The organism is Oxyplasma meridianum, from assembly GCF_038024865.1.
GTDB classification, from domain to species: domain Archaea; phylum Thermoplasmatota; class Thermoplasmata; order Thermoplasmatales; family Thermoplasmataceae; genus Oxyplasma; species Oxyplasma meridianum.
This window is the reverse complement of record NZ_CP133772.1, coordinates 1,379,492-1,494,834: the sequence shown is the minus strand read 5'-3', so window position 1 is coordinate 1,494,834 and position 115,343 is coordinate 1,379,492. Positions and strand designations below refer to the sequence as shown.

Sequence of the window (115,343 nt, the reverse complement as noted above, 5' to 3'; positions counted from 1 at the left end):
AGCCACCAGCAACTTTTCTGCCCTCAGATAACCTGGAAAAACTTATTACTTCAAGGTTTATTTATAACTGATAAAATGGATTTTTTGGAGGAACTTAAAAAAATTTCCGGAAATAATGTTTTCACGTCAAAAGAGGATATGATACCCTACCTAAACGATGCATCCTATTTTGAAGGTGTATTGCCATTAGCGGTAGTGGTTCCTGTGGATACACAGGAGGTATCCAGAATCATGAAACTGTGCTATGATAACAATATGCCTGTAACAGTAAGAGGAGGGGGTAGCTCCCTGACAGGTTCCTCTATCCTTTCAGAAAAGGGAATAGTGCTGAGTCTGGCTGGATTTGACAGAATAGAGGAGATAAGCACAGGGGACAATCTCGCTGTAGTCCAGCCAGGAGTAAGGCTTGACGCCCTGAACCAAGCCCTGGCCAGATCAGGATATTTCTATCCACCAGATCCTGCAAGCTCTATGGCAGCAACAGTTGGAGGAAGCATTTCCACAAATGCAGGAGGGCTCAGGGCTTCATTATATGGAACAACAAAGAACTGGATTCTGGGACTGGATGTTGTTCTGGCAGATGGAAACATTGTGAAATTTGGAGGGAGAACACTCAAGAGAAGTTCAGGTTATGATCTTACTGCTCTTATGGTGGGCAGTGAAGGGACCCTTGGTGTCATTACGAGGGCTTATCTTAAAATATGGCCTCTGCCGGAAGAGAAGGGAAGGGTATCAGCATATTTTTCAGAGATCGAAAAGGTGGGACAATCCATCTCAGAAATCAAGAAAATAGGAATAATGCCCATGATCGCTGAGTTCCTGGATAGAATAACAATGGATTCACTGGAAAGCACAACGTCACTGAAATTTCCAAAAGATGCAAAGTACCTGCTCATAATGGACGTGACCTCTACAGCCCAGTCAATTGATATAATGCTGGAAAGTGTTTACAGGAAGATAAGCGAACTAAATCCTATCAGCATTTCAAAAACCAGAGATCCTAAGGTAATGGATGAAATGTATGCTGCAAGGAAGGGGGCTTATTCATCTCTCCTGAAGCAGAGGGAGACATCCACCCAGAAAGTTGTCATAGGGGATGTGGTTGTTCCGGCATCAAAACTTCCTGAAGCACTGAAATCCATAGAGAAGAAAGGTTATGATCATGGCCTTAAGGTGGCACTTTTCGGACATATAGGTGATGGGAACATACATTGCAATATATATGCAGATGTGGCAAAACAGGAGATCATGAAGGAAGTGGATGCATTCCAGATGGAGATAGGGGAGATAGCTGTCAACCTTGGAGGATCAGTTTCAGCAGAGCATGGAATAGGCATTGAAAAGAAGGAACTTCTCTCCAGGGAATTCAGGATGAGAAATTCAGAATATACCATTGAAATGATGAAGCAGATAAAGAAAATTATTGACCCAAAAGGCATATTGAATCGGGGGAAGATACTTGAGTGAAGATCTTGTTGCAGACTTGCAGAAAGAGGTTGAGAACTGCATAAACTGTGGCTTCTGCGAATCGGTCTGCCCAACATATCCGGCATCCGGATATACCATGTCAAAGGGTGCGAGAGGAAGGGTGGATCTGGGTAAGTCTCTTCTTAGTGATCTGATTCAGAACGGCAGAACCACAATGGATCTTTCCGATTCATTCTATTCATGCCTTGACTGTTTCGCATGTGTGCAGGTATGCCCTGCGGGAGTCAATGCAGGAAAAGTGAGCCATATCTCCAGAGAGATAATAGTTTCACAGAAATATACTGAAATGGATAACAGAAAAGAGACAGCAAACATGATTGTAAGCACCACCAGGAAATATCATGATCCCCTTGGGCTTAACAGGAAAATCTCGGGATGGGCTGAAGGTTTGACATTTTCTCAGAGAAGCACTTCCCTTCTTTACACAGGCAATATGTATCAGATCATGCCCTACAGCAAGAAACTGTCAGAAATGAGCATGCGCATGGGATCAAGATATACCGCCATCCTTGGAAGGGCAATTTCAAGAAGACCATCACTCATAAAGGCTACAGGTTTATTTTACAACAGGGAAATGGCAATAACCATGAATTCATACCTGAAATATATTGCTGACCTTCTTGGAAAGGCTGGTATTGAATTTAGGTACATGGGGGAGGACGAGCCATACCCCGGGACATTTTTGTATGATCTTGGATACGAGGAGGAGTTCAGGGAATATGCAAACCAGGTAGCTGACATGTTCAGGAAGATGGGGACAGAGGAGATTATCACTGTTGATCCACATACTTACGATCTACTGAAGAATCAGTACCCGGTTTACGTTAAAAATTTTGATTTCAAGGTGACACACTATCTGGACTACATGAAAAAATTGAAATTCAGGAAAGTTGGGGGGCAGGTTACAATGCATGAGGCATGCCATTTCTCACTGCGTGAAGATCCATACAACGTCCCGGTTGATCTTGTAAGATCATTTTCCAACCTTGTACTTCCAAGCAGGAGCGGGAAACGCACCATGTGCTGCGGTGGCCCAAATGATCTTATCTACCCCAATCTATCGGAGAAGATAAGCAGGGAAAGGATACAAAATCTCATGGAGACCGGTTCAGAGAGAATAATCACGGCATGTCCAATATGCTATGCAAACCTGGGGTCAGAAAAAAGTGTGGTGGATATTTCCCAGTTTCTTCATGAAAATGTTGTGAGGTAGGTTTTGAAAAATTCCTACCTTCCAGGATATTCAGGTTTTCTCTTCTGAAGAAAAGCAGAGATTCCCTCTTTGAGATCTTCAGTTCCATAAAGCAGCCCCATGGCTATGGATTCCATCTCAAGTCCAGCATCCATGGGCACTTCAGATCCCTTGTTTATCAGTCTCTTAGCAAGTGCCGCAGCTGTTGGCGCTGCTTTCTGGGCAAGTTCTTCGGCAAACTTACTGGTCTCTTCATCCACATGTTCCTTGGGGAAAAGGCGGTTAACAATACCCATGTCAAATGCCTCCTTCCCGCTGAACCTGGTTCCTGTAAGTATCAGGTAAGAGGCGCGGGATGTTCCAATAAGCCTGGGAAGTCTCTGTGTCCCACCCCATCCGGGAACAAGGCCAAGGGTAACTTCCGGAAAACCTATCTGAACATCCTCTGTGCCAACCCTAAGGTCACATGCAAGGGAGAGTTCAAATCCACCTCCCAGTGTGTACCCCTTCATCTCCGCGATGGTTATCTTTGGTATTTCGGAAAGGAGCCTGAATATCCGCTCTCCCTTCCTGGAATGTTCCATAAAGTCCATTGATCCCGGGAAGAACTGAGAAAGTTGTGCTCCGGCTGAAAATACAGGACCCTTTCCTGTCACTATGATGACATTTACATCGTGGTCGTTCCATAATGCCAGTATATTCCTCTCAAGGTCTGATAGTACCTCCGAACTCAGCAGGTTATTCTTTGTATTGTTTATTGAAAGCCTTGCAACCTTTCCAGGAAGTTTTTCCATTATTACTAAATGATCCTGGGACCCCGTTGAAGACCCTGTGGAGACCTCATGTTCGGCTGAAGTTTTTTTGCCATCGTCAAATGATTTTATCGAAATGATCTCCTTCAGCCTTCCATTCTTTATACTCTCAGCAGGTTGGAAAACAGATGTCCCATAATTTGCGGCAAGGGTTTCAAGCTTCTTTTTCACCTCGGCGTTTGTCAGCCCTTCTGCTACAGAGATAGGCCCGAAAGGACGGTTCATTCCAAGCTTTACACCAATCTCAATATCAGCCGGAAGAGCTACCTTTTCCTCTATTAACTTTACAGCCTCATTGAGTTCCACAGCAAGTACATCCATAAGTTCAAGTTTCTCTGATGGGGAAACCTTTGGAATCTCAGCATGACCGTCTTTCCAGTTGTAAAAACCTTTTCCTGTCTTCAGCCCAAGGTTCTTGCTCTCATACATGGTTTTGAACGATTTACATTTTCCATATTCAGGACTAAGTTCCTGGGCATAGTAATCAAGAGAATGGACAACCGTGTCAATTCCCACATAGTCCATGAGTTCATATGGACCCATGGGGAGTCCCTGCCCCCTTGCGAATGTATCCACCTCTTCAGGTTTTGCAACTTTCTGGTCAAGCAGAAGGCAGAAGAAGAGACTCTCAGGTGCATTTATACGATTCACAACAAACCCTGGGGAATCTTTCAGAACCTTTATTGGCGTTTTTCCTATCTTTTTGGAAAGTTGGAATGTCTCATCAAAAACTTTCTTGGATGTCTTCTCTCCCATTATGACCTCAACCAGCTTCAGGACAACAGGGGGGTTGAAGAAATGCATGCCAACTACATTTTCAGGGTGCTTCATGTTTTCGGCCAGAGTTGAAATCTTGAAGTTGGACGTGTTGGATGCAACTATGGCATCAGGCCTTGCAAATTTATCTATTTCGGAGAAAACTTCCTTCTTGAGTTCCAGAATTTCCGGAACTGCTTCAATGATGAAATCAGCATCCTTAACCGCCGGTTCCATCTGGGAAAAGTAGGTTATTCTGGTCAGTGTGGATTTTCCATTTTCCTCATCTATCCTGCCTGACCTGACCAGTTTCTCAATGCTGTTCCCAATCGAGGCTTTAGCTTTCTCCAGCGCTTCTGGAAAAGCATCCTCAATTCTCACATCAAAACCTGAAAGTGCAAAAACCTCAGCAATTCCATGTCCCATAAGGCCGGATCCGATAACTGCTATTTTTTTGATTTCCAAAGAGATCACGCTCTCAGCTTGGAGATCACTCCTGTAAGCTTCTGAGCGCTGAACACATCCCCGGAAACCTTTATCTGCCCTGACATGAAGGCTTTGATTGAATCAAGTTTTCCAGAAAACATATCAGAGAGCACTGCATCAGTTCCGCTAATGGTTGTGGAAGGCGAAGGGGTTTCTCCATCTTTAAGTGACACAGATCCATTTTCTATTGCCACATAAAAGGGAGAGGAATCCGATACCTTGAACTGGAACACCTTATTGAATCCAGTCAAATCCTTCTTAACGGCCTCATTTCCGTTTGCTTTGCCCACAATCTGTTCCAAAAGTTCTTTTGCTGACATGGTTGGATATGCAGAGTAAAAATAAATGAGTTGTGTTTAATTAAATAATTGTTAACAGATAAATTATGCCTGGTTATATGCTTCCATTACATATTCGGCAAACTGGTCGTCAGGGTATGCACCAACAAACTGTACATCGCCGTTAATGACTATGTGAGGTACACTTGAAACCCCTGCCTCCTCAGCCTCGTTCTCAAATTCAAGGGACTCAACCATTTCACCGGTAATGTTCTTGTTCAGGAGAGCGAACTTGTGGGCGGTTCCAACTGCTTTAGGGCAGTATGGGCATGTGGGCGTGACAAACACCTTGATTGTTATTGGCTTATCTATCTTGGAGATTATCTCTATGGCCTTTGATGAAACTTCTGGCTCCCCACTGGAAACAGTCTTGAGATCTTCAATAAGTGAACCGAATTCGTACCCTGAGGGAAGTCCTGAATATTTTATTCTTCCGTCCTTTTCCCCTGATCTGGCAACTATTGTTGTTGGGAATTTGTTGACACCATACTCATTTGCTATTTCCTTATCCTTGTCTATGTTGTATACTGTAAACTTTATCTTGTCATTTATTCCTGCTACTTCAGTGGCAAGTTCAATGGTCTCTTTGCAGTACTTGCAGTCTGCACTGTCAGATGTGAAGACTATCAGGTCAACATTGTCCTTCAAATACTTGTTAAATTCATCAGAAAGAAATTTTCTGTCTTCTTCTTTTATAAGTGACATATCTCCATAATTTACCAATATTATTTAAACTTTATTCATCAAATCTGTTCATTCAACATAATTAGAACCATATAAAATACCTGCATTTTAAACATTCAGTTGAGACTTTTAGAGAGACTCACCTTAAAGCATGTCCCAATAAATTATATATTCAATGCCGGATTCAATGTCCATTGACTGACAAGGTTTTTTTGAGAGAGATGTACCAGAAGGATATTGACTGTACCGTTACAGGGGCGAGTGAGAATGGAATTTTCCTGGACAGGACAGTCTTCTATGCCACAGGAGGGGGCCAGCCCAACGATACCGGTAAACTGATTTCTCCGTCGGGAAAAATATTCAGGGTGGCCGATGTGAAGAAAGAGGGATCCGACATTCTCCATGTAGTTGAAGATGCATCTGAAATCAGAGAGGGAGACAAATTTCATGGAGTCATAGACTGGGATAGAAGATATGCACATATGAGGCATCATTCTGCAATACATGTTCTCGACGGAATAGTTTCATCAGGATTCTCTCAGGAGGGTATGCTCACCGGAGGCCAGATATATGAGGACAGGGCCAGAATAGACCTTGATCTGAATAATTTTAGCAGGGAACTGGTTGAAGATATAATTGAAAAATCCAACAAATTCATAAGAGAAGGGCACCGAATCTACCAGAGGGAAGTACCACGGGAAGAGGCACTCCAGATGGCAAACCTGGCAAGGACAGAGCCGGGGAGAAGGCTCATAGAGAATCTTGATGTTGTGAGAATAATCGTCATCGACGGGTTGGATGAACAGGCAGATGGTGGAACACATGTCTCAGATTCAAGGGAGATCGGAAAGATAGTATTGAAAAAGATTGAAAGCAAGGGGAAGAGAAACAAAAGAGTTGAATTCTCCCTGGAAAATCTTTAATCCCAGTCATAGAACCATGTCACTTGCCGGAGGTTCAATCAGGACCTGCCCTGTTAATTTCTCCGACTGTGATACCTTGCAATACCAGATGGTGAAACTCCAGAATAAAGTGGATGAATCCAATGGCTTGTAATTGATGTGAAATATCCACTTGTAATTTCCCATAACATGGTCATATTTAGTGATAAGACAGAAATATGGCAAAAAGTGATATGGAAATTAAGATCAGGGGGGACAGGAATACAGAATTTTACATTCCAGTTCTTTGTTCTCCTCTTAGTTTATAATGGCGAACAACCAAATTCCCAAAAACCATAAGCCTATGGTATGAATCAGGAGATTCAAAGCCCAAAGTGAGGGATTACCAATGCGGCAATCATCTCTTTGAGTCAGGAGAAAATGAAGAGTAACGCCCTCTCTTTTCAGGAAGGGATGATGATTCTTCCAGTGATTTCCCTCTGGTCTCCCTTATGGTCAGCATGGTAACAATTGATCCCATCATTGCGATTCCGAAGAGGATATAAAGGACTCCGGATACATCCATTGTAACCAGAAGCACAGGAACAAGGAATGTGAATATTCCAGCACCCAGCTTTCCGGTTGAAGCTGCAATTCCATGCCCTGTTGTTCTTATACGGGTTGGAAAGAGTTCCGTGGGAAGTATGAAAGTAGTCGTGTTAGGTCCCAGGTTCCCGAAGAGAAACGCAATCCCGTAAAATGCCAAGAAAAGGATAAAACTGTGAATCAGTGTGGTATATTTCAGGGCAAGTATCAGGTACATAAGTGCCATGACGCTGAAGCCTATCCACTGCAACCTCTTCCTTCCAACCCTGTCGATGGTGGCAACTGCAACCCAGTATCCCGGTACTTCGAACAAAGAAGCAATAAGGGCGTTTCCAACTGCAAGGTTAAATACAGTCTGGTGAATCGTGGAGGCTCTGCCGTAACCAATGTGCTGGAGGACGAAACCGTTATTAATGGATGTACCGTAAAATGCCATGTCAAGAAGTAGCCAGCTCAAGGAGGTCCCAATTATGGTTACCCAGTATTTTCTAAGAAGGCCTTTTCCCTGATCTTCCTTATAGTTTTTAGTGACACCCCCTGATACTATGGCATCTCCATAATTTTTGCCGATTATGGATGTCACTGCCGCCGCCTCTGCGGAATCATTTCTAGTCTGAAGAGCAAAGCGCGGTGATTCTTTCATCTTTCTTCTCAGGTATATGACAGATGCTGCAGGTATGGCGCCAAAGCCAAGCATGAATCTCCAGGCAATATCTGTTGGAAGGAAAAAGATGGACACAACACCTATGAAGGCTCCAAGCAGCAGGCCAAAACCCTGCATTGCAAACACTGATGAGACCATCTTTCCCCTATTCTTAACATTGGCATATTCACTCATCATTGTGGAACTTATGGGGTAATCCCCTCCTATGCCTATACCAAGAATAAATCTTGATATTATCAGCATTGTAACATTAACCGAGAGAGCTGATACAATGGCGAAAACCACAAGAATGCTCATTTCCAGGCCGTATATGTATCTCCTTCCCTTTTTATCGGCAATTCTTCCAAATACCAGTGCCCCAATAAATGCGCCGAATAGTGCCATAGATCCAATGAGTCCAGTTTCCACTGATACTGCATTTATGCCTATTCCGAAAATGCTGACAGTTGTCCTTCCGAAAATATTGTCTGATCCTGTGAGGCCAAAGACAGCCACAATAATGGGCAGGGCCGCTGAAATAACAAATAGATCATATGCATCTGAAAAAAACCCCATTCCTGTTATAAATATTGTTTTGAAATGGAATTTCCCAGTCTTTGCATTATCAAGATCCTCTAGGATTTTTTCCCGACTTTCCTGAATATCGCCCATTATATTTCCATTGGCAATTTCTTCCATAACGATTAAAATAACCTATATATTTTACCATGGTCTATATAGTCATAGTTATTCTAAAAATATGATGTGAAATCAGGCTTTTCTTGCCAGTCTCAGCGCTTGGGCATTATAGGGTGCGAGTTTTATCTCTCCGTTACTTCCCTGAATCACTATATTGTCATCCCTGAATATTCTGACACTATCACCGGGCAGTATTGATACGGAGGCAAGGGTTTTCAAAAGGTCACGGTCCTCAAACGAAATTCTCTGTACTCTATAGGTCCCTTCGTTCACTAGCGAGGATGGCACGTCGCCCATACGCTGGTCCGGATTTGTCGGGTTTCCATGTGGGCAGGTAAGGGGGCTTCCAAGTTTCCTGAAGAGGGTTTCAGCCCTATCGTCCTTGAATATATGTTCCAGTTCCATAACCGAGGAATGCGTCTCTTCCCATGGCACTTCCAGCATATTATATGCGAATACCTCAGATATCCTGTGTGTTCTTACAAGCCGTATGGCAGCCTTTCTTCCAGCTGGAGTGAAATCAATTTTTTTTCCAATTTTTCTTACCATTCCGTCATCCATTATCTTCTGTATATACTCATGGGCAGTGGGGGGAGATATCTTCAGCCTTCTGGAAATGTCTATTTCGCTTACAGAATCAAAGGATTCAAGAAATTCCCAGACCACAAGCAGATAATCCTCCCTGTTTAGAGTCACGGATAATAATGTTTGCCTCATAGATAAGTATTATCGGTTTTCTTTTCCTGCATCTCCTCCATCTTCAAACCTGCCGAATTATGAAATCCTGTTTTATGGATGATGGTGGCAGAACAGCCATATATTTTATACGGAATCCAATTAGGTGTGTTGAGGTATTATGTTCACAAGAAGAGGCGACAGCGGAAGCACTGATACAGGGGACAGAAGAAGAGTTTCAAAGTCATCTGCACTTGTTGAGGTGGAAGGAACCCTTGATGAGGCTATCTCCAGCATAGGAAATGCAATTGCTTTTTCCAAATGGGACGACATCCGATCCGATCTCAGAATTGCCCAGGAGGATCTTTTTACCCTTGGAGAAGAGATTACTGCATCCGGACATGCAAGGAAACTTGATCCAGCCAGGATAGACTGGCTGGAAAAGAGGGTAATCAGCTACCGCACTGAGGTCGGCCCCACAAGGCTTTTTGTTGTTCCTGACGGGACGGTCCAGTCAACATCCATGCATCTTGGCAGAACTGTTGTGCGAAGGCTTGAGAGAAAAATAGTAAATGCAAAGGAGGAACTCTCAATCCCGGACCATATTCTGGCCTATGTGAACAGGCTGTCATCCCTCCTTTTCATGGTGGCATTACTTTCCAACAAAAGGCAGGGGATTCAAGAAAGAATATGGGATATCAGGGGGAAAAAGGCGGAACAGCACTGAATCAGCTTGTCATGTTTCCTGAAGATATTCATGGCTCTTCATGTCAAACCTTCCAAAAACATTTGAAAATTCTGATACAAGGACAGAAATTAAATCCATCCTGTTTATGTCTACATAACCCATCACAGATGGGTCCAACCCGCATGGATTTATTCTGGAAAAACCTTCCAAAACCTCCTTTCCAGTATTTATTGAAATGCCATGGTATGAGACACCCTTTTCTATGGCTAGGCCCATGGATGCAACTTTTTTCTTTTTCCCCCCATAACTAACCCATATCCCGGGCTCGTCTCCTACAAAGGCTTGGAAACCAAATCTTTCCAATGACCTGATCACTATCTCTTCCAGTTTCACAACAAAGCTTCTAACGTCTATCTTCCCATCCTTTTCCCACAATTTCAGTATGGGATATACAACAAGCTGTCCGGGGCCATGATATGTGACATCACCCCCCCTTTCAGTTTTAATGACAGAGATTCCACTGTAATTCGAGGGTTCGTCCTTTCTCCCGGTAGTATATACGGGATGATGTTCAAGAAAAAGGATGGTGTCCGGTATGGTACCTTTCTGCCTTCTGGATAGGAGATTTTTCTGAATTTTTAAACACTCATCATACCCAATGGTACCTAGATCAATCGCGAGGTTTGAAGTGTAAAGGTTTTCCATAAATCATCTCCGCGGCCTCCTTCACTCCTTCCGAAACGGTGGGGTGGGGGTGTATTGTCAATCCAATGTCCATGGCCATGAGTCCCGATTCAACTGCAAGGCTGATCTCACTGATAAGTTCAGAGGCGTGGGGAGCAACCACCGCACCCCCTGTGACTATGCCTTTTGAATCTGCATAAATATGCACGCTTCCAAGTGTATTGTTCATCGTAAGTGATCTTCCATTGGCTGCAGTGGGGAAAGAGCTCTCGGAAACTGATTTCTTTCCGGTATAGGCAACTTCAGGATCAGTGTAGATCACAAAAGGCATTGCCCTGTAATCCACAACGCTATCCATTCCGCATATATTGTCAGACGCAACCTCGGCATCATAGTAGGCTTTGTGTGCAAGCATTGGCTGTCCAGCTACATCTCCTATGGCATATACATTGGGGAGGCTTGTTCTCATATGTCTGTCCGTTTTTATGAATGGACCATCCATCTGCAGGTTGAGTCTCTCAAGGCCGAAACCTGTCACATTGGGTCTCCTGCCTACGGTGAGAAGAACCTGGTCTGCTTTCAATATCTCTCCGTTTTCAAGCTCAACAGAGTATTCTCCGCTTTTTTCCACCTTCCTGACCCTGTTGGAGGTAAGTATGCCTACATTAAGTTCCTTGAGCCTCCTTTCAATAGGCCTTACAAGATCAGGATCAGCGCCTGTAAGTATTTTATCCAGCATCTCAACAACAGTTACCTGCGATCCCAGTTTTGCGAAGGCCATTCCAAGCTCTATCCCTATGTACCCTCCTCCAATTATAACAAGCCTTCTGGGAACTTCCTGCAGGTCAAGAATTTCCCTGTTGTAGAGCGGACTGTCAATACCATTTATCTTCACAGGAGATGATCCGGTGGCCACGATAAGATTTTCAAATTCATAAGTGGCCTCACTGACAGAAAGGTGATGTTCATCAAGGATCAATCCTGTGCCTTTCACAATCTCAACACCATATGACTTGCAGAGTGTTTCAACCCCTGAAGTAAGGCGGTTTATCATGGTCCATTTCCATGTTTGCCACTCCTTCAGGTTCAGGTTGAACGATGGATTGGCACCCGGCATGCCCTTCAGGTAGTGCATTGAATTTGCCAGTTCTATAAGTGCCTTCGAAGGTATACAGCCGTAGTTCAGGCATTCTCCGCCAATTCTGTCTTTTTCAATCAACAGTACTTTCCTGCCATGCTGGCCCAGCCTTATTGCTGCTGCATATCCACCTGGTCCTGAACCTATTATTGCTGCGTCGTACCTCATGTTATCATCTCATACCAGAATCAGAAGTGGATTCTCAATGAGTTCCTTGATCCTCATTATGAACCTTGTTGCCATTGCGCCGTCAATGAGTCTGTGATCACAGGAGAGGGACAGATACATCACACTTCTCTGTTTTCCGGTTGAATCCATCTGTTTGAATGTCCTGTGCACACCAAGTATTGCCACCTCGGGGAAGTTTATAATCGGTGTGGAGACAACCCCCCCTATTGTTCCGATGTTGGTAACAGTGAATGTTCCATTCTGGACATCCCCGAGACCAAGAGATGACGACCTGGCTCTGGTTGCAAGGTCTCTGACCTTATCGGCTATGCCGGAAAGACTCAATCTATCTGCATTATGCACAACAGCAACAGTAAGTCCATCCTGTGTGTCAATGGCCATTCCTATGTTATACTCCTTCCTGAGTATGTATCTTCTGTTCTCCTCATCGTAGATTGCATTAAGATATGGATACTCCTTCAGGGCAACAGTTGCAGCCTTAATGAAGAATGATGTGAGTGTGATCTTTGAACCCTTCTCCTTAAGGGCATCAACTGCATGCAGTATCTCAGAAACATCGGCGCTCTCCATTACTGTAAAATGTGGGATTATGGCCTTTGATTTTGTCATCTTCTCAAAAATCAGTCTTCTGAGGCCTCTTGGTTCCAGGATCTCATCTTGCTCAGAAACAGGAGCAATAGGGACTTCAAGTGGAATGCTCCTTTTATCTTCCCTTCCTGCTTTGGTTTGTTTCTTATACGCATCAAGATCTTCAAGCGTGATCCTCCCATTCTCTCCACTCCCTTTAACATTTGAAAGTTCTATGCCCGATTCCATGGCAATCCTTCTAACCGCAGGAGAAGCCAGTGGTCTTTCTGCTGATCTGTCCCTTGGTTCTGAAGCATGAACTGGTACCTTGGGGGATGGTGCAGACTCCACAACCTTTTCAGAATTATCCTCTGCCCCACCCTCTGCAGTTGCAATTTCAATAAGGCCTTCTCCAACCTTTACTACCTCTCCTTCAGGGAATATTATTTTTGTTATTCTACCGGCAACAGGGGAAGGAATCCTGACGGTTACCTTGTCCGTCATTATTTCAACCATATCCTGTTCCTTCCTTATCTCATCCCCTTCCTTCACATGCCACTTTACTATTTCCCCTTCGCTAACTCCCTCTCCGATATCCGGTAATTTAAAAGTATACATATTTTCACCTGAAATTTAGTATTTTTCTGGCAGCTGCAACTATCCTCTTCTCATTGGGAAGATAGTATTCCTCAAGCCTGTACGGGAACGGAGTGTCCGGTCCCGTAACTCTAACTATGGGGGCATAGAGATATTCTATAGCCCTCTCCACAATTGCTGCAGAGATCTCCGATCCCATGCCCAAAGTCCTGGGTGCCTCATGAACTATCATGACTCTGCCTGTCTTTTTCACTGATTTTATAATGGCATCAATATCATAGGGCACAAGTGTTCTGAGATCAAGCACATCTGCATTGAGAGAGTTTTTCTCTACAGCCTGAAGTACTGTAGGGACCATGGAACCGTAGGTTATTATGGTGAGATCATCACCGCTTCTCACGAGGTTAGCTTTCCTAAGTGGAACTTTATAGTCCTCGTCGGGCACATCTGCTTTCTGGGCCCTGTAGAGACGTTTTGGTTCCAAAAAAATTACAGGATCATGAAGATCTATGGAGGAGGAGAGAAGGCCCTTTGCATCATAGGGATTGGAAGGTGTAACTACAGTAAGACCCGCTGTATGTGCAAAATAGGCCTCGCCGCTCTGTGAATGGTATAATCCTCCCTTTATTCCTCCGCCGTATGGAGTCCTGAGCACCATGGGCACAGTTATTCTCCCGGCAGTCCTGTATCTCATCTTTGCCATCTGGTTAACAATCTGGTCAAAGGCGGTGTAAATAAAATCCTGGAACTGAATTTCTGGAATAGGCTTCAATCCCATGGTCGCCATTCCAATCGCCATCCCTACAATTCCAAGCTCTTCCAGAGGGGTGTCAAGAACTCTTTCTGCTCCATACTTTGCCTGGAGTCCGTCAGTGACCCTGAAAACTCCACCATCAACTCCTATATCTTCCCCAAGAAGTATTATGGAATCATCCTGACCCATCTTTAGGTCAAGTTGAGAATTGAGGGCCTGAACCATGTTCATGGGCTTTGAACTCAAAGAATCTCACCTCTCTCCTCCTTGACAGTCCAAGACATCTCTTCATAAACGTCATCAAACATGGTTGATGGTTCAGGTGGAGGTATCTTCTCCCTTTCCTCGAATTTTTCAGTTACAATCCTTTCAGCCTCTGATCTTATCTTCTCTATCATGGCATCGTTAAGTATTCCCATGCCCTTCAGGGTATTTTCGGTAATTATTATGGGGTCCATATCGCTTCCTTCCTGTACACTGTTGCTTCTGTATTTATTGGGGTCATCAGATGTGGAATGTGGTCCCATCCTGAAACTCACAGCTTCAATGAGTGTTGGCCCTTTTCCATCCCTGGCTCTTTTAACGGCATCAGATGTTGCTTTAAATGTAGCAAACAGATCGTTGCCATCCACCTTTACCCCCTCCATTCCATAGCCTTCCGCCTTTTTCCATATCTCGGCTCTGGTCTGCTTTTCAATGGGAAGTGAAATTGCCCACTGGTTGTTTTCACAGAGGAAGATAACAGGTAGATCATAAACTGCAGCCATATTCATTGCAGCGTGGAAATCAGGAGTTGATGTTGATCCATCCCCGAATGTGGTCAGAACAACTGAATTCTTTTTTCTGTATTTCAGGGCATAGCCTGCCCCAGTTGCAAGTGGAAGATTGCTTGCCACAGGACTCTGTATTGACATGAAGTTGTTGTCTCTTGCAATAAAATGGCTGGGCATCTGCCTCCCCTTGGCATAGTCTTCACCATTTCCCATGATCTGATCAAGAAGTTTTTCCATTGGGACCCCTCTGTGAATCATCATTGGAACATCTCTGTAATATTGGAAAATCAGGTCATCCTTATCCAGCGCCAGTGAAGCTCCAATCTGCGTGGCCTCCTGCCCCATAGTTGGAGTGTAGAACCCCACTCTTCCTTGTCTCTGGGCGGTAACAATCTTCTTGTCAAAGGTTCTTGAAAGAACCATTGCGCCATACGCCCTAACAAACTTTTCCTTATCCACCTGTTCATTCACGTTTTCAGTCATTTAAAAACCTCCCTTTAGCCCACGCCTCTGCTGCCCTGTAAGATGTCCTGACCAGAGGACCAGAAGCAACAAAGGAAAAACCCATCTTGATTCCAGTTTTTTCAAAGCTGGCAAACCTTTCTGAGGAGCAATATTCAATAACCTCCATCTGCTTCCTGGAGGGTCTCAGGTATTGTCCTATGGTAAGTATATCAACACCTGCATTCCTGAGATCCATCATGGTTTGAATAACTTCATCATCTTTCTCCCCAAGGCCCATCATTATTGAAGATTTAGTGATCTGGTCAGGATTTTTCTCCTTAACGTATCTTAAAAGATCAAGCGACTGCCCATATCCTGCTCTTCCGTCCCGTACTGAAGGAGTGAGTCTCTCTACAGTCTCAACGTTATGAGCAATTACAGCCGGTTTTTCATTAATTATGTTATCAATCAGACTTTTTTCCCCTCTGAAGTCTGGTATCAAAACCTCAACAAGGACTCCGGACCCTTTTATTTTCCTTATCACCGAGGCAAAATGGCTGGATCCCTGATCGGGAAGATCATCTCTATCCACCGACGTAATGACAACGTAATCAAGGCCCATTACCTTTACAGACTGAAGAACCTTTTCAGGCTCATCCGGATCCAGTGGGATGGGATTCCCATGGGTCACTGCGCAGAATCTGCATCCTCTTGTGCAGTTGCTGCCAAGAATCATGAAAGTTGCGGTCCCGTTCCCCCAGCACTCCGCCACATTGGGGCATCTCGCCTCCTCGCAGACTGTGAAAAGGGTGCGTTCACGTAGTGTCTGCTTGATCTTTGTGTAATTTTCCCCAGACGGTAGAGGAACCTTGACATATTCCGGACGCACTGACTTGGATCACTAATTATTATCTTAAGTTTGTGATTGCAATGAATTAGTGATACCTTATGCCGGCATTCATATCAGCTGACAATGTCACTCATGGCATTTTCATGGAAAATAATTATATACATGAGCAGATCTGAACTTTTTGAATCAATCCATTTCTTGATAATTCTCGTGGCTGTTCCTACTCCAGGAAAGGTTTGGATATCTAAGGTTTCTGGAAGATTTTCACAACTTCCAAGATCAAAATATACGAGTGAATCCTTGTCAATAACCTTATGATCTGGGTCTTTCTTTTTCCTTATCCTCACATTTTTGAAATTTTCCTTCATGATATCCGCAAAGCCACTTATGATAGGAATTTTATTATCCCACTGGAAGTCCAGGTTCAGATGGACTTCCGCCTCAATCTGAATGAGATAAAGCAGCTTTTGAATTACGGAAAAATCTATTTTCGAAACTCCGGACTCCAATGCCACTTTGAATATGTAGCTTATCCATTTCAGGACTATGGCCTGATCTTTATCCTGAGTGTCTGCACTATTAATTGGCAAAAAGCCACCCGATTCATACGGAATAAATTCGGCATATACTCTTTTCAATGATCTGCATGAAAAATTTCACTGTGCTGTGTAAATGATTCATCGATTGGAATAGTGTAACTTTTTCTCAGAATCGAAAAAAAACATATTAAGCTTGTGCCGATTGGGTTCTATGTATTTGTTCTCAGCAATTCTTCTTGCAGGGCTTATATTCTCTCTTGGGGCTTTTATATACTCTATTTATGAGTATGCATGGGACATGTTCACAATTCCTCTTAAGCAAAAAAAGATGAAGTTGATGTTCTGGACCAGGATTTATCTGGTTATAAAGAACGTGTTTCTCCAGAGAAAACTATTCAAGGATCTCAGCGGAGGAATAATGCATGCAATTATGTTTTGGGGATTCATTGCATTCGGCTTCTATTCAATAGATGTTATCATTACGGGAATAATACCCTCGTACCACTACTTCATCACAGGACTGGCAGCAAACATAGTGTTTTTCACAGTTGATATCTTTGCATTCATAGTAATTCTTGATGTAATATATGCAGTTATAAGAAGATGGGTAATCAAAATTCCCAGATACAGAGGATATAATGGGTTTGAGGCATATTTCATACTTATACTGATTGCAGGGCTTATGATAACCTACTTTGGTCTGGGGGTATTGAGGCTTGACGGAGTGACAAAGGGCATACCCGGGTCTATAATGGAGGGACTGGCTCCGAAGGTTACGCCCATAACTTATGCGTTTTATTCAATACTTCCTAGGGCATCAGTTTCCACAGGTTACTACCTATACTGGGTTCTATGGAGTATTCATGTATTCACTTTTCTGGCATTTCTGGTATATATCCCAAGGTCCAAGCATCTGCATCTGGTGGCGGCACCACTCAATGTCCTTCTTGCTGACGACAAGCCAATGGGACAGCTTGAACCCATAGATTTTGAAAAGGACACAAGATTCGGTGCAACAGATATAAGGGACTTCAGCTGGAAAGATTACGTGGATTTCTACGCCTGTACTGAGTGTGGGCGATGTACTGCCAACTGCCCTGCAAACCTCACCGGTAAAACACTCTCACCCAGGGATATAATCTGGGACCTTCGTGAGGTGGTGATAGCACAGGGGAAGGATCTGAGAAAGAGTGGAGATAACCCGTCAGAGAGCCAGATTTTAAAACCAGTTATAGGCGAAACCATCTTGGAAGAAGACCTCTGGTCATGCACTACATGCGGGGCATGCGTTGAGCAGTGTCCGGTTATGATAGATCACGTGGATAAGATTGTAGACATGAGGAGATCGCTTGTCCTCAACCAGGGAAAAGCACCCAAAGAGGTTCTCGATCTGTATAATAATCTTCAGTCTTATAGCAGCCCATGGGCAGTTGACCCCTCCACAAGGGCAAAGTGGTCTGAGGGCATAGATATAGTGGACCTTTCAAAAACACCGGATGCGAAGTACGACATTCTTTACTGGGTGGGATGCGTGGCAAGCTATGATCCAAGGAACCAGGAGATAGCGAAATCTGTAGTAAAGATACTGAAGCAGGCGGGAATTTCATTTGCCATTTTAGGTTCAGAAGAGAAATGTACAGGAGATCCTGCAAGAAGGACGGGTAACGAGTACCTTGCCCAGGATTTCATAAAGCAGAACGTGGAGACACTTAAAAACCTCAGAGTTCAGAAGGTACTGGCCAGCTGCCCTCACTGCTTCAACTCTCTTAAAAACGATTATCGAAAGTTTGGCATAGATCTGGAAGTGCATCATCATACGGAATTCATAAACAACCTGATAAAAGAGAAGAAACTTAACATAAAGCCTCTGGAATCAGATAAAGAAGAGAAATTCACCTACCATGACTCATGCTATCTGGGAAGATACAACAAGATATACGATCAGCCCCGGGATGTCATAGGTACCTTTGCCGCAAAATATGAGGAAATGGAGATGAATAAGACAAAGGCACTCTGCTGTGGTGCTGGTGGGGGAAGACTCTGGATGAATGAGACAGTTGGGCAGAAAATTTCCCATAAACGTATAGAGATGGCAGACAAGGTAAATGCAACAACGCTGGTCACTGCATGCCCCTACTGTATGACCATGCTTGACGATGCAAGGAAGGTAACAAACAAAGAAGAAAAGATGGATATAAAAGACCTATCAGAACTGGTTGCTGCAAGGATAAACTGAAAAAATTTATCCTTAACAGTCCGGCACTTAATCTTCTTTTTTCTTTTGAGTTTTAGATATCAGGTTTAGATATCAGGCCCATAAGTATCTGTGAACACAAATAGATGATCTATGCAACTTCTTTCTGACTTCAAGCCTGTGCTGAAATCTTCATTATGGCATTTCCAGCATACGGGCACCTATATGAATTAACGAGGGATATGGAAGAGGAAACAACTAGATTTTGACACCATCTATTTTTACAAGGATCATGCCGCATAATTTATGGCATTATGTTGCTGGAACTCAAGAGTTAAGTAAAATTATAAAAATAAACTGTTATAAAAATAATGAGGAACCGAAGCCAGTAATCACTTCAGTGCTTCAGTAAGCTTGGGAACAATCTGGAAGATATCTCCAACTATGCCGTAATCGCACTCCTCAAAGATGGGTGCGCTCTTATCCTTGTTTATTGCAACCACTGTCTTGGATCCTCTCATTCCGGCTATATGCTGGATCTGTCCTGATATTCCAAGTGCGATGTATACTTTCGGTTTCACCTTCTTTCCAGAGAGACCTACCTGCCTATCCTCTGAAAGCCAGTGGTAATCAAGGCATATGGGCCTTGATCCTGCAAGTTCTGCATGGGCAGCTTTTACCAGAGGTTCTATTAAGGCTATTTTGTCCTGGCTTCCTATCCCGCGGCCTATGCTTACAATTATTCCCGCCTTCTCAAGATCAACAGTTCCAGCTTTTTTCTCCTTTCTCTCAATAAGCTTCACTTTGGATTCCGATACCAGTAACTCTTCAACCTGACTCTTTTCCTCTACCTTTTCCGGGTCTGTTATTCCTGGCATAACTGTCAGTACTGTAGCATCTGACTTTTCCTCAAGTACGGTTTTTCCTCCATAGAAGAATCTTTTGGTTATGGCCTTTCCCCCGTCAATCCTGAATTCGGAGATCTCTGTCATGGTCTCTCTTCCAAGTTTCTGGGAAAGAATTCCAGCAACACCGCGTCCCATCGCTGTGGAACCGACAAATATATAATCATAATCTGTTGAAGATACAAGTTTTTCCAGCCCTTTTGCGATATCTCCCGGGAAAACAGCATCCTTAAGATGGAATATTTTCTTTGCGCCATATGCTTCCAAGGCAGATGGATCTTTCACCGTAGTTGCAAGATCTGCATCCATGGACTTCCTGAAATATGTGATCATCTGTCCAGCAAGATCTGAATTGTCTGAAAAGACCAAGCACTTCATTTAATCGCCTCCTTTATGACTTTGGCAACCTCAGGGATACCTTTTTCCGGGTCCTCAAACACAACTTTCCTTCTCTCACTCTTCGGGGCAGTATTGCTCAGGATTTCCACAGTGTTTTTTCCCGTGCCTTGAGCCGCCTCAATATTTATTTTCTTTTTTCCAGCTGCCATCAGCTGCATTACAGGCGGGAACCTGGGTTCGTTAATCTCCTGAGTAACCGATATCACTACAGGCATCTGTGCCTGAGCCACTATATTTTCATTTTCCAGTGCCATAGTTACAGAAGCATTCCCCTCGGTTATCTCAACTTTAACAGCGTCCGAAAGAAGTGGTTCATCAAGTATTGCTGAAAGTTTCCCCTGAAGCATGCCGGTATAGGATTCGGCTGATTGGTTGCCGAGAATTATCAGGTCATGTGGAATCTCCTTTATCTTCCGTGAAATGACCTCAGCTGTAAGTGAGGGATTGTTTCCCGTATATCCAGTCAGTATGTATCCTTCGTCAACTCCCATAGCGTATGCCTCCTTCATGGCAGATGTGGATTTGTCTGTTCCGAAACATATGGCGGTCACCTTCCCTCCATGTTTCTCCTTTAGCCTTACAGCTTCCTCCACCGCGTTCTTGCTCAGTGTTTCCAGTCTTAATGGAAGCCCCTGGACCTGAGGGGCACCGGAACTGTCAACCTTCAGCAGATCTATGTCAACTATCTGCTTTATCAATACTATAATGTTGTATGGCATTAAATCAACTCATTTCCATGAGTCAAGATTAGTTTTTAGAGTTTTGCAGTGTCCATATTTGTTAATTATTAACAAGTTAATGGAAAAGTAAATTAAAACTAAGTGCATAGGGTTTGGTTAAAAGGATTCATGGGAAGCATTGAATATGCAATCCGCGATCTACAACAAAGGCGATTTGAATGAATAGGAATGATGTATATCTGGTATATTTTAAAAGAACTGCATTTTCAAGGTCAAGGCCAAAGGATCCTCAGAGGGATGTCTTCAACAGCATAAGGATGGACGAGGCCCTTGGAAGACTCATTAAAAAATCTGTGGAAGAGACCGGAATAAAGGCTGAAGAGATCAGTGATGTCATAACAGGCTGTGCAATACAGGCAGATGAGAACTGGACTTACGGCGGAAGGCATCCAGTTTTTCTTGCCGGTCTTCCTTTCGGGGTTCCAGCCATGTCTCTTGACAGGGCATGTGCATCATCGTTGAACGCGTTGACTATAGGTTCTATGGAAATTTCAACAGGAAATGCGGATATTGTTCTGGCCGGCGGAATGGAACACATGACTCATGTGCCTCTGGGGGACAATCCTCACATAAAACCTAATATAAAACTCCTCGTAAGGCCAGAATACAAGAAATATGACATGAATACGTCCTATTCCATGGGATTGACCGCAGAGAAGCTTTCCCAATTGAAAAATATCAACAGGGAAGACATGGACATGTATTCTATGGAAAGCCACAAGTTGGCGGCCAGGGCACAGGATGAGGATTTTTTCAAAGGAGAGATTATGCCGGTGGATGTTGAAAAGGATGGGGAAACCATAACCGTCGACAGGGATCAGAGCATAAGGGGTGACACAACCATGGAAAGCCTCCAGAAACTTCAGCCGGCATTCAAGAAGGATGGTGTTATCACTGCAGGAAACTCGTCGCCGCTTAACGCAGGCGCCTCACTTGTAATGCTGATGTCAGGTAGAAAAGTCATGGAATACGGCATTAAGCCCCTTGCAAAGTTAAGCAGTTTCGCATGGGCGGCTGTCGACCCATCCATAATGGGTGAAGGTCCAGTGCCTGCTTCGAAAAAGCTCCTGGAGAAAGCGGGGCTTAAAGCTGACGATATCGATTTCTGGGAGATAAATGAGGCATTCGCCACAGTAGCAATTAATGCTATGAGGGAAATTGGCATTCCGAGAGAAAAGGTTAACGTGAAAGGTGGTGCCATAGCTATAGGACATCCGCTGGGCGCAACTGGCGCAAGGCTTGCTGGTACAGTTTCACGTATACTCAATGAGAAAAAGAAGGATAGGGGTATTGCAACCCTTTGTGTAGGTGGCGGACAGGGTTATTCAGTTCTTCTGGAGAGGGAGTGATATCATGGATTTTGATCTACCTGAGGATCTTATTGCAGCAAGAGAAAAAATAAGGGAATTTGCAAAGAGGGAGATAACACAGGATCTGGCATTCAAATACGACAAAGATGAGAAGTATCCATTTGAAATAAGAGAGAAAGCATTCAAAGAAGGGATAATCAACTATCAGAATCCATGGCAGATGCTCATAGCCATCGAGGAGCTATGCAGGCAGGATCCTGGAATGGGGATAGCTGCAACCGTGTCCCTATTCGGTGTGGAGGTCATAATGCTGTTCGGATCGGACAGACAGAAGGAGAAATACCTTCCTCTGGTTAATTCCGGAAAGGCGATAATGGGTTTGGCGGTCACAGAGCCGGGAGGAGGTAGCGACGTTGCCGGTCTTAAGACAACTGCAACAAAAAAGGGGGACAGATATATAATAAACGGTTCAAAGATGTTCATAACAAATGGGCAGATTGCAGATTTTGTGGTAATGCTCACCCGGACTTCAACACCAGACAGTAAGCGCCACCATGGTTTGAGCACATTTATTGTGGAGACAAATCGTGAAGGTTTCAAAGCAAACAAGCTTGAGGGGAAGCTTGGTGTCAGGGCTACAAATACCGCAGAGCTGATTCTTACCAACGTTGAGGTACCTGCTGAAAATATGGTGGGAGAAGAAGGCAAAGGCTTCTACTACATAATGACTTTCTTCAACATAAGTAGAATATATGTAGCTGCACAGGCACTTGGTATAGCACAGGGAACACTGGACAGGGTAATTGAACATGTCCATAGGATGAAAGATTCCGGGGAGTATGTGGATGAAAATATCCAGTTTGCAATAGCAGAAGTGGCAACTAGGATAGAAGCATCCAGGATGCTTACCTATAAGGCTGCATCTTATCTGTTCCAGTTCAAGCCGGATCCAAAGATAACAAGCATGGCAAAGGCGTATGCGGCCGAAACTGCTGTCTTTGCAGCTGAAAAGGCACTTGAAATCACAGGAGTATCAGGACTGAATTCCGATCTTGAAAGATTCTTTAGGGATGCAAAGATCATGGAAATATGGGAAGGTACCAGTGAGATCGAGAAACTGATAATAACAAGAATGATCACAAAACAGGACGGGGAGGGGAACTAAATGGAAAATGAGGAATACGACATACTGAGATCGTCCATAAGGGAATTTATTGGCAAGGAGATCGAAGGAAAGGCACTTGATATTGAGAAGAGGGGGATAACAGATGAAATAACAAAATCCATGGCAGCGCAGGGGTTTCTGGGATCGAGATTTCCGGAAAACCTTGGGGGATCAAATCTTGACCGTGGGGCATATTCAATAATTCTCCAGGAGACTGCAAGGGTTTCACCTTCTCTGGCTGTAAAAATATTGTTGATCAACTCCGTCGCTGGTGAACTTCTAAAGGACAGTGAGGCAAAAAACATCATTCCGTCACTTCTCTCAGGAGAGGAGGAGATAGGAATTGCATTTTCTGAAGTTCTAAACGGACTTCATGGGGAAAAACTTCCAGTAATAAAAGATGGGAAAATCCAGGGATTCAGGGAAACTGTCATGAACAGCGGGGGAAAGTATCTTCTAACGGCAGCAGAAGGAGAAAAAAGCCCCTTGGTTCTGGTAAAGAGCGGCCTGAATGCGACGGAGGTTAGGCATCAGCTTGGTTTCAGGGGATTAAAAATATCTCAGGTAAATATTGACTCAGGGGAATATACGGAGTTGTGCCCGGAAGGGTCCAAAAAATTCACTGAGGTTATTGACGGCCTTGGAATTGAGGTGTCAGCCATTGCTCTGGGAATATGCTACGGAGCCGTCACAAAAGCAGTTGATTACGCAAAGGTCCGGACAACTTTCCAGAAACCCCTGAAGGATTATGGCCCGGTAGCCTCATCCCTTTCAGATATAATTTCAGAGTTAGAGATACTCCAGATCTATCTTGATAAATCAACTGAATTGGATGCAAAACATGTGATGATGATCAAGAATAGGTCTCTAGACCTTATGAAAAGGGCCACAAAACTTTCTCTCCAGGTTCATGGAGGATATGGTTACATACAGGACTTTGGGGTAGAAAAATTCTACAGGGATTCAATGGCACTTTCAAATCTTCTTGTTAACGGGCGCAGGGATTCATTAAAACTTGCCGGGTTTGTGTTTGAGAGCCCATCAGGCACAATCTGATCACTCGGGTGATTTCTGGATGACTTCATCCATTTCTTCACCCTCTTCACTATAATCATAGCCCTGGGAAAGTATTGCTCCACCTATGAAGGCACCGATTGCAGGTAACACGGTCCCGTCTATGATCAATTGGCGTATTAGGCTGTTTGATGGCTGTGATCCAAGGAATCTCAGGGTGGCTGTAATAGGTACGGTCAGGAGGTTGTTTCCAAGAAATGTATTTATCATTTTAATTCCGTAATCCGGAAGGAAAAGAACAAATATCATAGACAGGAGTGAAATAATGACGCCTGCAAGAAGCCCTGAAAGAAGGCCTCTCATTGCTCCTCTTGCTATGAGACCTATTGCAAAACCTGCCAGTATGAACCCTACCAGTTGCATATGGTTGAGTAAAGCTATTAATATTATCCCCGCAACTATGGCTTCTGGGATGTTTCCATAAACCTTTTCCCCTTTCGACATGATTGAGGTAAAAGCGTCTCACTGATATATCATTATTCCCAGGTGTTGCATGTAGAACTTCTTATTTCGCAAAGTGGGATTTTAAAAGGAAGGCTTTTCCTCATCATTTTTATCTCTTTTCTTAACCTTCTCACCGCTTGTTATGGATACCCATGTTAGAAAACAGACATCGAGGATTCCTGTCTCTTTATCTGCCATTCACTCACCTAGGTTATGGTGGAAAAACTGGACTGTCCTAGGCCAGACATCCTTTGAAGCATTTTCATCATAGGCAAGCCCTGTGTGGTTGAAGAATGCATGCTGTGTATTGGGGTATATTTTCATCTCAAAGCTTTTCTTATGTTTAAGGATTGCTGGGATAAGATCTGGAAGTCCAGCGTTTATTGGTCCATCTTCCCCGGCATAAATACCAAAAACAGGTCCCTTCAGTTTGGAAAGATCGTCAAGGTTTTTCGGATTTGCCCCGTAGAAGATAACGCTTGCATCAAATGGGACCATGGTGGAGATCTGGAAAGCCAGTCCTCCTCCCATACAGAATCCAACCACCCCCATTTTTCCGTTGGAAAAGGGCTTTTCTTTAAGGTATTTGTATCCCTCAACAAGATCCTTTGACATTGTAATCTCAAAAGACTGCCTGTTAAACATGAGTTCATTGACAATTTTTCTGCTTGATTCACTGGATTTTGAGAGCATTTCCTGTATTGCAGCTTGGTCCCTTCTCTTCTCCGGGGGTAGAGACCACATTGGTCTCATTGCATCCATAATATTCTCCTGAGTATACAGTTCGTAATGTTCTTTACGGGAATAGAGGTGAGGGGCCAATGCCACAAAACCTTCTTCTGCCAGTCTTTTCGCAACACTCTTAAGAAAATCTGTCAGTCCCCAGATTTCCTGTATAACAATTATTGCCGGATGTTTCCCTTTATCATCAGGCCTTGCCATGAAGGATCGAACCTCAGAACCATCGAAGGTCTTGTAACTTATGTTCTCCTCTTTTATGATCATAAAACCACTAAACTTAAAATGCGTTTAGTTTTAAAACCTTATCTGTAATTCAGGTAAAAAAAATACTCAATGGAATCAATCGCCTTATACATTAAAATTTCATGTCAATAAACAATGTGCTTACTCCCCTTTAGGTTAATTCATTTTGAATATTGTGTTTTATATATAGTAACATGCAAATGCTTTGTTGTATTTATCATTTAACAACTAAAAACGCTGCTTTCAAAACAGATGAAAAAGTTGTCATTGAGGAATGGAAGAGAAAGCATGATTATGAGATGATTGATGCCTGTGACATTTGCAATAGGGAATGATTCCGAACATGTGAAGAAGTGGATTGAAAGCCAATATCCCCAATACGTGAAAAAAGAAAAAGATCATAATGCAACAATACTCTTCCAGTATGAATCCGGCATGCAATCCTCTTTAGACAGAAGGAGGACATGGTCTCCCCGTGGAAGAAGGTCTGCTATTGAGATCAGGGAGCATAGGGACAAGATATCAATATCCTCTGCCGTGACAGACGGTGGAGATCTTTACTTCATGATTGTGAATGTCATGAATTATGATTTCATCATAAAGTTCCTTGACCAGATCCTCTCTGAGATCCATGGATTCCTATACATATTCTGGGACAACATCATTCATGATCCAAAGGATCAATAAGGTCAAACAATTCTTCAGAATTCATAATTATGGAATGGTAACAAGAGGTATTACATCATACTCCCAAGAATTTGATCAATTTGATCATAATGATAATCATGATTATAATCATGATGAATAAGCATGGAATGCCCTGAAGTATCAGGAACTTCCAGATTTCTGCCCTATGATCTATGAGGATCTCTAGGGCAGAGCAGAGGAGAAATTACTGAAGATGAAAAATAATCTGGAAAGGATAAAGAAAATAATAAGAAGAAAAAACTTCCAATGCCTTAAGAGGTGAGAATTCATTAAGGCAAAGTAGAATAAACACTTTCGTTATTTCTATTGAGATAAATGAAAATTAATGGAGTGGAAAATTGAGACCTGAAATAGTGGAATTTGGTGACATGAGTTTTCTTGACTGCGTAAAAGACCGTTCTGTTCTGGCAATATCTGGCTTTAACATGGCCACAACACCAGAGTACCTGATAAAATCACTCTATGAGAAATACACATCAACCGGACATCCAAAGTCACTTTTTATCGAGACTGATGCCCTTCCAGCATCGTCAGGAAGAGCACTTGACGCGATACTGAAGGATGCATATGAGAATGGCAATGAGGATTTTATAAGAGGCATGCTGGTTCCTTTCATGGGATTTTCTCCATGGTTACAGAGAATGACTGTTGAAAACAGTTTTCAGGTATATGGATGGCCCATCGGGATAACTGCTTACTGGTTTAGGGAAATTGCATCCGGAAGACCGGGGCTTCTCACAAAAATCGGGCTGGGTACATACCTAGACCCTGATGTGGACTCAGGATCCTTGAATGAAAAGGCAGACGAGGCTAAAGAATGCACAATTTCTAAATTTAGCATTTCTAAAGAGAGTTATCTCCTCTACAGATCTCCCAAACCAGAAATTGCATTTGTGAGAACCAGCTTCTCAGATCGGTATGGGAACCTTACCATGGATGATGAACCAATAAGGGGAACTGTCATGGCAATTACACAGGCAACAAAAGCCAGGCCAAATCCGGGTGTGGTCATTGCACAGGTTAAGAAATATCTCGGAGACATGTCGGTTCCACCGAGGAATGTTGAAATTCCATATCCACTGGTAGATTTCGTAGTCAGTTCACCGGAAAAATACAACTGGCAGGCCAGTTCCTTCTACTACGATCCCAGAGCGTCGTTCAAGTCCAATCCATGGAATTCAAGAGAATTACCAGTAGAAGGTGGAGAAAGAAATGTACCGCAGTCTCAGCAAGTAATTGCAAGAAGAGTTGCAATGGAGCTAATTTCCGTTATAAATTCAAAAGGACCGCCAATACTGATAAACCTCGGCGTGGGAATCCCCTCCCTGATTTCAGGCATAATATCAAGTGAAGAATTATCAAGGAATATAGTTTCTGTTGTTGAATCAGGACCATGGGGTGGTCTGGCTCTTACAGGCCCTGACTTTGGAGTGTCACTTGGGGCATTTGCAGTATCCACAATACCGGATATGTTTTCCAACTATGAGGGCGGAATCATAGATGTAGCATCATTAGGATTTCTCCAAGTGGACCGGTTTGGAAATGTAAACCCTTCATATATTCCTGGAAAACTTACAGGTCCCGGAGGTTTCCCGGTTATTGCTGAAGGAACCCCCAGGGCATATTTTGCCGGTAGTTTCACCGCTGGAAAAACAGATATATCCTTTGATAAGGATGGAATTCATATCAAAAAGGATGGCGACCTTGTAAAATTCGTTAATGATGTTTATAAGATATTCTTCAGCGGGAAAGAAGCGGTGAAGTATTCAAAAGAGATAAAATTCTTCACTGAACGCTGTGTATTTAGTCTTGACAGCAGAGGACTGGTTCTGACAGAGATCGCAAAGGGAGTAGATATCGACAAAGATATCCTGAATAAGATGGAGTTTAAACCTGTTATTGCCAGTGATCTTAAGGAGACACCGGCTGTTGTTTATGAAGATGGAAAGATGAATCTGAAATATGCAATAAAAAAGTAATTATCATGATATTTTTATAAAGATCAACTCAGCAACAATGTGGGGAGATAAGGAAAGTCTATTTCATTCGGATCAAAAAGATAAGGGTTAAAAAATTAAAACTTCAAAGAATCATGTTTTTCCGGTTGGAATTATGAGTTCAAGGTCAGAATAATATATCTTACCGTCAGAAACAGGACTTATTCAGGCAAAATAAACCAAATCCTTTTAAAATTCTAATCAATATTTGAAAACAAGTGTTTTGCATAAATCCCTGACATAGAAGTATCAGAATTGATTGCTGTGTTATGTGCTACACACCAATCTTGATGTCTTGCAATAGAATTACAAGAAGATACTTTGTTCGCTAGAACGAAAGAAGGGAAAATATAATTATTCACTTGTAAACAGGCTTGAAGATCTGATTGTTCCGTCATTCCTCATGGATGGGAATACTCTTCTTTATGAGAACAACAAGGGGAAGAGAGGATCTCTTCAGGACACCAAATTGATCGCATTCATAACATTCCTTTCAGATCACTGGAAGGGATTGCAAAAATATTCTTCAAAATTGTCTGCATAAAATCAATACGCTACAAGAATACTTTCATCTGGATCAAAAATATTGTCCCAAGCTTCCTGATACATAAGAAAAGTTGGCTGATTGTGCAATCGATTCAACAGGCCTCAAGATCACAATACGCGTTGATATCCTAGATCAAAATGGAAGAAGAGGATATGGTACAAACTACATGCTGTCATTTTTATACATAATTTTTCCGTCCTGTCGTTTAGTATAACATATGATCATGTTTACGATTCCAAAGAGGGCAGGAAGATACTAGAATTCATCAGTGATGGGATGAAAAGAATAATGGGAGACGGGGATATGATTCAAAGTCAATATTCAATTTATTAGGATGGAATGCAATAATACCTCACGGGAAGAATGCTTTCTCGCAGATCAGAGGATAGCCTGCAAGGTCTAAGGTTGTCAGGATTATAAGAAAGTCACCTGAAAATCATTGGAAGGAATCCGGGGAATATAAAAAACGCAGGAATGTGGGGATATATCTCTCAGGCTTCAAAGGGATAACGGGTGAAACAATTAAAGCGCTCAAAATTAAATAAATTGTTAAGGAGATTGTACTGAAGGTTCAGTATTACAAAAGTATGAGGGGAATGACAAATGCATATTGATCATTGCAAAACACTTTCAATTTAATTAACTTTTAAGCAAGTGCCGTGAGCCGGGATTGAACCAGCGACCTCCAGATCTTCAGTCTGGCGCTCTCCCAACTGAGCTATCACGGCTTGAATGCTTATATGTTTGCTTTATTAATATCTTTGCCACCTTTCTTTTGTATTCGCCTGTTGCAATGTTATACTAAATTCACGAAAGATAGAAATAAAACACATCCAGTGAAAATGAAAAATTTCGTCCAGCAAATGATAAAAATAAATATCACTTACAAAATAAGGTCCCATTAGAACTTTAAGAATTTCAGAGTTACTAGATATCAGTTCCGGGAAATTGAGCCGGGAACAGATTTCGATTATAGGCCTTTATGCAGTCAGCGGTGCTTTTATCTCTATCATATGGGTGGCTCTGCCTTTTCTTTTTTTCGATCTGAATATTTCTCTATATCTGCTGGGAGTCATTATGGGAATTTCAATTCTGGTTGGATATTTGGCAAGAATTCCTTCAAAATTCTATGTAGACATGGCCGGGCCTGACAATGCAATTGTTATAGGGATAATGGCAATGGGAATCTCTACCTCGCTTGTATTTCTTGCCAAGTCCTTTAATATAGTTCTTTATTCATTTATTCTTATTTTCATTTTTAATTCCCTTTTCAGTGTTGCCATAAAAGAAAAAACAGCGGCAAAATTTGATGGACAGGATTCACTGTCAAAGTTAAGCAATATATCTTTAGTAGGTTCATTTGCAGGATTTTTTATTTTTTCTGTATTTACCACCAAGGAAGCGCCTTATATATACGGTATTATCTCTCTCATAATGATTTTTTCAGCTGTAGCTTCAATGATGATACTCTCACCATTCAAAAAGACGGTTGTCAGGAAACAACTGCATTTTGACATAAAAGATTTGGTAAGAAAGCCTCTAGAGGTGGTGGAAAGCCTCAGTCGCATGAAAAACCGGGAATTTCTTATTGTAGTAATTGTTGTAGAGATACTGATCATACTTTCAATGAGTTCCGTAAACGTTTTCATCCCTGCACTTGCCATCAAGGACGGATTAACTCTCAGACCGGTCTTCATTCTTTTCGGAATACTGGGAACAGCATCATTTTTCCTGAAATATGTGGGAAGAATGTTCGGGTCAGGATCATTTTTTAAGATGTTTTACGTTCTCAGGCCGGGAATTATAATGGTAGCCATGGTCTTCTTCTCCATAGCCATTTCAAGTTACCTCTTTGTGGTAGGATTTGCATTTATGGCTCTTGTAACCCTTACAGAAAGAGGTTTCAATAGCTATCAATGGAATAAATTCAGTCTTACTGATGCAGATAAAATAAGGGCTGCAATGGCATTCTTTTCAGTACCAATGTTGATAATCGCTCCGTTGCTGGGTTCTCTTCTCTGGTTCGCGTCACCAAGGCTTCTTTTTGGGTTTGCAATACTACCGGCAATATTTGCATTAATGATAACCATGTTTGCTCAGGGCTACAGATCAACAGTTGATTCTCCAAAGCCCATGAATCAGTGATCCGTAATTCAGGTTAAATTTAATTAGCATCTTTATATTCGAGAAAACATGATACCTGGAAAATTCAATTCAAGAGAAGTAAAGAGAATGATGGCCCAGATGGGCATTAAATCAAATGAAATGACAGATGTCAAAAAAGTTATTCTCTATGGAGATACAAAAAATTATGTCATAGAAAATGCAGCCGTCACAATGATAGAGGCGCAAGGTCAGAAATCCTTTCAGATTGTTGGAAACATAAAAGAGGCCCCAAAGAGTGCCGGGGAGGTAAAACAGGAAGAGATCTCACCTTATAATAATGAGGACATCAAACTGGTAATGGATCAGACGGGTGTTGGAAGAGAAAAGGCTATCGAGGCTCTGAAAGGAGCTGACGGTGAGCCTGCACAGGCAATTTTAAACCTTCTGAGCAAATGAAAGATATAAATGATCTCCTTTCTCTTTTCAGGCCGGATTCAGCTGAAGAGGAAAGTATAAGGAAAACGGTTGATTTTGTATTCGAAAAGATAGTATACTACTGCAGAGAGAATAATATTGACGCGGAACCTGTTCTAGTTGGTTCTGTAGCAAAGGGTACTAATCTTAGGGATGGCGACATAGACATATTTGTTAGATTCGAAAAAAAATATCCCAGGGCAAAAATGGAGAAACTGGGGCTTTCAATAGGTCATTTTGTTCTTGAGAATGGTAAGGAAAAGTACGCAGAACACCCTTATGTTACCGGTTTTATTGATGGGAAGAAAGTAGATATTGTGCCCTCATACAGGATGCTTCCGGGAGAAAATATACTAAGTTCAGTGGACAGAACACCACTTCACACAGAATATGTGAAGTCAAAATTGAGTCTTGAAGGGAAAGATGAAGTCAGGAAGCTGAAACTGTTCATGAAACATATTGGTGTATACGGATCTGATGCCCGTACGTTGGGGTTTTCAGGGTATATATGTGAACTTCTAATTATTAATACTGGAAATTTCATCAAGACAATAGAGATGTTCGCAACTATGAGAGGGAAGCTCATTATAGGCGATCCTCAATACACTGAAGTTTTCCAATCGCCTGCAATAGTTATTGATCCCACAGACAGTACCAGAAATGCTGCGGCGGCAATCAGTTTGGAAAACCTTTCAAGAATGAAATTCTGCAGTCGACTGTACCTGAATGGAAAACTGCCGGAATACAATCAATCCAGAGGGGGGAGGAAGAAAGATAAAAAAGAGAGAGGAACAACTTTACGTGTTTTCCGCGTTAAGAAACCTGACATACTGGACGATATACTATACCCCCAGGCGTTGAGATTCAAGAATGCCATATGGGGAATAATGGAAAGGAACGATCTAAGGCCCATATCATGGGAAATATGCATGCAGGATCATATTGATGTTATAATAGAATCGGAAAATAAAGTGGTTCCGGCACTGAAGACTCATCGGGGACCGCCTGTGGACGAGCCCAGCTCAATTGACTTTTACAACAAATGGATGAATATGGAAATATCGAGGGGCCCTTACATATTGGGAGATAGAATCTATGTAGATCTGCTAAGGCAACAGAAATCCATAAGTGATGTGGTCAGAGAGGGATTGAAAAAAATCAACATAGGGAAAAATATAGATGATCAGAAGGAGACGATGGAAATATTCGATCCCTACGATCCGGGAAGGGATTCCTGTGCGCTTGATCTGTTTTATTCAAAATTTATTTTCCAGGTTCATCCGCCGGAAAAAACCTCGAGGAATACAAGATCATCCTGAGGTGAGGCAACCTCATCAGAGGTTGCTGGATTTCCGTTAAGAAGGATTACATAAGAATTAACATTCAACCCCAGTTCAGAAACAACACTGGAAATTGTGGTTGGTGTTCTTATATCTCTTTTAATACTTGTTTTTCCCACTATCCTTATCATAATTCTTCACAATTCGAGTTCGTTGATCCAATATGAAGCTAAAAAGATTACTGTTCAGGCCAGTACCTTCCCATGTTTTTGGTTTTTGCGATTGTTCAAGACCACGTGCTATAAGAATTTAGAAGGATATGCGGGAAGTTTCTATACTTTTGATTATTAGTCTCTCCAATTATGGACTTTGTCAATTCGATTCCTTAAAGATTGTATATGGGATAGCTTATATCCAGGTTGTTTTCAATTCAGGCTGGCATGGAAAGGATCATAGCCCCGGGCAGATTCGAACTGCCGTCGACGGATCCAAAGTCCGATATGCTTGTCCACTACACCACGGGGCTTTATCTCCGAAGAATTTAAATGATGTTAAAAAGGTTTTGCAGTTAGATTTCTGCAGTTTTTGATATTTGCGGATATAAATAATGTAAGTACATGGGTTTCACTGAAGTCCGATTGATAACAATATTTAAAAATTTGAACACAATACTTAAGCAATGCCTTCAAGGTCAGGGGAATCAATTGATGCACTTATTGAAGTTACAAGATCGGACTGTAAAGTAACAAATGAGATATACTCCAAAAATTACTCAGCCGAAATACTTCGATTGAAGGTTGGTGAAGATAGCACCATACACAAAGTGATATGCCTTAACAACAGAGATGAAGTTTATCATGATCTGAAGCTTATCGCAAAAAGTGCATCAAAAATAGGCAAAAATACTGTGTGGGTTGAAAGTTTAAGTTGCAGCTCATGCCATTTTTTTGCAAGCCAGGACATCATAGTATCCGGGACAAAATCCATCAACAGAAATCATCTGATATACCGCATTATTCTACCTTCCAAATTCCATCTCAAAGAATTAATGGAAAAATTGGAAAAACTCAACCTCAATCCAGTACTTATTGAGTCACACGAGAACCTGCACTCTGATCTTACGCCAAGGGAAAAAGAAATCATCGAATTGGCCTATAAAAGAGGCTATTATGACACTGAAAGAAAGATGTCAATGAAGGATCTTGCAAACGAACTTCATGTTTCTGCATCCTCTCTTTCAGACGTACTCAGGAGAGGTACAAAAAAAATTGTAAAGTCTTTCGTGGACAACAATTTCTAAAAAGGTCACGGCTTACCTTTAATGAACCTGGAAAATTTTATACGAAATCTTCTCAGATACATCATAATTGCATTGTAAACCATTATAAGAATAAGGCCCACGATAACCTTGGGGAAACTTCTGCTATCTTCTGTTTCAGGTGTAACCGACAAGGAGCAGTCTATTGAGGGCATCAGACGAAGACCTCCGTAAAATCATATCTCTTATGCAAAGCATCAAAATCGCACATGGGATCGTTTCCAAATGGGTCTCCATTCAGGTTGTAGGATCTTGCCCTTGATCCAGGGCAGTATCCATTGTATGCACAAATTGCACATTTACTACTGAATTTTGATGGGTCTCTCAACAGTTTCATAACCCCACTTGTGCGGTAAATTTCAACAATGGATTTTTCCCTTATATTGCCCACCTCAACTGGCAGGAAACCGGATGGGTAAACCTTCCCGTCATGAGAAACAAACACTATCCCATTTCCATCCCAGGTAGTTCCTACAGGGCTAGTTTTTGTAGAGTCAGGTTTTCCTTCATTATCAATTGTAATTTTCTTCAGCTGTTCAAATATTTTACCTCCGGAAAGTTCACCGGAAGCCATGTAGTCTATCTGTATCCGTCTGAATATTGGTGACTCGACAGTCCTTATATTCATCCCATAGAAAGAAGCGAAGACAAGCCACTTGTTAACATCATTGACTTTTACTGAATCCAGAGTTTTAAGTTCACTGGCTTTTCCGGTATTTACGAGGAAAAATACCTCCCAGGTGCTGATGTGCTTATTTCTCAGAATGCTGAACACACGAGGGAGTTCTGAAATATTTTCACGCATAACCGTGGTGTTAATCTGAACCTTTATGCCCAGCTTGGAAAGAAGGTCAATAATATCCATGGTTTTTTGAAACGCCCCCTTAACTCCTCTTATTTTATCATGAATCTCCGGGCTGCCCCCATCAAGGCTCAGAGATACTGAAACCATTCCATTATCCTTTAGATACTGCATTTTTTCCTCTGTTACAAGATTAGTTGCGGAGGGACTTATAGAATATCGGATACCTTCTGAGTGGAGTTCCCGTGCAATCTCTTCCAGATTGGACTTTTTCATTACATCTCCGCCTGAAAGAATCACTACAGGATACGGCTTTCCAAAATCCTTCAAACTTCTTACGAAGTTCAGGGATTCCTCTGGATCAAGTTCCCCAGGCTGGGGGTCCTTCATGGCTAAAGCCCTGCACTGGATGCAGGAGAGATCACAGGCTTTTGTTGTCTCCCAGAAAATAAGGATGGGTCTTTCTTCCCATTTGTGGTAATCTCCAACACTTTCCATAGTATGTATCATGAGAGATCTATATTTAACCGGAACCCCTTATATTTAAGGAGGTGAAAGAAAAAAATTTAGAGCCCGGTTATGTTTCCTTTTTCATCAACATCCATGCCATTCGCCGCAGGCACTTTGGGAAGTCCAGGCATGGTCATTATCTCTCCAAGCATGGGAACAAGGAATCCTGCCCCTGATGCTATTCTTATGTCTCTAACATTCACCTTGAAATTTTCAGGTGCATTGAGTTTAGAAGCATCGTCACTGAAAGAATACTGGTTCTTGGCCATACAAATAGGAAGACCCTCAAGTCCTAACTGTTTGATTTTCTTTATAGCAAGTTTAGCCTGCTTACTGTATTCTACTGAAGTGCCCCCGTAAACCTGTGTGACTATGCTTTCTATCTTTTCCTGGAGAGGCTGTGTAAATTCGTATGTTCTCTTAATCATGGGATGGTCCTGGAGATTTTCAAGTATCTTACTGGCAAGTTCAAGTCCACCTTTTCCCCCTTTTTCAAATACCTCAGATCTGGCCCATTTGATCTTTTTAGAATCCATTATTGATCCTATGAGTTTGATCTCCTTTTCAGAATCTGAGGCAAAGATGTTAAGCGAAACTACAGGATCAAAACCGAATCTCCTTATGTTTTCCACATGCCTCAGGAGATTTCTGCTTCCATCTTTCAGTGCGTCCAGATCCTCAATGTTATAATCCCTGGCCCCGCCGTGGTGTTTCAGAGCCCTGATGGTACACACAAGAACTACCCCATTTATGGGCAGTTTTCCCACCCGTGATACCAGGTTGAAGAATTTCTCTGCCCCAAGTTCAGATCCGAAACCAGCCTCAGTGACAACATAATCTGCAAGCTTAAGTGCAATCCTGTCAGCAAGTATGCTGGATGTTCCATGGGCTATGTTTCCAAATGGCCCAGTATGTATAAATGCAGGATTTCCCTCAGCAGTCTGCACAATATTGGGTTTGATCGCGTCCCTCAAAAGAACTGCCATCGATCCCTGGGCATTCAGATCACCCGCGTATATGGGTCTGTTATCAGTACTGTATGCCACAAGGATACGGGAGAGCCTTTCCTTGAGATCTGAATAACCCTCAGCCAGCCCAACTATCGCCATTATTTCTGAAGCCGGGGTTATAACGTACTTATCCTCAACCATTGATCCATTCTCATGCCCACCCGTTCCAACTATAACTTCTCTCAGTGACCTGTCGTTCATATCAATTGTTCTTGGGAAGAGAATCTTCTTCGGGTCTATTCTAAGATCATTTCCATAATGAATGTGGTTATTTATGAGTGCAGAAAGTAAATTGTGAGCTGCAGTAACTGCTGGAAAATCAGATGTAAAAAACAGGTTTATGCGGTCGCTTGGTTCGACTGTTGCTTTTCCTCCTCCAGTCGCTCCACCTTTGATACCGAAGCATGGCCCAAGAGATGGTTCCCTGATAGCCACAATGACCTTTTTTCCCATTGAACCAAGGGCTTCAGTAAGTCCTATGGAGGTTGTTGTTTTACCCTCTCCTGCAGGGGTGGGGTTTATTGAGGTTACAAGTATAAGTTTCCCATCGTCCTTGTTTCTCAGTCTTTCAAGAATACCAAGCGATACCTTGGCCATATAATTTCCATAGGTTTCAAGCTCCTCATCCCTTATGCCAATTGGATCTACAACATCTTTTATGTTCTTTAAATTAAAATTCTCCATAACATCACCTATGGATGTTATGTCTTGAAATTATATTTATTATGCGTAAACACAAGAATTTGTTAGGAATACTAAAATCACTTGGAGAAAAAAGGGTTGTTAATTGGACTGATCAAGTTCTTTCTTTACAGTCTTATTAACATATTCGCCAACATCTTGACCTCTATTTACAATCTTATCATACAGATTCTTTTTCAGATATATCACCGGCATATTTCATTACCTCTTTAACAGGGATCATCCTGCTTAAGGTTGTTATTAACATCAAAAAGATAAAGAAGACACCTGAAATTTAAAGATAATTATTTAAATAATATGAAATACTGCGAAAAAAATTTTATTGGATTATGGTGTTATTTTAATTGCTCTTGTCGGGCACACACTTTCGCAGGCCATGCAGAATATACAATCGCTTTCCCTTACCGGGTCACATTTATCAGTTCTGTATTTTGCATATAAATCCTTGTCTCCTGTGATGTCCTTGTCATTTCCGGTCCCCATCTGACCAGGATTCAGGAGCCATTCGTAAAGTGTCACAGGGCACACATCCATGCAGGCCCCATCAGCTATACATGTTTCAAAATCTATTGCAACTTTGCTCCCATGTATACCATTCTTAGTGGGGTAAGGCTTTCCATCCGCATCCATTCTCTGCATTCCCTCTGCTCTAACTTCATGATCAAAATGCTTCCCGGTTACTGGGTAGTGTTCTACATCATCCAAGAAATTCTCATCTATAGGCTTTGGCTTGTAATCCAGTGATTCTAATTTTACCATCTTATCACCTATTCCAGATATCTTGATAATTATTTAAATTATATGTTGTTTTTCTTCAAAAATCAAAAAATCATAAACTTACTGCCATGATAAGATTTTATTTGATGTTGTAATATCAATCCATGCCCAGAAGTTCATCCAAATTTGTAGATCGCAAGCAACAGGGCGATTTTGTTAGTCAGTTCATAAGGCAACTGAAATTCAAAAGGGAAGATTTCAGGACCATAGGAAGCTTTGGAGGGTTTACCTCACTAATTGATCTAGGTAATTTTGCAGTATCGTTGAACACAGATGGAGTTGGAACTAAAGTGATCATCGCCAACGAAGCTGAAAGGTGGGATTCAATAGGAATAGACTGCATTGCAATGAATGTTAACGATGCCCTCACCGCGGGAGCGGAACCAATTGCAATGGTGGACTATATTGCTCTCAGAGAGACAAACCAGGAAGTTTCCAGACAGCTGGGAATGGGTTTTAACGTCGGCGCGCAGATTTCCAATATTACTATTGTTGGGGGGGAAACTTCAATAATACCGGAACTGGTAAAGGATATGGACGTCTCAGGTACAACTCTTGGCATTGTACAGAAAAGTCAAATAGTTAATGGAGAAAAGATAAGAGACGGGGACGTTATATTTGCACTTCAGAGCAGTGGTCTTCATTCAAATGGTTTCACAACTGTTAGAAGCATAATCAAGGATAATGAGATCTCACTTGACTCTAAATTCCCAGGAGATACCAAGAAGGCAGTAGATGTGCTCCTTGAGCCGACCAGGATTTATGTCAGGGAGATACTGGACATTCTTAACATCGTTAATATAAAGGGAATGGCCAACATAACCGGCGGCGGTCTCAAAAACATGAGCCGTATGAAAGACATGAAATATGTTATTGAAGATCCATTTGAACCACAGAATGTATTCAAGCAATTAATGAGTATGGGGGGGCTTGAATATAAACAGATGTATGAAACATTCAACATGGGTATAGGGTATGTGGTGGTAATCGACGAGGAAAGCCGTATAGATTTCATCAACACGCTTAGAAACAGGGTTCAGTTCAAAGAGATAGGTCATGTGGAGAATGGGTCAGGGATCGTTATTCCAAAATACGAGACCGAACTTACAGGTTATTATTGAAGCCTCTCCATGGCATTTTAAATATTTTATAATCTTTGTAGTTATTAAAGTTACATTGAGATTAAATCTTCTTTCAAACTTTACCAAACCATGAAAATCGTTGCAGTAGTAGACGAGGAGAATTATGTGACACCTCTAGAATATGGCAATTCCATCATGGTGATAGATGATGAGACAAAGCAGATAAAGGAATATGAAAACCCTGGTTTTGGTTCGCCATACGGGGGCAAAGAGAGGTGCATGCAGGGAATTCTTTCACTGAAACCAGACGCAATAGTTGTGAAGGAAGGTGTTTTGTGTCCCGGTTCATACCACATGTCTTTGGGAAAGATGAAGTATGTGCCTGTGGAAGAAGAAAAGTTGGATGATATCCTGAAAAACCTTCCTAAGGTCAAAGAAAATATGGTAGACGAATTGGACATGAACATGTACAGGGAATAATCCTTCCCTAGATTTTTTAAATATTCATATATTATTAAGCTTAAAAAAGCCTACTTCCCATAAATGTCTTGAGCAATATTCTACAATGCCAGGTATTCAAAAGTAACAATGAGAAATTGTCATTTCTTCATGCGGGAATGGGATAAACAGGCGAAGAAGTTACCGCAAAAAGACAAGGCGTTTCAATTGAGACCGGGTAAATTCATACAATTTCTGATATCATTCTTCCTATCCTTAAAGGTTCTGGCGTCTTTCCAAAAATTGTACTTTTTCTTACAAGTAATTCTGCCTCTCTGGCATTTATTCCAGCAAGGTTTGCATAGATCTTGTAACCATTACGCATTGTAAGATCAATAATTTCTGTTTTTTCAAGGATTGCAATTCTCTTCCGTGCATCCTGAGTATGTTTCTCAACTGCATGTTTTATGGAATCAAGATCCGGTTTGTGTTTGATAAGGGATAATATAGGTAGCCCCGTTGAAGCATTTATTTCAGCTATATCACAAAAATTGAACCCTCCAAATGTTATCCCGGGCAACATAACATAATTGCTTCTTTCGATGTATCTGCTGAGAATCTCAGCTTTAATTGCATTGGTTGAATCAGTGCCGTCAATCTCAATACTTGTCCTGCTAACCCCTTCCAAACGTCCGTCCATGCGAACGAGAGTGAACAATAGCGTCTCATTTCCATTTTGGTCACGATTGAAAGGTGAACCGCATACTCCGACAATTCTTGGAAATCTCTTCACAGAAATCTATCATTTCTTATTATATCTTTATTTTCAAACAAATTTAATGTGATTTTTCTTCTTTCAAAGGAAGGAAGAAGGTTGTAAAATCCATTAACCATTTTAGCAGACTCCTCTGGAGGTGAATATCTAACTCATGCGCAAACTTCTTGGCTTCAATACCAAAGCCTAAGTCTCCCCTTTCGGGTTTGGGGTTGCCTTTAAAGCCGGACTTGTTCTGCATGTGTTTTTACTAGGGTAAGTCACCAACCATATACGCACATCAGAACCCTCATTGCAGAGGGACTTCTTTGTGTTCAGAGCATCCATGCATCCGGTGTAGGGAACTTATGCAGGTATACCCGAGAACTTACAATTATAAAATACAGCTTCATATGTAGAATCATCTACAGAACCCTAAATATGGTATACGTATGGTTATGACAATATCATCATCAGTAAAGTTAACTGCATTGAATCCGACATTCCGGTAACAGGGTGAGTTCAGCCATTTTATGTGGGATCTATTAAAATTAATTACTGTCAAACTGTATTCGGATGCAGTAAAATTCATAAAATTACAAACCTTAAAGTATTTTTTCATCAATTGCAATAAAAAAAAGGTTTAGATATGATGAAAAATCTGTAATTTATTGGTGATTTCAGAATAAAACGTTGACATGAAAACCCTTATATTGTCAAAGGATATATCCTGCCTACGCACTAAAATGCACCTTCTAAGCTAATAACTTTCGAAGGGAAGGGTAAGAGGTCTTATGACCGATGACGCCAGTCAATGTTTAATCGCAGCAAAATGGATTGTGTAATCTGCAAAGCTGCTTGGGGGATGGTTTGGTTTGGGAGCCGATGAAGGACGTGCCAAGCTGCGAAAAGCTTCGGGGAGGTGCATGGAGCCCGAGATCCGAAGATATCCGAATGGGACTTCCTGTCTTTTAGACACTCCGAAAGGAGAGGGAACCCGGGGAATTGAAACATCTTAGTACCCGGAGGAAAAGAAATCAATCGAGATACCGTTAATAAAGGCGATCGAAAGCGGTATAAGGCAAACCGAATTTCCCTTTGAAAAGAGGGATAGATGTGGAGTTTGGACCACCTTTAATGCCTCGTTGTCGAATTATAATCTGCTGGAAAGCAGAGCCAGAGAGGGTGATAGCCCCGTTTGAGTAAGACTTCAAGCTACAAGGGGTGGTATCCAGAGTACCGTGCGTCATTTTTCGCGCGGGAATATGGGTGGCACTAACATCCAACCTTAAATACTTCCCAAATCCGATAGCGAACAAGTACCGTGAGGGAAAACTGAAAAGTAACCCGAAAGGGTGGTGAAAAGAGCCTGAAACCAAGCAGCGATAAACTTATAGGGCACTCAAGGAGTGATACCGTTAACTACGGTAGACCGGTGTTCTATTATCCGTGTTGAAGAACGGGCCAGGGAGTTTTGATGAGTGGCAAGGTTAATCCTTTAAGGAGTAGCCGTAGCGAAAGCAATTATCCGCACAGCAATGGAGGGATAGCGTAATTAATGCGTTTAGTCACTTGTGGAAGACCCGAATCCGGTCGATCTACGCCTGAGCAGGTTGAAGCTTGGCGAAAGCCAGGTGGAGGACCGAACCAGTTCTGATGTGCAAATCGTTTGGATGACTTGGGTGTAGGGGTTAAAGGCTAATCTAGGCCGGTAATAGCGGGTTCCCCCCGATACTACCCGCAGGTAGACTTCAGCTGAGATGCTTGGCGAGGTAGAGCGACCGAATAGTCGGTAAGCAGTCGAAAGACTGCGCCAACTTATCAAACTCCGAACTTGTCAAGATCGTAGAAGCTGGATGCTAGGGCACAGGGATAAGCTCTGTGCCCGTGAAGGGAACATCCTAGACGAGGGTTAAGGTCCCTAATGCTGACTAAGTGCAAATCAAAGGGGTTTGTGGCCAAAGACAGTGTGGAGGTTGGCTTAGAAGCAGCCATCCTTTAAAGAGTGCGTAACAGCTCACTCACCGAGGCTACATGTCCCGAAGATGGAAGGGGCTAAAGTCAGCAACCGAGACCTTCGAGCACCGAAAGGTGATCTGGTAGGGGGGCGTGCCATATGGGAAGAAGTTTCTTCGAAAGGAGGGATGGACCGTATGAGCATCGCGGATCCTGGTAAAAGTAGCAGAAAAGAATTGTGAGAATCAATTCCGCCGAAAGGGCTAAGGGTTCCTTGGCAATGTTCGTCAGCCGAGGGTTAGTCGATCCTAAGGTCATCCTTAATAAGAGTTGACCGAATGGGAAGCTGGTTAATATTCCAGCACCTCTGGTGTTTTGCCATGCTATATGCTTTAAGATAGGGGGAGTACAGGTGTCAATGTATTCTTGTGTATAAGTGGATGGAGAGTTGTAATGACGAGAAGTTCACGAATGCAAGAGAGACCCTTTATAGGGTTTCCTTTAATTCTTGGAGCCTGTGAAGAAGTAGTATGGGTCAAGCCAGAGTTCGTACCAAGAACCGACACAGGTGCCCCTGGATGAGAAGTCCAAGGCGTTTGGGCCTAATGGGCGCGAGGGAACTCGGCCAAATAGCTCCGTATCTTAGGTAGAAGGAGTGCCTATTCTGAGAGAGAATAGGTCGCAGTGGCAAGGGGACCCCGACTGTTTACCAAAAACACAGATCGCTGCTAGTCCGTAAGGATGTGTATAGCGGTCGAAACCTGCCCAGTGTCGGTACCTGAAAGTCCCGTTCAAGGGAAAGAAGGGCCGATAAACGGCGGGGGTAACTATGACCCTCTTAAGGTAGCGTAATACCTAGCCGCTTAATTGGCGGCTTGCATGAAGGTTCAACGAGAGTCCCACTGTCCCCGCGCTCAGCCCCGTGAAATTGATGCACTGGTGCACAATCCAGTATCTCCCACTTGAAAGCGAAGTCCCCGTGGAGCTTTACTGCAGCCTGTGGCTGTAATACGGTTCTTAATGCGTAGTGTAGGAAGGAGCTGTCGATGCCTGGATTTTGGTTCAGGTGGAGGCAACAATGAAACACTTCCCTTTAGGAATTGCGTTACTAACCTCGAAAGAGGGACAACTATTGGTGGGCAGTTTGGGTGGGGCGCCACGCCCCTGAGAATCAAACAGGGGCCCCCAAAGGTCAGCTCAGGAGGGTCAGTAATCCTCCGTAGAGTGTAAGAGCAAAAGCTGGCTTGACTGTGTTGCAGACAATAGGCAACGCAGATACGAAAGTAGGGTCTAACGAACCACCCTGTACCTCCTTAGTGGGGGCGGGTGATAAGAGAGAAGTTACCCCAGGGATAACTGAGTTGTCCTCGGCAAGAGTTCATATCGACCCGAGGGTTTGCTACTTCGATGTCGTCTGTTCCTATCCTGGTGCTGAACAAGGTGCCAAGGGTGGGGCTGTTCGCCCATTAAAAGGGATCCTGAGATGGGTTCACTACGTCGCGAGACAGTAGGGTTGCTTCTCAGTGGGAGTGTTCGATGTCTGAAGGGCAGGAGCCTTTAGTACGAGAGGAACGGGGGTTCGTGACTTCTGGTTTACCGGTTGTCTGGCAAGGCATTTGCCGGGTAGCCACGTCATTCGCGAATAAAAGCTGAAAGCATCTAAGCTTGAAGTCGCCCCTGAAAATAGACATCGTTATAGGTCTCTCCTAAAAGAGGAGTTTGATAGAACTGGGATGTGAGTATCGAGCTTCGGCGAGATATTAAGTCCACAGTCACTAACCGACCGAATACACAATCTATGCTAATGTGATTTTGACTGGCGTTTACATAATTTTATGTGCGTTACTTTTTATTTTTTTTCTTTATTGAATTTTCAACTTGATTCTTATTAAAGTTTGGATAGAACATTTTTTCATATTGAAGTTGTTTGAATATTAAATTGATTGACAAAAATTAAAAAGTCGAATGGAATTATTGTTTTCCATCCTTTATTTTATCTACTATGGATAAGAAAATCTCTTTCAGTTTTTCGTTGTTGTCCACAGCCGCAACACCGTTATCTGAATCAGTTACTATCTGAGGTACCAGAGGAATTCTTCCAAGGAATCTTACATTGTATTTCTTTGCAGCTTCCTCTCCTCCTCCTGTTTTGAATACGTCTATTGTTTCACCACAGTGGGGACACACAAGTCCACTCATGTTTTCAATCAGACCTATGACTGGTAGCTTTAGCTGGCTTGCAAAATTAATTGCCTTCTTTGCATCAATAAGGGCAACCTCCTGTGGAGTAATAACAATAACAATTCCGTCAGCATCCGGCACAAGTTGGGCAATTGTCAAAGCCTCATCACCGGTTCCGGGAGGCATGTCAAGTATGACATAGTCCTTATTGTCCCAGAACACCTCTTCCAGAAACTGCTGCAGTGCTTTATGTCTCAGAGCCCCGCGCCATATTACTGCTGTATCTTCTGATGGAAGCAGAAATCCCATGGATATTACATCAACGCCATACCTTGTTTTTACAGGAATTATACCTCTGTCATCCGCATCAACCTTCTCGTTGCTCACCCCCAGCATCTTGGGGTCATCTGGCCCATTTATGTCTGCATCTATGAGTCCAACCCTGAGGCCGTGCGATGCCATTGTAACGGCCAAATTGACAGCTACAGTTGATTTACCCACTCCACCTTTTCCGCTCATAACAAGTATTGTATGCTTCACGCCCTTGTATTTTGTGGATTTTCCAGGTGGGGGTGTAATAGTCGGCGCAGGTGGTGGTTTATTCATTTTTATTGTTCCTTGTGGCATGCATCCAGATTGTACAGGGGTATTTTATGTTTGATAAGTAGTGGTTAAACATGGGCGCCTTGTCCTTCTTCTCTTAAATTCTCTATCTAATATAGGCTGTATTGCAATTTTTTAATGAAAAAAATGAGTTTAAAAAGCCAGGCAATCAAGCTTCATTTTTTATATTCCAATTATATTTATGTACCATGAACCAGAAATCTTGCGTTTTCTGCACTGAGATAGTGACAAAAAGAAACGCTGCTATAATATATGAAGACGATCTTACAATGGCATTCATGGACAACGCGCCAGTAGAGCAGGGTCATGTACTGGTTATTCCTAAGAGTCATTATTCAAACATCCTTGACATCCCTGTGGATATTTATTCGGCAGTACACCTTGTGGCAAGAAAGCTGGCGCCTGCCATCCTTCTCGCTATTAATGCCGAGGCACTTAATATAGGACAGAATAACGGGAGATGCGCCAATCAGAGAGTCATGCACTATCATCTGCATATGATCCCAAGAAAATGTGGCAGGGAGATAGAGTGGATCAGAAAAATCCTCACAACAGAGGAACTGAAACAAACTTCACAGAAAATAAAGAAAACGCTGGATGGTGAAATCGATACAACCAAAATTAAAATAGTTTGACCAATGCACTAGAGGTGTCGCTTACATTTGGAATCCAGGATAGTTTAGAAGACAAGGTTATAATAGTTAATGCTGATTTTCTCTACGATATAAAATAGAATGAGGTTATCATTATGAAAAGCCTTGAAGAATTGTACAAAAGAGCACTTGATCTTAAGAACAAGGGCATGGGAGACAAAGAAATTTCGACCGAACTTCACCTTTCAGTCAATACTGTTACATGGTTATTAAGCAAAGATTTTCTGAAGGAATCAAAAGTACAGGATGTAAAGATAGGGTGGAGAACTGCAGGCGTATACGGCAGCAGGATAAGCAGCATTTCAGAAATAATTGCAGATATAATAGATGAGGAATCACAGATTGGAGAATACCAGGTCTCTTCAATACTTGGGATAACTATTAATGGAATTCCATTTGCAACAATGGTCTCTTATCTTATGGATAAGGAACTTGTGGTTTACAGACCTCACCCAAGCAGAAAAGAGGGGCTTTTCAGCAGCAATTTTGCCAGTGTAAGAGGTAAGAATATTGTCATAATAGACGATGTTGCCAGCACTGGTGAAACCCTGAAAAGAACAATAATGGATGTCAAATCTGAAGGAGGGAATGTGGTTCTCGTTGTTGTTCTGGCATCCAAGATACACGGAGACGAAATTATGGGTGTCAGGCTAAGGTCCATAATCAGAACAAGCCTCATAGGAAGCAGTTAGGTTTCTTATATGCACTGGGCAGACAATCTTGTAAAAGATCTGGAAGGCAAACAGCTGGTATCCACCGGCATATCTCCTTCCGGACCAATTCACGTAGGCAATATGAGGGAGATTCTTACAGGGGATATGATATATAAGGCCGCCTTGAAGAAAGGGCTGGATTCAAGATTCATATACCTATGCGATGACATAGATCCACTCAGGAAAGTATACCCATTCCTTGACCAGACCTATTCAGCATATGTGGGCTACCCACTAAGCAGCATACCTGCACCCGATGGAGGGCCTTCATATTCAGAGTATTTCTTGAAGCCATTTTTAGAGGCGCTCTCCAAAATAGACGTTAACGTGGAGGTTATAAGAACCACAGGTCTCTACAGAGAAGGAAGGTTTGAAAGATCCATAAGGATTGTAGTGGAAAAACGCGAAAAAATAAGGGAAATTCTTCAGGACCTCTCCGGAAGGGAAATTGAGGAAAACTGGTTCCCCTACAATCCGAGATGCCGCAGATGCGGAAGAATCAACTCTACTGTGGTCACATCATTTGATCTCCCTCTCATTCATTACAGGTGTTCCTGCGGGAACGAAGGTTCTTCAGATATAAGGAAGGATGAAGGAAAGATGCCATGGAGAGTCGAATGGCCTGCCAAATGGTTCGAGCTTGGTGTAACTATAGAGCCTTTTGGAAAGGATCACGGCGCAGCAGGCGGATCATACGACACTGGAAAGAGAATTGCTGAGGAAGTTTTTGGCATAAAAGCCCCTGTTCCATTGATCTATGAGAGAATATTCCTAAAGGGAGTAGGTGTTATGCACTCCTCAACGGGCATATCAATCCCAGCATCTGATATGGTCAACTACGCTCCACCACAGATACTGAGATTCATAATAGCCAGAACAAATCCAGGCAGGCACATAAACTTTGATCCTGGTGCCGGTCTTCTAAATCTGGTGGACGAATTCGAAAAATATCAGAAAGCATACGATGGGCTTGAGGAGGTTAAGGATGATGATTACAGAGAAGTCTACGAATACTCAAGAATTCAAGGGAGGGAGAGCAGGAGCGGCATAAGCTTCCGGCATCTTGTTACACTGGTTCAGATATATACTACCCCCCATGATCTCCTAAGAATTATGAAAAAATCAGGCTATGAAGGGGATAAGCTGGATGATGAGATGGCATGGGAAATACAGATTGCAAGGAACTGGATCTCGAAGTATGCTCCAGATATTGTGAAATTTAGGGTTATGCCAGAGGATTATAGGGCCAATCTTAACCAGGATGAAAAAGATATTTTAAGGGAATTTGTGCAACAGGCTATAAATATAAAATGGACGCCTGAGGATATACATAATGCTGTACATGAAATTCTGAAGAAAAGAAATGTCCCTCCAAAAGAAGGATTTGGTTCATTCTATAAAGCAATAATTGGAAAAGAACAGGGACCGAGGCTTGGATATTTCCTCTCCAACATGGACAGAAACTTTGTCATAAAGAGGCTGGAATACAATATATCTGCCTGATGGGATTCAAATTCCTGGATCTTTTTTTAATTTCCGACAATTATATCAAGCATAGAGTTCTCTACATTTATGATAAAACATGGTTTTGTTGAAAGGGACATAGACCCTTCTGAAGTACACGATCTAGTGAAGGAACTGCTTGCAAAGGAAGACTTCAAGATTACCTCTGATGATGAGAGCAATTCTATTTATGAAATACATGCAAAAAAATCAAACGCGGAGAGAATAGTTCTTGGAAGAGTCAGGGATGTTGACGTAGTTATAGCTGGCGACAAAGGCAAATTCCAAGTTCAGCTGCATGCGGGCATATGGGGGAGAGACATGGCAATACCTGCAATAGAAGGAATAGCCACATTGGGTATGGCGACAGCAGCAGAATTGCATTCAGGTCACGAGTTTGAGAAGAGAATGTGGGAACAGATCGTGAAGAAGATTGATCCAACCCTGAAAATATGTGAATATGACGGCATGCTTTTCAAAACCCAGCAGGAACTGGATCAGCACATGAAAGCACACCAACAGCAGATGGCAGGATCAGGTTCTATGATGGGGATGGGCATGATGGGCATGGGAATGATGGGAATGGGTATGATGGGATTTGGAGGTCCGGGTCTATTCATCTGATCCTTTTACCAAAACAGAACTTAAATGCAGCCGGGCAAGATCATTTTTCCCGGTTGTCTTGTAAATAATTGGCTCCAGGAATTCTCAAGAATTATTACCAAGTAATTTATTACAGCATCGGAATCCAAACTTAGTTAATTTTGGAGGTGTAATATTATAAAAATATTAGTTAATGCGGCTCTGCCTTATGCAAACGGTTCGCTTCACCTGGGCCATATAGCCGGAGCGTATCTCTCGCCCGATATATTTGTGAGATTCAACAGGATGATGGGGAACGAAGTTATGTTCATTTCGGGAAGCGATGAATACGGAACTCCTATAACAATCTCTGCTGAAAAACAGCAGACAACTCCTGAGGAAATAGCTGACAAGTTTCACAGGGAATTCCTGGAGACCTTTAGTTCTATGGACATAAAGTTTGATTTTTTTACCAGAACCTCATATAAGGATCACTGGAAAACTGCGCAGGAGATTTTTCTAGACCTTCTTGGGAAGGGGGTTCTTGCTGAAAAGCCCATGATTTCTCCTTATTGCGCAAAATGTGGGCGATTCATGCCTGACAGGTATATAGAGGGCACATGTCCTTACTGTGGTTTCAAAAAGGCCAGAGGAGATCAGTGTGATGAATGTGGCAGGACTCTTGATCCACAGGAACTTATAGATCCCCGGTGTGTTCTTTGCGACGAGATTCCAGAGTTCAGGGAAACATCCCACTTCTTTCTGAGACTGGATCTGTTCCAGGAGAAACTCATGGAGTGGCTTGGGAGTAAGGATTTCTGGAGAACAAATGTACTGGCCTTCACCAGGAATTTTATATCTGCAGGGCTTAAGGAAAGGCCAATAACCAGGGACCTTGACTGGGGTGTCCCCATACCTCTTGAGGGTTACGATCACAAAAGGATCTATGTTTGGTTTGAAGCTCTGATTGGATACATATCAGGATCGAAGATGTATTCAGAGAAAATAGGAAAACCTGACTACTGGAAGGAATTCTATTACGGAAAAGGCGTAAAGACATACTATTTCATCGGGAAGGACAATATTCCTTTTCATACGGTAATCTGGCCGGCAATTCTAATGGGAATAGGGGATATAAATCTCCCGTATGATGTTCCAGCGAATGAATACCTCAGGTTCAAAGGGGAGCAGTTTTCCAAGAGCAGGGGTATCGGACTGACTGTCCATGAAGCTTTGAAGATAGTTCCCAAGGATTATCTGCGCTTCTATATGGCAATGAATCTCCCGGAAACAGGGGATTCTGATTTCACTCTCTCAGATCTCCAGGAAAAAGTAAATAGTGAGCTTATTGATAAATTTGGCAATCTTATACACAGGGTTGTAAGTTTCATAACCAAAAACAAGATGGAACCATTGCCCGGTGTCCCTGACCCTATTGATTTGAAGGCAGTGGAAGAGGCAGAAAGAAGATTTGAGAACTATTCCTCATTAATTTCAAAGGTGCAAATTAAAAAGGCATTCTACGAGTGGCTGGAGCTGGTGAAATTTTCCAATGTTTATTTCAACGATGCCGCTCCCTGGAAACTTGTTAAAACTGACAGAGAGAAATGTGCAGCAAAACTTCACACAGCTCTTGTTCTGATTGAATATCTTGACTACATGTTATACCCATACTGCCCATCCTCAGCAGAAAAGATAGTACACATAATCGGTCCGGAAGGGTTTTCATCTTTCACATACTTGGATCTTAAGAGGACAAAAAAGTCCTATTATCCTGTTTCAACTGAAGTGCCCTTCGAGAAGATTGATCTTCAGTCCAATAATGGAAACAGGCTTGACCTGAGGGTAGCCCTCATCGAGGAAGCCATAATGCATCCAAATTCAGACCACCTGGTCATTCTGAAGATTTCTCTTGGAACGGAAAAACGCCAGATAGTTGCAGGCCTGAGGAAACACTATGAACTCAGTGAACTCCTGGGTAAGAAAATTGTTCTTGTGGCAAATCTGAAAAAGGCAAAGATCAGAGGAGAGGTATCTGAAGGCATGCTCCTTGCAGCTGCAGACGGTGAAAAAGTGGTACTGCTTAAACCAGATGACAACAGCCTTCCCGGAGAAAGGTTAAGCCTCGATGATCTGCCATTTAACATGTCAGGGCAGATTACAATTGAGGAATTGCGTGATTTCAACCTGAAAATTGAAAATCTCAATGACGAAAATGTTGCCACTGCAACCATTTCCGGAAAGCAGATGATTATTAACAGAAACGGCATTGCAGTAACTGCCTACGGTGAGGTCGCTCCAGGTTCAACCGTCAGGTAGTTGAAAACACCAATAAAAAATTTATTATAGTTCTTTTAATTACCTATAGATTCCGTTGATTTCTATGAATTATACCAAGTTTGAAAAAGCAAGGATTATCGGTGCAAGGGCATTACAGGTCTCCATGGGGGCACCAGTTATAATAGATGTGCCGGCAACAATGTTCGACCCTGTGGATATAGCCATCCTTGAATTCAACAATGATCTTATTCCAATTACCATTAAAAGATAAACCAAACTATTTTTTTTACTTAGTTAAGAAAAAAAGCCATTTTTAGACGATATCCTGACTGAATAATTTTGTGATTTACGCTGTTTTAACAGCCGGAGTACTGATAGTTTTTAATATATGTAGTAGAATTCTCGAAATGGTTATATAGAGATTAACTATAGAGGAGACTACGCACATATCTAGGGAAGAACCTAGTATTAGCCAACCATAAGGCGAGTGGGGGATCAATGCCTGAGGCAAGAGATGAACCTTAACTGTTCCAAGGTTGGGAAAGATGGGGATATGAGTGAAAGATCTCATTTCTGACGTGTGAAATGGTGCAAACTGTGGCTCGCCAATTTTCAAATTTATTAGACAGGAATTAACTCCGGTTGATCCTGCCGGCGGCCACTGCTATCAGGTTTCGACTAAGCCATGCAAGTTAAGGGGTCGTAAGACACCAGCGAACCGCTCAGTAACACGCGGATAATCTAACCCCAAGTGGAGTATAGCCTCGGGAAACTGAGGGTAATTCTCCATAGCCATTATATGCTGGAATGCTTTGATGGTGAAAGCTTCGGCGCTTGAGGATGAGTCTGCGGCCTATCAGGTAGTATGTGGTGTAAAGGACCACATAGCCGAGGACGGGTACGGGCCTTGAAAGAGGGAGCCCGGAGATGGACTCTGAGACATTAGTCCAGGCCCTACGGGGCGCAGCAGGCGCGAAAACTGTGCAATGCGCGAAAGCGCGACACGGGGAACCTGAGTGCCTTGACACAGTCAAGGCTTTTATCAAGCCTAAAAAGCTTGGTGAATAAGAGCTGGGTAAGACGGGTGCCAGCCGCCGCGGTAACACCCGCAGCTCTAGTGGTGGTCACTTTTATTGAGCCTAAAGCGTTTGTAGCCGGTTCTGTAAATCTTCAGATAAATTCATTCGCTCAACGGATGATCTTCTGAAGAGACTGTAGAACTTGGGACCGGGTGAGGTTGAATGTACTTCCGGGGTAGGGGTAAAATCCTGTAATCCTGGAAGGACAACCGGTGGCGAAGGCGTTCAACTAGAACGGATCCGACGGTGAGGAACGAGGGCTAGGGGAGCAAACCGGATTAGATACCCGGGTAGTCCTAGCTGTAAACACTGCCCACTTGGTGTTGCCTCTCTGTTGAAGGGGGGCAGTGCCGGAGCGAAGGTGTTAAGTGGGCCGCTTGGGGAGTATGGTCGCAAGGCTGAAACTTAAAGGAATTGGCGGGGGAGCACCGCAACGGGAGGAGCGTGCGGTTTAATTGGATTCAACGCCGGAAAACTCACCGGGAGCGACCTTTGGATGAGAGTCAACCTGATGAGTTTACTCGATAGAAGGAGAGGTGGTGCATGGCCGTCGTCAGCTCGTACCGTAGGGCGTTCACTTAAGTGTGATAACGAGCGAGACCCCCATCTCTAATTGCAAGTATGTCTTTGCGGACATGCGCACTTTAGAGGGACCGCCAGCGCTAAGCTGGAGGAAGGAGGGGTCGACGGCAGGTCAGTACGCCCCGAATCTCCCGGGCTACACGCGCGCTACAAAGGACAGGACAATGAGTTGCAACCTCGAAAGGGGGAGCTAACCTCGAAACCTGTTCATAGTTAGGATTGAGGGCTGTAACTCGCCCTCATGAATGTGGATTCCGTAGTAATCGCGGGTCAACAGCCCGCGGTGAATATGCCCCTGCTCCTTGCACACACCGCCCGTCAAACCATCCGAGCTGGTGTTGGATGAGGGTATGCCCGAGAGGACAAACTCGAATCTGATGTCAGTGAGGAGGGTTAAGTCGTAACAAGGTATCCGTAGGGGAACCTGCGGATGGATCACCTCCTAAGTAAGGGCGAGCCACAGGCACAATTATTTCACACACACCATTATTTTTTTTAAACGCTTTAGACTTTATCCCAGGATTAATTAAGCAATTTTATATTAAATATTTATGTTTAATTAAAATCAGGATATTGGCCATATATTTTCGATATGTATATTCAGCATTATGGATTATTTTGGGCAATTTTCTTATGATTTTTAATTTTTTTTTAAATTTTTTATGTCATTTTTATTAATTATTAGATAGAAAAGGATGAGACTAAATCAACTAGAAATTGATGGTAGAAATTAGAAAAAGATTTTAAGTATAGTTTCTCTAATGTATAAAGGGTACTAAGCATGGCCATGGATGATAAACTGAATGATATTCAGGACAAAATAGAGAGAAGAGTGGGAGGATTCGGGAAGGGAAAGTATGCCAGAATTCTTAGAATGGCCAAAAAACCAAACAAAGAGGAATATGTGAAGGTTGTACTTATAACGGGAGTTGGAATCACTTTGTTGGGTTTACTGGGCTTCTTCATATATCTAATGATGGGAGTTTTCTTCCATATACCGTAGGTGTTTAAAATGGAAAATGTTAAAAGTCAGTATGAGTGGATCAATTTTGATCCTAAAGACATGGACGTGGGTTCAGGATATTCTCTGGAAATACCTGTAACTATCAGGAATATTCAATCCACAAAGAGGAGATTCAACATCAGGATCACGGCAGAATTCAGTCAGAGAGATGATCTTGTAGAGTGGTTCATAGAATCTTCATTGATCAAGGCCAAATCAGTTTCGATGTCACCAAAGGACAACCATCCCATAGAAGAGGAAATGGACATAGAGCCTAGAGGTGTAAGGTCGTCACTCATTACCTTAATCACACCAAAAGGGGGTTACATGGGTGATAGAGTTACACTTTCATTTTCAATAACTTCGGAGGATGGAATTAACAGTTTTCAGAAGGATATAGTGCTTAAGCTTGTTCCAACAATAGTAGCAATAAAAACAACAGTTGGAAACGAGTTCGCGGTATCAAGGGACCTTGAACGAAAGAGCGAAAGGGACAAAGAAGAGAGATCAGCAATTAATAAGGATGCTTCCAATGAGGTTCTGGCCATTATGTCTCCCTTCGAGGTCAAAGGATACTTATTCGCTGAGACCATGCATCCCGACAGGGTTTCATTTATAGCCAAGGGAATCAGGGGTTACAAAGGCATGGTTGAAGGCGCCATAAATCTTACAGAAATAGAACATTATCTTACGCCTAAATCTGTAGTAAGCGGTCTTGAGCTTGGGGCATTTGTAGAACTCATTGATGGGCCATTCAAAGGGGAAAAAGCCAAGATAATGTCCATAGATACTCCTAAGGAAGAGGTAACAGTGCAACTGGTTGAATCTATGGTTCCAATTCCTGTCACCGTAAGGGCTGAAGCTATCAGGATGCTTGAAAAAAAATCGTAATTCCATGAGGCTTAAAGCTCATTCTAAGGAAAGTCAGGAGGGGTTCCTAAAGCACCTGGAACTGTTCTTTCAGGATCCGTCCCAGGTTTTGCCGCAGTGCCTGGAAAGTGGGTTTCTCTGTCCTTTTTCTTCATATTCAAAAAAACTGGGTAAGAGATCTACTGACCAGATGGACAGCTTTTCAAGGTCAAGCGATCAGTTTTTAAGCGGAATAAGTGAGACCTACAAGATTTACGAATCCAACAGTGCACCTCTGCTGGGCATGCTTAAAACACCATACGGGTCGGTAGAATATGCAAAGAGAGGAAACACTGACGAAGCAGTTCTGGCAGGAATTCAGCACTTCGATGACAAGAAATGGAGGATGCTGGCGTTCACCTCTCTTGTGAAAGCCAAGAATGTACGCATTTATTCGTCAAAAAATCTCTATCTTGCGTCATGTAAAGGTAGTTCGCCAGGAAAAAAATTTTTTGCAGATGTTCTTTTGGAGGAACAGATAGCGTTCCATGAGGATGGAGAAATTCTTGTTATAGGAAACGAAGGCACATCCATCAACATTTCAAATCTCGGAACATCCATAATAGAAGTGCATGAAGACTCAAGACATCACACCATGGGGGCAATACTCAAGCACGTACTGGTTAAGGATATTTCAGCGGATTTTTCATTAACATCGGATTTCCTGTCCAAATATTCAGATGATTTTCCTGATACATCCAGATATCTCTCAGGTATTGAGGATGATCGGCATCTTATAAGGGAAATGAAGGAGATGAGGATACGGAAATCAATATCCAAAGGTTATTTTATCAAGGGAGAAGAACTGTTCCTGGACGCTGAATCATTTGTCTCATCATTTGATGATCTTCCACTGGAAAGGGATATTGTGACAGAAGCTGTTAAAAAATATGGAAAAGGAATCTACATTGACAACTCGTCTTCCAGGAAACTGCTGGAGATAATATGGGATGTAAGTGGAGATGAAATACTGTCAAAAAGTTTCCCGGATGTGGAAAAATCAAAGTTTAAATCTCTCAAGGGGAGCCCGGTGGAAAAGATTGAATCCATGAGGCGAATGGGAGAAACCAAGGAAGTTGAGGAGAGAATAAACATAGAACCGTGGTCACAGGAATCAGCATTCCTGATAGATTTCCTTAAGGCAACGTTCAGGTCCGGAAGGCAGGCAGCCATAAGGGATGCTGAAAAAATGACCTTTACAGGCCCAGTCTCAAAGGCAGTTTTCTATGCATTCCTTACAATATTCCAGGAAACAGGTAACAGGGAGTGGATGTTCACTCAGAACGAGAAGGATCTTGGGCATATCATAGCGGAAATACTAATGCCGATAATAGATTCAAAGGGAAAGAGATTGGGTGATAGTGTTCCAGAATTGAAAAAATACATTCCGTGATAATATGGCAAGGCATTTTATTTCAAGAAAAGATTCCAAAAATCTGATTCAACTGTGCGAAAAAATCAATATAGATGCAAAATCTTGGGACAAGGTGGAAATAGATGAGCACAGGGATGAGAAACTGTACTATGTCAAATCCAGACCTTACATCTATATAAAGGGAGACACAATTATTCCAACCCTGTTTCTTTTAAACGATACTAAACCTGAGAATTTCTCCATAACCGTAGATGACGGGGCTGTTCCACATGTAATGAACGGAGCCAGTGTGTTTGCACAAGGAATAGTTTCAATGGACAAGAATATAAAAAAGGATTCAATGGTATTCATAAGAGACCTGAAGAACAGGTATATCGCAGTAGGAATTGCCGAAAGAAGTGCCGAAGAGGTACTCAATGACAGGAAAGGTTCCGCGGCAAGGGTTATCCATCATCCTGGAGATAAAATTCTCGTACTTGCTTAGATCCCTTGTTTCGGATTTTTACCCTAACCCATCCTCTTGGGAACCTAAAATATTTTCATGAGTACATAACAATATTCTGTGGAATCAGGAAACAATCATGAGGCATATGAAAATTATATCCTTGTTGATCTGGAGAGGCATATATAATTAGATCTTTCAGAGAATGTTGAACTGAAAGCGAAGCTTTTAAAATTTTTATTGAAAACAAAGAACTGAAGAAGCGACTCCTCATATATGATAATCCTCACACACCACCATGGAGGCAGATCATCAAGCCTGCAAATACTGTTATGCATGCAGAATCCATTCCAAAGAAGAGAGGTGCACCTTTATGGCACAAAGGTGCAACCAGAGTACTCAACAAACCCGATGAGATCATTCGTGTGACGAAGGATAAATGCCCTGAATGCCACCATTCACTGGGAACTCCAACCAGGGTAAGTTATTGGTATGACTTTACTTTCAGCCCCTAAATTGCTGTATGGAAAATATAGCATGAGAGAAGATTTATCCATACTGTCAAAAATAAGATGTACTGGTTGAATGAGAGAGACAATTAATACAGCATCTGAAAAACAGAAGATCTGGCTTCTCAATTCCTGCATTTTATGCAAGAAAAGCCCGAGTTAGGGGGTGATGCAAAAGATTTAACAGATGGGTAATGATATCTTAGCATGGAAATTCTTAAAGAAGGAGATACTGCGCCGGACTTTACTTCGGTTGATCAGAATGGCAAGCCTGTCAGGCTGAGTGATTTCAGGGGGAAACCTGTGGTTGTATATTTTTACCCAAAGGATGATACACCCGGATGCACAAAGGAGGCATGTAACTTCAGAGACAATTTTTCGGAGTACCAGAAGGCAGGCGTGAAGGTCCTTGGCATAAGTGTCGATGATACTAATTCACATAAGAAATTTGAAGAAAAGTATCAATTGAACTTCACCCTGGTTGCCGACCACGAAAAGAAGATAGCTGAAAAATACGGTGTTCTAGGGGATAGAAATGCAAAGCGGGTGACATACCTTATGGACAGGGATGGTAAAATAATGTATGTTTACCCTAAGGTCTCTCCTGATGAACACGCAGTTGAAGTGATGAAAAAATTGAAAGAACTTAAAATGGTACAATAACCATTTTCATATTTTTAAAAATTAATTTGTGTAGTTTCTTTTTCCATTTCCTGAATCTTCCACGAATACGGTAAGAAGTATTGAACTCAGTATCCAGATTATGGACAGCAGGAGCAAAAACGCATTTGGCGAGACCCACACCGCTATGATAAAAATCATTGCGGGGAGAAGATATTTTATAACCCCCCAGAAATATGCGTAAAAGTCCATATGTTAGCCTTATCCGAATAGTGAGCTGAGACCGGCCATTGCATCCTCTTCAGTTGCCTCTGGCTTTTCCTCTTCCTTCTTCTTCTCCTCTTTCTTTCCCTCGTGCTTCTTGGAAGCGTCTGCAGGAGCGGCTTGAGCTGGTGCAGCTACTGTTGCTGCCGCATTTTTCAAAACCTCATCGATTTTTACATCTTTGAGGCTTGTTACCAGAGACTTAAGTCTAGCCTCATCGGTCTTAACACCCGCTTCCTTCAGAACTTTTCCCAATTTCTCCTCGTCTATTTCTTTTCCTGCTGCGTGGAGCAATAGAGCCCCATATACATATTCCATTTTTTTCCCTCCTTAATTTATCCGAAGAGTGAACCCAGTCCCTCAGACACCTTATCTTCCTCAGATTCAGCATCCTCAGTTTTTTCCTCTGTTTTCTCTTCTTTTGCCTTTTCAGGCTTCTTCTCTTCCTGCTGGTTTCCCATAGCACTATTGAGAGCTGATGCCTCCCTAATTGCTTTGAGTATAAATAATTGCACGTTGCTCTCGTCAACGAACCCACTTTCAAGAGCAAGGTATTCCGCGTTGATCTTGGCCTTAACGATCAACTGGGGTACTATTTCAGGAACAAGGAACATAGCATTTACTGCCAGTTCCTTAGCCTGCGAGAACGCCCTGGCCATATCCAGCATAATCTGTTCTTCAGTTATTGATATGGCTTCCCTGGTGAAAAGTATGCCGTCACTATAGGCACCCAGAATGTCCAGACCAACAGTGAGTGGGTGTATCTCAAGTTTTTCCAGTATCTTAGCCTTGTCTTTTGGAATCGGTTCCCCTTTCTTTACGTACAGTATCTCTTTTTTGATGGCTATCTTTCCCTTGTCTATTGCGGTCTGAATTCCCGCTTTCTGAAATTCACTTATCATAGGTCCTGGAGGAAAGTTTGTTGCCATCTCTGGTATTATGATGTCATCAGGTGCAGTCTCTCCACCTCTGGCGGCTGCCTTTTCTTTTGTCCCCTCAAAGAGTTTATAGAGTTTGGAAGGTGGGAGTTTTGTGGTCACTAATCCTATCTGCCCTTCTGCTAACTGCTCAAGTGATTTAATATTCTTCCTGTCCGTTTTGTCCAGAGCTTTAATAAGAAGCCTTATTCTGACAACTCTGAGCTTCATGTCAGAAGAGAGGTTTCTCCTTATAGACTGAAGCTGTTTGTTCCTAAGTCCTTTAATGCTGACTATGGCTGAAACAGGACTCTCCGAAATTTCCTTTGAAAGATCATTTACTAATTTTACTTTCCATTGCGCGGGATTTCTTTGGTAGCTCATCTTATTCCCTCCAACTTAACCTGCACAGCTTTGCCCATTGTGGTCTTAAGATAAGCGGATTCTATATTTCCATAACCTTTCTCAAGTTTACCGACGAGCCTTTTTACAACTGCTGTAATGTTGTCTGCCAGATCCTGATCAGGCATCTCCTTTGTACCAACTGGTACATGAAATGTTCTTCTGTCCCTGCTTCTGGCTCTGACAGTTCTCTTTAAAGCGTTTATCATGGCCGACGGGTCTTGCCCAGGTGGAACAGGTTTTGGTATCTTGCCCCTTGGACCAAGAACCGGACCTAGTGTTTTACCAATTGTAGCCATAAGTGTTGATTCTGCTACAAAATAGTCAATTGTCTCCACTACTTTCTTGAAAGATTTCTTATTCTCACTGAATTTTGCCAGATCTTCCGGCCCGTATATAACATCGGCAACCTCTTTTACTTTGGCCTGCATTTCCTGTGATCCGAAGAAGCCAACTCTTATCTCCTTCCCCCTTCCCTTTGGAAGTATGATCTCTTCATTTATCCTGTTCTTTGGATCACTGAGATCAACATCCTTCAGGTTGAAAGACATATCTATACTTTCCTTAAATTTCCTTTCCACCGAAGATTTCTTTGCCTCTCCGATGAAGGACAGTAAATTACTTTCTGCCAATAATATCACCATTCTGTAGTAAGCGAGTTTCCTCTTCTACAGTTAAACCTCGATCTTACCTTCCTTTATAAGTTTTTGGACTTCTCTGGGATCCTTGCCATCCACAGTAACTCCAAGGGAAACGCATGATCCAATGACCTCCAGTACTGCTGACTTAAGGCTGTTTGATAGCATGCTCTCCATTTTCATCTTTGCAACATTCTTTACATTCTCAAGTGTTGCGTTTCCTGCAACGGCCTCCTTTCTCTTCGCAGCTCCCTTTTCAATACCAATTTCTTTCTTGAGAAGTGCAGAAGTGGGCGGAATACCCACCTTTATCTCATATTTTTTTGCCTGTGCATCGGTTACAATTACGGTAACCGGGACCTGCATACCCTGGAATGCTTTCGTTTTCTCATTTATATCCTTTATAACCTGCCCAAGGTTAAGACCTAGCGGACCTAGCGCAGGACCAATAGGTGGTCCCGTAGTAGCCTTTCCGCCTTCAACCATGGTACTTACTGATTGTGCCATTGAATTTCACCTGAATGTCGTGGGACATAACGTCAAGACTTTTTAATTTTTGTATGGAGTTTTTGGAATTCCATTCACATTTTCAGATCTGTTTATGCTCAGAGGTTTCTGGAATCCATATAGTGGAAGCCTTATGCAATGTTTTTATTGCATCCGTTATATATACGCTATGATAACAGGATCTGATGAAACTTGGAAATAAGCATAATAGATGGAAGAAAGGAGAAGGAGTTCAGGGAATCAACAAAGGTTCTTGTTGATGTTTTCCGTTCAACAACTACAATACCGTATATACTCAAAGGTGGATGCAGCAAAATAATCCCAACTGCATCAATAAAAGAGGCAAGATCAATAAAGCGGGACATCCCGGACGCTTTGCTCATTGGTGAGAGGTACGGAATAAGGATCCGTGGGTTTGATTACAATAATTCTCCATATGAGGTGGCTAATGCAAATTTAAATGGCAAAACCGTGATCTTTACATCTACAAATGGAACAAAGGTTTTAGAAAGGATAAAGGGAAAAGGAGATATATTTATTGCATCATTTGTAAATGCAGGTGCCACTCTTGGAATACTCCAAGGGAGAGACAGAGTAGATATAGTACTGTCAAACAGGCCGGACGGACCAGCAGATGAGGATATATTTTTTGGTGAGTATCTTAGAGAATTGCTTGAAGGCAAAACACCTGACAGGGAAGCTTACAGAAGAATGATAATATCTTCGAAAGGTGCAAAAAGGCTGGGCCTTATGGGATCAAAGCATGATATCTATTATACGATGAAATATGACGAAATCGACTTTCCGGTATACTTTGACGGCAGATATATTATCAGATACGGATAACTGGCCCGGGTTTCAGAGAAGTTCCACGCATAAGTGCAAGCCTGGATAGCAGAATCTCTGCCCATTTCAGTTTTTTTGCCTTACGGTAATAGTCTGACCCTTCTTTTATGGAGGGGGTGGAGAAATCAAAACCCACAAGAATAATCTCCGGAGCACCGAAATAGTGGGCAAAAAAAGCTGCCCTGTCACCATCAGTGAATCCACCAAAATTCCTGATAACTCCCATTGGCTGATTCTGGGTCGTTCCCATATGCACCTTCAGTGATGGCAGGTAATCCTCAATCCTTTTCCGATTGTCCCCATGGGCATGAACCACGATTCTGACATTTTCGTAAGAGCATTTTCTGATGAACTTTAAGGGCCCGTCAAGGTCCGTGAATAAATAATCCGGATATCCTTTTATTTCCATGTATTTCTCAATGGCAGAATCAGCAACAAAAATAGTACCATCCATCTTTATATCTTTCAATATATGATCCACTCCAGGTCCATTTCCAACTATGTACACCGGGTCTGTTAGGTTCTCCTGGGCGGAAACAGGTTTTCTTTTTTCCATGAGGCTGTTTAGAAGGAACGCTGAATTATAATCCGTCTGTGGGTCAATGCAAAGATCGGAACATATACTCCTGTAATACACATCCCAAATGTCAAATTCCATGGGGCACCTTATCTATTTATTGTCAGCAATGATCAGGTCGTCGCCCTTATTCATTTTCCTGCTTATAATTTCATTGAAGTAGCGGTGAACCATGGAAGAAAGCATTGCTACAACCAGTCCCAGTATGAGGAAGAATACACTTACTATGGCGTACTGGAATGTTATGAAGCCTAGTATGTATCTCATGTAATTTATCATTCCGTATATTATGAAGGCAATGGAAAGTGAAAACATCAATCCATAAAGGATCCTGAAGATATCGCTGCTTCCGTTCATGTAACCCTCTACAACTTTTCCAACCTCTCTCGCGAAGAAAGCACCGTAAATCCACCATGTAAAGAGTGAAAGAAATACCAGGACGGCATCAACCCCACCTTTAGAAGTACTCCTCGTAATAACATAACTTGAGGCTATTCCAACCAGTACCAGCATTCCGGCTATAACGTATGAAAGAAAAAGAATGCGTGTTTCCTGCGCATACTCCCTTACAGAGCGCATTAGCGACAACACCACATTCTGCAGTTCGAATCCCTTCTCCACAAAATACGCCCCCAGTACTATTGCCACAATTGTGACAGCTCCCATGCTTGGATCAATTATATCAGTCTTAGTGGCTATGGCCTGATAAACTATGAATCCCAGCGAAACTATTCCGTAAGTAAGAAAAATAAGGCCAAGTGGTATGATAAATTTGTTGATGAGTTTTTTATCCTTAAGCGCTTTTACAATATAGTAGTATATAGATTCAATATTCTGGTTGTGCCTTACCATAACGTGTTTTACGTATCTTATCTTTATTCTTGATATGATAAGTGGAACAATATAATCATCTTCTGCCCCGTCTGTAACCAGAACAACATCTTCGAATTTGCCCATAGATAGAACCTTATCCAGCTGTATTCCAAGTTTTTCATCGGATATTTCCCCAACGTCAATATCACCAGTGATCATGGCAACCTCGACATCTAGGTTCTTTTCCTTCAGTTCATTGTAGTGTTTCACAGCTCCAAATAAGGCGTTTGCATCAGAATCCTCCGGATCTATTGAAATTAGTTTGAGTGCAGCATCATAGCAGTTCTGATAACCAAGTAGAGGTCCGGCTATACCTGCCTTCTCCCCGAAATCGTTATCTCTGTCTATGTTGAGAATCAAAGTTGTCATTTTTATTGCGCCTCAGAGCATAATTAAAGAGAAATATCTCCTATTTATGCTTTCCCAGAAGACAAATTACATACATCATCACTTGTTCGTCTTCACAGGTAAATATCGAAAATAAATTTATAAACTTATCTTATAGTTGCAAGGTTATGATTTCTGTTAACATTGTTAACATCCACCTTTGGAAGTTATGATCTGACTGATCCTTAAACTTCTTGGGTGTAACCCAACACCCTCTATCCCATCCTCAAATGATTCTGGGATTGCTTTTCTCATGATATTGTATGATCCATTTACATCTGCGTTAATTATTGTTCCATTTGCCGATTTGAATAATCCCCTGAGTATTCTCTTCCCCTTATAGATGTCATGATGTTCTATTGTCTCTTGATCTAAAAATGATGTTTTAGAAGTGTGTGATTCATCTATTACAACAACATTTATTCCCTTCTCTTCTGCTTTGTATCTCATCTGCTGTATAAGTGTATTGAATGGTATCTGTACAAACTTCTGGTTGTTTATCTTCCCTATATTTGTTTTTTGTTTCCACCCTTCATTATGGCCTATGGCAATTGTGTTTATATGGTTGTTTTCTGCGTAGTTAATGATAAATTTACTGATCTTATGCATAACATCCTTAATTTTCCTGTTTCTCCTCATGAACAATCTCTTTTCTCTCTTTGTCATGTATCTGTCTTCTAACTGCCTATCACTTACTGATTTTAGTCTGGAATACTCTTTATTGAAATACTGATTAATGGAACTCACAGCACCACCCTTGATAGCAATTGGTCTATTACCAATACTATCTACAATAGTTACAATGTTCCTTACACCAATATCTATACCTATGATTCCTTTATTTTGTTCCTTTTGTCCCCTTACATTCTCTATCTCCTTCTCCATCTCCTTCCAATATGCTATCTCTATTTTGTATCCTACACCCTGAGGTATTATCCTCACTTCCCTCAAATCTACATTATCATCTAATCTGGTTTTCACCTCCAGATTCATTATCTTTGGGAATTTTAATATTCCATTCTTTATCTTACATTGCTGGTTTGTGAATATTAGAATGAACTCTCCATCTTTGCCTCTGTATTTTGGCGGTTTTGGTCTTCCAAAAAAGGTTTTAAGATGTTTTCTATATTCTTTTCTATATTCTTTTTCTGCTTTGAAAAAAGAGATCCAAGCTAAAAAAGATTTCTTTATTGTCCATTGTGCTGTCTGTGCTGGTAGTTTTCTATAATTATTATTATCGCTTTCATTTTCATTCTGAAACAATTTTACTAAATGGTTGTAATCTAAAAGCTTCTCTTTATTGAAAAATTGTTGTCTAAGCACATAATTTGCTTGATTGTATAGATTATTTGAATAATGGCACATCTTTGATATTATATCAGTGGATTTGATGTATATCTCTTCCGTTCTAATGATCTTCATAACCAACCTTAATAGAGTGATTCTCTCTTTTTGAATACATCTTTATTTAATAACAGGGAAGCGCTTTCATTGATAATATTATAATATATAATAAGTATATATATAGTTATTTGAATAACCGACTATATAGAAAAATTTAATAATGACATCTATGACATTTTTTGAAAAGAACTACTGGGGAAACTATTTAAGAATGTAATAGCCGGCGCTTTTGGATCTTGCAACTCTCTTTGCCATACCCTTATTCGACAATTCCTGAAGTGCAGCCGCCACAATTGCTTTTCCTAATCCTGAGGCTTTCATTATATCGTCTGCCGACTTTAATTTATCCTCTGATGTGGCTCCTAGCTTCTTTATAGCTTCATATACTTTTTTAGCATTTGGTGATACTTCATCCATCTGGTGCACCGATATGGTTAAAGCGCAATTTTATATTTATACTATTCTCTATGGATATTATACAGACCAGATATTTCTTCTCCTAAAAAAATGCATTGAAAGAGTGTTTAATGAAAAATAATCGTCGATTGATAAACTTGAATTCGTGAATTTTTATATAGTTCCTCCTGCTATTCGGCAGGAAGTTCAAATGTCAGGAATAGTCAGCTACGGTTCTTACATACCCAGATTCAGGATAAAACCGGAGGAAATAGCCAGAATATGGGGCGAAGATGCCGAAAATATAAAAAATGGTATTTATGTACTGAGCAAATCAGTACCTGCACCGGATGAGGATGTGGCCACAATTTCAGTTGAGGCAGCAAGAAATTCTTTAAGGAGATGCAAAGTGGAACCAGAGAACGTAGGTGCCATATTTGTAGGATCAGAATCACATCCATATGCAGTAAAGCCAACGGCAACAATAGTTGCTGCTGCCATCGGAGTCAGTTTCAACCTCTTCTCAGCAGATTATGAATTTGCCTGTAAGGCTGGAACGGCTGCAATGCAGAACGTCAAGGCCATGGTGGATGCTGGTTTCATTAAATATGGAATGGCAATAGGGGCAGATACATCTCAGGGCGCTCCGGGGGATGTTCTTGAATATACTGCCTCTGCCGGCGGAACTTCCATGCTTCTGGGGAAAGAGAACGTGATTGCAGAGATAAACTCCACTCTCTCGGTAACATCGGACACCCCAGATTTCTGGAGAAGGGAGGGGCAGCCATATCCCAGCCATGGAGAGAGATTTACTGGAGAACCAGCATATTTCAGACATGTAGTCTCAGCTTCAAAGGAGATGATGGAAAGGCAGGGGACAAAGCCAAAAGATTACAAATATGCTGTATTCCACCAGCCCAATGGCAAATTCCCTACAAGGGCTGCAAAACTTCTGGGATTCACAGAGGAACAGTACAAAGACGGTCTTCTTACTCCTTTTATTGGAAACACATATTCTGCGTCAATGATGACAGGGCTTTCTGCAATACTTGATCTGGCAAACCCGGGAGATAGAATACTTGCAGTATCCTTTGGTTCAGGTGCAGGATCAGATGCCTTCGACATAACTGTCACCGAACATATAGAAAACCTGGAAAGAAAAGCTGCTCCTACAATAAAGGAGATGATAAGCAGGGTAAAATGGCTTGATTATGGTTTGTATGCAAAATTCAAGAGGAAGATCATAGTGGGTGAGGACATTGAATAAGGTTTATATAATCGGAGCGGGAGAGACAAAGTACGGTGAACTTTGGGAAAAGTCTCTGAGGGGACTTGCAGTTGAAGCAGGACTGAAAGCGGTTGAGAACGCAGGGATATTTTCCAAGGAGATAGAGGTTCTTTATGGAAGTAACAGTCTGGCTGGAACAATAAACGGTCAGGAGAACATAGGATCACTTATATCAGATTTTTCGGGAATTGCGGAAAACAACATTCCGGCAATAAGGATTGAGGCGTCCACAGCTTCAGGTGGTGCAGCAGTGAGGCAGGCTTACCTTGCAGTGAAGTCAGGTGAATACGATGTAGTTATGGTGGGAGGGGTTGAAAAAATGACAGATATCTACGGTTCAGAGATGATTGATCTCACAAGCTCCGTTCTGGACAGGGAATGGGAGGCATTTCTTGGCGCAACTCCAGCAGCACTGGCTGCCATGAGTGCCAGAAAATACATGAAAGACTTCAATGTGCCCAAGGAGGCACTTTCAATGATGTCTGTGAATGATCATCTGAATGCATCAAAGAATCCTCATGCACAGTACAGGAATAAGATAACACTCGAGCAGGCATCAAACGCGACTCCAGTTGCTGAACCACTCAATCTTATGGACTGCAGCCCTATATCTGACGGTGCAGCTGCAGTTATCGTGGCATCTGAAGAATATGTGAAAAAGAATGGAATAGAGGGCGTTGAAATCCTAAGTTCTGCGGCTTCTCAGGACTATCTGGCTGTACATAGCAGGAAAAGCATATACAGACTTGACTCCACTGTTCTTGCAGCAAGAGCAGCGCTTGGAAAAGCAAAACTTAAACTGGATAAAATATCCTTCTCTGAAATTCACGACTCATACAGCATATACGGTATGATAGAACTGGAAGATCTGGGTTTCGCAGAGAAAGGTAAGGCTAAGGATCTTGTTTACGAGGAAATTAAGCTTAACGGCAGTATTCCAATAAACCCCTCTGGTGGCCTTAAAGCCAAGGGAAATCCTTTCGGTGCAACTGGAGTGGGCCAATTTGTTGAGGCATACACGCAGCTGAAGGGTAAAGCAGGTGAGAGGCAGGTTAAATCTCCTGAATACGCACTTCTGCAAAACATGGGTGGAACCGGTTCTACATCTGTTGTCCATATACTGGGGGGTGTTGCCTGATGGGGGAGCTATCAAGGTTCTGGAGAGAATCTGAGCACAGATACAGGCTTATAGGGACGAAATGCGGTAACTGCAACGTTACATATTTCCCGCCAAGGGATATATGCCCTAAATGCCACAGGGAATCCATCGGCAAGATGAAACCGGTTCAGCTTCAGGGCAAGGGGGAGGTCATATCCTTCACGATTGTTCACGATGCTCCTCCGAGATTCATACGGCAGAGGCCATATTGCATGGCACTGGTAAAGCTGGACGAGGGTCCAACCATCACGGCACAGATTGTTGACTGTGATGCAGATGAGGTTGACATAGGGAAACGTGTCAGGACTGTTTTCAGAAAGGTTGCTGAAGAAGGAAAGAGTGGAATCATTGAGTACGGCTATAAATTCGTTATTGACCAGTAATCTGCAAATGGATTATGCAATGGGCCATTCTATTTCATAATATAATTATTTTTTCAGCCTGACCCGGTTTCCATGAATTTCTATTTTATCTTCAATTATAACCTTTATTGATTCAACTATAATTCTGTGTTCCAGACGATGAACTTTCTCTGCCAGTGTTTCAGGCGTATCAGCATCATCAACTGTGCATATGTCCTGCATTATTATGGGCCCTCCATCAATATTTTCAGTAACAAAATGAACAGTTGCTCCAGAATACTTTGATCCACTCATTATAACAGCTTCATGCACCTTTGCCCCATACAGACCAGGTCCTCCGAAACATGGAAGTAGGGAAGGATGCAGGTTTATAATCCTGTTTGGAAACTGATCTATTAATGTTGAATCCAGTATCTTAAGAAAACCTGCCAGAACGATAAGGTCAGGATTATATTTCTGAAGCAGTTCCATTACCCTTCCAAAAAATATCCATGGATCTGTTTTTGAATAGGGTATGTATATGCTGTCAATCCCAGAAGATTTTGATCTTTCAAGCACACCTGCATTCTTTCTTTCACAGATCACCGCTGAGATCCTGCAGTTCAATCTTCCATCCATTACTGCGTCTGCGATTGCCTGGAAGTTAGTGCCATTCCCTGAGGCAAAGACAACAATGCTCTTCACACCTCATGAATGCAACTTATAATAAATAAGATGATCACACTCACCTTCTGGGGAAATAATATATAAAACAGGGCACCATGATGAACCAAACAGGTAGATAAATGTCAGAGATCTGGATTGAGAAATACAGGCCCCACAGTCTTTCAGATATAGTGGGGCAGGATGAAATAATCAGCAAACTGAAGTCATTTGTTAAGGTGAAAGACCTCCCCCATCTCATATTTGCCGGTCCTCCTGGAACAGGAAAGACATCTGCTGCAATGGCACTTGCAATAGAGCTGTACGGTGAGAATTGGAAACAGAATTTTCTTGAACTTAACGCATCAAATGAAAGGGGAATTAACGTAATAAGGGAGAATGTGAAGGATTTTGCAAGGATTGTGGCCTCCAATGACCTGGGAATAAAGATAATTTTCCTGGACGAGGCGGATCAGCTCACACCAGAAGCACAGGCTGCATTAAGGAGGACCATGGAAATGTACTCATCCACCACAAGATTCATATTTTCCTGCAACTACTCATCACAGATTATACCGCCAATACAGTCCAGGACTGTGGTGATGAGATTCAAACCACTGAAGCCTGATGATATGACCAGGAGGCTGCAGTACATTGCAGAGAAGGAGAATTTCAAGATAGACGGTGCATCCATAGAGGCAATTACAGAAATTTCCGAAGGTGATATGAGGAAAGCCCTGAACATAATACAGGCAATAGAAACATCAGGGGATGTCAGCCCTGCAAGAATATACGAGATTACCGGGATGGCAAATCAGGAGGAGTTCAAGCTGCTTCTTACAAGCGCCGTTGCCGGTGTTTTCGAAAAGGCAAAGGAGATCCTGGACAGGATGCTGATCGAGGAAGGCATGTCTGGAATGGACATAATCAGGGGAATGCACAGTGCAACTAGGAGAGAGACAATGCTTCCTCCCTTACAGCGAATGGGCATACTGATGGCACTGGGTGAAACTGAATTCAGGATAGTGGAAGGGGCAAGCGATAACATTCAGCTGGATGCACTTCTGGCAAAACTGGTTCATGTAGGCAGGGAGATCAACTAGAAAAAATCCTCCAGGCTTGAAAGCATCTTATCCTTTTTAATACTGGCAGATTCTTCTCTGACATCACTTCTTGAATTTTCTGTTTCGAAGCGGCTGATGTTCTTCCGCATTGCGCTTTCTTTTCTCAGGCTGGAATAGTAATATGCACTGTCTCTGCTGTCCTTATAAATGAGTATTATGACCTTTCCTGAGTGATGCCTTCCTGTTCTTCCTCTGCGCTGGATGGTTCTGATATCAGAAGGGACCGGTTCATAGAATATTACAAGATCAGTTGAAGGTATATCCAGTCCCTCCTCCGCAACACTGGTGGCAACAAGAACATTATATTCCCCCTCTCTAAATCCTCGTATTATTTCTTCCTGTTTTTTCTGGTTTATCCCCTCATCTTCTCCTTTTGAGCTTTGCCCTACAAACCTCACCGGTTTTGCAAGCTTCGAGTTTTCGGAAAGATATTTTGTCAGTATGACGGCAGTTTTGCGGAAATGAGTAAAGACTATGATTCGGGAATCCTTATTTTCAGAAAGCGTATTGTCACAAAGTTCCAGGATAGCCTTCAATTTGGGATTGGAATGGAATTTATCGGCTGACTTCTGGAGTTCATCCATCAACTGTCCGAATGCTGGTGATTTCTTAATCATCGCTGCAGTTCTCCTGAGGGTTTTCTCATCACTTGTCATTATTTCATTTATGTAGTCCAGAGCTATTTCGGTTCCCTGGCTTTCAAGGTACTCCACCGCATAATCTAATCTTATTGCAGCTGAAAGGTATGGTATTAATCCGAACAGGCTGCTCTCTCCATTCCTGGCCTTGCTTACGAGTTCTGGAATCTTTGCCGCCATTGTCCTTCTGTTTATTGGTTCATTCTTGAAAATCCCGCTTTCCCTGATCTTCGATAGTATCTCAGAATAAATCTCAAGAAGAAAGGGTCTTGCAGCCTTCACTGAGTCTGGAAGATCAAGAATTTTAGCATCTATCCGGACTTGATTCACGTATTTCACTACATCAGGGTCGTTTTCGCTCTTTATTATGACGTTCTCTATTGAGAGATTTTCAGTCACTTCGTCAAGTTTTTCCCTTTTGCTCCCAGGGCTGGCCGTCAGAGCAAGTATCAGTCTTTTTTTGTACTGGACAAACTCTTTTGCAATATTCACATAGGCATAATTTCCTGAAGCCCTGTGGGCTTCGTCGAATATGATGAGTCCATACTTTGAGAAGTTCAGCATACCAGATCTCATATCGTTTACAACCACTTGGGGAGTTGATATGACAACTTTTGATGTTGACCACTCAAGAATCCTGTCTTGATTATCAACCTCGCCAGTGAACTTTGCTATATCTGGGGGCTTCAGATCAAGGAGCTTCTTAAAAGTTTCAAAATGCTGGGAAACAAGCGGTTTGGTTGGAGCAAGAAACAATACTCTTCCCAATCTCTCAGTAAGTATGTAGTTAGCAACCATGGCTGCAATTACGGTTTTTCCCATACCGGTTGGAAGAACAACAAGAGTATTTTCCAGCACAGCCTTCCTGAATACATTGATCTGGTAGTCTCTTGGCTCAATTTTACCTCCAAGGGTTTGGTCCATGATAACCAGTATGTATGCAACCTAAATATAAATGAGTATTATTCCTATAATAAAGCTGCTTCACTTTAAAAAGCAGTTTTGTGAAGAGGGCCGGTAGATCAGCGGTAGATCGCCTGCTTCGCAAGCAGGAGGCCTCGGGTTCAAATCCCGACCGGTCCATAAGTATTAGAATATCATATCGATCATGAAGATTTTTAATAAAGCTCAATCTAGTGATGTAATTGATCTTGCATTGTGTGGGCTTACAATCTTCTTGAGTTGATCTATCTCCTTCTGGCACTGGTTTCCTTTTGAAAATTTTCCAGACCCTTCCTCCCACTTTCAGGAAAAGTTCCTTGCACATGTGGAACTGTGCAACAGATACTCCATGCCTGCGGCACAGATCTGCTATGTTTGTTGCTGTTCATGATTCTATGAACATATGTTCCTTCTCCTCAATTATGAATTTTTCAGGCATCTGTTTCACCTTTCGTCCAGGATATGGATGAGGTCAGCATAGCCACAATATATATAAGAATAGGAATTCCCATACCCATGCGAAAATATTGGCTGATTTATTACCATAGAATCGAGGAATAGTGAAATTTTGTCTGGGTAAACATGAAGTTTTACCTCATAGTTGCTGTTAAGGTTACTACAGAACCACTCATTTATCCGAATGATGTTATTGGTGCTGTACTTTGCTCTGCAAACATTGCCGTCGATTCCCCAGGCGGATAAAGAACAGAGGGCACTTAACCTTTCAATCGGATTTGATCTGGGTAAATTATTAAGGGATAAAGAGAATGAGGATCAATGATCCTTAACGATCTAATTGACCGGAAAGTTGAAGTGATGATATTGAACCAGGGACAGGAGAACCTCTCTCCAAGGCTGAGGTTTGAGGGGGTTCTAAAGGGCGTGGACCAGGGGACATACATTTTGGAACGAACACTGGAAGGTGGGAAGGAGTTTGTTGTTCTTCCCATTGCTTTATGCAGGATCAACACCAGAGAATGAATGATCAGTTAACTGACTTCATTGGTTCAACCAAACGCATTAAGCGCAGAAAAATTTCTCCCCTCTTTTCATCCACATCCAGCACGTTAAACTTCGCCACCACCATAAGTATGTAGGTGTTGAGTGTAGTCTCGTCCACAGTGATTGAAATGCTACCCATGTAATCTGGTATGCTTTCAATCTCTTTCCTTATAAGGGGCTCAACTCTCTCAAATTCAATGAATTTTGGAATCTCGTAACGTGCCTTGACCAGAACTCCCGGTTTCCTTATTATTATGGCTCCCTGAACAAGTATTCCATTGGGTATTTTCACTCGGTCCCCGTTTGCCATGTCCAGTATTGTATAGTTTATGGTAATATCCACAACCTGACCCGTGTAGGCAGTTGCTTCAATTCTGTCCACTGAGAAATACTTGGGGAACAGCGTGGGGAAAACGCCCCCATACTGCCACATGTTCATTGTGACTAGGTCTCCTATGTTGAATGGCCTTACAACCACAAATAGTATCCCTGCGAACTGGTTGGAAAGAACTGTGTTAGCCGCCAATCCCAGTACAACAGATATAAGCGAACCTCCAAGTATCAGCGATGATACGTCGATTCCCAGGGAAGATAGGACAACAACACCGAGTATGAAATATGCCAGAATGGATAAAAGGAACATTATGGGGTGGATTTTCCTCTTATCCATGTATTTCGAGAGGTATCTGTTAAGGAAACTAAGTATGATTCGTAAGATTACATAGACTATTATTCCAATGAAAATGGCATTAACATAGATCGTGAAATTAACTGGTAAAACATGGAAAACTGTGAGCAGGTAAATTAGAAAGAGTACGGCTGCCATGAGTAATATCAGGCCAAGGATTTTTAGTGCAAGATTGCCTTTCTTTCTGTGAGCCATTGTGAACTGTTAATACGTATAAGTTGTAAATACTTTTTATTACTTTTTATTCCGATGGTATTATCATCCCTGGTCGTTGCGTCCAGAATCAACATAATGCTTTTGTGCAAGCTGAATCCTTTAACCCTGGACACAATAAGATGAGATAAATATAAACAAGAATATAATAAATTGCAATCGCTCTACCTCGTTCTTGAAAGTTGAAAGCACCTTATATTGATCTCCTTATTCCAAGCTTAAGTATGCATATCGAGGAAAGCATAAAGTGTCAATTGACCAGATGTTTTTTCTGAAATGAATCTTTTTTACATTATGAGGCAGATTTTATTGTGTCTGTAACTGGAAATATAATCATGAAAAGTATCTGAAATTTTAGGGATCACAGGATCACATAACTATTGTTATAGTTTAAAACTGTTTGAAAAACTTTAGACCATAGTCCGTGAAAGCTTCAAAATGTTCATCCAGAATGTAAAGAGAACGCCCACTATTTATAGCGATTTAATCAACAATCACATCCTTTTCTGGGAACAGCTTTTCCCTTGATCATGGAATCTATTAGTACAATCTTTAGAATTCTCTCAATTGAAACGATTCAGTTCTTGGCAGTCAGAGAGGGAGTTTGTTCCAGTCAATAAGGTCCTTGCCACTTAGGGATCTTATTTCCAGTTTTTCAAGAAGATCAACAAAGAGATCATCTCTGATCGAATCTTCATATACTTTGTCCAAAGAGTGCTTGAATAGGGTTGACTCTAATGCATGCTTAGCCATGGCAGATTGAAGTTGTGTTGCAATAATGCTTCCCTTTTTGATCTGCTTTGAATAGTCTTTGGAAATCCCGTCTTTTTGAAGGTCCTTTAGAAAATCATCAACCGTGCTTTCCAGTTTTTTGTTATGTTCTTCTTTCATTACAACTCTAACTTTGTATGTTGGTACAAAATCTATTTTGTCGTCATTGACCTTGAACCAGTTTATTGCATCTTTTTCAAAAAATACATCTGACAGGGCTTTTGCCACAGCTTTTGGATTTGAGAAATCGATTCCTGACGTAAGGTCGTAGGTAACTAATGTCCCATCCTGGGATATTTTTCTTGAACTCTCAATAATTGATTTCAGTTCTTCTTCTGCAGACATACTCAAGTATTGCAATTTAGTGATATAAAGTTTTGATTGATCAGGAACAGAAAACTCCATTTTGAATTTAAAATTAAACCTTCTCCAAGCTGTTAAATTAAAGAATTTAATGACTGATCAACTTAGTAAAAAGTTAAAATCAGGATGTAGTCTTTTTAAAATATGGTAATTTCATAGATTATATTTTCGATCATAATGGTAGTGGATCAGTGATCAGGTTCCAATGAAAAAAGATTTTCCCTGAACGATCTTAATAAATCAGACAATAAGGGTCTTGCTTGATCATTCCGCTACAGATTTAAATTCAAGGGGTTTGACAAAACTTTGATTCCTATTGTATAATAACATCGTCTTTCTTCTATTCATGCTACGATTAGTCAGATTTACCTTTCATTTCTCAACTGTTAATGGTATGTTACTTTCTTTTTTTCGGCCCTAATCTGGAAAGGTTAAGTTTTAAAGCCCCGTTTATCAGTGACCAAAGGGCAGCATGATCAATTTTACTTTCCTCGAAATAATCAACTGTAAGAAATGTTCTGCTGTCAAGTCTTGTGTTAAATATTCCATGAGCATCATCAATCGCTGACCCCTTTGTGAAGGTCAGTCGAACCGATTTCTTAAGTATATTCCCTATGCAAATTATTTTATTTCTGGACCATTCGGATACTCCATGGGGATTGCTGGGTTTTCTTTACTTCACTTCTTCAATAGTTTCCGGATCAGTCTCCATAAATATGCAACGGACCTGTGACATCTTATTGCTACGGCAGTCTTCTATTTTCTTAATTATGTCATCCATTTCTTTATCAATTGTGGGTTAGTTGATTTCATCATAAGATTTCTTTTTTCCAGAACTCGCATATATTAAGGTTATATTTTAGGCAATTTATGCTTTTTAAATTTGGTCAAGTGTCATGTCTTATTAACATATATTTCAGTAAAGTATGAATAATGGATGCTCATGAATAATTGTGTCTCTAGTCAGTTCAGTTATAGGGAGAGGGGTGGTCAGAACTATAAAAAGTCTGCCAAACAAGAAGTTCCCTCTCATAGCTGGCCATAAACTACAGTATTCCTGCAATCTGAAATGCAAAATGTGTCCGTTCTGGAGGAGAGAAGACGAAACTCTCCTTGACATAGACGATGAGATCAGGATGATGGATTCTCTGAAAAAGGCGGGTGTCTCCTTCCTGGGGTTTGAAGGCGGTGAACCACTTCTCAGGAAAGATATAGGAGAAATACTTTATGAATCCAAGAGAAGATTTCACACCTCTATGGTAACAAATGGGTGGTTGCTCAAGGCAAAAATAGAAGACATAAAGGACAGCTTGAATTACCTGTTTGTCTCTCTCGACGGAATAGGAGAGGTCCATGACAGGCTGAGAGGAATGGCGGGATCATTCAGGCATGCGGTTGAAGGAATTGAATCAGCCCGGGATGAAGTACCTTTGGCTATAAGCTCAACAATAACAAACGAAAACATGGATCAGGCTCAGGGGATTGTAGATCTCGCTGTGAAGCTTGGTGTTAGTGTAAATTTTCAGATTGCCTATGATTACACCACTGCAGAGAAGATGTCTCCAGAAAAATTAAAACTCAGGGACACAATAAAAATGCTGGAGAGTTACAAGTTAAGTGGGTTTCCAATAGTCAATTCTAAGGAATATTTCTCCTCTATTCTTAATTCATGGTACGGTGACCATCCATGGAGGTGCAAACCATGGCTCACCATAAACATAGATCCGCTTGGGAATATCGTTCAGCCTTGCTATGTTATCAATGAGTACAATGGCAGTGTTAAGGTATGGGATACCGACATACTTGATCTCTGGAATACATATGACTGGGCTCCTTATGAAAGCTGCAACAAATGTGCTCTTGCATGTTACCTGGAACCATCTCTCTTCAACTGGCACAATCCATCCATGGTAAAAGAGAGAATACTCGATTCCATGGTTTCCCTTGTTCGTGGGGAACTTTCATGGTAAAGTGACATCAACCCCCAGCTAACGCAGTTCGTTTCCCTTATCTATGATTGAAGTTGCCCTTTTTGGCATATCTCCAATATCTACGAACATATATTCGGAATTGTCTCTACCTATCTTTATTAATTTGACATTCTTGATTTTGATATCTGCATTGAGATTTCCTGCCCATTGAGATAAAATACACATTGCATTGGCATGTCCAGTCTGAAAGCCTCAGGTCATGTTTTATATTTCCAAAGATTGAAGATTTTTGTTATGTTTATCTGCGATCTCTTTTGCTTTCATCTTTAGGAAATGCACAATGGAATCCTTTGTGAATACTCTCTTCCTGTATTTTATCACCTAAATAAAGTGGTAATATAATGAATACAAAGAATGAGATCCCTTGTCCAGGTCATAGGGCATAGAGATTTTATGATCTATACACCAATAAATGCTTTAATCTCTTTTATCCCCTACCTATAAGAAGGGGACTTCACGATAAGAAGTTAAAATATTTTCCTGTCCAATTGGGAATTGGAAAAGAAAATCCAGAGAAACTAACCCGTATAACTTACATTTTTACATTTTTCAAAATAAATATTTATCACTGCAAATAGTAAATTATTTTAATATCTAACTATTTTTACATTATGTGCGCTAAGGTTGTGCTTACAGCAGATCAAAGCTCCTTTACAAGCTATTCTGGGGTGTCAACGCTTGGATATGTTGCCTGCATGCCAGCAAGGCTGGTTCCGAGAATACTAATGGATAGAGTTTTTACACCTCCTCAGCAGTCAAACAGGAAGGGTGAAGCATTAAGGGCTCCATATGCATTAAGGAAGATCGAAGCCGCACTTCACTATAACGGCATCGACGATGTTATTGTATCTCCTCCGGATGACCTTGAGAAGGTTGTTGGAGAGGACACGAAGATACTGGGCATATCAGTTCACGATCCATATGGGTTGAGCCCGGTAAGTACAAAGTTAACAATGATTTTCGGTGGAGGTCCAAGCTGGACTGCTGAATTTTTTTCAGAACTGTCTGAAAAAGTTTCCCAATTGAAGAAGAGATTCGGGTTCAAGGTATTCATTGGTGGGCCAGCGGCATGGCAGATGGGCATGAAAAGACCGGATTGGGTAGATCTCATATTTAACGGTGAAGCAGAAGAGGATCTTCCCGGTCTGGTATCCAGGGGAATTGAAGATCTGGATCTTCCCAGGAACTTTACAGGCAAAAACCCTCCGGTTTCAAAAATCTCCAGGATAATAAAACCTGCACGCTTTGGTGAAGTGCAGGTAACAAGGGGCTGTCCAAGAGGTTGTCAGTTCTGTACCATCACCCCCGAAACATTCAGGTCCATACCGATTGAGGATATCATGGAAGAGGTGAAGCTTAATCTGGATAGTGGGGAGAAAAGCATTGAACTAATCACCGACGACATATTGCTATATGGTTCCAAAAGGCTGGCCACAAATCATAATTCAGTTGTCAATCTGTTCTCCTCGGTAAAAAAGGCAGGTGCAGAACAGATATACTTCCCCCATATATCATCTCCGGCTGTCCTGGACAGTCCGAAGACAGTTATGGATATATCCGAGATAACCGAATACCATAAGTACAGGGCCGAGGCACCAGTGGTTGGACTTGAATCAGGAAGTGAGCGCATTCTTCGTAAATACATGAATGGAAAACCTTTTCCATGGAGACCTGCAGACTGGAAAAACATAATACTTGATTCAACCCCTATACTCAATGATGCCTACATAACTCCATGCTATACCATGACAGTAGGTTTCGAGGACGAAACGGATGAGGATGTTGATCAGAGCATAAATTTGGTAGAATCCATTATAGACAACAGATACAGGGCATGGATCTTTCCTCTTGCAGTAATCCCGATGACAAGTTCAAGGCTTAAGGGAAAATCTTTCCCCATTATTGACAAACTTCCGGGAAAATACTGGGAACTTCTTTACATCGCATGGTCTTACGATCTCAAAATGTCAAAACAGATGCTTCCGGAAATGACAAAACGTATGGGAAACTCTGTAAGCAGGCATATTGTAAACCTGATGACGGACAAAATATTTTCAAGGATTGATAAGATATTCAAAGATCTGGCAGAGACCCACGGGCATAAGGCGTATGAATTTTCAGACATAAACCTGAACACAACAATTGGATTTTTGAAAAGCATCTACTGGCTTGGGGTTGCTTCATTCTCAAGTTCCTGAGTAATCTCATGAAGTTGAGAATATTATCTAAAAAACACTACTCACCATAACAATTTTTAGTGTCCATTTCATTAACCCAATGTATTATGGGGTGTTTCATATTATAAAAGCGGTTATATTTGATATGGATGGAACACTTCTTGACAGTGAGGGGATGTCAGCAGTTGCCACCGATTACGGATTCAGGAGGGTTCTGGGGCGGGGCATAACTGAAGAAGAGAATGCTGATCTAATAGGAAGGCCTGTTAAGAAAATACTGTCCCAGTGGTTTCCTGAAAAGGGAGATGAAATATATGAAACCGGAAGAAAATACTATAATGATAACATTTCATCCATCAGAGTATATCCAGGTATTAGGGAAATGCTTGAAAAACTTTCTGGCATGAATCTCAGGATGGCTGTTGTAACCTCCAGCCATAGAACAGATGCTGAAACCCTTCTGAACATTTTCGGAATCATGAAATATTTCCAGTTTTACGTGGGACAGGAAGATACTATCTATCAGAAACCTGATCCTGATCCACTGATTCTGGCTCTGAAAAAACTCCATGTCAAGAACACTGATTGTATATATGTGGGCGATCAGCCATACGACATCATTGCTGCCCATGGGGCAGGAATAAGACCACTGGGGGCAGTCTGGGGTTCCGGCAAAGTCGAAAGAATGGAACAGTACCATCCGGAAGCAATTCTTAAGGCGCCAGAGGAAGTCGTTAAATTGATATCCGAAATGCAATAGATCTGTAAAGGTAAATTATTGTGATGGAATATTTCCACCATGGAAAACATATCAATAAAAACGGATTAAATCCATTCAAAATCTCTTGAAAATAATTTTCTAGGAGACCTCAACCATCGGTATGTCACAATTTTGGAATATAACAGTAATGATGAAACACCTGTTCTTATAGGGCTTGCGGGATTTTACGTTACATCCTTTTCTTTAGTGAAAAGGAGTTTTTCCGGCATTGACTTCCTGAAAGTTCTTGAAAGAATTGCGGAGAAAAAGTTTGTTGAATCTTTTAAAATAGTTCTGCTTGACACAATGACCTCACAGGGAGGGAATCTGTATCTGAATTCCTGATCAGTTGGAAACTATGAGGATTTCATTTCAATTGATATTTCGAACTTTATCAGAAACAGCTTGGAAAAGAGAAAAATTGGGCTTTTCGGTAAGTCTTCCGGTTGATTCAGGTCCTACACACTTTCTGTGAGGCATCAGGATACTTTCAGTGGTTTCATAGATGTTTCTGGGGATTCAGGATTTGAGTACTGCTATCTTAGAGATTTTCCTTTATCCATAGATGTCCTTGGGAAACTGGGTGTGAAAGGCTTCCTAAAGAAGTTCAGATCATCAAACTTCCATGAAAATCAGGATCTTACAGTTAATGATCTTCTGTCAATGTCCGCTTTTTATTCACCTGATCCGGGAGAAGAATTGCGCATAAAACTCCCATTTGATCTAAGCACGGGAAAGGTTCATGACCATGTGTGGGGTCAATTGAAAGAATGGACCCACTGCGCAATGTCGTCAATCATATCCCTAGTTTTAAAAAAAATAAAAATAATTTTGCAGAAAGGCAGCCACGATGAATTCTCCATAAACACTGGAATAAATGGCATCAGTCAAATTATGAAGGAAAAGGAAATAGACCACTGTTCTGTCCATTATGATGCAGGGCATTTTGGAATATATTACATGTATAAAGACTCAGTATAAAGACTCAATATCAGATCTGCTAAACGGCATCATGCATTGAAACCGTAAATTCCCCATTTCAGAAGAGATCATTCTTTATGACAACTTCCCTCCATTCCGCGGGTGGAATGCTGAATTTTGCGCATATTTCCGGAACATCCACCCCCTGCTTCAGAAGTTTTCGGATCTGCTTTACCTCTTTTTTCGTGAGTTCCCTCATTGAGAATCACCTGCACTATTTCATAAATATGCTGAACTTGAATATTAGTTTTCCCAGCCTAACCGTTAAAATGGCATGAACTCTAAAGGTTAAATAATATCATATTATAGCAATTAATGGAAATATTCAAAAAAGATAGGGTCCTAAAAAGCAGTAAAAGCCTGAAAGAAGTAGCTAACAGTTTTGCAGACTACCTTAAGAATAACAACTGGAAGGTGCAGAGCAACATACAGGATGACAAGGCAATTATACAGGCTCAGAAGCCTGGCATTCTCAGAGACATCATCGCCGCAGACAGGGCACTGACATTTTCATTTGAGAATATCAATGATGAGATCAATGTTCATGTGGGAGTAGGGAAGCTCATAAAAAATTTAGCAATAACAGCCATGGAGGTTCTTTTTCTCTCAGAAATTTTCATTGTTATTGACATACCAGAAATTGCATGGACAGATCACGTTGAGAAAGGATTGCTGGAACAGCTTAATACACTGGCCCAGTAATATTCTATTTTTTTCTTTCTCTGTGCCCCTGGAATTGTGCAGGAGACCATGACCCATCAGCATTTCTGTGATAAGATACGTCATAGTTCTCCCGGAAGTCTCTGGTATCTGAGGCAGTTATCCATGGTATTATGGACCCCCATCCAGACCCTCTCATGAAGAGTTCACCGTGTTCTGGGTAACTCACCAGATCCTTTGCGGTGTAATAACTGTCGGGCCATATTTCCATGTCAAGGACCTCTATTTCCTCACCCCGATCTGCAAGCAACTGGCTGACCAGATCTGGTCCAGTAGGTTTCCCAATAAGTGTACCTGGTTCAATGTGAATACTTTTTGTTCCAATCATCAGTGTGGCCCTTCCGTTCAATAGAAGGTAGTATTCATCAACTGCAGAATGACTGTGTAGTCTTGCTGAAGAATTGCCAGGGCTTATCTTTTCCAGCCGGAAAAAAGATCTGGATGGACCTATCAGAGGCATGAAGAATCTTTGGTATCCGTCATCATCTTTTAGAGTCATGCGTTTCTCGGCATTATCCATGTCGCTTTCATGGAAGAGGTTAACCATGGGGGGAATCCATAAATTATTCTCCTCTTTTTCATATATATAAATTTCATCAGCCCACATTGAACAGAGTCGAAGGACAAATTCTCTGCCGGAGTCTGATAGTTGAGGTGTTGCAATAAATATTACCTTTCCGGAATTTTTGTTAAGGTAACCTCCAACCATTCCAAGTTCATCCCACAGCCAGTTTGAGAAAGGATATGCCCTTCTGCCATGTCCCTGGGGTAAATCTCCCGGATATCCAGGAAAAAATAGATCCCATGCAATATCCGATCTTATAAGTGGTACCATATTATCTTTAATCTCTTCTCTATCTACCAGTAATATTTTCATGATCATGAAACATTACTGTATATAATAATCCGCCTTTGATCTGGAAAGTATCATATGCTATATATTTATTCACCATTCAATGCAGGGCATAGGCTTCAATATTGTTGCAAGCGGAAGTGCTGGCAACTGCAGCCTGATCTGGGACAACGACGATCTTATCATAATAGATATGGGTATTTCAAGGAAGAGGCTGAATAAAAGGATTGAAGAATTGAATATTAATACATCACAAAAGTCACTTTTCATATCTCATGAACATTCAGACCACTGCAGCGGTGTAAGAAACCTGAAGACAAATCCTGGATTCGATATTTATACAAGGGAAATGACAGGTTACGCAGCAGGATTCAGGGATTTTTACAGAATTAATGGTGAAGCAGTCATCGGAAATTTCCGAATAAAAGCTATAAATATCTCTCACGACGCTTCAGATCCTGTGGGATATGTGGTAGAAAGCTCCAGAATGAAAATAAGCGTTGTATCAGACCTGGGCATTGCAACGCATGATCTGCTGGAAAATATAAAGGGGTCTCATATACTGGCACTGGAATCAAACCATGACGAGGAAATGCTCAGGAACGGCCCCTACCCTATAGCCCTTAAAAACAGGATTTCTGGTAGATTTGGTCATCTTTCAAACCACCAGACTGCAGATGTGCTTGAAAAGGTTGTTACGCAGGATACACGAATCGTCCTGACTCACCTGAGCCAGAAAAATAATATGCCGGATCTTGCACTGGAAAAAGCCAGGACAAGACTGGAAGACAAACACATATTATACAAAAGCCTGGAGTGTGCCACCCAGGAAAACGGCAGTTCTTTATATTTTCTTGAAATTTGAATCAAGGTGGAGAATGACGTCTGATATAGGTTTCATAGGTCTGGGAAAGATGGGGAGGCCCATACTTTACAACATACTGAAGAAATACAAAGTAACCGGCATATATAACCGGACAAAGCAGAAGGCTGATGAATTTGGGGCTCTTGGGCTTAAGGTTTTTCAATACCCTTTCCAGGTTTCATCCAACTGCAACATAATATTTGTTATAGTTACCGATTCTCAGGCTTCTCAGGAAATAATCTCAGGCAAGAACGGGCTTCTCAGTCACATAATACCGGGTACAATCATAGTGGATATGAGCACAATTTCACTGAAAGCCTCAAATGAAAACAGGGCAAATGTCATGGAAAAGTCATGTACATATGTGGACTGCCCTGTGATTGGGAGTGTGTCATTCGCACAGAATGCTGAACTAACCGCACTTTTCGGAGGCGAAAAGAAAGCCTTTGACACAGTAAAACCTTTCCTTGAAGCATTCTCAAAAAATATATTCTATATGGGTGACGGCGGGAACGGCATTAAAATGAAACTGATCCACAACATGCTTCTTGGTGAAAATCTTGCAGCATTGAGCGAAGCACTTGTTTTCGGTGACCGGCTGGGCATGAACAGAGAACAGATGTTGGATATCCTGTCAGTCAGCTCAGCCGGGTCAACTGTATTGGGCATAAAGCGGGAACCCCTTCTTAAGGAGGATTTTATCCCTGCCTTTCTTCTCAACCATGAGATCAAGGATATAAACTACGCACTGGAGATGGCAAAGGATTCAAGAATATCCCTGCCTCTGGGAGGTCTAACGTCACAGATGTATGCCTCCGCTTCATCTATTGGTTACGGAAACCTTGACATGTCCGCCGTGATAAAGGCATTCAAGAGAATTAACGGTGAAAAGTAATTATATGCATTACGTGTTTGAGTGAACAGATGCTTCAATTAATTCTCCTTATACTGGTTGCAGTTGCAGTTCTTCTTGCAGGTTCTGTGACCGATGTCATGAGGCGTACTGTCAGTTCCTATCTTTTCATTCCACTCTTTGCTGCTGGTATTGTTTTCCTGGCCCTATATATCAACCCTCCATACTGGTTTTACCTTGTTGGAATCCTTATTTTCGTGGCTTCTTTCATGAAAACTGACCTGGTGATATACCCAGTTGCCGGTGTTATATTTCTGGTTATCTCCCTATTCCTAGCCTTTCAGGTATTCATATTTGGTTTTGATCTTCTGGTAATGTCAGCCATTTTCCTCATGGGTTTCCAGGAGAGATTCTTTGGCATTGGCGACATCAAGGCTCTAATTGCTATATCATTCTCATTCATAACAATCCCCATGCTTACCCCCCTGACATCAAGACAGAGAGTTATTTCGTCATTTGTCCCTTTTTCCATGGCGCTTCTCATCAATGTTGCCATTTTTTCCATTGTTTTCGTTCCCTACATGGTTTACCTCAACAAAAAGGCAGGGAATAAGCCTGGGAATTCTTCAATATTTGCACTCAGGTATAACCAGGAAATGTACGAGAAAAACAGCAGGAAATTCTCAATTCATGAATACAGGGGCAAAAAATACATGCAGTATCGTACGCCATTCATGATCTCAATTACGGGCGGCTTCATACTGACACTTCTCCTTGGTTTCTGGATTATGTTTCTCTGAATTTTGAAATCCTCTTACAAATATATAAATTATTGCAGAAACAATACATTTTTAAATCTATGATGTGAAAGAAATTATATGCCTTATTATAATATAAAAGTATGAAAGATACACTCATCCTAAATGCATCTGAAATTCTCACCATGGAAGGATCTGGCTGGGAGCCGCTTAAATCAGAAAAGATGAAAAGATTGAAGGTGATGGAAAACAGTGCAATTCTCATCAGGGAAGGCATAATAAGAGAAATAATGACATCTGAAAAGGCTGAGAAATATATGAAAGGGAACAGCATCCATGCAGTTGATGCAAAGGGCAATGTTGTGATGCCTGGGCTTGTGGATTCACACACGCATATAGTATATGCTGGAACAAGAGAAGAGGAATTTTACCAGAAAATATCCGGAAATGGGTATATGGAAATACTTGCTTCCGGCAATGGAATATATCGAACAGTCAGGGATACGCGAAGCTCCAGTGGAGACGAGATTTTTAGCCAGAGCATGAAAAGGGTCTATGAGAGCGTTTCAACAGGCACAACATCCATGGAGATCAAGACAGGATATGGACTTGATCTATCCACTGAAACAAAGATGCTGGAAGTGATCCACCGGATAAAAAATACAGGAATTGTCAATGTAATTCCAACATTCCTCGGTATGCATGCCATTCCACAGGGGCAGAGGGAAAATGAATACTCCAACTACGTAATCTCTGCGATGTTTCCCAGAATGAAAGACAGGGTAAAGTTTGTGGATGTCTTCTGCGACAGGGGGGCTTTTTCTGTCTCTTCCACATCCGAGATGGCAGAAGTAGCGAAGGCTAACGGCCTTCGACTTAAACTGCACTGTGATGAGTTTGCAGATATAGGATGCCTGGATCTCTGTGAAAAATACCATCCACTGACGGTTGATCATCTTCTTGTCACGGATCAGAGGGGGATGGATAAAATAGCCAGATCAGGCACAATTGCAACTTTCCTCCCCATGACAGCCTTCAATGTTGCAGACGGAAAGTATAACGATATTGGTGCTTTCATAAGAAGGGGGATTCCGGTTGCCCTTGCATCAGACGCATCTCCTGTTTCCTACAACAGCAACCTCTTCTTTGCAATGCATCTGGCTGTAAAGTACTGCAGGATGTCAATAGAAGAGGCCCTTAACGCAGCCACGATTAATGGTGCATTCGCATGCGGTATGGAGGGCCAATATGGATCTATTGAATCTGGGAAGAACGCAGACATTATTATCCTCAATGTTGACAGTTACAGAAAAATTCCTTACGAATACGGTATAAGGATGGTAAATTCGGTAATGAGAAACGGTGAGTTGATCTATCGCGATGGGGCGTTTCGATCATGAATAAGGGGTAAATCAGTCATGAATTAATACCTGTTAAGGATATTGGAAAGTTAAAATTGAAACTACTTGACCTTAATGAAACCATTGTTAAACTCAATGAAATGGGCGCAAAAAAGATACTGCTTCAGCTTCCGGACGGGCTTAAGCCTCACGTGTTCGATTATTTCAACAAGCTGTCAGCAAGCTTCAACATAATTGTATCGTCAGAATCATTCTACGGTGCATGCGACATAGGTTCAAGAGACGTATATTCCCATGTGGATGCAATAGTTCAGCTAGGTCATTCTGAAATTCCCAACATAAAATACCCTAAACCTGTCATTTTCCTGGAATACCGTGATAGCCACAAGATAGTGTTTCCGGAGGATATTTTCAATTCTCTCAAGGCGGGAGGGTATAGAAAAATTGGTCTTTTATGCTCAGTACAGTACATTGATCATATGAAGGAGGTAGATTCAATCCTGAAAAAAATGGGTTTCTCCACAGTAACAGGTATTCCCGACCGAAGGATGAAATATCCGGGGCAGGTTCTCGGATGCAACTTCAGCGCTGCACATGCAATCCAGAACAGCGTTGACTGCCTTCTCATTGTTACAACCGGAAAATTCCACGGAATTGGTGTTCAGCTTTCCACCAGCACCGATGTGTTTATCCTTGATCTTAACGATCTCTCCCTAAAGAATATAAAAGATGAGACTGACAGATTCATAAGGAAGAGATATGTGGGCATCTCAAGGGCACTTGACGCTGAAAAATTCTGTGTTGTGGTTGATACAAAAGTGGGGCAGTACAGGGAAAAAGTTGCTGAAGTCATAGTGGACAGAATAAGAGAGATGGGAAGGGAGGCCGTTATTCTTAAAGCAAATGAGGCAAACCCAACAGACTATTCAAACATGAGGTGTGATGCTGTTGTGTTCACGGGCTGTCCAAGAGTACCCATAGACGATGCTGATAAATTTGCAATGCCAATACTTACTGTTACAGAGTTCCAGATGCTGTTTTCCAAAAATCCTCCAAAAAGGTATGTTATGGACGAGATTGTTGCCGTAGATGAGATAAAAGCCTAAAGGACTTTGCCAACCAGATATGTAGAACCTGTATCAACTATTTCAGCATCCACCTTGCTGTAAAGCCTCTGTTCACCAGTTACAACCACGGATCTGTATGCCTGGTCTCTTCCCACCCAGGTACCGTTCTTTCCCTTTTCAGTAATAATAATATTTTCAACTTTACCAACTATAGAGGAAAGTTTATCCGAAAGAATCTCCCTGTGCATCTCTGTATAAACCTTTGTCCATCTCTTAACCAAATTCGTATGGGGGGTCCTTTTGTTAAAATCTGGGGTATATGGCCTTGGGGAAAAGCGTGTGATGTTTATTATATCCGGCCTGGTCTTCTCTATTATCCTCACTGTATTCTCGAAGGATTCCATATCCTCACCGTGGTATCCGGATATTATGTCAGTGGAAAGGGTGGAATCCGGGAAACTTTCCCTAAATCTGGATTTTATTGTCACGAAATCCTCAGCACAGTATTCCCTGTTCATGAGTTCAAGAATCCTGTCATCTCCGCTCTGAACCGGCACATGGAGGAATTTGAAAACCTTTGCATTTTTCATGGAATCAATCAGCGGATCAAGTATGGTCATGGTATTCTTCGGCTCCATCATCCCTACCCTTACCATGAAATCCTCATCTATTGAAATTATGGCATTAACAAGTGAGGGGAGGTCTGTTCCAAGGTCTTTGCCATACGCAGCGGTATCAAGTGAACTGATCCTCACCTCCCTTATGCCACGTTCAAGCTGCAATCTGACCTGACTCACAATCTTCTCTGGCTTTCTTGATAACAGTTTTCCCCTGGCAATTCTGGAAATGCAGTAATTGCAGCTTCCTGTGCAACCCTGGTTTATTGGAATCCCATCAAATATTGATGGTTCCTTAATCTCTATATCATCCAGTTTTCCAGTGTAAAAGGATCGCATCTCTCCCGGCGTGATCATTTCAATTGAATCTGATGAAATCTGTTTTCCGGTAACAGTTGGCAAACAACCCAGAACCTTCACATTTGACTTTGTTGACAGATGGTCAATACGGTTCAGCATCTTCTCCTCTGTATGCTTTATGACCACACAGGTCCCAATGACACTGATATCTGCATCCTCAGGACTCTGGACTATGGTGTCGCCATCCTTCATCATGCCATTGACGTAAAGGGCAGATTCAGACTTTGAAAGTGTGCAGCCATAAGATTCAAAATATATCTTCATCTTTATGGGTCAATATATGAATAATATTTTATCTTTTTTTAAGAGATTTTAAAAATAAGATTAGTTGGTACTGGAAAAAATCAGGATTTACCAGGTATCCCGCTGGCCATTATCTTCATGAACTCTTCCTCAGTTACCTTTCCGGTAGCAAGTGCAAGCTCCTTTATGGACTTCCCTGAGGAAAGTGCCTCCCTGACGATCTTTGCCACATTGTCATATCCAAGGTATGGATTGAGAAGGGCGGCTGATCCAAAGCTCTTTGAAAGATGTTCCCTGCACACTTCTTCGTTTGCAAGAAGTCCGTCTATTAGTTTTGTCCTGAACATTTCCATTCCATGAGTCATGAGATCAATGGATCTTGTTAGTTCGAAGTCTATATGTGGCATCATAACATTGAGTTCGAACTGCCCGGCCTGGACAGACAGGTTAAGTGCCTGCTGAGCCCCTATAACCGAATGGCATATCATATTCATTGCCTCAGCTATTGAAGGATTGACCTTTCCGGGCATTATTGAAGACCCTTGCTGGACAGCAGGTATTGTAATCTCATGTATGCCTGTCCCCGGCCCTGAATAACTCAGTCTTATATCGTTTGCCATTTTGGTGATATCAAGTGCAAGATTTGCAACACCGTTCATCATCCTGGAAAAATCTGTCATGAATTCCATTATTCCCGGGAGGTTTCTGCTTTCCCTGAACTTCATTCCGGTTATTTTGGAAATTTCAGCCACAACATTTTTCTGGTAATCAGGCGCTGTGTTTATTCCAGTTCCAACTGCTGTACCCCCTATATTCAACTCCATTATGTAGTCAAGATCTGTTTCAATCTCCTTCAAATCTTTTTCCAGTGCGTAAGCATATGCACTCATCTCAATTCCAAGAGTTATGGGTGCCGCATCCTGAAGATGCGTTCTGCCAGGCTTGACAATATTATCAAACTCCTCAGCCTTCTTCTTTAAAGATTCAATGAGTTTTTTCAATTGTGATAGGAGTTCAGGGGATTTCCTTGCGACTGTCATTCTAATCATCGTGGGATAAACATCGTTTGTTGACTGGCTCATATTCACATGGTCATTGGGGTGAATGTACATGTAATCGCCCTTGTTTTTCTTGCCAATTTCCAGTGCAACATTTGCAATGACTTCATTTGCATTCATATTGTAAGATGTTCCAGCCCCAGCCTGAAATTGATCCACAATGAATTGGTCTTTGTGTTCTCCACTCATTATGAGATCGCATGCCTTCACGATGAAATCAGTTTTTTCTCTGTCCAGTTTTCCACCTTTATTATTGGCAATTGCAGCGGAACGCTTCAGAGCTACAATTGACCATATATGATCAAAATCTGCAGTGAGTCCCGTGATCTTGAAATTCTCTCTTGCTCTGTAGGTATTAACTCCGTAATAGAATCTGTCATCAATTGTGACATCTCCAAGAACATCCTTTTCTATTCTGCTCATAACATGTTATATTAAAAGAATATAAATGGATTATGAGGCATTGTTAAGAACATTTTCAACACAGATGAGAGTAATATTGAATACATCTAGAAAATCTATGTGTAATAGTGTGGCCGGAAATCCTATATCTCCAGTTTTATCTCCCAGTTCATCCTGTCCTGTATTATGTCGGTCTTAAGGCCCCGGCTGTTAATCATTTCAGCAATTTTCCTGGCTTTCTCCTCTGAAGTGTATTCCAGATATATGGCATCAAGACCGAATTTCGGCATAAGTTCCTGATCGGCAAGAATGTCCTGAATTTTTTCCATCCTCTTTATGAAAGTATCCTTGTCTGCATGGAATGATCCTTTCTCAATCCTCAGGATTCCATTCTGGACTATTCCATCGTATGCTGTCTTCCTTATTCTTGTAATCCTGTTCTTTGTGAAGTATACGCTGAAACCACTGGAGAAGGAAAGTGCAGAACCCACAAGAACTATTATCCCTATTATAAGTCCACCTTTTTGCAGCAAGATAAATACAGCAAAAATAAGTAAAATAAATCCTATGACTATGGTCGTTCTCTTCATCGGGTCTGGCTATATTGTAATAATCTTTGATAAGTTTTTGCTTATAAAATAGATTCATGCATATCAATCTGAAAATTACAATGTGAATTTTCTTTGCTAAAATGGCGATATTTGAACCTTTAACTGAGGAATATTGTCCCATTGGAATATTTCCATGCACTACATATCTTTTTGAATCTAACTGCATAAGCATTAATAGAATTTAGTGATTTACTAGACGATTAAAATGAAAAATGATGAAGTCATTATCAGAGTAGGAGGAGCAGCGGGGGATGGTGTACAATCTGCTGGTCTTATAATTGCAAAAGTTTTTTCCAGAAGTGGAATGCACGTAAACACCTATAATTATTATCAGAGTATTATCAGAGGCGGGCAGAGCTGGTATCAGATCAGAGCCTCTCACCGGGAGGTTAGGTCACAGGGTGATGGTCTTGATGTTTTAATAGCGTTGAACAAGGATGCCCTTGAGAGACATACAAATCCAAAAATAAATGAAGGTGGGGCTTCACCACTTCCCAAAGATGGAGTGGCAATAATGGACAGTACACTTACCGGCTACAAGGAGTTTGATGTTGATTATACTCCTGTACCACTTGGTGAAATAGCCTTAAAGTACAGCAAGAACACTCTCCTGAAGAATACAGTAGCAATAGGAGCCGCAATGGGTAGCCTGCAGATGAATTTTGACACTCTGGCTGACGTAATACGTGACCAGTTTGGAAAGAAGGGCGATATAGCAGAACAGAACGTGAAAGCTGCCAGGGAAGGTTATGATTACTACCAACAAAAATATAAGAAGTTAAACAAAGAACTCAAGGTAAGCAATGAGAAAAGATACCTGATCGCAGGGGGAGAGGCTGCAGGTCTCGGAGCCGTTACAGGAGGACTGAAAATGTACTTTGGTTACCCAATGACCCCCGCCTCATCAATTCTTCACTTTCTAGCAGAACATTCAAGGCAGTATGGTGTGTTTGTCAAGATAACAGAAGATGAGATTTCAGCAATAAACATGGCTATAGGCGCAAACTATGCCGGTGTGAGGGCTATGACAGGGTCTTCTGGAGGAGGCTTCTCCCTCATGACCGAGGCACTGGGTATGGCAGGAATGGTTGAAGTGCCTCTTGTTGTCTACGAAGCACAGAGAGCAGGCCCCTCAACAGGCCTTCCCACTAAAACAGAACAGGGAGATCTCATGCAGGTTTTAGGGGCATCTCAGGGAGATTACCCCAAGGCAATAATAGCTCCAAGAAACATTGAGGAACTATTCTATCTTACAAGAGAAGCTCTGAATATAGCCGAAAGATACCAGATGCCTGTTATACTGATGGTGGATCTTTATCTCGCTGAGCACTATGAAACCATTTCAAAACCAGATCTAAACTTTAAAATAGATCATGGCAAGAGAGCCCAGGATAACCAAAAGGATTACAAGAGATATGCATACAGTGAAGATGGCATCTCGGTGAGGGCAATTCCAGGGCAGCCAGGCCTCATGCATAATGAAGACTCAGATGAGCACAATGAATATGGGGATGTTGTCAGTGATGCAGAGACGGATCCAACTCTAAGGATACTCTCCATGGAAAAGAGAATGAGGAAGATGGAAACATACAAGAAAGAAATACCTCCCACGCCCACATACAGATCAGATGATGCAGAGTACATGGTTGTTCAGTGGGGTTCAACACAGGGATCTGTGGAAGAGGCCGTCGATATACTCAGGGAGAAGGGACTTAAAGTCGGAGCGCTGGAGATATTCCATGTTTATCCTCTCAACAGGGATATAGAAAAGAAACTCAGCGGAAAGAAGAAGATAATTGTGGTGGAAAACAACTTTTCAGGGCAAATGAACAGGTTGCTTAAATCAGAATTTTCAATTAAAACTGAATTAATTACCAAATATGACGGGGAAAGTTTTTACCCGGAAGCTCTTTCAAAAGAGATAGAAAAGAAAATAGGGGGAAATTAAAATGGTGACAATAGCTGATTATAAAGGAAAGGTAAAGCCTGACTGGTGCCCAGGTTGCGGTAATTTTGCACAGCTCTCGGCAATTTCAATGGTGCTGGCAAATATGGGAATAGAACCCAAAGATGCTGTAATAGCCTCAGGAATAGGCTGTTCAAGCAATTTGCCGGAATTTATCAACACGTATGGATTCCACGGGCTTCATGGAAGGCTTATACCTGTTGCCTCTGCGATAAAGTGGGCAAACCCCAAGCTGACTGTGATAGGATATGGAGGTGACGGGGACGGTTTCTTCGAGGGAACACAGCACTTCTACCATGCAGCAAAGAGGAATATTGACATAACGTACATTGTTTCTGACAATCAGGTCTTCGGTCTGACAACAGGGCAGGCCTCACCAACAGCTGAAATGGGAATGAAAACAAAGTCAACGCCCAACGGAAACATAGAAAAGCCATTGAACCCGTTGGACTTTGCACTTGCAGCAGGTGCAACATTTGTGGCAAGGGCATTTTCCGGGGATGCAAAGCATCTTCAGGAGATGATTAAACTGGGTATTCAGCACAAGGGCTTCTCTTTCATAGATGTTTTCAGCCCATGCGTAACATACAACAAGAACAATTCATACGACTATTTCAGGAAGAGAGTTTACAAACTGGAGAACAATGATAAGACGGATCTTCTTGGTGCATACAAACTTGCTCAGGAACTTGGAGATAAAATACCTATAGGTGTTCTCTACGAGAAAGATGAGAAAACCTATGAGGATTATGATCCAATAATAGCCGACACATCCCTCGTTGAAAGAGAACCGGTAAAGATCACAGAGGAATTCCTTGAGGAATTCCTTTAATCTTTGACTTTTCGGATTAAATTTTTTAGAAAACATTTTTCAAAATCAAAAAATCCTCTCTTTCATTTGATCCAATCACTTTCATTTCATTCTAAAAGTAAGGTTCTCGAAAAATTTATAAGATATAATTTGAATATCTGTATAGCTATTTCCAGGAATAGTGTCGTTTAGATGAGCAATAATAAGAACAACAAAAAAGCTAAGAAGCCTGATCCTGTCAATCCTAGGTCAATAATGGTGCAAAAGGTTGCAGTTATTGTTGTGGGCATTATTCTCATTGTCACCGTCCTTTACTTTGCAGGTTATATACCTCATCCTTCTATCAGCAAATCAAGCCAGCCAGCTTTCACTGCACCCACAAGTATACCCTGGGGGTCATTCACAGAGATAAGTAATCAGAACTTCGCTGGATCAGGTGCAGAAAATATTTATTTTATTACGTGGGTAGGCTGCCCAATCGGAGCCTCAATATCATGGTCGCTTAACTACACCCTATCACATTATCAGGGTGTATCAAATATCAAGACAGATGGTCATTATTCGGATCCAAATGAGAAGGAGGAGATCGCAAGTCTGCCAGGTCTTCTGTTCCTGGATTCACTGTCTTACACCAGCAGTATCACAGGGGCAAAGGTATCATTTTACCCTGTATATATGTACAATGAGACACTTTTTGCATATGCAAGCAACAATACAGCAATATCACAATCAGATCTTGTAAGTGCGGGAATGTCTGTTGTGAATTCGTCTGTGCCTTCAGGCATAGCCTCACTTGTCTACAAATACACGAATTTGGTAAACATCAGCAATCTTTCACCCTACACTCCATCAGCCTTTTTGAGCAATCCTAACCATATGAACACAGTTCTAGTAATTACAGGAAGTTTTGGAACATATATGCTTAATGGTCAGCTTTACCCTCCGGCATATATTCATGGCATAAGTTACAAGGATCTTGAGGGGGCGCAGGCAGATGGATTCAGTGGGTATCCCTATATTGCAACCGGCGCTCAAACAATAGAAAGCATATTAAGCAAATAGATCAGTCCTTAGGTAAGGGTAATGATAATGTTCAACTCAGGTGTAATAGCAGCATAACATTTTTATAAACTTTTTGTGAATAGAAACTTTTCATCTGTATGCCTGTTCAAGATAACTTACCATATTCAAAATGAACCTGAGTTTTCCTGGAAAAAGCCCAATAGAAATCCGTTCTTAAAACCTTGCCAATTGTTATGAATTAGTTTCATTCCCAGCATAAGCAGTCTCAGTCCAACCTGCTTCAGGCATGCCAGGTGCATGCCTGTTCCTGTCGCAGTCCAGATCACTGTTATCGCATCTAAATATCTTCCAGGCAGGGTGCCTTAATTTGCCATTGCATGCATGAAATTGGGATGAAGTTTCTCTCTGATTCAAGTATATTGTTTTTCTTTTCCACTTGTATTCAATTATTTTCTAAAATTCACTATATGGACCTCTGTTCATGTATTCCGGAATATGAGATATTCATCACAAGGGACAGATGCCATTAAGAATCCATGCTGAAAAGGGTATCATACCAGTATCATACAATCATAAATGATCAATATGGGAATAAGAATGAAGAGATGCATGTTCCATATTGATAAAAATATGGTACATAAGATTTGTAAAGATTTGTAAATAAGGAGTGGAGAATGAACTTGACATGGCCATGCGCATGATAAGATGCATGTTCTTTTAGAGTGAAACAGACGTGAAGAGAGTTGGAAAGAACAGTGATGCTATAAGGAAACTCACCAAATGAAAAGGTGAAAAAGAGATGGTTGGAATAGTGCTTGAAAAGATTGAAAGCCTCTATGGTAAAAATGAAATAATGAAGAATTTCATCAAGTCTGTAAAAAAAAATAAAAAAAATGTTCCTGTAGATGGAGAATCCTGAAGTGGTAAAGATTTTTGGTCTTGAATAACAGTACTTCTCCATAGAGTCATGGCTGTTCAAGCATAGGTTCAAGACCAATGAGGAATTGATCAGGACATCCTATTGGTATCACAGGTACCTATTAACCGGCTATCACGATTCTTATTGATGTGTATATAGAATCTGCATAAACTCTCCTAATTATTTGATTGCCATGGCAAATCTCTTATTAACTAACAAATGACAATCTTAAGTCTAAGAAACTTTTATATACGATTTTTCCAATCTCCCAATAATGAAAGCAATTTTCAAAAATCATAGGATTATGAAAACAATTGTAGTTTTTGCTGTTGTAATTGTGGCGGCAATGTTCATAATGGAATCTTTTTCAGGTTCCTTCAATGATCTGGGTACCGCAACTTCCACACATGCTACAACAATAAGCTCAGCGGTGAGTCCATCTGCATCTGCATCCAGCATAACAAGTGCAAATGGAACTTATACTCAAGCAGAGGTGGGAAACATAAATCACCTTAATTATTACAGTGCATCAACTGTTTGTGATTTCATGCTTCTGGATGAGATATACGATTCCCCATACAATTTCATGCCAAACGAAACCTATCAGCCTTGGCTGGCAACTGGGTTTAATATAACTGCAGCGCCTGCAAACATGACAACATTTGATCCCATCACCGGCGCACTAATGCCTGTGAGTGAAATAGCAACTGTTCAGATAAGACCGGGAGTTCAGTGGAATGACTGGACACCTGCAAACGCTGCTTCTACATACAATTACTCAACCTCAACCTCATTCGTATCACCAAGTGGAGTTTCGTGCACCTGTAACTACAAAAATGTTACCTTTATATCAGCAAATGGGAAACTCCAAACAGAGAACTATACGCAAAAAAACTTGACTAACTTGACTATGAAAACATATTATGTGCAATCGGCAGACTTTATACTTTCATGGAAACTACTGTACGCGTCTGAAGATCTTTCTGGAGAATACCAGTACCTTGTTAATATGCTTCCAGTGAACAATCTTACAGTTTCTTACTATTTAACAGCACCCAATGCTCTGTTCGAATCAACCATGCTTGATACTCCAATATTGCCGTATCATATCTGGGACAGCCATGCGTATGCATCAACGCCAGGCTTGTGGAACTATTCAGCATCACTTCCTGCATCTGATTCTTACAATGCATGGACCCTTGGGTACAACCCAACAACAGGTTACGCACCAGGACTTGTTGGAACTGGTCCGTACATGATGTATGCCGGATATGGCATGCCCAAAGGTGCATGGATATCATCAGATTACTGGCAGCTTTATGCAAATCCTAACTACTTTGTTCAGAATGTGCCAGGTTTGGCACAGTACATGCCAAAACTCTACTCCATAAAGACCATAATATATTCAACATATTCAGCGGCGGTGGCTGCCGAGGCCAGTGGACAGGTCCAATCAATTTTGGATATACCATCAACTTTCCTTCCCACCGTGAAGACAATTCCCTATACCTATACCTACGACAAGCCGGGTACAGGATATGGATATCAGCAGATAAATTCCTACAGTGCAAATGCACCATTCAACATAACTTCCTTAAGACAGGCACTTGAGTATGCAATACCGAAGACCTATCTTGCTACTGTAGTGGCAGAAGGTTTCTCAACTCCTGGATCATCAACAGTAATTCCTCCGTCTGATAGCGTATGGAGGGCAAACGTTCCTTACTACCATTTCGATCTGGCAAAAGCTGAGGAAACAATAAATGCAACCATTAACGCAACACATGGTCAGTTGAGCTACTCATCAAGTGGGGGGAAGAATTATTTTAGTCCTGGCGCAACCCTTTACTACATGGGGAAACCGGTTACTATATCCATACAGATAACTGTAGCCTCTGAAAATCCACTTGGGGTGGAGGGAGCAAATATTATAGCCTCAGATTGGGACACATTAGGAATACACACATCTGTAAAAGAAGAATCTTTCTCTACTCTTGTTTCCAATCTTGTTGATCTAAGTCCCAGCAGCCCTGATACATACAGTGCAATATCACTTGGGATATCAGGCATAGTAGGAAATCCGGCCGATGATTTCATAACATTCAACAATAATGTCAACGGAATTGGAACAGGATTCTATTTGGGACCATATACCGATTTCACCTATACAGGGCCAACAATACACCTAAACTCCACCTGTTCACTTTCGACAAATACAAATTACACTGGCACTCAGGTAATTAATTTGATGGACAACCTAACTGATTACATGTTAACCAACAGCAGCGTATCAGGCGATCTTAATGCTTCAGACATGATCCAGCAGATCCAGGCAGAGCAAGCAACATTTGAGAACCTGGGGTACGGTATTGATATCATTCCAATAACAAACTCAACGTTTACAGGAATACAGAAATCTAGTCTTCCAATAACCGATTTCTGGTACTGGAACTTCTTCTCACTTCATCTGAGGAAGGTCCCGCTGGTAACAAAGGTTCCAGTGGTTCCACAGCATCTGGAAGTTGGAGTAGTTTCAAACTCCCGGATATATTATGATGGGCAGTACGGTAACGTAACTATACAGGTAAGAAACCAGTATGGAACTCCAATAAACAATGCCTCAGTGACAGTTGGATATACTCCCAGTGGAGCTTTGCTGAATATTACCTCATACACCGGGGTAACAAGTGGGAACGGAACATATAGGTTTGAGTTTAAGGTGTCACCTCTGAATACCCTGATTTATACCAGCGATTATACAGGAGAAATAAACTTGTCAGCATCAGCAACCGACACCTCTATCAATGCTGTAGGTGGTCTAGGTAGTACTCATTTTGATGTTTCTCCACAGCCTGTTGCTTATAGGATCGTGAGTATGCCAACCCTCGACATGAAAGATTCAAGCACATTTAAAAACATGACTGTGGAGGTATATAACCCACTAGATGGAAGCCCGGTATCGGGATATTCTTATACCGTACAGGTTAATGCTGGCGTATTGAATATGACAAATGTAACTCCAGCCACTTTTAGCACGCTTGCAGGAAACCCGTCTACAGAACTCTATGCACCCACAAACTTTGGAAACGAAACACTTGGCAATGTCAGTATGAGTGGATACACTGACGCAACACTTACTCCAAATGGAACATTTGCTGTTGCTTTAATGAATTCAACAAATGGAAATATTAGGCTTGTAAACCTTACTTTAAATGCAGCAACAGGGATGCTTCCAAGAGATATTAAAGTTGGAAAGATGTTCAAAGTCGGCGAAAATCCAGACGCAATACAGATAGTGCAGGTAAATCCAATGAATGCAACATCTGTATGGGCATTCGTTGCCAATTACGGATCAAGTAATGTTACAGCTGTAAACCTTACAAACGGTAAAACATACAATTACAATGTTGGCAAAAACCCTGTTAGTATACAACTTGCACTTAACGGTCCAAACGACAGCTTTGCATACGTTCTGAACAAAGGGAGCAACAACATAACTGTCTTGAACATGACCAACATGAATCACGTATTCTCAGCAGCTAATATATCACTTGGTACCGGTCTTGATGCATCAGACATGCAGTTCGCTGAGAGTGAAGGTTACTTGCTAGTCTCAGATACAGCAAAAAGCCAGATAGAAGTTGTTAACATAACCAATGCAATGGGGAACATGTGGTCCGTAGTAGGAAACATGTCCCTGGGATCGGGAGTTATGCCAACCAACATAAGTGAAAGCGGTGGAATGCTTTACGTTCAGGAAGATGGAACAGGCAACGTTGCTATATACAGCTTGATAAATATAGGGTTTAACCCCTATCTGAACAATGCTGGTTATAATGCATCTAGCCATATGCTTGTAGCAAATGTCCCAATTGGGCACATTAAGTCCATGGCACTGGCAGAGGGGTTCCTTCTTGTAACAAGCACTGCAACTGATAACGTTACGGCCATTGCTACATCCAATGTCGGCAGTTATTCAACAGCAGACATGATAGTTGAAAATCTAACCACTATGGGAACTGGGACTGACATTACTGTCCTGGGATCAGTCGCACTAACAACATCATCCACTGAACTTACCATGATAGGCGGTGTAAACAACATTATATATCAGCAATTTGACATGGAACAGGTACAGGGCAAAACCAATTCCACAGGGGAATTTACAATTGGACTGCAGATGGTTGGAAAATACACCGCTGACTATAGCCTCATGGGAATGAATCTTACAAGTTATGTCTTCCTTGGAAACTACCAGTCAGGTGCACCAGTCTTTGGAGAGGCTCCATATATGGATATAGCCCAGCTGACATCCCCAACAAATGCCAATGGTTTCGGTGTGGCTCAGCCTGTTGAGATACCAGTCCAGATAACCATGGAGGCACCTCATTACAATATTTCGATATCGCTATCTTCTCCAAGCATCTCTTCAGCTACTGGAACAGATAATGTAACAGTCACTGTAACAAACGCGGGTAAACCGGTACCTGATTATGAGGTAAGTCTGGTCAGTCAGAATGCACTTGGCGCTAACCGTGGATATTTCACAAACACAAGCGGAGCTGTAACAGGGCAGATAGCTGTACCGGACCTTAACAGCCTGTTTGGAAGTGTCAATTTAACTGGCATACAGTTAGTAACAAACTCCAAAGGAATAGCCAATGCAACATTCTATGCAGGAATGTATGGAGTTATAAATAAAGCAGATGGATCCCTGGACAAATATGTAGCTCAATCATTTACTGATCCATACTACGTACCGGCTGATGTATTCCAGTTGAGTGCAATTGGTCAGTCAAGCGCTTCCAATGTATCAACAGTGTATTCAATGCCTATGGTAAACAATGTGTCACCAAGCACAGTGATGAACTTCTATGTTCCTCAGAACATTCATATGAATGGGACCACAGCAGTAGGAAGTGGAAAATCTTTCCAGTTATACGTGAACTCCACATATGATCTGGCAGCAGGTCCAGGAGCACCTAATGTGTCATTTACGGCAACAGTAAACTATGGAAAACTTTCTGCAACTAATGGCACTACGAATGCAAATGGTTCATCCATGCTTACCTACACTGCCCCAACAGTATCAAATCTTACACTGGTAACATTGACAGTTACCATAAATGGATCAGGGCAGAATTTCACATACACTTTCTATGTGGCTCCATCCCATGTAGTTACACCGTCATCACCGGTGATTGATTATGTGATAATGGGGATACTGGGCGCAATTGCTGTGATATTCATAGGCCTGTTTGCAATGGAAGCGGCAAAGGTCAGGAAAATGGGTCCTAAAACCCCTCCTCCTTCGGCTCCCCCTACACAATAATTTTTTTAATATTTTATTTATAACGTTATATTTTTTATTTATTGACTTAATTTTTTCTTCAGATTGTCTGTAATAAATTATAGCCTGTACGTTTATACTTAATAACGCGTTTGCATGTTTGGAATTCTTGATATAAACGCATAGGGAGTACCTGAGAGATTTTATTATAGGCAAATATTTTGAATTCAATTAAAAATGAACTATCTTTAGAGGTTTTCTATTAACTTTCTGATTCAACAAATCTAAGAGAATTCTTCCATAAAAACTGAAAATTATAAGGATATGATCCTGTCTCTCCTGATCTTCTTTCTTCTTTTTTTTCTTTAGTTTTTTATTTATTTTCATGTAGCTTCATAGCTGACGCTTCCATATGCCATTTGATCCTGTATATTTTGTAACCAATACTAGCAAATATGAATCTTTATTCCAACTCTTTTAATTAATATGACCAGTACATGGGAGAAGTGGAACATTCTTCTTATAAGGGCATATTGATCTTCAACTATTTCTCGTTTAGTGTATCTGGTCTTATTACCTCTGGATCTGATCTATGGAAAGCTTTCACCCACTGACAGCATTATCCATGGTACCTTCATTACCATTACAATGTGAATTCAAGTATCCTCTGTCACCATAGTTTGTCTTTTCATGTTCTGATATATTGATGGAGGCATCATGAACTGATGCCCTTGTTACCATGAATATGACAACATATGCATCCTCATCCACACTATTATGTTCCTTGTAACCCAAGAATAATTTTGATGCCCTCTTTGTCCATGTACCATCCTTGTCTCTCCTTGGATCTTCTTGTCTCGGAATATCTATACTCTTCCCTCATGATCCTTTTCTTCTCTTCTGAGATGATCTTTGCATGTCTTCTTTGCATGTCTTTTCTTTTTCTTAGTCATCTTCTTCTCTGAATTGGTCTCTTTCTCTTTGATATCTGCATTTCCTACCATGTTAATCTCTGCAGGTAAAATCATGTTTATAGATACAAGAGATCTCTTCTCTCCATGTTTTCCTGGATCTGCTGTTATGATCATGCTGCCCTGTGCAGTGATCTTTACATTGATATCCTTCATGGATCCTGTAGGCACCATTATTCTATTCTCTCTCAACTGTTAGATTTAATTCATTCCATATGGCATGATCCCTTCAAGTTTTTTGATAACCCTTCCATGGAGATCCAGATGGTTCTTGCATCTGGCAACCTGTCAGGATAATTTAGGCAATTCATGAAAGATATGCCCTCTATCATCATGGTTTCAGCCTTTTCATCCACCATGTTGTATTCACTCTTTAGATATAGTACCTTGATCATTGTCGTAATAGGGATGTTAGATACAACACCTCTTTCTGTATGGTTATAATACATGTTATTCAAAATCTTAGAGAAGAGAGATGAGTCTATTGAATGTGCTCTAAAATTAAAAAGATCCTGCACAATTCAGATTTAAAGAGGTGAAAATATGCAGAATCAATTGGAAATAGTAAAAGAGATGATAATCAGTTTTCTGAAAGCATCAGAGATGTTTTAGATATATTCGTATATTCAAACATAAGAAAAATAAAAACAACAAATGTACTGGAAGACTGAACTGTGAATTAAAGAGGAGAACAAAGAAGGTAGGAGCATTTCAATCGGAACAGTCTCTATTATAATTCATTTACACTATCCTATTTAATATTAGTAATTAGAAATCATAATAGTGCCAAACATTATTCTTACCTATGAGATTTAGGTTGAAGCTCTTGGTGTATGGGACCATTTAAAGTTGAATCATAAAAAGGCCAAAGAAACTTAATTACCTGTCAAAAGAGCTCAAATTACAAAAAGTACAAACCCAAGAAACATATATAGAAATCCAATGCCCACATATATAAGCGTCATTATTAATTGCTGTCTATAAATATAATTGAGATCTTCAGTATCGAACTTCATTCCAGCTTTTATAACATTATGTACATATCCTTTGGCTCCGAAACCAGACCAGGATCCTATGAACATTACCAAAAAACCAGATATGAAAACAATTACTGGCATATAATAAAAGTATGCAAAATGTAGAAAGAAGTAAAATGGGAGGGGAGTGATCAGCAACAGAGCAAGGGCTACCAAAGGGAACATTGACAGCTTAATCATGGCTCTTTTATTGAAGTTCTGCATCGGTACTTCTAAATCTATCCTTGTGAGTTTCCTTGAATTGATTCAACTGATCCTGTGTGAAATGACATAGATACCAGTGACCATAGCCATCATCTCTTGCAGGAGGAGGATTTATGGCGCATTCCTCAACTGCATAAGGGCATCTCTTGGTGAATCTGCATCCTTTGGGGACATCTATGGCATTCCCAATTTCTCCTATAATCCCGATTTCACCAGGATTCCAATCAACAGACGGCGTAGGGACAGCCTTTATCAGAGCTTTTGTATATGGATGTAACGGTTTGTTTATTACATCATCAGCATCGCCAAGTTCAACTGCAATCCCCAGATACATAACCATTATTCTGTCTGAAAGATAGTAGGTTGATGCTATATCATGGGAGATGTAAAGTACTGACAGATTATCATCCATTCTGATGCTTTTAAGCATGTTCATAAAGCCTGCCCTGGATGATACATCAAGCATAGAAGTTGGCTCGTCGGCTACTATAAATTTCGATTTCAAAACGAGAGCTCTAGCTGTTGCAACCCGCTGTCTTTCTCCTCCAGAAAGTTCATGTGGATACCTGTAAAAATAATTCTCAGGCGGTTTTATATTTGCCTTTTCCATGGCTTCACTCACCAGTTCTGTAATTTCTGATGGACTCAGGCTTCTTACACGCCTGGATCTCCCTTCTTCAGTCGAAGTTATACTGCCTTCATCTGCAGGTTTAGTGAGCCTATGGGCGATAATTGGTTCCGCCACTATATCGTATATTGTCATTTTTGGGTTAAGTGAATCATACGGATCCTGGAATATCATCTGAATATTCCTTCTGAACTCCATATAATTTTCCTTAGCTTCTTTCTTCGATTGATCCAGTTTGGCTACATCTATCTCTTTTCCATCAATATGGTATATTATACTACCAGATGTTGGCTCGTACAATTTAAGAAGTGTTCTTCCAAACGTTGTCTTTCCGGATCCAGATTCTCCAACCACACCAAGAATCTCTCCTTTTTTAATATTCATGTTAATATGGTCGACAGCCCTAACAAATTTTGAATCTTTGGAAAAAAGTGAACCAGCTATTGAGGATTTAAGATCGAAATATTTTGTAAGCTCTTTTGTCTCTATAATATTCTCTCCATGTATTTCCGCTTTCCTAAGATCTTTATTTACAGCCTCCTTATCTTTTACAATTTGATCAGTGAAAAAGCATGCTGAGAAATGACCATTTCCAACAGGTATAAGTTCTGGTTCACTTTCTGTACATCTCCCTTTTGCAAGATAACATCTCGGAGCAAATCTGCATCCTTTTGGAGGGTCGATGGGATCAGGCAGCGATCCTGGAATACCTTCTACATATCTTTTGGCGTTCCTTATGCTGGGATAGCTGCTCAGTAACTTAACCGTGTATGGATTCTTTGAATCTGTATAAATATCCCTTGATCTTCCATACTCCATCACCTTCCCAGAGTACAGTATAACCATGTTGTCTGCCAACTGGGAAATTACTCCTATGTCGTGGGATATTATGATCATTGTTTTTATTATATTTTGCTGTTTCAGCATTTTTAACTGGCTTATAATCTCTGCCTGCGTTATTACATCAAGGCCAGTTGTTGGTTCGTCAGCTATTACAACATTGGGTTCCAGTGCAAGTGCCATTGCTATGACAGCTCTCTGTTTCATACCTCCTGACAACTCATGGGGATAACGTTCCAGAACCGATGGATTCAATCCGGCAAATTTAAGGGTTTCCAGAATTTTTCTATTTATATCCTCATCAGATAGGGTAGTATGTATCTTATAAACTTCTTTTATCTGTTTACCAATTGTATATACAGGGTTGAAAGAGTTCATAGCTCCCTGAAAAACCATGGAGATTCCCTTCCATCTTATCTTTCTAAGTTTCTCATCAAGTATTTTTTTTCCTTTTCGGCTTGAGTATCTTTTTATAGTTTCTTCTGAAATGTACTCTTCGCCCATGTAATATATACTACCGGATATCGAGGCATTATCCGCCAGAAGAGACATAATGGACATAGCAATTGTGCTCTTTCCAGACCCAGACTCACCCAGTATTCCAAGTATCTCTCCTTCATACAGATCTATATTCACATTCTGAAGGGCATGGACTTTTCCTTTATAGGTATCAAATGAAACTGACAAGTTGTCAATACTCAATACTTTTTTGGCATAAGATTCAGTAATCAATAAATACACTCTCCTTTAAAAGATTGGTTGATAATTAATATCGACAATTTCATCTTCTCCCTCCAAGTCTTGGATTTACCACTTCATCCATCCCCCTTGCTATGAATATAAATGCAAAGATGAAAAGTGTAAGTGCAGCTATTGGTGGCACAAACCACCACGGCGCAAGAGCAAGAGCGAAGAAATCACTGTAGTAACCGGAAAGCATGCCACCCCAAGTGGGAACTGATAAAGGCGCTATGCCCAGAATCTGAAGTGTTGATACTGCCGCTACGGCTCCACCTATATTTATGGCTGTCAGATAGATCAATATTGGGGTAACATTTGGTATCATATGCTTCCTGAGGATCTGGAAAGTACTTGCTCCTGAAACCTTCGCCGCATCAACAAAAGTTCGAGTTTTCAAACTTCTCACCATGCCAATTAGGGTAAAGGAAGCAAAAGGCCAACTCAATGCCACCAGGACTGCTATCACCCCCAAAAGCGAAGGGCCAACTATTGAGGCAACAACTATGAGCAAAGGCAAACCGGGGATAAGGAATATAGCAAGTGCAAATGTTTCCACTCCAGAACTTATAAAGCCTGAATAGTAACCAATTACCATTCCAATAAGTAATGATATCAGAAGTATCCCGATTCCAACGAACACACCTATAAACATATCTGTGCTGAAACTACCTATAAACTGTGACCATACATCCTTCCCCTTTATTGTTGTACCAAGAGGCAAGATCTGACCTGAGATGGTGTGGAAAGTTGGAGGTAGGGGGTTGAGATCCTTTGGTGAAGTTGAATACGTGTGAAAAGTATTTCCAGATATAAGGGCTATTGACTCTCTGGCAGTACTTGGATTCAGGAATATGGTAGGTGCAGTGGATGGTACATTTAGGCTGATACTCCAAAGGATGTTGTGTGTAGTTGCCGGTTCCAGATAAACGTAATCACCTTTAAGGTTGTTGTAAAAAAGGAAATTAGAACTGTATTCCACTATTCCAGTAACAGGGAAAGTAAGTTTAATGCTAAAAGATAGGAAATTAGGGGCAGATAGTACTGATACATTATTGTCACTGTTTACAACTACGAACAGGGATGGAAAACCGCTCCCTCCAGAAGAGGTAGAAATGGCGGCAATTTTGGATCCAGAAGTAAAAACTTTGTAATTAGTCCCATTATTGAGATATGTTCCATATACATAATTGCCAGTTACTGAAAAAACTGAATTATAACTGTTCACTGAATACTGGTAAGAGTTAGGGATGTATATCTGGGATACAGATCCTAGCATAGATACATTCATAACAAGTGAACCCGTGTCGTTGTACCCCAGAATATGGCTTCCCTGAACCACAAGTGTCATCTGAGAAGAAGTTGTGGAAAATAGAGAACCATAAAACTTCAGGGCACTAGGTAACACGTTGTAAGGAAGTTTAACAGTAAATATGTGCGAACTATTAGAAGCCCCAAATCCGCTGAGATAGTAAGAATTAAGATAATAACTTTTATTTGAACTATTTGAACTCTGGTTTACCGCTAAAATAAATGCTGGCGAGAAACTCTTATCATCGAACTCTGGCAGCCCACTTTCACTTGTATGGTAAGTTAGGGCACTTGATATAGGTGGAAGTACAACATTGCTCATGTGTAAGGTGGAGAAACTTACTGAAGGTTTTCCCTTTCCATAGCTTGTACCTGACCAGCTTACATTACCAAGTATAAGGTCAGTACTATTGGCTGTAAGAAGGTAAGTTCTAAGTGACAGTGACCCATAATTTATAAAGTTACTATAATCCCCAACAGTAAAACTATCCAGAGTCATAAGGTTTGATGAGTTGAGGAAGATGTATGTGGAATTGGAGGTTAAAGATATGCCATAAATATGACTGCTATCGTCTACATATATCAAAGAGGACCCTGTTGGAGAAGAAGCAGTTCCTGTTGGTGGGCTGGAAGCATTTATTGAAAATGGAAGATGGTGTGTTATCAACGGTCCGGCTGCAGAAAAATCCTCCTCGGGAACTATGTATGTTGTTGGATTGTTATGCATTATTATTAGGGGGGAAATCAGGGTCACGATAACGAAAAACATTACAAGGTAAAAGCCAGTCTTTCCGTATCTTGACCTATAAAAAACATTCCAACTTTTTCTTGCGTTATGAAGTTGAAATTTAATACGTTCTCTTCTATAATTCTTGTTTTCATCCTTTATTGTTCTTCCTTCAGAATTAATCATATTTACACCTTTATCCTAGGGTCTATCCATGAGTGTATGAAGTCAATTATAGAATATGTGAGAATAACTACAAGTGATATAATAAACAATGCCCCCTCTGTCAGCGGATAATCCTGTGATAATGTGGCAGCATACAATGTACTTCCCATTCCGGGTACCGAGAAGATTACCTCGACAATAACTGCACCACTCATCAGAAAAGCAAACTCAAGTGCCATCCTGGTTGATACTGGTACCATAGCATTTCTGGCTGCATGGTGAAGCATAATATCCCTCTCACTCACTCCCTTCGCTTTTGCGGTTGTTATGAAGTCCTCCCCAAGCACAGATACCATTGCGGCTCTCATTGTAAGTAAATGACCCATTGCCTCAATTACGAGAAGAGTGACAACGGGCATGGCCATGTCGTATGCCACAGCAGCAAGGCTGCTCAAAGTGGGATGTGATAAATAACTCAGTGGGAAGACTGCCCTTAAAGGAAATATATGGTAATATCCTGCCAGGTAAACGAATATTATTATTGCAACAACAAAGAATGGTATTGAGTTGAGTAGAGTCGCCCCTGTTATAACAGCCCCTTCTGATTTCCTTCCCCTAAGAAATGAAACATATATGCCAAGTGGTATACCAATAATAAAAGAAAGAATAGCAGCTGTTCCGAATAGTATGAGTGTGTAGGGGAGAGCCTGGCTTATTATAAACGATACAGATTCCCCTGTCAGATAATCATTTCCAAATCTAAAAGTGAACATGTCTTTAAGGTAAGTGATAAACCCGGCAAAATTGAACTTACCACCATATAACCCAAGTTCCTTCTCAATCCTTATCTTTTCAGCCAAACTTGGATGTTTCAAACCATGCAGAAATAAATCCACCGGGTTTCCAGGCATCAGTCTGAATACAACATAGAGAATTACTACAATAAATACAACCAGAACGGCATCCTGGATGACTTTTCTTACGATCACGTAAGGATTCATTCATTCCCGATCTAAAAATTGGTATATATAGCTTAGCCTGAAAACTGCGACTTTATTTATAGCGGTGTTAACTTATGACATATTTCTAATAAAAGGAAAATCCTCAATACATTATTAAAATTGCTTATATAAGTTCAAACACAGAGTTTTAAGAAATGCTGAAATTAAGATTCCATGTTTCTGGGATCATGAACTTTTTTCATCATTAAACAACATAATTTAAAATTTGAAATTAATGCATTTATATGGAAAGGAATTCAAAATTTACTAATGTCAGTTCTATAAAAATCTGCATTTGTAAATATTAAATTTACTGTGTAATCATAAGTCGTTATTGAATTCCATGATAGGAGGTGATTTATGAAATTGATACACAATCGAATCAATTGAAATACTTGCCTGTAATCGTATCATCAAATGGATCAATTCAAGTTCAATCCTGATGTTTCTGGTGAAAGAATAGTGTTTGTTTCTAATAACGATGTTTGGGAAGTACCTTTCAAAGGAGGCAAAGCAAGGAGACTGACATTCGGAATAGGAGTAGTGAATAGCGTCCGTTTTTCCCCTGACGGTAGCAAAATAGTCATAAGATCTATGCGGGGGAACGAAGCCGGTTATGCCGACATATACATGTACAATTTTGAGAATGGAAAACTGACCAGGATTACATATCTGGCAGGAAAGAGTACCTCAAGAAGAATGTATACAGACATTGCCGGTTGGGGCGCTGATGGAAATCCCATACTTTCAACTGATGCAATGTCTCCATTTACTGCACAGACCTTCCTCTATTCCCTGAGTCTAGACAATCTTTCCATAAATCCACTAAATCTGGGCCAGGCATCGCATATAATTTATCACAATGGAATAATATTTCTGGGAAGAAACACAATAGATATGCTTCACTGGAAGGGATACAGAGGTGGAACAAAAGGCCATATCCTGAAAGGAAGATCAAGATCAGAATTTCACAGGCTTTTTAACGTTGACACTCACGTCTCATTTCCTGCCATATGCGGAGAAAGAATATTTTTCATTTCAGATCATGATGGCTCTGGTCAAATTTATTCAACAAACCTCAACGGCGAAGATATGAAGTGCCATACTGAATTCAGTAAATATTATCCAAGGCACCTCAACTCAGATGGCAGAAAGATTGTATTCTCAATGGGGGGTTCAATATACTCTCTGAACCCATTGGAAAACAGCACAAAAGAGATAGTGGTTTCCATGGATACCGGATTCAGCAGCACAATGGAAAGGTTCGTCAATACTGGCAGATATCTTGAGGAATTTCATATGAACGGAGACGGGGAAATGATCTCTGTGGTGGCCAGAGGGCAGGGGTTTATCGGAAATAGAAATCTTGAGACAAATATGAAACTTGACACCGATGGGCGTGTTAGGCAACTTAAATTCCTGGGTTCAGACAGGATCATATACGCCAATTTCAGCAACGGGAAAGAAATGATCCGTGTTAAGGAGATAAAAGGCCTAATTTCAAAAGTATGCAACGAGGATTATGGTCTTATTGAACATATCTACCCCTCCCCGGACGGCAGGATGGTGGCCATAACAAACAACAGGCAACAGCTGTTGATACTTGAAACCGGTACATTTGAGGAAGTATTCAGGGAAGAAAATAGAGAGGGGATTATCGAGGATATTTCGTGGTCTCCAGATTCCAAAAAAGTTGCCTACTCATTTCCAGTTAGGAAACAGTTTCTTGGCGGCCATCAGGGTTCTGTGATTAAGGTTTATGACATACCTGAAAAGAAAGCCAGCATTCTTACAACCGGAAATTCGAGGGATTATGCACCATGTTTCAATATGGAGAGCAATGGCGTTTACTATCTTTCAGACAGGGTACTTGACCCGGTTCCTGACAAGGTGGTTTTTGATTTCGGCTTCCCAAACGCAACTATGGTCTCATTCATTCCCCTGGGCAGGGGAAGAAATAGCATCTATGATAAAATTCCGTCTCCGTTTCTACCTAAGGCTGAAGATTCAGGCAGGATTGAAGAATCGGCATTCAACTCAGAAACTCTGGAAATTCGAAATGGGGACTACAGGAAAATTTTGCCTCTGAGGAACGGCATTCTACTTCTGGAATATCCCGTTGAGGGCGGAATGAAGTACAGTACCTCACCGGAAGTTTACAGGACAGGATCATTGATCTATTACTCCCTGAAGGAGAGAACAGTTAAAAAATTAACAGAGGGAATCGCTGACTTCTCATCCTCTTTAGACAGAAATACCCTTTTACTGAAAAAAGCTAAAAATATGCTATCTGTTGCTGACATCACAGAGACCGGAAAATTGGAAAATGTAAGATTAACAGAAAAAGATCTGGATCTGGATAGGATAAAGATCAGGATAGATCCTGTTAGCGAATGGAGACTTATTTTCAATGAAGCCTGGACACTTGCGGTGGAAAACTACTGGGACGAGAAAAAGGCTCTTGCAATTGGTGAAGATGTGTACCGAAAATATGAGTCTCTACTTGGTTCCATCAGTACGAGGTTTGAACTTTCCGAAATAATCCGGGAGATGCAGGGAGAGTTCGGAACATCTCACTCTTACGAAATGGGGGGTGATCTATGTGAAATGGAAGAATTTCCAGTGGGAAGACTGGGTGCAGATTTAGAAATGCAGGGTGAAGGTTACCTTATCAGGAAAATTTATTCAGGAGATCCCTCAAATGAAAAAGAGAAGTCACCTCTGCTTTCCGGAACAATCCCAGTGAGAGAGGGTGATACCATATTGTCCATAGATGGGGTAAAGCTTGGTCCATCAGTTACACCAGGAAACACTCTGTATAACAGGTATGATACTCCTGTGAAGATGGAGATCAAAAAGAAAGACGGTTCCATATATTCGCCCTTCGTCATTCCAGTAAAGGACGACAGATACATAAGGTACAGATCGTGGGTTGAGGAGAAGAGGGACTATGTGCATAAAAAAAGTAATGGAAAAATTGGATATTTGCACATACCGGATATGGGCCTGAATGGATTCAGTGAATTCTTTCGGCTGTATGGCACTGAATCTGAGATGGATGGTCTTATCGTAGATGTTCGCTATAACGGGGGAGGCAGTGTATCACAGATTCTGCTTGAAAAACTTTACAGAAAGAGGCTGGGATACGACATTCCAAGGAGAGGAAACATGCACCCTTACCCGGCAGACTCAGTCAACGGACCCATCGTAGCAATTACAAACGAAAGCGCAGGATCTGACGGTGACATATTTAGCCATGCTTTCAAGATTCTTAACATAGGCCCGGTTATCGGCACAAGGACATGGGGTGGTGTTGTTGGAATAAGCCCCAGAAGGAAGCTGGTGGACGGCACAACGGTTACGCAGCCGGAATTTGCCCTCTGGTTTGGCGATGTGGGGTTCGGAATAGAGAACCATGGTGCAGAACCGGAAGAAGTTGAGTATCTCCCCCAGGATTATTATTCCGGAAGTGACCCGCAGTTGGACGCAGCCATAAAAAGATCACTGGATCTACTGGATCGGGATGGGCACACTGTTGATTTCAAACCTTAAAGAATCCATAAATTACAGGGAGTTTGATTCTTATGTCAGGCTTGCTTCCTGACTTTACTCCTAGAAAACCAGCCCCGGCTAAATAACTTTATTTATGGTATATATACTTTTCAGATGAGATTCTGCATCAATTTTTCCCCAAACATTTATGCCTGAATGTTAAACTCTGCAGGTGCACTTGTCACATCCCTCCTGATATTCCAAAAAGCCATTTTAAAGGGGAAGTCAATAATTTTGTCTGTCATTCCTCTACTCTTGCTCTTAGAAACAATAGTTAGTGTTTGTTGTAATGGTTAAAAAGATCTGGCCTGTGCTTTGTTATATGGCAGGCAAGTTTTTCATTTAAATTGATTTTATGGTTCAGCAAATCTGAATCAGCACTTATAGGGTCATGAAATGGTGGTCACTCAATTCAGTTAAAATCAGCACCATGTGTAATATGTGTACCTGATTAGCAATCGGGTGCACGAAAGTGAGAAATATCAACAACCGATATCGGCTATTATGAATTCAGATTCAAAACTCATAGCTGCATTACTCATTGCAGTGCTTATGGGTGCTGTTGATGCTACCATAGTTATCCTCGCCCTTCCCACAATAACTGTAGCACTCAAGGCGCCATTATCAGTTTCAATCTGGATAATCCTCATTTACCTTCTGGTTATTGCAGTCGGTACAACACAACTTGGAAGACTTGGAGATCTACTCACAAGAAAGAGGATCTTCAACTCTGGTCTTGCTGTTTTCACAATAGGTTCAGCACTCTGTGGTGCCTCATCAACAATTGTTGAGCTCATTGCATTCAGGGCAATACAGGCGTTCGGTGCGGCAATGATCCAGTCAAACAGCGGGGCCATAGTGGCCGACAACTTCCCGCCTAATAAAAGAGGAAGGGTATTTGGCTACACATCAGTGGGATATAACGCAGGTGCAATGCTTGGAATTGTGCTTGGGGGAATTATAACCACCTTTATAGGATGGAGGTATATTTTCTATATCAATGTGCCAATAGGCATATTTGCCCTTCACTTTGCAATGAAATACATCAAGAAGGGGGAAAGGGTCCAGAACAGATTAGACATACCAGGCACTGCAACTCTTGGCCTCGCTTTGATACTGATAGCATATGGCGCAGTGGACATAACATCAAACGGACTGGATTTTTTCAATGAAATCCTTTTTATAGCCGGGGCTCTGGTTATAGTGGTGTTTGTCTATATAGAAACCAGAGTCCCCAAACCTCTGCTTCCCATGCGGATATTCAAATCAAGAATCCTTTCCTTCTCAATATTTGCCGCTTTCTTTCAGAGTTTGGGCTTCCTTGCAGTTGTGTTTATAATCATAATGTATCTTCAGGGAATAAGGGGGCTATCTCCTTTTTACAGTTCTCTCCTGCTGCTGCCCGGATATGTGGTTGGAAGCATACTTGGGCCGCAGTTCGGGAAGCTTACAGACATGATGGGTTCAAGAATACCGGCAACATTAGGTCTTGTCATAATGGGAATCTCCATACTTATATATTCTACAATGAATCTTTCCTCGTCCCTCTATATAGTGCTTGTTGGATCATTCTTTACAGGCATAGGATCATCAATGTTCTATCCCGCAAACAACAGCGCCGTAATGGCCAATTCCCCCAGGGATCTTTACGGGCTCTCATCAGGTTTTCTCAGGACAATGTCAAACATAGGCATGCTTGGAAGTTTTGTATTGGCCATATCCATAGCAAGCGTCAGCGTTTCCAGGGCAGTAGCGTATGAGGTGTTTGCTGGGGTTGGAAAGCTACTGGGAAATGTATCGGCAAAGTTCATGGTGGGAATACATGCTTCCCTCTACATATCACTTTCAATTATTGTTATTGCTGCTATTCTTTCCCTTTCCAGAGGGAAAGAAGTCAGAAGAGATCATCCGCAACCGGTACCAGAAAAGAAAAATTGATGATCCTGGCAAAAAATTCTGTATTCTCCATTAGCATGAAACCAACTGAACAAAGAAATAACAAAAAATAGAGTTTTCTTAACTGAAACTTATACGCTTAAAAATTAAAACAGATCTAAGGAGTTATAAAGTAAAGGAGAAGACCTAATTTGTAACCGGTCCCTTATTTCCAAAGTTTCCATTGTCCAAAGGTTCCTTCTTTGCCGACGACTTTCCTTTTACATGGTTGTACCACCATATTTTTGTAAGAAGTCTTGCGTCCTCAAGTTTGTTGTCCATTGAAGGTTCTCTGAAACACTGTGTGAAGCAGTCATTGCAACTGTTTTCAAATTTTTCCCACTGGGGTTTCTTATTCATCACAACCTCCATATGTGTAAAGCATGGATGCACCTTTCCTCTGTAGTCTGTGTAGAGAGCTCTTTCCCCGGCTCTGCATGCAGTAACCTTCTTTCCGTCAATGTAATCAACAGCTTCCTTGTAATAGGATCTGGTATTGCCGAAAACATGTTTGTTGTAGTTCTCGTATGCGTATGAGAATGCCTCCCTTATCATTTCATTGGTGACCTGGAAATCCTGAAAATAATAGGCACTCTGCTCCGGAAAGCACATAGATATGGGGACTCCAAGTTCATTGTTGGCAAATTCAGCCATATCCTTTATTTTGAAATAATTAAAGTTGGTAACAAGAGTATTCATGGTAAGTATCTTTACATGCTTCTTTGACTCCTTTATAGTCTTGACAACAGTGTCAAAAATCTTTCCTCCTCGGTACTCGTTATGTTCTTCCGGTATGTTGCTGTCTATGGAAATGCTCATGCCATCAAGATATCTGTAAATCTTATTTAGAACATAGGGATTTGTGCCGTTTGTTGCTATATGGGTAATGAAGTGGTTCTCCTTCAGTTTCTTCAGGATAGTTTCAACCGACCTGTTTAGTGTGGGCTCACCGCCGGTGAGCGATACTACCTTTATTCCGTTCTTCTTCATCTCTTCTATATGCTTGTCCACCAGTTCATCCGGGAACATGATATTAGCCTGCCATGCATTGCAGCTTTTGCATCTTAGATTGCAGAAATAATCAATGTTCCAGATCATTGAATTCATAACATAGTTAAGCAGAAGTGAAATTTATCATTTTTGGTTTTTTCCTGAAAAAATGAATATGGATTCTGAATTATAAATATCTGATGATAATGGATAAAATTAAAAGTCTGTCTGAAATTTTCAAAAATCCAGGTTTGTAGGTTTTGTTATCCAATAGGTCATAAGGACGTCATCAGAATAATGCCCCTCAACCATGAACTGTCCTTTTCTTAAACCTTCAATCTGGAATCCTATCTTTTCGTAAAGCGCTATTGCGTTTCTGTTGTGTGAAAACACTTCAAGATTCAGTTTAATTATGCCCTTTTCTCTGCACCAGTTTATTGCCTCTTCGATCATTCTGTAACCAAGTCCCTTATGTCTGTGTTCTGATTTAATGGCAATTCCCAGTGAAGCGGTATGCCTGGTCTTCTTGTACATGCCTCTCTGTATTGTAAGGACGCCTGCGATCTCTTTCTCGAATTCAGCAACAAGGGTCATGTCATCAAGATTCCTGATTCTTTCCTGTTCCCCTCTTTCCGTGAGAAGGTAGTATTCGCTTACCAGGTAAATTCTTTCATCCATTACACTCTGCATGCAGTTTATTATGCCCTTGGCATCCCGCGGTTCCGCGAATCTTATACGATACTGTCCGAATTCGGCTTCTCCCTTTGGATGAAAAAGCATAATCATTACCTGCAGGGAAACCTGCTTTTAATATATGCAAACAAGCCTATTTATTTTTTCTGAAGAGTAAGCTTGATTGTCTGGTATATGGATTCAAGCTCTGATGCTATACTTTTTGCATCCTCAGCAAGGTTTTCCCTCTGTTCCACAAACTCAGGTGTCAGAATGGCGCCTTCTCTGGAGGGTATTATAAGTCCCTGTTTTTCAAGAAGTCTCAGGGAATACCTTATCTTATGTTCCGGCAGCTTTGTAACCTGTGCTATCCTGATAATTCCCACTGGTTGTTCTCGCAGGAGAGTCTGGATGATGGCTATATGCCTCTTCAGAGTCTCCATGTCACTTTTTATCGGGTTGAATATAGAATTTTTGTCTATCATCAATATCAATTCACATGATAACATGTGTGGATTTATCCTTTTTGAATCAGTCTGTTATCCATTTTAGAAGAAGAAAAAATAACTTTCCCATGTTCTGTTACAACAATTTCGTCTTTTGTATCAAGCATTTTTCTGATCTTATTCTCCCTCTCCTGAATATACTCATCAAACTTCTGCGGATGTTTGGAATTCTCCTGAATGCTAATGGCATTCTTTCGCAAAGCAATTTGGAGTTTAAGGTCGAAAGCAAGCCTTTCAGGAAGTTCTTCAACCGCAACCTTCTTGACCATTTGTAAAGGCATATGTGTATTTGGATAAAAAATTTCAGTTCTGCATTTGTAAATGAAAAGATTATCTTAATTCATGATATGGGGATTCATATGCCCGAAATACCTCTTGAAAGGGTAGATGATAACACACTCGCCATACCTGAAACATGGAATCCAGAGATGAAAGTACCAGGTATAATATACGCCAACAGGGAGATAGAAAAAAGTCTGGTTGGAGACCGTTCCCTTGACCAGGTTGTCAACGTTGCAATGTTGCCGGGCATCGTCAAAGCATCAATGGGCATGCCGGACATACACTGGGGATACGGATTTCCCATAGGTGGTGTTGCAGGTTTTGATTTAAAGGAGGGTATAATTTCCCCAGGCGGGGTTGGTTATGACATCAACTGCGGAGTTACTCTTATCGGTACTGATCTCAACATAGAAGAAATCAGGCCACACATAAAGGAACTTCTTGAGAGAATTTTCTTAAAAATTCCTTCAGGTATGTCCA

The 115,343-nt window shown here is 41.4% G+C and carries 104 protein-coding genes, 3 tRNA genes, 2 rRNA genes and 1 pseudogene (1 of these 110 cut by a window edge); 55 read left to right on the top strand and 55 right to left on the bottom strand.

Features of this window, described 5'->3' with window-relative positions; genetic code table 11:
- Positions 1-75: 75 nt before the first annotated feature.
- Both OXIME_RS07765 and OXIME_RS07760 read left to right on the top strand, forming a co-directional pair.
- Positions 76-1,467 carry an FAD-binding oxidoreductase gene (locus OXIME_RS07765; protein ID WP_393971271.1) on the top strand — a complete coding sequence of 464 codons (1,392 nt, stop codon included), beginning with the start codon at positions 76-78 and terminating at the stop codon, positions 1,465-1,467.
- Positions 1,460-2,701 carry a (Fe-S)-binding protein gene (locus OXIME_RS07760; protein ID WP_393971270.1) on the top strand — a complete coding sequence of 414 codons (1,242 nt, stop codon included), beginning with the start codon at positions 1,460-1,462 and terminating at the stop codon, positions 2,699-2,701. Before OXIME_RS07765 ends, OXIME_RS07760 begins: the two co-directional genes overlap by 8 nt.
- 14 nt (positions 2,702-2,715) lie before the next feature.
- Here the strand turns inward: OXIME_RS07760 and OXIME_RS07755 are convergent, their stop codons facing one another.
- The 3 genes from OXIME_RS07755 to pdo all read right to left on the bottom strand — a co-directional run bounded on the left by OXIME_RS07755 (position 2,716) and on the right by pdo (position 5,777).
- Entirely contained in the window at positions 2,716-4,722 is a 2,007-nt protein-coding gene (locus OXIME_RS07755; protein WP_393971269.1) for a 3-hydroxyacyl-CoA dehydrogenase NAD-binding domain-containing protein, read from the bottom strand.
- Positions 4,719-5,054: an SCP2 sterol-binding domain-containing protein gene (locus tag OXIME_RS07750; RefSeq protein ID WP_393971268.1), complete on the bottom strand. Its 336-nt coding sequence runs from the start codon at positions 5,052-5,054 to the stop codon at positions 4,719-4,721. The genes OXIME_RS07755 and OXIME_RS07750 overlap by 4 nt, the downstream gene beginning before the upstream one ends.
- Before the next feature lie 63 nt (positions 5,055-5,117).
- Positions 5,118-5,777, bottom strand: coding sequence for a protein disulfide oxidoreductase (gene pdo / locus OXIME_RS07745; RefSeq protein ID WP_393971267.1), 660 nt, complete (start codon positions 5,775-5,777; stop codon positions 5,118-5,120).
- Positions 5,778-5,950: 173 nt separating this feature from the next.
- Between pdo and OXIME_RS07740 the strand changes: the two genes are divergently transcribed.
- Complete coding sequence (locus tag OXIME_RS07740; protein WP_393971266.1) at positions 5,951-6,679, top strand: alanine--tRNA ligase-related protein; 729 nt, start codon at positions 5,951-5,953, stop codon at positions 6,677-6,679.
- Positions 6,680-7,055: 376 nt separating this feature from the next.
- Here OXIME_RS07740 and OXIME_RS07735 read toward each other — a convergent pair whose 3' ends face one another.
- Positions 7,056-8,585: an MFS transporter gene (locus OXIME_RS07735; RefSeq protein ID WP_393971265.1), complete on the bottom strand. Its 1,530-nt coding sequence runs from the start codon at positions 8,583-8,585 to the stop codon at positions 7,056-7,058.
- A gap of 72 nt (positions 8,586-8,657) precedes the next feature.
- Complete coding sequence (locus tag OXIME_RS07730; RefSeq protein ID WP_393971264.1) at positions 8,658-9,281, bottom strand: metal-dependent transcriptional regulator; 624 nt, start codon at positions 9,279-9,281, stop codon at positions 8,658-8,660.
- A gap of 160 nt (positions 9,282-9,441) precedes the next feature.
- Between OXIME_RS07730 and OXIME_RS07725 the strand changes: the two genes are divergently transcribed.
- A complete protein-coding gene (locus OXIME_RS07725) occupies positions 9,442-9,987 on the top strand; it encodes a cob(I)yrinic acid a,c-diamide adenosyltransferase (protein WP_393971263.1) in 546 nt (181 codons plus the stop codon).
- Positions 9,988-9,996: 9 nt separating this feature from the next.
- Here the strand turns inward: OXIME_RS07725 and lipB are convergent, their stop codons facing one another.
- The 7 genes from lipB to OXIME_RS07690 all read right to left on the bottom strand — a co-directional run bounded on the left by lipB (position 9,997) and on the right by OXIME_RS07690 (position 16,534).
- Positions 9,997-10,653 carry a lipoyl(octanoyl) transferase LipB gene (gene lipB, locus OXIME_RS07720; protein WP_393971262.1) on the bottom strand — a complete coding sequence of 219 codons (657 nt, stop codon included), beginning with the start codon at positions 10,651-10,653 and terminating at the stop codon, positions 9,997-9,999.
- Positions 10,619-11,938 (bottom strand): dihydrolipoyl dehydrogenase, encoded by a 1,320-nt coding sequence (gene lpdA, locus OXIME_RS07715; RefSeq protein WP_393971261.1) that lies wholly within the window; start codon positions 11,936-11,938, stop codon positions 10,619-10,621. The genes lipB and lpdA overlap by 35 nt, the downstream gene beginning before the upstream one ends.
- Before the next feature lie 9 nt (positions 11,939-11,947).
- Positions 11,948-13,144, bottom strand: a complete 1,197-nt coding sequence (locus tag OXIME_RS07710) for a dihydrolipoamide acetyltransferase family protein (protein ID WP_393971260.1) — start codon at positions 13,142-13,144, stop codon at positions 11,948-11,950.
- A gap of 4 nt (positions 13,145-13,148) precedes the next feature.
- On the bottom strand, positions 13,149-14,108 hold the full coding sequence (locus OXIME_RS07705) for an alpha-ketoacid dehydrogenase subunit beta (RefSeq protein WP_393972267.1): 960 nt from the start codon (positions 14,106-14,108) through the stop codon (positions 13,149-13,151).
- 11 nt (positions 14,109-14,119) lie between these two features.
- Entirely contained in the window at positions 14,120-15,133 is a 1,014-nt protein-coding gene (locus OXIME_RS07700; RefSeq protein ID WP_393971259.1) for a thiamine pyrophosphate-dependent dehydrogenase E1 component subunit alpha, read from the bottom strand.
- Complete coding sequence (gene lipA / locus OXIME_RS07695; RefSeq protein WP_393971258.1) at positions 15,126-15,983, bottom strand: lipoyl synthase; 858 nt, start codon at positions 15,981-15,983, stop codon at positions 15,126-15,128. The genes OXIME_RS07700 and lipA overlap by 8 nt, the downstream gene beginning before the upstream one ends.
- Positions 15,984-16,057: 74 nt before the next feature.
- On the bottom strand, positions 16,058-16,534 hold the full coding sequence (locus tag OXIME_RS07690) for a hypothetical protein (RefSeq protein WP_393971257.1): 477 nt from the start codon (positions 16,532-16,534) through the stop codon (positions 16,058-16,060).
- Positions 16,535-16,694: 160 nt separating this feature from the next.
- On the opposite strand from OXIME_RS07690, the gene OXIME_RS07685 reads away from it, so the two are divergent.
- Positions 16,695-18,719 carry a (Fe-S)-binding protein gene (locus OXIME_RS07685; protein ID WP_393971256.1) on the top strand — a complete coding sequence of 675 codons (2,025 nt, stop codon included), beginning with the start codon at positions 16,695-16,697 and terminating at the stop codon, positions 18,717-18,719.
- 350 nt (positions 18,720-19,069) lie between these two features.
- On the opposite strand, the gene OXIME_RS07680 is transcribed toward OXIME_RS07685, so the two are convergent.
- Both OXIME_RS07680 and OXIME_RS07675 read right to left on the bottom strand, forming a co-directional pair.
- Complete coding sequence (locus tag OXIME_RS07680) at positions 19,070-19,960, bottom strand: electron transfer flavoprotein subunit alpha/FixB family protein (protein ID WP_393971255.1); 891 nt, start codon at positions 19,958-19,960, stop codon at positions 19,070-19,072.
- A complete protein-coding gene (locus OXIME_RS07675; RefSeq protein WP_393971254.1) occupies positions 19,957-20,700 on the bottom strand; it encodes an electron transfer flavoprotein subunit beta/FixA family protein in 744 nt (247 codons plus the stop codon). The genes OXIME_RS07680 and OXIME_RS07675 overlap by 4 nt, the downstream gene beginning before the upstream one ends.
- 179 nt (positions 20,701-20,879) lie before the next feature.
- On the opposite strand from OXIME_RS07675, the gene OXIME_RS07670 reads away from it, so the two are divergent.
- Genes OXIME_RS07670 through OXIME_RS07660 form a run of 3 tightly spaced genes read left to right on the top strand, consistent with a single transcriptional unit; the run spans position 20,880 to position 24,252 of the window.
- Entirely contained in the window at positions 20,880-22,070 is a 1,191-nt protein-coding gene (locus OXIME_RS07670) for an acetyl-CoA C-acetyltransferase (RefSeq protein ID WP_393971253.1), read from the top strand.
- A 4-nt stretch (positions 22,071-22,074) separates the two neighbouring features.
- Positions 22,075-23,196 (top strand): acyl-CoA dehydrogenase family protein, encoded by a 1,122-nt coding sequence (locus OXIME_RS07665; protein ID WP_393971252.1) that lies wholly within the window; start codon positions 22,075-22,077, stop codon positions 23,194-23,196.
- The gene (locus OXIME_RS07660) at positions 23,197-24,252 is read left to right on the top strand and encodes an acyl-CoA dehydrogenase family protein (protein WP_393971251.1); all 1,056 of its coding nucleotides are present in this window, start codon (positions 23,197-23,199) and stop codon (positions 24,250-24,252) included.
- Here the strand turns inward: OXIME_RS07660 and OXIME_RS07655 are convergent, their stop codons facing one another.
- Complete coding sequence (locus tag OXIME_RS07655) at positions 24,253-24,714, bottom strand: hypothetical protein (RefSeq protein ID WP_393971250.1); 462 nt, start codon at positions 24,712-24,714, stop codon at positions 24,253-24,255.
- 198 nt (positions 24,715-24,912) lie between these two features.
- Positions 24,913-25,719, bottom strand: a complete 807-nt coding sequence (locus OXIME_RS07650; RefSeq protein ID WP_393971249.1) for a dienelactone hydrolase family protein — start codon at positions 25,717-25,719, stop codon at positions 24,913-24,915.
- A 285-nt stretch (positions 25,720-26,004) separates the two neighbouring features.
- On the opposite strand from OXIME_RS07650, the gene OXIME_RS07645 reads away from it, so the two are divergent.
- The 3 genes and pseudogenes from OXIME_RS07645 (at position 26,005) to OXIME_RS07635 (ending at position 29,564) form a co-directional block, all read left to right on the top strand.
- Positions 26,005-26,385: a transposase gene (locus tag OXIME_RS07645; RefSeq protein ID WP_393971248.1), complete on the top strand. Its 381-nt coding sequence runs from the start codon at positions 26,005-26,007 to the stop codon at positions 26,383-26,385.
- A 359-nt stretch (positions 26,386-26,744) separates the two neighbouring features.
- Complete coding sequence (locus OXIME_RS07640; protein ID WP_393971247.1) at positions 26,745-28,385, top strand: CoA-transferase; 1,641 nt, start codon at positions 26,745-26,747, stop codon at positions 28,383-28,385.
- A 287-nt stretch (positions 28,386-28,672) separates the two neighbouring features.
- Positions 28,673-29,564, top strand: a pseudogene (locus OXIME_RS07635) (transposase).
- A gap of 41 nt (positions 29,565-29,605) precedes the next feature.
- On the opposite strand, the gene OXIME_RS07630 reads toward OXIME_RS07635, so the two are convergent.
- Positions 29,606-29,678: transfer RNA gene (locus tag OXIME_RS07630), tRNA-Phe, on the bottom strand.
- Between the two features lie 220 nt (positions 29,679-29,898).
- On the opposite strand from OXIME_RS07630, the gene OXIME_RS07625 reads away from it, so the two are divergent.
- From OXIME_RS07625 to cca, 3 genes are read left to right on the top strand one after another with little or no spacing between them, the layout of a single operon-like run.
- Positions 29,899-31,095 (top strand): MFS transporter, encoded by a 1,197-nt coding sequence (locus tag OXIME_RS07625; RefSeq protein ID WP_393971246.1) that lies wholly within the window; start codon positions 29,899-29,901, stop codon positions 31,093-31,095.
- A gap of 48 nt (positions 31,096-31,143) precedes the next feature.
- A complete protein-coding gene (locus OXIME_RS07620) occupies positions 31,144-31,512 on the top strand; it encodes a nascent polypeptide-associated complex protein (RefSeq protein WP_393971245.1) in 369 nt (122 codons plus the stop codon).
- Positions 31,509-32,849: a CCA tRNA nucleotidyltransferase gene (cca, locus tag OXIME_RS07615; protein WP_393971244.1), complete on the top strand. Its 1,341-nt coding sequence runs from the start codon at positions 31,509-31,511 to the stop codon at positions 32,847-32,849. Before OXIME_RS07620 ends, cca begins: the two co-directional genes overlap by 4 nt.
- Here the strand turns inward: cca and OXIME_RS07610 are convergent.
- Positions 32,807-33,001, bottom strand: a complete 195-nt coding sequence (locus OXIME_RS07610; RefSeq protein WP_393971243.1) for a hypothetical protein — start codon at positions 32,999-33,001, stop codon at positions 32,807-32,809. The genes cca and OXIME_RS07610 overlap by 43 nt on opposite strands.
- A gap of 262 nt (positions 33,002-33,263) precedes the next feature.
- A tRNA-Gln gene (locus OXIME_RS07605) sits at positions 33,264-33,336 on the bottom strand.
- Between the two features lie 153 nt (positions 33,337-33,489).
- Between OXIME_RS07605 and OXIME_RS07600 the strand changes: the two genes are divergently transcribed.
- The gene (locus tag OXIME_RS07600) at positions 33,490-34,110 is read left to right on the top strand and encodes a helix-turn-helix domain-containing protein (protein ID WP_393971242.1); all 621 of its coding nucleotides are present in this window, start codon (positions 33,490-33,492) and stop codon (positions 34,108-34,110) included.
- A gap of 5 nt (positions 34,111-34,115) precedes the next feature.
- Here OXIME_RS07600 and OXIME_RS07595 read toward each other — a convergent pair whose 3' ends face one another.
- From OXIME_RS07595 to OXIME_RS07580, 4 genes are all read right to left on the bottom strand, one after another.
- The gene (locus tag OXIME_RS07595; RefSeq protein ID WP_393971241.1) at positions 34,116-34,283 is read right to left on the bottom strand and encodes a hypothetical protein; all 168 of its coding nucleotides are present in this window, start codon (positions 34,281-34,283) and stop codon (positions 34,116-34,118) included.
- Complete coding sequence (locus tag OXIME_RS07590; protein ID WP_393971240.1) at positions 34,283-35,428, bottom strand: TIGR04053 family radical SAM/SPASM domain-containing protein; 1,146 nt, start codon at positions 35,426-35,428, stop codon at positions 34,283-34,285. Before OXIME_RS07590 ends, OXIME_RS07595 begins: the two co-directional genes overlap by 1 nt.
- Positions 35,429-35,496: 68 nt before the next feature.
- Positions 35,497-37,134, bottom strand: coding sequence for a formate--tetrahydrofolate ligase (locus OXIME_RS07585; protein WP_393971239.1), 1,638 nt, complete (start codon positions 37,132-37,134; stop codon positions 35,497-35,499).
- A 345-nt stretch (positions 37,135-37,479) separates the two neighbouring features.
- On the bottom strand, positions 37,480-37,911 hold the full coding sequence (locus OXIME_RS07580; protein ID WP_393971238.1) for a 4Fe-4S binding protein: 432 nt from the start codon (positions 37,909-37,911) through the stop codon (positions 37,480-37,482).
- A gap of 122 nt (positions 37,912-38,033) precedes the next feature.
- Between OXIME_RS07580 and purM the strand changes: the two genes are divergently transcribed.
- Positions 38,034-39,050: a phosphoribosylformylglycinamidine cyclo-ligase gene (purM, locus tag OXIME_RS07575; RefSeq protein ID WP_393971237.1), complete on the top strand. Its 1,017-nt coding sequence runs from the start codon at positions 38,034-38,036 to the stop codon at positions 39,048-39,050.
- A 90-nt stretch (positions 39,051-39,140) separates the two neighbouring features.
- Complete coding sequence (locus OXIME_RS07570) at positions 39,141-39,491, top strand: hypothetical protein (RefSeq protein ID WP_393971236.1); 351 nt, start codon at positions 39,141-39,143, stop codon at positions 39,489-39,491.
- A gap of 202 nt (positions 39,492-39,693) precedes the next feature.
- On the opposite strand, the gene OXIME_RS07565 is transcribed toward OXIME_RS07570, so the two are convergent.
- Both OXIME_RS07565 and OXIME_RS07560 read right to left on the bottom strand, forming a co-directional pair.
- Positions 39,694-40,242 carry a DUF99 family protein gene (locus OXIME_RS07565; protein WP_393971235.1) on the bottom strand — a complete coding sequence of 183 codons (549 nt, stop codon included), beginning with the start codon at positions 40,240-40,242 and terminating at the stop codon, positions 39,694-39,696.
- A 43-nt stretch (positions 40,243-40,285) separates the two neighbouring features.
- The gene (locus OXIME_RS07560; protein WP_393971234.1) at positions 40,286-40,465 is read right to left on the bottom strand and encodes a hypothetical protein; all 180 of its coding nucleotides are present in this window, start codon (positions 40,463-40,465) and stop codon (positions 40,286-40,288) included.
- Between the two features lie 571 nt (positions 40,466-41,036).
- Here OXIME_RS07560 and OXIME_RS07555 point away from each other — a divergent pair.
- Positions 41,037-43,958: ribosomal RNA gene (locus tag OXIME_RS07555) — 23S ribosomal RNA — on the top strand.
- Positions 43,959-44,130: 172 nt separating this feature from the next.
- Here OXIME_RS07555 and OXIME_RS07550 read toward each other — a convergent pair.
- Positions 44,131-44,946 (bottom strand): Mrp/NBP35 family ATP-binding protein, encoded by an 816-nt coding sequence (locus tag OXIME_RS07550; protein ID WP_393971233.1) that lies wholly within the window; start codon positions 44,944-44,946, stop codon positions 44,131-44,133.
- 206 nt (positions 44,947-45,152) lie between these two features.
- On the opposite strand from OXIME_RS07550, the gene OXIME_RS07545 reads away from it, so the two are divergent.
- The 12 genes from OXIME_RS07545 (at position 45,153) to bcp (ending at position 57,257) form a co-directional block, all read left to right on the top strand.
- On the top strand, positions 45,153-45,599 hold the full coding sequence (locus OXIME_RS07545) for an HIT family protein (protein WP_393971232.1): 447 nt from the start codon (positions 45,153-45,155) through the stop codon (positions 45,597-45,599).
- Positions 45,600-45,712: 113 nt separating this feature from the next.
- Positions 45,713-46,309, top strand: coding sequence for an orotate phosphoribosyltransferase-like protein (locus tag OXIME_RS07540; protein ID WP_393971231.1), 597 nt, complete (start codon positions 45,713-45,715; stop codon positions 46,307-46,309).
- A 9-nt stretch (positions 46,310-46,318) separates the two neighbouring features.
- Entirely contained in the window at positions 46,319-47,833 is a 1,515-nt protein-coding gene (gene lysS, locus OXIME_RS07535; protein ID WP_393971230.1) for a lysine--tRNA ligase, read from the top strand.
- Between the two features lie 69 nt (positions 47,834-47,902).
- Positions 47,903-48,457 (top strand): hypothetical protein, encoded by a 555-nt coding sequence (locus tag OXIME_RS07530; protein ID WP_393971229.1) that lies wholly within the window; start codon positions 47,903-47,905, stop codon positions 48,455-48,457.
- 153 nt (positions 48,458-48,610) lie between these two features.
- Entirely contained in the window at positions 48,611-50,734 is a 2,124-nt protein-coding gene (gene metG / locus OXIME_RS07525) for a methionine--tRNA ligase (RefSeq protein WP_393972266.1), read from the top strand.
- 64 nt (positions 50,735-50,798) lie between these two features.
- Positions 50,799-50,966, top strand: coding sequence for a DNA-directed RNA polymerase subunit K (locus OXIME_RS07520; RefSeq protein ID WP_393972265.1), 168 nt, complete (start codon positions 50,799-50,801; stop codon positions 50,964-50,966).
- Between the two features lie 364 nt (positions 50,967-51,330).
- Positions 51,331-52,800, top strand: a 16S ribosomal RNA gene (locus tag OXIME_RS07515).
- 337 nt (positions 52,801-53,137) lie between these two features.
- Positions 53,138-53,359, top strand: a complete 222-nt coding sequence (locus OXIME_RS07510) for a protein translocase SEC61 complex subunit gamma (protein WP_393971228.1) — start codon at positions 53,138-53,140, stop codon at positions 53,357-53,359.
- A gap of 9 nt (positions 53,360-53,368) precedes the next feature.
- Positions 53,369-54,250 (top strand): transcription elongation factor Spt5, encoded by an 882-nt coding sequence (locus OXIME_RS07505; protein WP_393971227.1) that lies wholly within the window; start codon positions 53,369-53,371, stop codon positions 54,248-54,250.
- A 4-nt stretch (positions 54,251-54,254) separates the two neighbouring features.
- The gene (locus tag OXIME_RS07500) at positions 54,255-55,661 is read left to right on the top strand and encodes a hypothetical protein (RefSeq protein WP_393971226.1); all 1,407 of its coding nucleotides are present in this window, start codon (positions 54,255-54,257) and stop codon (positions 55,659-55,661) included.
- A gap of 4 nt (positions 55,662-55,665) precedes the next feature.
- The gene (locus OXIME_RS07495) at positions 55,666-56,127 is read left to right on the top strand and encodes a DUF1947 domain-containing protein (protein ID WP_393971225.1); all 462 of its coding nucleotides are present in this window, start codon (positions 55,666-55,668) and stop codon (positions 56,125-56,127) included.
- A 674-nt stretch (positions 56,128-56,801) separates the two neighbouring features.
- Positions 56,802-57,257, top strand: coding sequence for a thioredoxin-dependent thiol peroxidase (gene bcp / locus OXIME_RS07490; protein ID WP_393971224.1), 456 nt, complete (start codon positions 56,802-56,804; stop codon positions 57,255-57,257).
- Positions 57,258-57,278: 21 nt separating this feature from the next.
- Here bcp and OXIME_RS07485 read toward each other — a convergent pair whose 3' ends face one another.
- The 5 genes from OXIME_RS07485 to OXIME_RS07465 are packed head-to-tail and all read right to left on the bottom strand — an operon-like array spanning position 57,279 to position 59,943.
- On the bottom strand, positions 57,279-57,467 hold the full coding sequence (locus OXIME_RS07485) for a hypothetical protein (protein WP_393971223.1): 189 nt from the start codon (positions 57,465-57,467) through the stop codon (positions 57,279-57,281).
- Positions 57,468-57,476: 9 nt separating this feature from the next.
- Positions 57,477-57,797, bottom strand: coding sequence for a 50S ribosomal protein P1 (gene rpl12p / locus OXIME_RS07480; RefSeq protein WP_393971222.1), 321 nt, complete (start codon positions 57,795-57,797; stop codon positions 57,477-57,479).
- A gap of 17 nt (positions 57,798-57,814) precedes the next feature.
- On the bottom strand, positions 57,815-58,780 hold the full coding sequence (locus OXIME_RS07475) for a 50S ribosomal protein L10 (protein ID WP_393971221.1): 966 nt from the start codon (positions 58,778-58,780) through the stop codon (positions 57,815-57,817).
- Positions 58,777-59,430 (bottom strand): 50S ribosomal protein L1, encoded by a 654-nt coding sequence (locus OXIME_RS07470; protein WP_393971220.1) that lies wholly within the window; start codon positions 59,428-59,430, stop codon positions 58,777-58,779. The genes OXIME_RS07475 and OXIME_RS07470 overlap by 4 nt, the downstream gene beginning before the upstream one ends.
- 42 nt (positions 59,431-59,472) lie before the next feature.
- Positions 59,473-59,943, bottom strand: a complete 471-nt coding sequence (locus tag OXIME_RS07465) for a 50S ribosomal protein L11 (protein ID WP_393971219.1) — start codon at positions 59,941-59,943, stop codon at positions 59,473-59,475.
- A gap of 192 nt (positions 59,944-60,135) precedes the next feature.
- Between OXIME_RS07465 and OXIME_RS07460 the strand changes: the two genes are divergently transcribed.
- A complete protein-coding gene (locus tag OXIME_RS07460) occupies positions 60,136-60,789 on the top strand; it encodes a 2-phosphosulfolactate phosphatase (RefSeq protein WP_393971218.1) in 654 nt (217 codons plus the stop codon).
- On the opposite strand, the gene OXIME_RS07455 is transcribed toward OXIME_RS07460, so the two are convergent.
- The 4 genes from OXIME_RS07455 to OXIME_RS07440 all read right to left on the bottom strand — a co-directional run bounded on the left by OXIME_RS07455 (position 60,776) and on the right by OXIME_RS07440 (position 64,447).
- Positions 60,776-61,447 (bottom strand): 6-hydroxymethylpterin diphosphokinase MptE-like protein, encoded by a 672-nt coding sequence (locus tag OXIME_RS07455; RefSeq protein WP_393971217.1) that lies wholly within the window; start codon positions 61,445-61,447, stop codon positions 60,776-60,778. The two genes, OXIME_RS07460 and OXIME_RS07455, sit on opposite strands and share 14 nt — an antisense overlap.
- Positions 61,448-61,459: 12 nt before the next feature.
- Positions 61,460-62,608 (bottom strand): DUF373 family protein, encoded by a 1,149-nt coding sequence (locus tag OXIME_RS07450; protein WP_393971216.1) that lies wholly within the window; start codon positions 62,606-62,608, stop codon positions 61,460-61,462.
- Between the two features lie 165 nt (positions 62,609-62,773).
- Positions 62,774-64,048 (bottom strand): RNA-guided endonuclease InsQ/TnpB family protein, encoded by a 1,275-nt coding sequence (locus OXIME_RS07445; RefSeq protein WP_393972264.1) that lies wholly within the window; start codon positions 64,046-64,048, stop codon positions 62,774-62,776.
- 183 nt (positions 64,049-64,231) lie between these two features.
- Positions 64,232-64,447 (bottom strand): transcriptional regulator, encoded by a 216-nt coding sequence (locus OXIME_RS07440; protein WP_393971215.1) that lies wholly within the window; start codon positions 64,445-64,447, stop codon positions 64,232-64,234.
- A 190-nt stretch (positions 64,448-64,637) separates the two neighbouring features.
- On the opposite strand from OXIME_RS07440, the gene OXIME_RS07435 reads away from it, so the two are divergent.
- The 3 genes from OXIME_RS07435 to OXIME_RS07425 are packed head-to-tail and all read left to right on the top strand — an operon-like array spanning position 64,638 to position 67,256.
- Positions 64,638-65,693: a hydroxymethylglutaryl-CoA synthase gene (locus OXIME_RS07435; RefSeq protein ID WP_393971214.1), complete on the top strand. Its 1,056-nt coding sequence runs from the start codon at positions 64,638-64,640 to the stop codon at positions 65,691-65,693.
- Positions 65,677-66,852: a thiolase domain-containing protein gene (locus OXIME_RS07430; protein ID WP_393971213.1), complete on the top strand. Its 1,176-nt coding sequence runs from the start codon at positions 65,677-65,679 to the stop codon at positions 66,850-66,852. Before OXIME_RS07435 ends, OXIME_RS07430 begins: the two co-directional genes overlap by 17 nt.
- The gene (locus OXIME_RS07425) at positions 66,852-67,256 is read left to right on the top strand and encodes a Zn-ribbon domain-containing OB-fold protein (RefSeq protein WP_393971212.1); all 405 of its coding nucleotides are present in this window, start codon (positions 66,852-66,854) and stop codon (positions 67,254-67,256) included. Before OXIME_RS07430 ends, OXIME_RS07425 begins: the two co-directional genes overlap by 1 nt.
- Positions 67,257-67,301: 45 nt before the next feature.
- Here the strand turns inward: OXIME_RS07425 and purN are convergent, their stop codons facing one another.
- A complete protein-coding gene (gene purN, locus OXIME_RS07420; RefSeq protein ID WP_393971211.1) occupies positions 67,302-67,919 on the bottom strand; it encodes a phosphoribosylglycinamide formyltransferase in 618 nt (205 codons plus the stop codon).
- Positions 67,920-68,020: 101 nt separating this feature from the next.
- On the opposite strand from purN, the gene OXIME_RS07415 reads away from it, so the two are divergent.
- The gene (locus tag OXIME_RS07415) at positions 68,021-68,980 is read left to right on the top strand and encodes a replication factor C small subunit (RefSeq protein WP_393971210.1); all 960 of its coding nucleotides are present in this window, start codon (positions 68,021-68,023) and stop codon (positions 68,978-68,980) included.
- On the opposite strand, the gene OXIME_RS07410 is transcribed toward OXIME_RS07415, so the two are convergent.
- A complete protein-coding gene (locus OXIME_RS07410; RefSeq protein ID WP_393971209.1) occupies positions 68,977-70,563 on the bottom strand; it encodes a DEAD/DEAH box helicase family protein in 1,587 nt (528 codons plus the stop codon). The genes OXIME_RS07415 and OXIME_RS07410 overlap by 4 nt on opposite strands.
- A gap of 87 nt (positions 70,564-70,650) precedes the next feature.
- On the opposite strand from OXIME_RS07410, the gene OXIME_RS07405 reads away from it, so the two are divergent.
- Both OXIME_RS07405 and OXIME_RS07400 read left to right on the top strand, forming a co-directional pair.
- Positions 70,651-70,722: transfer RNA gene (locus OXIME_RS07405), tRNA-Ala, on the top strand.
- Positions 70,723-71,358: 636 nt separating this feature from the next.
- Positions 71,359-71,562 carry a hypothetical protein gene (locus OXIME_RS07400; protein WP_393971208.1) on the top strand — a complete coding sequence of 68 codons (204 nt, stop codon included), beginning with the start codon at positions 71,359-71,361 and terminating at the stop codon, positions 71,560-71,562.
- A gap of 4 nt (positions 71,563-71,566) precedes the next feature.
- On the opposite strand, the gene OXIME_RS07395 is transcribed toward OXIME_RS07400, so the two are convergent.
- Both OXIME_RS07395 and OXIME_RS07390 read right to left on the bottom strand, forming a co-directional pair.
- Positions 71,567-72,466, bottom strand: coding sequence for a mechanosensitive ion channel family protein (locus OXIME_RS07395; protein ID WP_393971207.1), 900 nt, complete (start codon positions 72,464-72,466; stop codon positions 71,567-71,569).
- A gap of 609 nt (positions 72,467-73,075) precedes the next feature.
- Entirely contained in the window at positions 73,076-73,600 is a 525-nt protein-coding gene (locus tag OXIME_RS07390) for a hypothetical protein (RefSeq protein WP_393971206.1), read from the bottom strand.
- Positions 73,601-74,571: 971 nt separating this feature from the next.
- Here OXIME_RS07390 and OXIME_RS07385 point away from each other — a divergent pair.
- From OXIME_RS07385 to OXIME_RS07365, 5 genes are all read left to right on the top strand, one after another.
- The gene (locus OXIME_RS07385; RefSeq protein WP_393971205.1) at positions 74,572-75,588 is read left to right on the top strand and encodes a PTO1314 family radical SAM protein; all 1,017 of its coding nucleotides are present in this window, start codon (positions 74,572-74,574) and stop codon (positions 75,586-75,588) included.
- Positions 75,589-76,220: 632 nt separating this feature from the next.
- On the top strand, positions 76,221-77,807 hold the full coding sequence (locus OXIME_RS07380; protein WP_393971204.1) for a B12-binding domain-containing radical SAM protein: 1,587 nt from the start codon (positions 76,221-76,223) through the stop codon (positions 77,805-77,807).
- Positions 77,808-77,886: 79 nt separating this feature from the next.
- Positions 77,887-78,546 carry an HAD family hydrolase gene (locus OXIME_RS07375; protein WP_393971203.1) on the top strand — a complete coding sequence of 220 codons (660 nt, stop codon included), beginning with the start codon at positions 77,887-77,889 and terminating at the stop codon, positions 78,544-78,546.
- Positions 78,547-78,678: 132 nt separating this feature from the next.
- Positions 78,679-78,891 (top strand): hypothetical protein, encoded by a 213-nt coding sequence (locus OXIME_RS07370; RefSeq protein WP_393971202.1) that lies wholly within the window; start codon positions 78,679-78,681, stop codon positions 78,889-78,891.
- Positions 78,892-79,017: 126 nt separating this feature from the next.
- Positions 79,018-79,527 carry a hypothetical protein gene (locus OXIME_RS07365; RefSeq protein WP_393971201.1) on the top strand — a complete coding sequence of 170 codons (510 nt, stop codon included), beginning with the start codon at positions 79,018-79,020 and terminating at the stop codon, positions 79,525-79,527.
- 58 nt (positions 79,528-79,585) lie between these two features.
- Here OXIME_RS07365 and OXIME_RS07360 read toward each other — a convergent pair whose 3' ends face one another.
- Complete coding sequence (locus OXIME_RS07360) at positions 79,586-79,726, bottom strand: hypothetical protein (protein WP_393971200.1); 141 nt, start codon at positions 79,724-79,726, stop codon at positions 79,586-79,588.
- A gap of 116 nt (positions 79,727-79,842) precedes the next feature.
- Here OXIME_RS07360 and OXIME_RS07355 point away from each other — a divergent pair, with 116 nt between their 5' ends.
- Entirely contained in the window at positions 79,843-80,229 is a 387-nt protein-coding gene (locus OXIME_RS07355) for a hypothetical protein (protein WP_393971199.1), read from the top strand.
- A 4-nt stretch (positions 80,230-80,233) separates the two neighbouring features.
- On the opposite strand, the gene OXIME_RS07350 is transcribed toward OXIME_RS07355, so the two are convergent.
- Positions 80,234-81,130 (bottom strand): hypothetical protein, encoded by an 897-nt coding sequence (locus OXIME_RS07350; protein ID WP_393971198.1) that lies wholly within the window; start codon positions 81,128-81,130, stop codon positions 80,234-80,236.
- A 73-nt stretch (positions 81,131-81,203) separates the two neighbouring features.
- On the opposite strand from OXIME_RS07350, the gene OXIME_RS07345 reads away from it, so the two are divergent.
- The 5 genes from OXIME_RS07345 to dph2 all read left to right on the top strand — a co-directional run bounded on the left by OXIME_RS07345 (position 81,204) and on the right by dph2 (position 86,043).
- Complete coding sequence (locus tag OXIME_RS07345) at positions 81,204-81,965, top strand: MBL fold metallo-hydrolase (RefSeq protein ID WP_393971197.1); 762 nt, start codon at positions 81,204-81,206, stop codon at positions 81,963-81,965.
- 13 nt (positions 81,966-81,978) lie between these two features.
- Positions 81,979-82,860, top strand: coding sequence for an NAD(P)-dependent oxidoreductase (locus OXIME_RS07340; RefSeq protein WP_393971196.1), 882 nt, complete (start codon positions 81,979-81,981; stop codon positions 82,858-82,860).
- A 29-nt stretch (positions 82,861-82,889) separates the two neighbouring features.
- Positions 82,890-83,618 (top strand): hypothetical protein, encoded by a 729-nt coding sequence (locus OXIME_RS07335; RefSeq protein ID WP_393971195.1) that lies wholly within the window; start codon positions 82,890-82,892, stop codon positions 83,616-83,618.
- A gap of 101 nt (positions 83,619-83,719) precedes the next feature.
- On the top strand, positions 83,720-84,976 hold the full coding sequence (gene hutI / locus OXIME_RS07330) for an imidazolonepropionase (RefSeq protein ID WP_393971194.1): 1,257 nt from the start codon (positions 83,720-83,722) through the stop codon (positions 84,974-84,976).
- A gap of 56 nt (positions 84,977-85,032) precedes the next feature.
- The gene (dph2, locus tag OXIME_RS07325; RefSeq protein ID WP_393971193.1) at positions 85,033-86,043 is read left to right on the top strand and encodes a diphthamide biosynthesis enzyme Dph2; all 1,011 of its coding nucleotides are present in this window, start codon (positions 85,033-85,035) and stop codon (positions 86,041-86,043) included.
- On the opposite strand, the gene OXIME_RS07320 is transcribed toward dph2, so the two are convergent.
- The 3 genes from OXIME_RS07320 to OXIME_RS07310 all read right to left on the bottom strand — a co-directional run bounded on the left by OXIME_RS07320 (position 86,040) and on the right by OXIME_RS07310 (position 89,274).
- Complete coding sequence (locus OXIME_RS07320; protein ID WP_393971192.1) at positions 86,040-87,245, bottom strand: tRNA (N(6)-L-threonylcarbamoyladenosine(37)-C(2))-methylthiotransferase; 1,206 nt, start codon at positions 87,243-87,245, stop codon at positions 86,040-86,042. The two genes, dph2 and OXIME_RS07320, sit on opposite strands and share 4 nt — an antisense overlap.
- An 80-nt stretch (positions 87,246-87,325) precedes the next feature.
- Complete coding sequence (locus OXIME_RS07315) at positions 87,326-88,705, bottom strand: aspartate ammonia-lyase (protein WP_393971191.1); 1,380 nt, start codon at positions 88,703-88,705, stop codon at positions 87,326-87,328.
- A 122-nt stretch (positions 88,706-88,827) separates the two neighbouring features.
- Positions 88,828-89,274 carry a hypothetical protein gene (locus tag OXIME_RS07310; RefSeq protein ID WP_393971190.1) on the bottom strand — a complete coding sequence of 149 codons (447 nt, stop codon included), beginning with the start codon at positions 89,272-89,274 and terminating at the stop codon, positions 88,828-88,830.
- A gap of 226 nt (positions 89,275-89,500) precedes the next feature.
- Between OXIME_RS07310 and OXIME_RS07305 the strand changes: the two genes are divergently transcribed.
- From OXIME_RS07305 to OXIME_RS07295, 3 genes are all read left to right on the top strand, one after another.
- Entirely contained in the window at positions 89,501-91,243 is a 1,743-nt protein-coding gene (locus OXIME_RS07305; protein WP_393971189.1) for a 2-oxoacid:acceptor oxidoreductase subunit alpha, read from the top strand.
- A gap of 1 nt (position 91,244) precedes the next feature.
- A complete protein-coding gene (locus tag OXIME_RS07300; RefSeq protein ID WP_393971188.1) occupies positions 91,245-92,093 on the top strand; it encodes a thiamine pyrophosphate-dependent enzyme in 849 nt (282 codons plus the stop codon).
- Positions 92,094-92,264: 171 nt separating this feature from the next.
- On the top strand, positions 92,265-93,134 hold the full coding sequence (locus tag OXIME_RS07295) for a DUF929 family protein (protein ID WP_393971187.1): 870 nt from the start codon (positions 92,265-92,267) through the stop codon (positions 93,132-93,134).
- A 125-nt stretch (positions 93,135-93,259) separates the two neighbouring features.
- On the opposite strand, the gene OXIME_RS07290 is transcribed toward OXIME_RS07295, so the two are convergent.
- Positions 93,260-93,421: a hypothetical protein gene (locus OXIME_RS07290; RefSeq protein ID WP_393971186.1), complete on the bottom strand. Its 162-nt coding sequence runs from the start codon at positions 93,419-93,421 to the stop codon at positions 93,260-93,262.
- A gap of 867 nt (positions 93,422-94,288) precedes the next feature.
- On the opposite strand from OXIME_RS07290, the gene OXIME_RS07285 reads away from it, so the two are divergent.
- Positions 94,289-99,346, top strand: a complete 5,058-nt coding sequence (locus OXIME_RS07285) for an ABC transporter substrate-binding protein (RefSeq protein WP_393971185.1) — start codon at positions 94,289-94,291, stop codon at positions 99,344-99,346.
- A gap of 561 nt (positions 99,347-99,907) precedes the next feature.
- On the opposite strand, the gene OXIME_RS07280 is transcribed toward OXIME_RS07285, so the two are convergent.
- The 6 genes from OXIME_RS07280 to OXIME_RS07255 all read right to left on the bottom strand — a co-directional run bounded on the left by OXIME_RS07280 (position 99,908) and on the right by OXIME_RS07255 (position 106,926).
- Entirely contained in the window at positions 99,908-100,075 is a 168-nt protein-coding gene (locus OXIME_RS07280) for a hypothetical protein (protein WP_393971184.1), read from the bottom strand.
- Positions 100,076-100,170: 95 nt separating this feature from the next.
- The gene (locus OXIME_RS07275; protein ID WP_393971183.1) at positions 100,171-100,467 is read right to left on the bottom strand and encodes a hypothetical protein; all 297 of its coding nucleotides are present in this window, start codon (positions 100,465-100,467) and stop codon (positions 100,171-100,173) included.
- A gap of 14 nt (positions 100,468-100,481) precedes the next feature.
- Entirely contained in the window at positions 100,482-100,724 is a 243-nt protein-coding gene (locus tag OXIME_RS07270; protein WP_393971182.1) for a transposase, read from the bottom strand.
- Positions 100,725-101,499: 775 nt separating this feature from the next.
- A complete protein-coding gene (locus OXIME_RS07265) occupies positions 101,500-103,716 on the bottom strand; it encodes a dipeptide ABC transporter ATP-binding protein (protein ID WP_393971181.1) in 2,217 nt (738 codons plus the stop codon).
- Between the two features lie 49 nt (positions 103,717-103,765).
- Positions 103,766-105,946 (bottom strand): ABC transporter permease, encoded by a 2,181-nt coding sequence (locus OXIME_RS07260; protein WP_393971180.1) that lies wholly within the window; start codon positions 105,944-105,946, stop codon positions 103,766-103,768.
- A gap of 2 nt (positions 105,947-105,948) precedes the next feature.
- Positions 105,949-106,926 (bottom strand): ABC transporter permease, encoded by a 978-nt coding sequence (locus tag OXIME_RS07255; protein WP_393971179.1) that lies wholly within the window; start codon positions 106,924-106,926, stop codon positions 105,949-105,951.
- A gap of 417 nt (positions 106,927-107,343) precedes the next feature.
- On the opposite strand from OXIME_RS07255, the gene OXIME_RS07250 reads away from it, so the two are divergent.
- Together OXIME_RS07250 and OXIME_RS07245 are read left to right on the top strand one after the other, a co-directional pair.
- Positions 107,344-110,478 (top strand): S41 family peptidase, encoded by a 3,135-nt coding sequence (locus OXIME_RS07250; protein WP_393971178.1) that lies wholly within the window; start codon positions 107,344-107,346, stop codon positions 110,476-110,478.
- Between the two features lie 504 nt (positions 110,479-110,982).
- A complete protein-coding gene (locus OXIME_RS07245; RefSeq protein WP_393971177.1) occupies positions 110,983-112,416 on the top strand; it encodes an MFS transporter in 1,434 nt (477 codons plus the stop codon).
- A 144-nt stretch (positions 112,417-112,560) separates the two neighbouring features.
- Here the strand turns inward: OXIME_RS07245 and OXIME_RS07240 are convergent, their stop codons facing one another.
- From OXIME_RS07240 to OXIME_RS07225, 4 genes are all read right to left on the bottom strand, one after another.
- Positions 112,561-113,520, bottom strand: a complete 960-nt coding sequence (locus OXIME_RS07240) for a radical SAM protein (protein WP_393971176.1) — start codon at positions 113,518-113,520, stop codon at positions 112,561-112,563.
- A 120-nt stretch (positions 113,521-113,640) separates the two neighbouring features.
- Positions 113,641-114,183: a GNAT family N-acetyltransferase gene (locus tag OXIME_RS07235; protein ID WP_393971175.1), complete on the bottom strand. Its 543-nt coding sequence runs from the start codon at positions 114,181-114,183 to the stop codon at positions 113,641-113,643.
- A gap of 50 nt (positions 114,184-114,233) precedes the next feature.
- Positions 114,234-114,518 (bottom strand): transcriptional regulator, encoded by a 285-nt coding sequence (locus OXIME_RS07230; protein WP_393971174.1) that lies wholly within the window; start codon positions 114,516-114,518, stop codon positions 114,234-114,236.
- A gap of 74 nt (positions 114,519-114,592) precedes the next feature.
- Complete coding sequence (locus tag OXIME_RS07225) at positions 114,593-114,850, bottom strand: hypothetical protein (protein WP_393971173.1); 258 nt, start codon at positions 114,848-114,850, stop codon at positions 114,593-114,595.
- A gap of 90 nt (positions 114,851-114,940) precedes the next feature.
- Here OXIME_RS07225 and OXIME_RS07220 point away from each other — a divergent pair, with 90 nt between their 5' ends.
- Positions 114,941-115,343, top strand: the 5' end (the start) of a protein-coding gene (locus tag OXIME_RS07220) for an RtcB family protein (RefSeq protein WP_393971172.1). Its footprint extends 1,046 nt past the window's final position; only the first 403 of its 1,449 coding nucleotides appear in the window; the start codon lies at positions 114,941-114,943; the stop codon falls past the right edge of the window.

Coding starts and splice junctions, on each gene's coding strand:
- OXIME_RS07315 (WP_393971191.1), bottom strand. CDS start 88,705: ATGAGCAGAATAGAAAAGGATGTTCTTGGAGATGTCACAATTGATGAC.
- OXIME_RS07410 (WP_393971209.1), bottom strand. CDS start 70,563: ATGGACCAAACCCTTGGAGGTAAAATTGAGCCAAGAGACTACCAGATC.
- lysS (WP_393971230.1), top strand. CDS start 46,319: ATGCACTGGGCAGACAATCTTGTAAAAGATCTGGAAGGCAAACAGCTG.
- OXIME_RS07455 (WP_393971217.1), bottom strand. CDS start 61,447: ATGGAATTTGACATTTGGGATGTGTATTACAGGAGTATATGTTCCGAT.
- OXIME_RS07585 (WP_393971239.1), bottom strand. CDS start 37,134: ATGGAGAATTTTAATTTAAAGAACATAAAAGATGTTGTAGATCCAATT.
- OXIME_RS07620 (WP_393971245.1), top strand. CDS start 31,144: ATGATACCTGGAAAATTCAATTCAAGAGAAGTAAAGAGAATGATGGCC.
- OXIME_RS07375 (WP_393971203.1), top strand. CDS start 77,887: ATGTATTATGGGGTGTTTCATATTATAAAAGCGGTTATATTTGATATG.
- OXIME_RS07660 (WP_393971251.1), top strand. CDS start 23,197: ATGGAAAATGAGGAATACGACATACTGAGATCGTCCATAAGGGAATTT.
- OXIME_RS07300 (WP_393971188.1), top strand. CDS start 91,245: ATGGTGACAATAGCTGATTATAAAGGAAAGGTAAAGCCTGACTGGTGC.
- OXIME_RS07680 (WP_393971255.1), bottom strand. CDS start 19,960: ATGAAGTGCTTGGTCTTTTCAGACAATTCAGATCTTGCTGGACAGATG.
- OXIME_RS07750 (WP_393971268.1), bottom strand. CDS start 5,054: ATGTCAGCAAAAGAACTTTTGGAACAGATTGTGGGCAAAGCAAACGGA.
- OXIME_RS07485 (WP_393971223.1), bottom strand. CDS start 57,467: ATGGACTTTTACGCATATTTCTGGGGGGTTATAAAATATCTTCTCCCC.
- OXIME_RS07395 (WP_393971207.1), bottom strand. CDS start 72,466: ATGGCTCACAGAAAGAAAGGCAATCTTGCACTAAAAATCCTTGGCCTG.
- OXIME_RS07240 (WP_393971176.1), bottom strand. CDS start 113,520: ATGAATTCAATGATCTGGAACATTGATTATTTCTGCAATCTAAGATGC.
- OXIME_RS07655 (WP_393971250.1), bottom strand. CDS start 24,714: ATGTCGAAAGGGGAAAAGGTTTATGGAAACATCCCAGAAGCCATAGTT.
- lpdA (WP_393971261.1), bottom strand. CDS start 11,938: ATGAGGTACGACGCAGCAATAATAGGTTCAGGACCAGGTGGATATGCA.
- OXIME_RS07270 (WP_393971182.1), bottom strand. CDS start 100,724: ATGTATTATAACCATACAGAAAGAGGTGTTGTATCTAACATCCCTATT.
- OXIME_RS07400 (WP_393971208.1), top strand. CDS start 71,359: ATGATCCTTAACGATCTAATTGACCGGAAAGTTGAAGTGATGATATTG.
- cca (WP_393971244.1), top strand. CDS start 31,509: ATGAAAGATATAAATGATCTCCTTTCTCTTTTCAGGCCGGATTCAGCT.
- OXIME_RS07230 (WP_393971174.1), bottom strand. CDS start 114,518: ATGGAGACTCTGAAGAGGCATATAGCCATCATCCAGACTCTCCTGCGA.
- OXIME_RS07350 (WP_393971198.1), bottom strand. CDS start 81,130: ATGATCATGAAAATATTACTGGTAGATAGAGAAGAGATTAAAGATAAT.
- OXIME_RS07440 (WP_393971215.1), bottom strand. CDS start 64,447: ATGGATGAAGTATCACCAAATGCTAAAAAAGTATATGAAGCTATAAAG.
- OXIME_RS07340 (WP_393971196.1), top strand. CDS start 81,979: ATGACGTCTGATATAGGTTTCATAGGTCTGGGAAAGATGGGGAGGCCC.
- rpl12p (WP_393971222.1), bottom strand. CDS start 57,797: ATGGAATATGTATATGGGGCTCTATTGCTCCACGCAGCAGGAAAAGAA.
- lipB (WP_393971262.1), bottom strand. CDS start 10,653: ATGGAAAACCTTTACACTTCAAACCTCGCGATTGATCTAGGTACCATT.
- OXIME_RS07245 (WP_393971177.1), top strand. CDS start 110,983: ATGAATTCAGATTCAAAACTCATAGCTGCATTACTCATTGCAGTGCTT.
- OXIME_RS07500 (WP_393971226.1), top strand. CDS start 54,255: ATGAGGCTTAAAGCTCATTCTAAGGAAAGTCAGGAGGGGTTCCTAAAG.
- OXIME_RS07675 (WP_393971254.1), bottom strand. CDS start 20,700: ATGCCATACAACATTATAGTATTGATAAAGCAGATAGTTGACATAGAT.
- OXIME_RS07520 (WP_393972265.1), top strand. CDS start 50,799: ATGAATTATACCAAGTTTGAAAAAGCAAGGATTATCGGTGCAAGGGCA.
- OXIME_RS07320 (WP_393971192.1), bottom strand. CDS start 87,245: ATGAAGATATATTTTGAATCTTATGGCTGCACACTTTCAAAGTCTGAA.
- OXIME_RS07665 (WP_393971252.1), top strand. CDS start 22,075: ATGGATTTTGATCTACCTGAGGATCTTATTGCAGCAAGAGAAAAAATA.
- purM (WP_393971237.1), top strand. CDS start 38,034: ATGCCCAGAAGTTCATCCAAATTTGTAGATCGCAAGCAACAGGGCGAT.
- bcp (WP_393971224.1), top strand. CDS start 56,802: ATGGAAATTCTTAAAGAAGGAGATACTGCGCCGGACTTTACTTCGGTT.
- OXIME_RS07545 (WP_393971232.1), top strand. CDS start 45,153: ATGAACCAGAAATCTTGCGTTTTCTGCACTGAGATAGTGACAAAAAGA.
- OXIME_RS07560 (WP_393971234.1), bottom strand. CDS start 40,465: ATGCAGAACAAGTCCGGCTTTAAAGGCAACCCCAAACCCGAAAGGGGA.
- pdo (WP_393971267.1), bottom strand. CDS start 5,777: ATGTCACTTATAAAAGAAGAAGACAGAAAATTTCTTTCTGATGAATTT.
- OXIME_RS07335 (WP_393971195.1), top strand. CDS start 82,890: ATGCTTCAATTAATTCTCCTTATACTGGTTGCAGTTGCAGTTCTTCTT.
- OXIME_RS07590 (WP_393971240.1), bottom strand. CDS start 35,428: ATGGAAAGTGTTGGAGATTACCACAAATGGGAAGAAAGACCCATCCTT.
- OXIME_RS07725 (WP_393971263.1), top strand. CDS start 9,442: ATGTTCACAAGAAGAGGCGACAGCGGAAGCACTGATACAGGGGACAGA.
- OXIME_RS07305 (WP_393971189.1), top strand. CDS start 89,501: ATGAAAAATGATGAAGTCATTATCAGAGTAGGAGGAGCAGCGGGGGAT.
- OXIME_RS07355 (WP_393971199.1), top strand. CDS start 79,843: ATGGAAATATTCAAAAAAGATAGGGTCCTAAAAAGCAGTAAAAGCCTG.
- OXIME_RS07700 (WP_393971259.1), bottom strand. CDS start 15,133: ATGACTGAAAACGTGAATGAACAGGTGGATAAGGAAAAGTTTGTTAGG.
- OXIME_RS07600 (WP_393971242.1), top strand. CDS start 33,490: ATGCCTTCAAGGTCAGGGGAATCAATTGATGCACTTATTGAAGTTACA.
- OXIME_RS07390 (WP_393971206.1), bottom strand. CDS start 73,600: ATGTCTGCAGAAGAAGAACTGAAATCAATTATTGAGAGTTCAAGAAAA.
- OXIME_RS07495 (WP_393971225.1), top strand. CDS start 55,666: ATGGCAAGGCATTTTATTTCAAGAAAAGATTCCAAAAATCTGATTCAA.
- OXIME_RS07580 (WP_393971238.1), bottom strand. CDS start 37,911: ATGGTAAAATTAGAATCACTGGATTACAAGCCAAAGCCTATAGATGAG.
- OXIME_RS07250 (WP_393971178.1), top strand. CDS start 107,344: ATGGATCAATTCAAGTTCAATCCTGATGTTTCTGGTGAAAGAATAGTG.
- hutI (WP_393971194.1), top strand. CDS start 83,720: ATGAAAGATACACTCATCCTAAATGCATCTGAAATTCTCACCATGGAA.
- OXIME_RS07645 (WP_393971248.1), top strand. CDS start 26,005: ATGCCTGTGACATTTGCAATAGGGAATGATTCCGAACATGTGAAGAAG.
- OXIME_RS07505 (WP_393971227.1), top strand. CDS start 53,369: ATGGAAAATGTTAAAAGTCAGTATGAGTGGATCAATTTTGATCCTAAA.
- OXIME_RS07670 (WP_393971253.1), top strand. CDS start 20,880: ATGAATAGGAATGATGTATATCTGGTATATTTTAAAAGAACTGCATTT.
- OXIME_RS07510 (WP_393971228.1), top strand. CDS start 53,138: ATGGCCATGGATGATAAACTGAATGATATTCAGGACAAAATAGAGAGA.
- OXIME_RS07380 (WP_393971204.1), top strand. CDS start 76,221: ATGTGCGCTAAGGTTGTGCTTACAGCAGATCAAAGCTCCTTTACAAGC.
- OXIME_RS07550 (WP_393971233.1), bottom strand. CDS start 44,946: ATGAATAAACCACCACCTGCGCCGACTATTACACCCCCACCTGGAAAA.
- OXIME_RS07685 (WP_393971256.1), top strand. CDS start 16,695: ATGTATTTGTTCTCAGCAATTCTTCTTGCAGGGCTTATATTCTCTCTT.
- OXIME_RS07225 (WP_393971173.1), bottom strand. CDS start 114,850: ATGGTCAAGAAGGTTGCGGTTGAAGAACTTCCTGAAAGGCTTGCTTTC.
- OXIME_RS07285 (WP_393971185.1), top strand. CDS start 94,289: ATGAAAGCAATTTTCAAAAATCATAGGATTATGAAAACAATTGTAGTT.
- OXIME_RS07260 (WP_393971180.1), bottom strand. CDS start 105,946: ATGATTAATTCTGAAGGAAGAACAATAAAGGATGAAAACAAGAATTAT.
- OXIME_RS07345 (WP_393971197.1), top strand. CDS start 81,204: ATGCAGGGCATAGGCTTCAATATTGTTGCAAGCGGAAGTGCTGGCAAC.
- OXIME_RS07295 (WP_393971187.1), top strand. CDS start 92,265: ATGAGCAATAATAAGAACAACAAAAAAGCTAAGAAGCCTGATCCTGTC.
- OXIME_RS07530 (WP_393971229.1), top strand. CDS start 47,903: ATGATAAAACATGGTTTTGTTGAAAGGGACATAGACCCTTCTGAAGTA.
- OXIME_RS07705 (WP_393972267.1), bottom strand. CDS start 14,108: ATGAACATGGTTCAGGCCCTCAATTCTCAACTTGACCTAAAGATGGGT.
- OXIME_RS07415 (WP_393971210.1), top strand. CDS start 68,021: ATGTCAGAGATCTGGATTGAGAAATACAGGCCCCACAGTCTTTCAGAT.
- OXIME_RS07445 (WP_393972264.1), bottom strand. CDS start 64,048: ATGAAGATCATTAGAACGGAAGAGATATACATCAAATCCACTGATATA.
- OXIME_RS07710 (WP_393971260.1), bottom strand. CDS start 13,144: ATGTATACTTTTAAATTACCGGATATCGGAGAGGGAGTTAGCGAAGGG.
- OXIME_RS07540 (WP_393971231.1), top strand. CDS start 45,713: ATGAAAAGCCTTGAAGAATTGTACAAAAGAGCACTTGATCTTAAGAAC.
- OXIME_RS07360 (WP_393971200.1), bottom strand. CDS start 79,726: ATGAGGGAACTCACGAAAAAAGAGGTAAAGCAGATCCGAAAACTTCTG.
- OXIME_RS07765 (WP_393971271.1), top strand. CDS start 76: ATGGATTTTTTGGAGGAACTTAAAAAAATTTCCGGAAATAATGTTTTC.
- OXIME_RS07425 (WP_393971212.1), top strand. CDS start 66,852: ATGGGGGAGCTATCAAGGTTCTGGAGAGAATCTGAGCACAGATACAGG.
- OXIME_RS07465 (WP_393971219.1), bottom strand. CDS start 59,943: ATGGCACAATCAGTAAGTACCATGGTTGAAGGCGGAAAGGCTACTACG.
- OXIME_RS07450 (WP_393971216.1), bottom strand. CDS start 62,608: ATGACAACTTTGATTCTCAACATAGACAGAGATAACGATTTCGGGGAG.
- OXIME_RS07735 (WP_393971265.1), bottom strand. CDS start 8,585: ATGGAAGAAATTGCCAATGGAAATATAATGGGCGATATTCAGGAAAGT.
- OXIME_RS07435 (WP_393971214.1), top strand. CDS start 64,638: ATGTCAGGAATAGTCAGCTACGGTTCTTACATACCCAGATTCAGGATA.
- OXIME_RS07235 (WP_393971175.1), bottom strand. CDS start 114,183: ATGCTTTTTCATCCAAAGGGAGAAGCCGAATTCGGACAGTATCGTATA.
- OXIME_RS07310 (WP_393971190.1), bottom strand. CDS start 89,274: ATGAAGAGAACGACCATAGTCATAGGATTTATTTTACTTATTTTTGCT.
- OXIME_RS07595 (WP_393971241.1), bottom strand. CDS start 34,283: ATGCCCTCAATAGACTGCTCCTTGTCGGTTACACCTGAAACAGAAGAT.
- OXIME_RS07570 (WP_393971236.1), top strand. CDS start 39,141: ATGAAAATCGTTGCAGTAGTAGACGAGGAGAATTATGTGACACCTCTA.
- OXIME_RS07650 (WP_393971249.1), bottom strand. CDS start 25,719: ATGATCATAAAAGAGGAGAACATAAGTTACAAGACCTTCGATGGTTCT.
- OXIME_RS07475 (WP_393971221.1), bottom strand. CDS start 58,780: ATGAGCTACCAAAGAAATCCCGCGCAATGGAAAGTAAAATTAGTAAAT.
- OXIME_RS07255 (WP_393971179.1), bottom strand. CDS start 106,926: ATGAATCCTTACGTGATCGTAAGAAAAGTCATCCAGGATGCCGTTCTG.
- OXIME_RS07610 (WP_393971243.1), bottom strand. CDS start 33,001: ATGATAAGGATAGTGGGAAAAACAAGTATTAAAAGAGATATAAGAACA.